The following is a 114,169-nucleotide window of genomic DNA, read 5'->3' on the forward strand; positions in this document are numbered from 1 at the left end:
CGCTGCCGACCCGCGGCGTCCCCGAGCTCGGTCGCGGCCACCGACCGCGCGGACAGGACCCCGAGCGCACCGCGGCGCGCGAGCGGGTCGATCAGCGCGTGCAGCTCGGCGATCCGGCGTACCTCCGCGACCCGGAGGGCGCCGGGCTCCGGCCCTGCGGCCTCCTGCAGCAGGCTGCGGAGCCGCGCGGCGAACTCGGCCAGCGCCTCCGCGGCGGCGCCCACGGTGAGCTCCGGTCGCACGCCCTCCAGGACCGCGGCGCTCACGGCCGCGAGGGGTGAGCGGGCGAGCATCCGGTCCTGCCCGGCCCGCGCGAGGGCGTCACCGAGCCGGTCGACCGCGCCGCGGGCCGAGCGCCAGGCCTCGGGGGCCGGCACGAGCTGCTGCTGGTCGGCCGTCAGGTCCTCGCCCCAGCGCGCGTCGCGGAGCGCCACCAGGCGGTCGAGGTGGTCGATGACGCGGTCACCACGTGGCGCCGGACCGGCCAGCGTGGCGTCGTACCCCTCGACGTCGGAGCGGATCCGGACCAGCTCGGCGATCAGCCGGTCGCGCTCCGCCTCGCGCTCGGCGAGGTCGTCCTCGGCGGCGCTCCACGCCTCGTAGGTGTCGCGCAGGCCGTGCACGAAGGCCTTCTTGTCGGCCTGGCTGTCGTGGACCAGCGTGCAGATCTCGTCGAGCCCGCGCGACCGCAGCCGAGCGTGCACGACGTCGAGGGCCGCCCGCTTCTGGCAGATGAAGAGCACCCGCTTGCCCTGGGCCAGGTAGTCGGCGACGAGGTTGGTGATCGTCTGCGACTTGCCGGTCCCGGGCGGACCCTGGATGACGAAGTTGTCGGCGGCGCGGGCCTGGGCGATGGCGGCGAGCTGGGAGTCGTCCGCCGTCACGACGAGATGGCGGTCGGGCAGCGGCAGCGGCGCCGCGGCGACGGGGGCCTGCCGCGGCTCGGCGGAGAACAGCTCGTCGAAGACCGGCTGCGCCCCGGCCTCCGCGGACAGGAGGGCGTCGTAGTCGCGGACCAGGCTCAGCGTGCGGTAGTTGAAGTTGGCGAGCGTGACCGCGCAGAGGTCGACCTCCCAGCGGTAGGGGTTCGTCTCGCCGTCGGACAGCGTGTAGAGCTCGCGCTCCACCTCGCCGACCGCCCTCGTGCGCGGCGCCGGCTCGTCGCCGAGCTCGACGGCCAGCGGCAGGGGCGAGCGCACCAGGCGGTCCTCGAAGATCTGCACGCCGAGCGGCTGCCACGAGGGCCGGGTGTAGGAGTAGGCGTAGTGGCGCCGGCCGATGCTCGGCCGGCCGCCGCTGCGCCGGCGACGGAAGGCCTGCAGCGCGGTCTGCGCGCGCGAGCGGATCAGCTCGATGCGGGGCTGGTCGACCAGGTCCACGGTGACGCCCTGCTCGGTGGTCCGGGCCTGGCGCTCGATCTCGCGGCGCAGCCCGTCGACGGCGTCCGGGTCGCCGAGATCGACCGTCGCGGGGAGCTCGAACCCGTAGCGGTCGCGCAGCTGGTGGCGCAGGACCGGGTTCACCTCGGCGACCTCGGGATCCACCAGCCGCAGCTTGAACGAGCGACGTACGCCGCGCACCTTCGACAGCTCGGCCGCCGCGAGCACCAGCGGCGACAGGATCGGGGTGTCCGGGTCCTCGTGGACGTCATGCCAGCGCAGGAACGCCACGACCAGGCGCAGCTGGTCCTGGCCGTACTCCGCCCGGTCGCGGCGGGCCTGGGAGACGAGCGCGTCGACGGCCTGCTCGGCGTACGGCGCGTCGTCCCACCGCACCAGCGCACCGAGGTCCACCGCCTTGCCGTCGACCAGCCGCGCGGAGGCGGGACCGCCCCAGGTGAACAGCTGCTCGGCGCGCACCGAGCGGACGTCGAGCACCAGCGGCACCGAGGCCTGGGTGAGGTTGAGCGTGCGCCCGGTGCTGCGGAAGTACAGCAGCGGGTTGCGCCGGCTGAGGTCGAAGAGCCGCTCGCGCAGGTGCTCCAGGACGACGGTACGACGGTCCGCGGACCCCTCGCCGAGCACCCGCTCCAGGTCGAAGTCCTCGGGCTGGTCGCGGTAGGTGCGCAGCCGCTCGGTCACGTCGAGCAGGTCCTGCGCGCGGCGCCGGCGGTCGGGCTCCACCATCGAGGCGACCACGCCGGCCACCACCGGGTCGAGACCGGGCGCCAGGGCGAACAGGTTGCGCCGGTAGCGGTCGAGTCGGTGCAGCGCGTCCTCGTCGGCGAGGTCGAGCCCGCACAGCAGCGCCGCCAGCAGCTCCCCCAGGCTGCCGATGTCGGTGAGCTCGTCGTGGTGCTCGATCTCGTGCTCCCAGCGCTGGAAGCCGGGCACCAGGCGCACCCGCGTGTACGCCGCCTCCGCGGGCTGGGGCGAGGTCGCCCGTACGCCGGTCGCCAGGTCGACCAGCTGGTCCGCGCCGCGTCGTACGTCGAAGGCGCGGGAGGCCAGCTCGCGCTCCACCTGCTCGAGCACCGGCCGGTTGTACTGCGGCGGCAGGGCCGCGCGCTCGTCGAACTCGATGCGGTGCTCGGCGGTCACGGACAGGTCGCCGAGCCCCCGCAGCGGCGCCACCCGGCCGATCTCGTGGGCGCGGGCCACCTGCTCCAGGAGCGGCAGGACCAGGGCCAGCGCGTCGTCCACCGGCAGCCCGCCCAGCTCGACGGCCCGGCGGATCAGCTCGCGCATCAGGCCGCCCCGCCGACCAGGCGCCGGGCATCGGCCACCACGGCCGCACGCTCGCGGTCACCGAGGCCGAGCTCGGCGGTCAGGAACCGCACCAGGTCGGTGTCGAGGCCCTTCACGCTCGCCACCGCGACCGCCCCCGCGAGCGCCGCGCGCGAGGAGTCGGGGTCGCAGGTGGCCAGGTCGGCCAGGACGGCACAGAGGTAGCGGCGGGTGTCCGGGGGCAGGGCGCCGAGGTCGTCCTCGGGCAGCTCGGAGAGCGGCGAGGCGGCGGGCGGCATCGCGGCGCCGTACCGGTCGGCGAGCTCGGCGGCCTCGGGTGAGCGCAGCTCCTCGACGAGGGTCGCCTGCCGCACGAGCTCGCGGGTCAGGTCGCGCAGCGCGTCCTGACCGAGGACGTCCAGGGCGGCGAGGTCGAGCGGCGGGCCGATCGCCGCGGCCACCTGATCCTCCGCGTCGTCGCCCGCGACCTGCCACTCCTGCAGCGCCCATGCGCGCAGCACGTTCTCGGGATGCGTCTGCCCGCCGCTGCCCGAGGTCAGGTCGACCTCCGCGGCCTGGCGCAGGTACGCCGCCGGGTCGACGTGGCGCAGCCCGGTCGCGAGCTTGATCAGGCCGCCGATCGACGGCTCGACCGAGCCGGTGGCGATGAGGGCACCCCGGTCGGCGTACAGCTCGGTGGCCAGGCGGAACCGGCGCGCGGTCTCGAGGTACTCCCCGCTCGTGCGCGCGTCCAGCTCGCCGGCCTCCAGCAGCCGCGCCGCCACCAGGTAGCGCCCGCCGTCCGCGGTCCAGAGCACGTGGTGGGCGAGCTCGTGCCCGAGCACCGCGCACAGCTCGTCCTCGCTGAGGAGCTCCGAGAGGCCGCCGGTGAGCACGACGATCGCCCGGTCGTGGACGTGCACCAGCTCGGCGTTGGGACGCCCGTCGGACTCGCCGGCGTACAGCTCGACAGGCACCTCGATCCCCAGCGCCTGCGCGGCGCGGCCCAGCTGCGCGTGGATCTCCGGGTGGCTGGCGACATCGAGCCGGTACGTCGACCGCAGCAGCGCCTGGTCCAGCTCGGCGCCGCCCGCCGGGGCATCGCCCAGGGCCGCGAACGCCCGCGGCACCTCCCGCTCGAGGATCGACGTCACCGCGACGTGGTACGGCAACGGCCGGAGCGGGTGGGGCACGGCGCTCACCCTAATAGCGGCCCGCCTACGGGACGGGGAGTCCGGCGGGGTGGCGCTCGCTCACCCCGCAAGGCGGCAGCGCAGCTCCCGGCGCAGCAGCTTCCCCGACGGCGCCTTCGGGATCGCCTCGACGAACTCGACCGCCCGGACCCGCTTGTACGGCGCGACGCGGGAGCCCACGTAGGCGATGACGTCGTCCGCGGTCAGGTCCGGCGCGTGCGGTGCGCGGACGACGAACGCCTGCGGGACCTCCTCTCCCCCGACCTGTGCGCCGACCACGGCTGCGTCGTCGATGTCCGGCGAGGTCAGCAGCTCGGCCTCGAGCTCGGCGGGCGCGACCTGGTAGCCGCGGAACTTGATGAGCTCCTTGACCCGGTCGACGATGAACCAGTCGCCGTCGGCGTCCACCGTCGCGATGTCGCCGGTGTGCAGCCAGCCGTCGGCGTCGAGCGTCTCGGCGGTGGCCTCGGGCCGGTCGAGGTAGCCCGCCATCACCTGCGGTCCGCGCAGCCACAGCTCGCCACGGCCGGAGGTGTCGGTGCCGGTGTCCGGGTCCACCAGCCGCGCCTCGGTGCCGGGCACCAGCCGCCCGATCGAGCCGGGCTTGCCGTGCTCGCCGAACGGCACCAGGTGGCTCGCGCCGGACAGCTCGGTCATGCCGCAGCCCTGCGTGACCGGCACCCCCAGCCGGGCGCTCGCCAGCTGCGCGATCGCGCCGTCGAGCGGTGCCGCGGCGCTCAGCACGGCCCGCAGCGCGGAGAGATCGAGGTCATCGACCAGCGGCGACTTGGCCAGCGCGACGACGATCGGCGGGGCGACGTACGCACGCGTGACGCGGTACGACGCCAGCGCCGCCAGGTAGGCGCCCAGCTCGAACCGCGGCATCGTCACCGCGGTGGCGCCGGCGGCGAGGCCGAGGTTCATCAGCACCTGCATGCCGTAGATGTGCGAGAACGGCAGCACGGCGAGGAGCACGTCGTCCGGCGTGTGCGCGAGGTAGGCCTGCATCTGCTCGAGGTTGGCGACCACGCCGCGATGCGTGAGCACCACGCCCTTCGGCGTACCGGTGGTGCCGGAGCTGTAGGGCAGGACGGCCACGTCGGTCGCCGGGTCGAAGGCGATGTCGGGCGGCCGGTGCCCCTCGCCGACGAGCTCCGGGATCGACTCGCAGAGCAGGAGCGCGGCGCCGGTGGCCCCCGCAGCCGGCGCCGCGCGGTCCAGGAACGCCTCGACCGTGATCAGCAGCCGCGCCCCGCTGTCCTGCAGCTGGCGCTCGACGTCGGCCGTCGTCGCGAGCGCGTTGACCGGGGTCACGGTCAGCCCCGCCCGGCAGGCCGCGAGGAACGCGACCGGGAAGGCGGGGCTGTTGGGCGCGAACAGGGCGACCACGTCGCCCTTGACGAGGCCGCGGGCGTGCAGCGCGCCGGCGAGGGCGCGGACCGAGACGCCGAGCTCGGCGTAGGTCGTCTCTGATCCGGTGGCGGCGTCGACCAGCGCCGGGTGGTCGCCGCGGCTCGCGGTCGGGCGGAGGACGTGGTCGTGGAGGGTGGTGGTCATGGTGGTCTCCTGGTGGCTGGCGGGGTCGGCGTCACGCTCGCCCTAAGACGTCCTCGCTCGCATCGGGCGGATTCCCAGTTGTGGCGGCTGAGACCCTCAGCCGGATCTTCGGAGTGCCTCCCCGATGCCGCGGCCGGGGCTCGCGACGCACGCTCGACCCATGACGACCACCGCCACCCCTGAGCTGCTCCAGACCCTGATCCGCAACCGCTGCGTCAACGACGGCACCGGGGCCTCCGCCGGCGAGTCGCGCAACGCCGATGCCCTCGCCGCCCTCCTCGAGGGCCCGGGCGTCGACCTGGAGCGCTACGAGCCGGCGCCCGGCCGGGCGAGCCTGGTGGCCCGGATCGAGGGCACCGACCCGAACGCGCCGTCGCTGCTGCTGATGGGGCACACCGACGTCGTACCGGCGAATGAGCAGGGGTGGCGGCGGGACCCGTTCGGAGGGGAGCTGGTCGACGGCGAGGTGTGGGGCCGTGGCGCCGTCGACATGCTCAACCACACCGCCTCGATGGCGGTGGCCGTGCGCGACCTCGCCGACAGCGGCTTCCGGCCGCGCGGCTCGCTGATCTACCTCGCGGTGGCCGATGAGGAGGGCGGCGGGACGTACGGCGCCGAGTGGCTGCTCGAGCACCAGCGCGAGTCGGTCGCGGCCGACTACGTGATCACCGAGACCGGCGGCATGGCGCTCCCGATGCCCGGCACCGACGAGACCCTGCTGCCGGTGATGGTCGGCGAGAAGGGCTTCGGCTGGATCACCCTGGTCGTCAGCGGTACGCCGGGGCACGGGTCGATGCCGCTGCGCACCGACAACGCCCTGGTCAAGGCCGCCGCGGTGGTCCAGCGCATCGCGGCGGTCGAGCACCGGCCGGCCGTCGCGGGGGCGTGGCGTGCCTTCATCGAGGGGTGCCGGCTGCCCGACCAGGTGCAGCGGATGTTCCTCGACCCGGACGCGCTGGCGGCGTACTGCTCGAGCGCGGAGGCCGACCTCGGCCTCGCGCGGCTGATCCACGCGACCACGAGCACGACCTTCGCGCCGACGATGGTGTCGGGCGGGGTGAAGGCGAACGTGATCGCCGACCGGGTGGAGATCACCGTCGACATCCGGACCCTCCCCGGCGTGGAGGAGCACGACGTCGCCGCGATGCTGGCCGACGCGATCGGGCCCGAGCTGATGGCCTCCGTCGAGCTGCGCACCGACCGCTTCCACGCGGCCTCCGTGTCCCCGACGACGACGCCGCTGTGGGACTCGCTCAACACCGTCACCGGCGCGCTGCTCCCGGACGCCCGTCCGGTGCCGTTCCTGCTCGTCGGCGTCACGGATGCGCGGTTCTTCCGCGACCGCGAGTCGGTCGCCTACGGCTACGGGCTGTTCAGCGACCGCATCTCGTTCCGCGACTTCGCCGCCATGTTCCACGGACACGACGAGCGCATCGACGTGGAGTCGCTGGACCTCTCCACCCGGCTCTGGTCCGGAATCGCCCACGACTTCCTCGGCCGCTGATTAGGCTCCCTCGCGTGGACGGGGCGCTGGAACGGCGGACCGAGCTCGCGGCGGCGCGGGCGGCGTACGACGACGCACGCGGCGGCCTGGGCTCCCTGCTGCTCGTGACCGGGCCGGCCGGCATCGGGAAGTCCACGCTGCTGGAACGATTCGGCGGCGCGGCGACCGGCCTCCGGACGCTGCGGGCGCGGGCGGACGAGCTCGAGACGGACCTGCCGTTCGGGGTGGTGCGCCAGCTCTTCGAGGGCCTGCTCCGGGGCGACCCGGAGCTCGCCGAGCGGATGCTCGTCGACGCCGCGCGCGTGGCGCGGGCGGTGGTCCTGCCGAGCGCCGAGCACGCGCCGGTCTCGCCGCAGGAGGCGGCCTACGCGCTCACCTGGCTGGTCGCGAACCTCGCCGCGGAGCAGCCGCTGCTCCTCCTCGTCGACGACCTCGCCTGGGCCGACGACGCCTCCTCGCGGTGGCTGCGCCACCTCGCCGCACGCCTCGACGAGCTGCCCGTGGTGGTGGCCGCGTCGCTGCGCACGGGCGGCCCGCGTCCGGCGTACGTCGCCGACCTGCTCGATGTCCCGCGGGCCACCGAGCTGCCCCTGGAGGTGCTGTCCGCCGGCGCCGTCGCCGAGCTCGTCCGCGCCGTCCGCGAGGAGCCGGTCGACGACGCCGTCTGCGTCGCCTGCGCCGAGGTCAGCGCGGGCAACCCGTTCCTGGTGCACGAGCTGCTGCGCAGCCTGCGCCACCTCCCCCGGCTCCAGGTCGCCGACGTGACCGGGGCCCGGCCGGATGCGGTCGCCCGCAGCGTCGGGCGCCGCCTGGGAGGCATGTCCGCGACCGCCCAGCGGGTCGCGGAGGTGGTGGCTGTGCTCGGTGAGGGGGCCGAGCTGCGGCACGCCGCCGCGCTGGCCGGGCTCGACGTGACCGAGGCGGCGGCGGGTGCGGACGAGCTCGCCGAGGCGGGCATCCTGGCGCCGACCAGGCCGCTGTCGTTCGTGCACCCGCTGGTGCGGACGGCGACGTACGACCGGCTCGGGGCGCAGGCCCGCGCGCACGCCCACGCCGCCGCCGCCCGGATGCTCGCCGCGGAGGGCGCCGACACCCAGCAGGTCGCCAAGCACCTGCTCCTCGCACCGCCGCTCGCGGACGGCTGGGCGGCCGGACAGCTCTTCGCGGCGGGCGGTGCGGCGCTGATGGGCGGTGCCGCCCGGGAGGCGCACACCCTGCTCGCGCGGGCCCTGCTCGAGCCCCCGCCGGCCGAGCTCCGCGCGTCGACCGAGCTCGCCCTCGCCCAGGCCGAGCTGCGGCTGCTCGACCCGCGTGCCGAGGAGCGGCTCGAGCACGTGCTGGCCAGCGGGGCCGACGTCCGCGTCCGGGCCCAGGCCGCCTCGGCGCTGACCAGCCTGCGCATCCTCCTCGGCCGGCCGCCGGCCCCGCGCTGGATCGCGGACGTCCTCGCGCAGCTGCCACCGGACGAGAGCGAGCTCGCGCTCGACCTGCGGGCCGGCGAGGTGGCCTCCGGCCTGCTCCAGTACGCCGCCATGCCGGATGCCGGGCGGCGCACCGAGGCGCTCGCCACCGGCGTCGCGGGCGCCACCCCGGCCGAGCGCCGCCTCCTCGGGGCGCTCGCCTACCACCTGGTCATCGACGGCCGCACCGCCGGCGACACGTGCGCCGAGCTCGCGGTCCGTGCGCTCGGCGGACTCCGGCTGATCGACGAGTCCGGCGAGACCGCGGCGGCCTGGCTGACCGCGATGGTGCTGCTGATCACCGGCCGGCACCGCGAGGCGGACGACGCCGTCGACGCCGGGCTGCGCCGGGCCGCCGACCTCAGCTCCGAGGCCAGCTTCGCGACCTGGTCGGTCGTCGGGTGCTACGCCGGCTGGCTGGCGGGCCGGCTCGGCGAGGCCGAGGCGCACGGGCAGGGCGCGCGGCGCACGGCCGACCGGTCGGGGCTGTGGCTCCCCCGGGTCGCCGCGGCGGCGTACCTGGGCCGGGTGCTCGTCGACCGCGACGAGCTCGACGCCGCCGACGCGCTCCTCGGCGAGGTCGCCGGCGCCGGGCCGGTCGGCAACACCGCGGCCGACGCGGCGGCGTACACCGAGATGCTGCTGCGGGCCGAGCAGGGACGGTGGACCGAGGTCGTCGCCATCGGCGAGGCCATCGCGAGCCGCGGCGGTGGTGCCACGAACCCGGGCTTCCGGTGGCGTCCGGCCATGGCGGTGGCGCTGGACCGGCTCGGGGACCGGGCCGGTGCGACCGAGCTCCTCGCCGAGCAGCGGGCCGCCGACGAGTGCTGGGGCATCCCGCGCGCGACGGGCCTGACCCTCCTGGCCGAGGGTCTGGTGGAGCAGGGCACGGCTGCGCTCGAGCGGATCGAGCAGGCCGTCGAGGTCCTCGGCCGTGCCGACGCACCGCTGGAGCTGGCCCGCGCGCTGCTCGCACAGGGGCGCGCCCTGCGCCACGACCGGCAGCGGGCCGCCGCCCGGCCGGTGCTGGCCGCGGCGCTCGACCTCGCCGACCGGTGCGGCGCCCTCCGGCTCGCCGGGCAGGCCGAGCAGGAGATCGCCAGCTGCGGCGGGGTCGTACGCCGCCGGCGTACGACGGGACCGGCGGCACTCACGCCCAGCGAGCTGCGGGTCGCGCGGATGGCCGCCGAGGGGCTGACCAACGTCCAGATCGCGCAGGCGCTGTTCGTCACCCGCAAGACCGTGGAGTCCCAGCTGACGGCGGTCTACCGCAAGCTCGGCGTCTCCTCGCGGCAGGCGGTGGGCCCGGCGCTCGAGCCCACCGCCGTCGGCTGAGGGTCAGCGCTCGGCCGGCTCCACGTACACGCTCCGGCCGAGCTCGATGAACTCCGCGGACTTCTCCTTCATCCCGATCGCCGCGTCCTCCGGGGTCATCTCGCCGGAGAACCGCTCCCGGACGTCCTGGCTGATCCGCATCGAGCAGAACTTCGGGCCGCACATCGAGCAGAAGTGCGCGGTCTTGGCGTTCTCCGCCGGCAGCGTCTCGTCGTGGAACGCCTCGGCCGTGTGCGGGTCGAGGGACAGCGCGAACTGGTCGCGCCAGCGGAACTCGAAGCGCGCCTTGGACAGCGCGTCGTCCCAGTCGCGGGCGTGCGGGTGCCCCTTGGCGATGTCGGCGGAGTGGGCGGCCAGCTTGTAGGTGATGACACCGGTCTTGACGTCGTCGCGGTTGGGCAGGCCGAGGTGCTCCTTGGGCGTGACGTAGCAGAGCATCGCCGTGCCGTGCCAGCCGATCGTGGCGGCGCCGATCGCGCTGGTGATGTGGTCGTAGCCGGGCGCGATGTCGGTGGCCAGCGGGCCGAGCGTGTAGAAGGGCGCCTCGTGGCACCAGTCCTGCTGCAGGTCGACGTTCTCCTTGACCAGGTTCAGCGGGACGTGGCCAGGGCCCTCGACCATCACCTGGACGTCGTACTCCCAGGCGCGCTGGGTCAGCTCCCCCAGCGTGCGCAGCTCGCTGAGCTGGGCCTCGTCGTTGGCGTCCGCGGTCGCGCCCGGGCGGAGCCCGTCGCCGAGGGAGAACGCGACGTCGTACCGCTGGAAGATCTCGCAGAGCTCGTCGAAGTGGGTGTAGAGGAAGTTCTCCTCGTGGTGCGCCAGGCACCAGCCGGCCATGATCGAGCCGCCGCGGGACACGATGCCGGTGACGCGGTTCGCGGTGAGCGGCACGTACCGGAGCAGTACGCCGGCGTGGATGGTCATGTAGTCCACGCCCTGCTCGCACTGCTCGATCACGGTGTCGCGGAAGACCTCCCAGGTGAGCTTGTCGGCCTCGCCGTTGACCTTCTCCAGCGCCTGGTAGATCGGGACGGTGCCGATGGGGACCGGGCTGTTGCGGATGATCCACTCGCGGGTGGTGTGGATGTCGTCGCCGGTGCTCAGGTCCATCAGGGTGTCGGTGCCCCACGTGATCGCCCAGGTGAGCTTCTCGACCTCCTCGGCGATGCTGCTGGTGACCGCGGAGTTGCCGATGTTGGCGTTGACCTTCACCAGGAACCGCTTGCCGATGATCATCGGCTCGGACTCGGGGTGGTTGACGTTGTTGGGGATGATCGCGCGACCCGCGGCGACCTCCGCGCGCACCAGCTCCGGAGAGCAGCCCTCGCGGACGGCCACGAACTCCATCTCCTTCGTGATGATGCCCTGGCGGGCGTAGTGCATCTGGCTCACGTTGCGGCCCGGCTTCGCCCGCCGCGGCGTGGAGGCGCGGCCGCGCCACTGGTCGCGGTGCACGCCCGAGCGCAGCGCCGTGCGGCCGTTGTCGAGCAGCTCGACCTCGCGGCCGTCGTACTCCTCGGTGTCGCCGCGCTCCTCGATCCAGCCCTGTCGGAGCAGGGGCAGGCCGACCTCGGGATCCGAGCCCGGCCCCTCGGTCGTGTAGCGGTCGAAGGACTCGCCGTTGGTCAGCTCCACCCGCGTGAACGGGACCCTCAGCTCGCCCTTGAGCACCCGGCGGTGGGCGGCGTGGACGGGCCGGTGGAACGGGCTGGTCTCGGTGGTCTCGACGGTCTCGGTGATCTCGATGGTCATGCGGTCATCTCCTCTGGTGGGGGGTTCGGGACGGTGTGCGCGACCGGGCCGCGTCCGCGGCCCAGGCGCCAGGACCTGCCGGCCAGCAGCTGCCGGGCGACGAAGGCGTCGGCCCGTGCGGCGGCGGTGGCGACGGCGTCGCCGAGGGCGAGGTACGCCGCCAGCGCGCTCGCGTGCGTGCAGCCGGTGCCGTGGTCGTTGGTGGTGTCGACGTCGCCGCCGCGGGTGACGTGGAGGTGGCTGCCCTGGGGCTCGCCGAGGGCCCGCCACTCGTCCTGGTTGGGGGTGGCGACGGTGGCGACCGGGAGCAGGTGGTCGCGGTAGGCGACGACCACCGCGTCGTCGGCGAGCGTGGCGCCGGTGGTCGCCCGGAGCACCGGATCGACGACGATCCTGCGCCCGGCGCACCGCTCGGCGACCAGCCGCACGACGTCGGCGCTGCCGAGCATCCCGGTCTTGACCACGGCCGGGTCGAGGTCGGCGAGGACCGCGTCCAGCTGGGCGGCCACGACCTCCAGCGGGATCCGATGGATCGCGTGGACGGCAACGGTGTCCTGGGCGGTGACGGCGGTGACGACGCAGGTGCCGTGCACGCCCAGGGCCGCGAAGGTCGCCAGGTCGGCGGCCAGGCCGGCGCCGCCGCCCGAGTCGGTGGCCGCGATGCTGAGCACGACCGGCGGCGTCATCGGACCGCCTCCAGCAGCTCGCGGACGACGTCCGCCGGCTCGGCCGCCCGCATCACGGCGCCCATCACGGCCACGCCATGGGCACCGGCATCGATCGCGGCCCGGGCGTTCGTGGGCGCGATGCCGCCGAGCGCGTAGACCGGGATGGCGTGGCCGGCGAAGGCGTCCGGCGCGAGCGGGTCGCGTCCCGGCTTGGAGCCGCCCTCGGCGTACGGGCTGAGGAAGGCGTACACCGCCCCCTCGGCCTCGGCGGCCGCCACCTCGTCGGCGGAGTGGCACGAGCGACCCCATGCCCCTCTGTCTGCTCCGCCAGCCTGCGCGCAGGCAGGCAGGTGGACGGCAGCCGCCCCGTGCAGCGGCGTGCGGGCCGCGATGACGCTCGCTCCCACGTCGACGAGGGCCGCGACGAGGGCAGCACGGGCCGGCTGCGGCTCGTCGAGCTCGCGCACCACGACGTGGGTGAGCCCCGCCTCGACGCACTCGGCGACCGTGCGCACCAGGCCACGGCCGAGCGGCAGCTGGGAGCGGTCGGTGAGCAGCATCAGGCGGACGCCGGTCAGGTCCAGGCTCATCCGATCAGCCCCGCCGTCGGTGACGAGGCCCGGGCCGTGGCGCGGCGCGGGATCCGGCCGGCCCGGCAGGCGTCGTACCCGGCGTCCACGGCCATCCGCATCGCCGACGCCATCCGCACCGGGTCCTCCGCGCGGGTGACCGCCGAGGCAGCCAGCACCGCGTCGCAGCCGAGCTCCATCGCCAGGGCCGCGTCGCTGGCCGTGCCGACCCCGGCGTCGAGGACGACCGGGACGCTGACCGCCGCGCGGACCCCCTCGATCGCGTGCGGGTTGAGGACGCCGAGCCCCGACCCGATCGGCGAACCGAGCGGCATCACCGCGGCACAGCCGGCGTCCTCGAGCCGGCGGGCCAGCACCGGGTCGTCGGTGGTGTACGGCAGCACGGTGAAGCCCTTGCGGACCAGCTGCTCGGCGGCGTCCAGCAGCTCCACCGCGTCGGGCAGCAGCGACACCTCGTCGCCGATCACCTCGAGCTTGATCCAGTCGGTGCCGAGCGCCTCGCGGGCCAGGTCGGCCGTCATGACGGCCTCGCGCGCGGTCCGGCAGCCGGCGGTGTTCGGCAGCAGCCGCACCCCGTGCCGCTGCAGGATGCCGAGCAGTCCCGACTCCGAGCTGCCCGACGCGCGGCGGATCGAGACGGTCACCATGCCCGGGCGGGCGACGTCGAGGATCGGCTCGATCAGCGAGGTGCGCGGCAGCCCGCCGGTGCCGAGGAAGAGCCGGGAGGTCAGGGTCTCCCCCGCGATCACGAGCTCCATCTCAACCTCCCTGCACCGCGGTGACGATCTCCACGACGTCGCCGTCACGCAGGGCGGTGTCGGCGTGCCGGCCGCGCGGGACGACGCTGCCGTTGAGCGCGACGGCGTGCCCGGCGGGATCGGCGAGCAGGTCGGCGACGGTGCTGCCGGGCTCCAGCAGCCTGTCCTCGCCATTGACGATGAGCCTCATGGGGCGGTCCTCTCTCGGGTGAAGCGGCGCGGGTCGACGCCGGGCTCGACGGCGCCGGACTCCAGGTGGTCGGCGACCAGCTGTGCGGTGAGCGGCGCCAGGAGGACGCCGTTGCGGTAGTGGCCCGCCGCGAGCACCACCCCGTCCTCGGCCGGCCCGATCAGCGGCAGGTTGTCCGGCGTCGCGGGCCGGTCCCGCGCGGTCGCCTCGCGGAACTCCGCCCGGTCCAGGCCCGGCAGCAGCCGGCAGGCGGCGTCGAGGAGGCGGCGTACGCCCTCGACGGTGGGGACCGGCTCGGCGTCGTGCTCCTCGCTGGTCGCGCCGACCACGACCTCGCGGTCGGCGGCGCGGGGCACGACGTACACGTGCTCGCCGTGGGCGAGGCCGCGCACGACCTGCGGGGGCGGGTCGTCGCAGCGCAGCCGCAGGATCTCGCCGCGCACACCCCGGACGAGCCCCGTGTACGGCGCCGGCAGGCGGGCGCCCGTCGCCACCACCTCCACGTCGCAGCGGCCGGTGGCCGCCGGCACCACCGGGACCCGGTCCAGGAGCCCCGCCACGATCCTCCGGGGGTCGACGCTGTGGTCGTCGGGCAGCCAGGCCCCGCCCGCGACCGGACCGAGCCGCGGCTCGCGCGAGCGCAGGTCGCGGCTGCCGAGCGGCTCGGCGCGGACGCCCTGCGCGCTCAGCAGCTCCAGCTGGCGATCGACCTCCTGGAGGTCGCCGGCGTCGGCGGCGGCGAGCAGGGTGCCCGTGGCGAGCAGGGGCACGCCCAGCCGGGCCCCGAAGCCCGGCCACAGCGCGAGCGAGCGCAGGCCGAGCGCGAAGAGCGCCTCCTCGCCGTGCCACAGCTCGCCGGAGGGCGAGAGCATCCCGGCGGCGGCGTACGACGCTCCCGTGCCGGGAGCCGGGTCGACGACCTCGACGGTGTGGCCGCGCCGCAGCAGCTCGTCGGCCACGGACAGCCCGATGATGCCGGCCCCGAGGATCCGGACCCGCATCAGCCGACCGCCGCCACGAGCTCCTTCGCAGCGGCCACGGGATCGGGTCTGCTCCAGATCCCTCCGATCACGGCGACCCCGTGGGCGCCGGCGCCGATCACGGCGCCGGCATTGCCGGCGTCGATGCCGGAGATCGCGACGAGCGGCAGGACCCCGGCCGCGCTGCTCACCGCCGAGACGCCCAGCGGCCCGCCGGCGACCTGCTTGGAGCCGCTGGCGAACACCGGCCCGAGGCCGGCGTAGTCGGCGCCCGCGGCCCGTGCCGCCTCCACGTCCGCGCGCGTGCGGCAGGTGGCGCCGATCAGCAGGTCCGGCGCCAGCTCGCGCGCCAGCGCGACCGGCAGGTCCTCGGCGCCGAGGTGGACGCCGTCGGCGCCCGCGGCCAGCGCGATGTCGACGCGGTCGTTGACCACGACGACCGCGCCGAGGCCGGCGACCGCGGCCAGCACGTCCCGGGTGAGGTCGAGCAGCGCGGCCGAGCCGAGCGACTTCGCGCGCACCTGGAAGCCGGTGGCCCCGGCCTCCGCGATCGCGGGCAGCAGGGACAGGTCGTGCTCGTCGGAGACGAGGCAGAAAATACGGGGCAGGCGCCGCATCGGTCACTTCCTTCGCCGGCATGATCCGGAGCAGGTTCGACGGTCGGGGCGGACTCAGCCCCTTCTCAGCCCGCTGCCGCGGGCTCCCGTGTGGATGTGCGGCCAGTATGCAGCACCCTCGCGAATCAAGCCTCGTGGCCCTCCGAGATCGCCATCTCGGAGGGCCACGAGGCTTGATTCGCGGCGGGCAGTGGACCGCCGAGGAATAATGGGTCCGTGTTGTTCCACCGGTACGTCGCCCTCGGAGACTCCCAGACCGAGGGGCTGAACGATCTCGACGCGCACGGGGGCATCCGTGGCTGGGCCGACAGGTTCGCCGTCTACCTGGCCGAGAGCAATCCGGACCTGCTCTACGCGAACCTCGCGATCCGCGGCCGGCGCACCAAGCGGATCCGTGCCGACCAGCTCGAGCCCGCGCTCGCGCTGAACCCCGACCTGGTCAGCGTGATGGCCGGCGCCAACGACGTACTCGGCTCCTTCGACCTCGCCGAGACGATGACCGACCTGGAGGACATGTACGCCGCCCTCCGCGGCATCGGCGCCACCGTCATCGGCTGCACCTTCCCCGACCCGGGGGCGGCCTTCGGCATCGCCCGCCACCTGACGCCCCGGGTGCGGGCCCTCAACGCCGCGATCCGCGACGCGGCCGAGCGCCACGACGTGGTGCTCGTCGACTTCGAGGCCTACCCGGCCGTCAACGACCCGCGCTGGTGGAGCTTCGACAGGCTGCACCTCAACACCGCGGGGCACACCCGGCTCGCGACGGCGTTCGCCGACGTGCTCGGCGTACGGCCGGACGCGTCGTGGCAGGACCCGCTGCCGCCGCTGTCGGCGCGCGCGTGGTGGCGCAGCCGGCTCGAGGACGGCCAGTGGCTCGGGCGCTTCTGGGTGCCGTGGTTCTACCGCCACCTCACCGGCAAGTCGACCGGTGACAACCGGTTGCCCAAGCGGCCGGTGCTCGAGCCGGTCACCCCGATCGTGGAGTGAGTCCCGCCCCGCTCCGCACATGTCGGTTCGGTAAACAATATGAGTCAATCCTCATGTAATATTTGAGCCTTTCCTCATATTTTGCGAGGATGTGTCCGGCAGCCACCACTGGCGGCCGACGCGTCCCTCCCCGGGCGCTCCCCTGACCCCCCGGAGGTACCTGGTGTTCTCGCGAATCGCGATCGTCAACCGGGGCGAGGCAGCGATGCGGCTGATCCACGCCGTCCGCGATCTGTCCGCCGCCGGTCAGGACCTCGCCTCGATCGCCCTCTACACCGACGCCGAGCGCCACGCCACGTTCGTGCGCGAGGCGGACGAGTCGTACGGGATCGGTCCCGCGTCGGCCCGGCCCTACCTCGACCTCGCGGTCCTCGAGCGAGCCCTGGTCGCCACCCGCGCGGACGCGGTCTGGGTCGGCTGGGGATTCGTCGCCGAGGACCCGGCGTTCGTCGACCTGTGCGACCGCCTGGGCGTCACCTTCATCGGCCCCCGGGCCGAGGCGATGCGCCAGCTCGGCGACAAGATCGGCTCCAAGCGGATCGCCGAGCAGGTCGGCGTACCGGTGGCGCCCTGGAGCAACGGCCCGGTCGACACCCTCGAGGAGGCGCTGGAGGCCGCGGAGCGGATCGGCTACCCGATGATGCTCAAGGCCTCCGCCGGCGGCGGCGGGCGCGGCATCCGCAAGGTCACCACGCCCGAGGAGCTCACCGACGCCTACCAGCGCACCCGCGACGAGGCCGAGCGTGCCTTCGGCAGCGGCGTCGTCTTCCTCGAGCGGGTCGTCACCGGTGCCCGCCACGTCGAGGTCCAGCTCATCGCCGACAGCCACGGCACCGCCTGGGCCCTCGGCGTCCGCGACTGCTCGGTGCAGCGCCGCAACCAGAAGGTCATCGAGGAGTCCGCCTCCCCCCTGCTGTCCCCCGACCAGGTCGCGCAGCTCAAGGCGTCGGCCGAGCGGCTCGCCGTCGCCGTCGGCTACACCGGTGCGGGCACCGTGGAGTTCCTCTACCAGCCCGAGGAGCGGTCCTTCGCCTTCCTCGAGGTCAACACCCGGCTGCAGGTCGAGCACCCGATCACCGAGGTGACGACCTCGGTCGACCTCGTCAAGGCCCAGATCCACGTCGCCGCCGGCGGTGCGCTCGAGGGCGAGCGGCCCGTCGAGGCCGGCCACGCGATCGAGGCCCGGCTCAACGCCGAGGACCCCGATCGCGACTTCGCGCCCGCGCCGGGTCGGGTCGCGCTGCTCGAGCTGCCCAGCGGTCCCGGCGTACGCGTCGACACCGGGTTGGGCGAGGGCGACGTCATCCCCGCCGACTTCGACTCGATGATCGCCAAGGTCATCGCCTACGGGCGCGACCGCGACGAGGCGCTGGCCCGCCTGCGCCGGGCGATGGCCGAGACGACCGTGGTCATCGAGGGCGGCACCACCAACAAGGCCTTCATCCTCGACCTGCTGCAGCAGCCCGAGGTCGTGTCGGGCGAGCCGCAGTGGGCGGACACCGCCTGGATCGACCGGGCCCGGGAGGAGGGCCGGCTCGTCTCCGACGCGCACCGCGAGATCGCCCTGCTCACCGCCGCCGTCGTCGCCTACGACGAGAGCCTGGCGGTCGAGCGCACCCGCTTCCTCGAGACCGCCCACGGCGGCCGGCCGCAGGCCCAGCACGAGGTCGGCGAGCCCGTCGAGGTCAAGCTGCGCGGTACGACGTACCGGCTGACCACGCTGCAGCTCTCCCCCGGTCGCTACCGGATCACGGTGGCCGCGGGCGCGAGCTCCGCCACCGCCGACGTCGAGATCGAGTGGCTCGACGAGTTCCACGCCCACCTGGTCGTGGGCGGCCGCAAGCACCGGATCGTCTCGGCCGTGCACGGGACCGTGCACCTGGTCGAGGTGGACGGGGTCGCCCACCGGATCAGCCGCGACGAGGGCGGCGTGGTGCGCTCGCCCGCGCCCGCGCTCGTGGTCGCGACGCCGGCCGCCGTCGGCGACGTCGTCCAGGCCGGCGCCCCGCTGGTGGTGCTCGAGTCGATGAAGATGGAGACCGTCATCCCGGCCCCGGTCACCGCGCGGGTCCGCGACCTGCTGGTGATCACGGGCAGCCAGGTCGAGACCGGCGCACCGCTGCTGCGGATCGAGCCGCTCGTCGACGAGTCCGGCGCCGAGGGCGGGGCCGACGCCGAGTGCGCCGACCTGGTCCTGCCCGTCGACGGCACCGCCGCCTCCCTGCGCGAGCGCGCCGAGCGCGCGCACGCGACCATCGCGGCCCAGCTCCTCGGGTACGACGTGCCGGCCGCGGACCGCCGCGACACGCTCAAGGAGTACCTGACGGCGAGGGACGAGCTGCGGGCCTCCGGCGAGGACCTCATCGCCGACGACGTCGCGCTGGTCACCCTCTTCACCGACATCGCCGACCTGCACCGCGACCGGCCGGCCGACGACGAGCGCCGCAACGAGCTGCGGGTGCACAGCTCGCGCGAGCACTTCCACTCCTACCTGCGCAGCCTCGACGCCGACCGCGGCGGCCTGCCCGACCACTTCCGCGAGCGGCTGTGCCGGGTACTGGCGCACTACGGGGTGACCGGCCTGGACCGCACGCCCGCCCTCGAGGAGGCCGTGTTCCGGATCTTCCTCGCCCAGCAGGGGCCGGCGACCGACGCGGACGTGGTGGTCGCCCTCCTGCAGCGCTGGATCGACGAGCCCACCCCCGCGGGCGCCGACCCCGCCGACGTACGCGCCCAGCTCGAGCGGCTGAAGGGCGCCACCCAGCGTCGCTTCCCCGTGGTCGGCGACCTGGCCCGCAGCATCCGGTTCCGCTGGTTCGACCAGCCGCTGGTCGACGCCGAGCGCGAGGAGGTCGTCGCCGGCGTACGCGACGAGGTCGCCGCGCTCGCCCTCGCCGACGCCCCTGACCGCTCCGCCCGGATCGAGGCCCTGGCCGCGATCCCGGAGAAGATCGTGGCCTTCCTGGGCGAGCGCATCGCCGCGGGCTCCCGCGGCCCCGAGCCGATGCTCGAGGTGATGACCCGGCGCCACTACCGCGAGACCGTCGGCGACGTGAGCGTCTCGGAGCGGGACGGCCGTGCGTTCGTCGGTGCCACCTACGAGATCGACGGCACACCCCGCCACCTGGTCACGACGACCGGGACCTGGGACGAGCTGACCGACCCGGCCTCCGCGCTGGTGCGCGAGCTGACCGCGGCTCTGCGCGAGACCAGCGACCCCACCGATGTCGTCGCCGACCTGTTCCTCTACCGGCCGTCGACGCCGGACTCCGCCGAGGCCGTCACCGCGGCGCTCCGCGACGCGCTGGCCGCATCCGGGCTGCTCGCGGTGTCCCGCCGGGTGACCGTCGCGGTCTGCCCGGCCGACCAGGGCCAAGTCGAGTACTTCACCTTCCGCACCGACGACTCCGGCGAGGTCGTCGAGGACGAGCTCGTCCACGGCGTGCACCCGATGGTGGCCCGCCGCCTGGACCTGTGGCGCCTGCGCGACTTCCACATCACCCGGCTCGACGCGCCCCACGACGTGCTGCTCTACGAGTGCGTGGGCCGCGACAACCCCGAGGACCGCCGCCTGGTCGCCCTCGCGCAGGTGCGGCAGCTGGTCGTCGTCCGCGACGAGGACGGCCAGGTGACCGGCGTACCCCATGCGGAGCGGGCGATCGAGAACTGCCTCGAGGCCGTACGCCGGGCACGCACCTCCCGCGGCGCCGCCGGCGTCAAGCTCGATCTCAACCACGTCTGGGTCCACGTGTGGCCCGTCGTCGACGCGGACCTCGACCAGATCACCGGCCTGCAGCGCAAGATCACCCCGCTGACCGACGCCGCCGGGATCGCGGAGGTCCTGGCGGTCGGCCGTGTCGCCGGTCCCGACGGCGCGCCGGTGCCGATGTCGATCCGCTTCGCAGCCGGCCCGGGTGGCCGGGTGGTCAGCTCGATCGAGGCGCCGCCGACCGAGCCGCTGCGCACCCTCGACACCTACGACAGCCTGGTGCTGCGGGCCCGCCGCCGCGGCCTGGTGTACCCCTACGAGCTCCTCCCGCTGCTGACCGGGCCCCAGGGCACGTTCGTCGAGCACGACCTCGACGAGTCCCACGCCCTGGTCCCCGTCGACCGGCCGCGGGGCCGCAACAAGGCCGGCATCCTCGCCGGCGTGGTCTCGACACCCACCGCCCTGCACCCCGAGGGCGTCACCCGCGTCGTCCTGTGCGGCGACCCGACCAAGGCGCTCGGCGCGGTCGCCGAGGCGGAGTGCCGTCGCGTCATCGCCGCGATCGACCTCGCGGAGGAGATGGGCGTGCCCGTGGAGTGGTACGCCCTCTCCGCCGGAGCCCGCATCTCCATGGACTCCGGCACCGAGAACATGGACTGGGTGGCCGCCGGCCTGCGCCGGATCATCGAGTTCACCCAGGCGGGAGGCGAGATCAACGTCGTCGTGGCCGGCATCAACGTCGGCGCCCAGCCGTACTGGAACGCCGAGGCCACGATGCTGATGCACACGCGCGGCATCCTGGTGATGACGCCCGACAGCGCCATGGTCCTGACCGGCAAGCAGTCGCTGGACTTCTCCGGCGGCGTCTCGGCCGAGGACAACTTCGGCATCGGCGGCTACGACCGGGTCATGGGCGCGAACGGCCAGGCGCAGTACTGGGCCGCCGACCTGCCCGGCGCCTTCGACGTCCTGATGGCGCACTACGAGCACACCTACGTCGTCCCGGGCGAGTCCGGTCCGCGGCGGATGGCGACGACCGACCCGGCCGACCGCGACATCCGCGACTTCCCGCACACCGACCCGTCCAGCGACTTCACCACGGTGGGCCAGATCTTCGATGTGGCGAGCAACCCGGACCGCAAGAAGGCCTTCGACATCCGCACGGTCATGCGGGCGGTCGCCGACCAGGACCACGAGACCCTCGAGCGCTGGGCCGGTATGGCCGACGCCGACACGGCGGTCGTCTTCGATGCCCACCTCGGCGGCCACCCCGTCTGCCTGATCGGCATCGAGTCCAAGCCGGTGCCGCGGCGCGGGTTCCCTCCCACCGACGGCCCGGACACCTACACCGGCGGGACGCTCTTCCCGCGCTCCTCGAAGAAGGCGGCGCGCGCGATCAACGCGGCCAGCGGCAACCGGCCGCTCGTGGTGCTGGCCAACCTGTCCGGCTTCGACGGCTCACCCGACTCGATGCGCAACCTGCAGCTGGAGTACGGCGCCGAGATCGGCCGTGCCATCACGAACTTCGACGGCCCGATCGTCTTCGTCGTGATCTCGCGCTACCACGGTGGCGCGTTCGTGGTGTTCTCCAAGGCGCTCAACCCGCGGATGACGGTGCTGGCTCTCGAGGGCTCCTTCGCATCCGTCATCGGCGGCGCGCCGGCGGCCGCGGTGGTCTTCTCCGCCGAGGTCGACAAGCGCACCGCCGCTGACCCGCACGTCAAGGAGCTCGAGCAGGCGCTCGCCGAGGCCACGGCCGCCGAGCGGGGTCGCCTGGCGATCGAGCTCGGCCGGCTGCGGGCGTCGATCCGCGCGGAGAAGCTGAACGAGGTCGCCGGCGAGTTCGACGGCGTCCACGACATCCACCGGGCCGTGCGCGTGGGCTCGGTCGACGCCGTGATCTCCGCGGAGCGGCTCCGGCCCGAGATCATCGAGGCGATCGAGCGGGGGCTCCCGGACTCCGGCGAGCACGTCTGATCCGACGCGGCGGGCCGGCGCGGTCACCACTACAGTGGCCGCGCCAGCTCCCAGCGCTCGGGCGCGCTGCTTCGAACCGGAGGCCGCACCGTGTCGCACCGTACGTCTGACGACCCGCCCGCCATCGGCGGCTGGCAGCTGCACGAGCAGCTCGGTGCCGGCGGCATGGGCACCGTCTGGCACGGCACCAAGGACGGGCGACACGCCGCGGTCAAGGTCGTGACGGCCGGCTACGCCGCCGATCCGGAGTTCCGCCGGCGCTTCCGCCGCGAGATCGTCATCTCGCAGCTCGCGGAGTCCGACCGGATCGCGAAGGTCCTCGAGTACGACATGGACGGGCCCACGCCCTGGCTCGCCTCGACGCTGCTCGACGGCGAGACCCTCGCCGATCAGGTACGCCGGCGCGGGCCTCTCAGCAGCGAGGCCTGCTCCCGGCTGGCCGCCGAGCTCGCCGAGGCCATCGCAGCGCTGGACGCGGCGGGGATCGTCCACCGCGACATCAAGCCCTCCAACGTGATGATGACGTCGCGGGGCGCCGTGCTCGTCGACCTCGGCATCGCCCAGGCGGCCGACGTCGCATCGCTGACCCAGACCGGTGCCCGGATCGGATCCCCCGGCTGGATGGCACCGGAGCAGGTCGAGGGCCACCGGGCGACGGGCGCGACCGACGTCTTCGCGTGGGGGCTGTGCGTGGCGTTCGCGGCGACGGGCACCCACCCGTTCGGCACCGGCGCGACCGACGCGGTCCTGCTCCGGATCCGCAACGACCCGCCGAGCCTGGACGCGGTCGAACCGAGCTGGCGCCCGATCGTCGGCGCCGCGCTCGGCAAGGACCCGGCCACGCGGCCCCGGCCCGAGCAGCTGGTCCTGCCCGCGCCGAGCACTCGTCCGAGCGCCGCACCACAGCCTGCCGCCCCGACGCTCCTTCCGGGCAGCCACCCCGCGAGCGGCTCGGCTCCCACCGCGGCGGCCACCGTGCCGGCGTACCCCGCGCCGATGTACCCCGTGCCACCGGCGGCGCCGACGCGCCGCGGCCGGGCCCGCGCGGTGCTGGGGGTGGCCGGGGTCGTGGTCCTGCTCGCCATCGCGGGGCTGCTGGCGGTCCTGGTGATCCGGTCGAACGGCTCGCACGCGGTCGCCGCATCCGGGACGACCCCGTCGCCCCACGGCGGGCGGCACTCCTCGGCCGCGTCATCCCCGACCTCGACCTCCACCTCGACATCCGTCTCGGGCGTGGCGAGCACCTGCGTGACGCGCACGCCGTCGACCATCGGGTCGTGGACGCGCTATGCGACCTGCCGCAACCCCGCGGCCGGCTACGCGATCGACGTCCCCACCGCCATGACCGGGGTCGCCGACGCCGACCCGGACGAGCAGCGGTTCGTCGCCGACGACACCCGGATCACGCTGCGGGTCGCCAAGCAGGCGAATCCCGGGGTCACAGCGCTGACGCGGCAGGAGCGCGAGGTCAGGCGGCTGACGGTCGCCACCGGCCGGGCCCCGAGCTACTCCTCCGGGATCACCGACGGCACCAGCTTCGTCGTCACCGGGTACGAAGCCGACGGCTCGATCTACTACGAGCGCGCGGTGGTGCTGTCCCAGGCGGAGTACTGGTACGTGTGGCACTACCCCGCCTCCGCGAAGTCGGCACTCAACGCCGCGCTCCAGCACGAGCTCTCCTCGTTCGTGCCCGGGCCCGACGTACCGGTCTCCTGACCGCGGACGTCCCGCCGCAGGGCCGCGGGTCCCGAGACACGGGACCACCGGCGCCGGGGAGACGGTTCGGTCAGGCCGGTGGGACGGGTCCGCTCGCTGCGGCACGGCGGAGCAGGAGCTCGCGCTCCGCGGGGTTCCGGGTGAGCGCCGCCGCCTCACGGAAGGACGCTGCCGCCTCGTCGTGCCGGCCGGCGCGAGCGAGCAGGTCGCCACGCACGCTCGGCAGCAGGTGGGAACCTGCGAGGGCGCCGGCCGGCAGCGCGTCGAGCACGGCCAGCCCGGCCTCGGGCGAGTGCGCGCGGCCGTGCGCGACGGCCCGGTTGACCTCCACGACCGGGCCGGGCGCGGCCTCGGCGAGGACGTCGTACAGGCCGGCGATCGCGCGCCAGTCGGTGTCCTCCGCCGACCGCGCGCGGGCGTGGCACGAGGCGATCTCGGCCTGCAGGAAGTAGCGGCCGACCGGGCGGCCGGTGGCGGCGAGGCCCTCCGCGCGTCCGAGCGCGTCCAGCCCGCGCTTGATCAGCAGGTCGTCCCAGAGCCGTCGGTCCTGGTCCTCGAGCAGCACCGGCCGGCCGTCCGGATCCACCCGGGCCACGCCGCGCGAGGCCTGCAGCTCCAGCAGAGCCTGCAGGCCGTGGACCTCGGGCTCGTCGGGCACCAGTCCGGCCAGCATCCGCGCAAGCCGGATCGCCTCGCGGGTGAGCTCGGGGCGCATCCAGTCCTCGCCCGCGGTGGCGGCGTACCCCTCGTTGAAGACCAGGTAGATCACCGCCATCACGTCGTCGAGCCGGTCGAGGCGCTCCTGGCCGGCGGGCAGCTCGAGCTGCACCCCGGCCTCGGCCAGCGTCCGCTTCGCGCGCGAGATCCGCTGGCCCATGGTCTTCTCCGGCACCAGGAACCCGCGGGCGATCTCGGCGGTGGTGAGGCCGCCGACCAGGCGCAGGGTCAGCGCCGCCCGCGACTCGGGGGTGAGCGAGGGGTGGCAGGACAGGAAGATCAGCCGGAGGACGTCGTCCTCGATGAAGTCGACCTGATCGCTGAGGTCGGGCATGCCGTCCTCCTCGCTCAGCTCGTGGCCGATCTCGGCCGTCTTGCGGCGCAGCGTGTCGGCGCGCCGGAACGTGTCGATGGCACGCCGCTTCGCGGTGGTCATCAGCCACGCCGCGGGATTGGCGGGTACGCCGTCGGCGGGCCACCGCTCGAGGGCGCTCAGCAGCGCGTCCTGGGCGAGGTCCTCGGCGAGGTCGAGGTCCCGGGTCATCCGGGTCAGGGCGCCGACCAGTCGCGCGGACTCCGCGCGCCAGGTCGCGGTGATCGCCTCAGTCGTGGTCGGTTCCGCGGTGGTCTCGGCCATGCGGCCAGCCTAGGGGCCGGCCGCATGGCCGCGGGTCACTCGGCGGCGGCCTCCGGCGGCGCGTCCGAGATCTGCCGCAGGGTGGCGACCATCTGGCAGTCCGGCCAGTACTTCGCGTGCAGCTCGGCGAACTCGGCCTGGCCGGCGATGGCCTCCTCGAGGGTGTCGTACTGCAGGATCGCCCACCCGCCGACGACCTCCTTGGACTCGGCGTACGGGCCGTCGACCCGCGTGGTCTCGCCCTTGCGGACCACGAAGTTGACCGCGTCCTCGGTGCCGAACAGGCCGCCTCCGTCGAGGAAGTGGCCGAGCTGCGCCTGCTCCCCGATGTAGGTGTCCATCGCGTCGAACAGCGCCTGCGGCGGCATGCCCTGTCCCTCTTCCATCCTGACGAATCCCATGAACCGCGGCATCGCTCGCTCCTTCGTGTCCCTCGTGTGGTGGCCACCGCTGTCTCGGTGCCCTTCTCCCCCGTACGTCGAACGGCATCCTCCCGTTTCGACATCGACTTCGGAAGAAGTTTTGGCGCTAGCGTGCGGACATGACCTTCACCTCGCTCGAGCTGCGCTCCGAGATCACCGCCGACGGGCAGCTGCAGCTGTCCCTGGACGAGCGGGAGGTCGGCGATCCGGGCCCGGACGAGGTGGTCGTCCGGGTCGACGCCGCGCCGATCAACCCCTCCGACCTGGCGCAGCTCCTCGGCCCCGCCGACCTGGCGACCCTCGAGAGCGGCGGTACGCCGGAGCGACCGGTCGCCACCGCCACGGTGCCCCGCCAGGTGCTGCCCGCGGTGGCGGACCGGGTCGGCAGGTCGCTCACCCTCGGCAACGAGGGCGCCGGCGTGGTCGTCGCGGCGGGCGCCAACGCCCAGCACCTGATGGGAAGGCTGGTCAGCGCCTTCGGCGGGATGATGTACACCCAGTACCGCAAGCTCCCGGCCCTGCAGGTGTACCCGTTCCCCGACGGCGTCACGGCCCAGCAGGGCGCGTCGGCCTTCGTGAACCCGATGACCGCCCTCGGCATGGTGTCCACGATGCGCCTGGAGAACCACACGGCGCTCGTGCACACCGCGGCCGCGTCGAACCTCGGCCAGATGCTGCTCCGGCTCTGCCTCGCCGAGGGCATCGGCCTGGTCAACGTGGTGCGCAGCGAGGCGCAGGAGGAGATCCTGCGGTCGATCGGGGCGGCGTACGTCGTCAACTCCGGCGCGGACGACTTCCGCGACCAGCTGCAGGCGGCGATCGGGGAGACCGGCGCCACCCTGGCCTTCGACGCGGTCGGCGGCGGCGCGCTCGGCGGCCAGATCCTGGCCGCGATGGAGGCGGCAGCGCTCGCGAAGGCGCCGGCGACCGGACCGTACGGCTCGGGGACGCGCAAGCAGCTCTACGTCTACGGCCGGCTCGACCGGAGCGCCACGACGATCCCGCCGGCAGTGGGCATGACCTGGGGCGCCGGCGGCTGGCTGCTCGGCGACCACCTGGGCCGGGTCGGCGGCGAGGAGATGATGCGGATGCGCGCCAAGGTCGCCGAGGAGATCACCACCACCTTCGCCAGCCACTACACCGACGAGATCGGCCTCGCCGAGGCCGTCGACCCCGCGATCGTCCGCCGCTACGGGCGGATGGCCACCGGCGAGAAGTTCCTGCTCACGCCGCAGGCCGGCGGTGCGGAGAGCGCCCGATGAGCTACGCCCACCAGACCGCCTGGCGCACCATCCAGGACCTCCTCCCCGCGCCCTACCGGCTGACCCCGGTCACCGAGCCCGCCGAGGAGTGGTGGGAGCACGACGGGCACCGGATCCACCTCGACACCTATCGCGACCCGGCCGCGCCGGTGAAGGTCATCCTGTTCCACGGCGTCGGCACCAACGGCCGGCAGATGACCACCATCCTGGGCCACCCGCTCGCCGAGCGCGGCTTCGAGACGGTGGCGGTGGACATGCCGACGTACGGCGTCACCGAGGTGGCGCCCGGTGCCCTGGTGACCTACGACGACTGGGTGCGGATCGGCTCGGACCTGGTCGAGAAGGAGCGCGACGGCCGGCCGATCGTGCTCTACGGGCTGTCCGCCGGGGGCATGGAGACCTACCACGTGGCGGCGGTCAACGGCGACGTCGCCGGCATCGTCGGCATGACCTTCCTGGACCAGTCCTCCGCGAGGGTACGCCGGGACACGGCGTTCGACCCGGTCACCGGCACGGTCGGGGCGATTCTGATGCGGACGCTCGCCCGCACTCCGCTGCGCCGCCTCCGGGTGCCGATGCGGTGGGTGAGCAATATGCGGGCGCTGGTCAACAGCCGGGAGGCGAAGCGGGCCTGCTACGCCGACCGCACCTCGGCCGGCAACAGCGTGTCGATCGCCTTCCTCGACTCCTACCTCAACTACGCGCACCCGGTGGCGCCCGAGGACTTCGCGGTCTGCCCGGTGCTGCTCACCCAGCCGGCCGCGGACCGGTGGACGCCGCTCGACCTCTCCGAGCCGTTCCTCGACCGGATCACCAAGGTCCCCGTCTCGACGGTGCTGCTGCCCGAGGGCGGCCACTACCCGATCGAGCGAGCGGCCCTCGACCCGATGGTCGACGCGATCGCGGACTTCTGCCGCAGCGTGGCGTGACCGGTGCCGGTCCGCGTCTGATCGGGACCGGCCCGGGTCTGGCGGGTCGCTGATCCGAGGAGTATGCAGGGAGGTACCGGCGGTGCCGGTCGGGCGTCGCCCCAGCTCCTGAAGGGAGAGGGTCGTGTACGCACGCTCCACCACGTTCCACGGCAGGCCCGAGAACATCGACGCGGGCATCAGGATGGTCGAGTCGGAGGTCGATCCGATGCTCTCGCGGACCGCGGGGTGCCTGGGCATGTCGCTGCTCGTCGACCGCGACACCGGCTACTGCATCACCACCAGCTCCTGGGAGAGCGAGGAGATGATGAACGACAGCGACGCGGTGCTGCGCCCGATCCGCGAGCGCGGCCGCGATGTCCTCGGCGCGTCCATGCAGGTCGACTCCTGGGAGATCGTCGCCATGCATCGCACGCACCACGGCGAGTGCTGCCGCGTCAGCTGGATCGAGGGCGACGTCGACACCGTCGCCGAGACCTTCCGGGTGGCGCTGCTCCCCCGGCTGGAGCAGATGGACGGCTTCTGCAGCGCCAGCCTCATGATCGACCGGATGGCCGGCCTGGCCTGCGCGACGACCGCGTGGGAGTCGCGTGCCGCCATGGAGGCGAGCCGCGAGATGGCCGACGAGATGCGCGAGCGGGCCGCGGACGAGGCGTCCGGGATGGTGGTGGAGGTGCACGAGTTCGACCTCGCCTACGCCCACCTGCACGTGCCCGAGATGGCCTGACGCGCCCCTCGGGGTGGGGACCCGGCTCCCCACCCCGGGACCGAGCGGGGGATCAGGCGTCCTCGGCGATCAGCGCGGCACCGAGGCACACCTGCAGCGCCGCCATGATCCCGACGGCGAGCTGCACCTGCTCGGCGATGATCAGGCCGATCATCACCAGCGGCCAGATCCCGTTCACGAGCGGCGCGAACCGCCCGACCCCCTGCCACGCCCCGGCACGCAGCGTCGCCACCCCGGCCGTCGTGAACCCGACGCCGAGCAGCACGGTGGACACGCCGAACACCAGGCCGATCGCTCCTCCGATGCCGTTGTTCTCCATCGCGTCAGCGTTCGCAGCCGACAAGAAGTTGGCCACGACGATGCCGGCCGCGGCGACGACAGCGGTCCACGCCCCGATCCGGCCGGACCGGCTCGCCCCGACCGCCCGGCTCCGGGCGAAGGCCGCGAAGCCGACCATCAGGAACAGCCCGGCGAACGACCACCAGGTCGAGATCTGGCCGGCCAGGCCGCCGTACCAGGGGAAGTTCAGGGTCTTGTCCGACGCCGGGCTGACCGAGCGATAGGCGTTGGTGATGACGGCCGCGTCGATCTGCGAGGCGGCCGCCGCGATGAGAGCCACGGCAGGCAGCAGGACGGCTGCCCGCAGCCGGCGGCGGGTCGTGGTGGGTTGCTGGGTGATGACGGACATGGTGACCTCCTCGGGTCGAGAGTGATGACGCCATCGAACCCGCGGCCCGCCCCTGCGCGCGTCCGGGCGGACGCTGCACCTGCAGCTCCGTGCTGATACTGAATACGCGGACCGGGTCGCTGCGTCAGGATGCGAAGGTGGGAACGCGAGTCCGGCCGGCACACGGGGCAGTGCTGCTCGTCGCCGTCGCCGCGGAGGCCGGTTCCGTCGCCCTCTCCTGGGGCCGGGAGCCGGCATGGGACACGCTCGTGTACGCCGTCTACGCGCTGGCGACGACGGTGGCCGGCGTCCTCATCCTGGCCCGCCACCCGCGCCACCGGATCGGCGTCCTCCTGGTCGTGAACGGCCTCCTGCAGGCCGTCGTCACCGACCTCGCGCAGGACTACGCGCTCACCGGTACGCCGCACCACTGGCCGGGCGCGGCGATCGTCGACCTGATCGCGAGCTGCACGTGGGCCGTCAGCGGAGCGGTCCTGCCGGCGATCCTGGTCCTCTTCCCCGACGGCACGCTGCCGAGCACGGGCCGGCTGTGGCCCTGGGTCCTCCCCCTCGGCTGCCTGGGCTCGGGGCTCACCCTGGCCGGCTGGGCCACGGGCTCCCGGGTCGCCGCGCAGCTGGTCACCGGGACCAACCCCGTGCACGCACCTGCCGTGCCGTCGGACCTGCTGTACTGGCTCGGGTTCCCGGGCCTCACCGGCTCCCTGGCCCTCGGCATCCTGGCCATGGTGCAGCGGATGCGGGCCGCGACCGGGGTCGAGCGCCAGCAGCTGAAGTGGATGGTCTTCGCCGCCGGCGTGATGGTCGCGACCCTGGTCCCGAGCAGCCCGCTGTTCGACAGCTTCGTGGTCGTGCGGATCGCCGACGCGCTCGTCCTCACCGCCCTCCCCCTGGCGGCGCTGGCGGCGATCTGGCGCTACCACCTCTACGACATCGAGCTGATCGTCAGCCGCACGGTCCTCTATGCGATGCTCACCGCCGTCCTCGCCGCCGCCTTCGCGGGGCTCGTCGTGGGCCTGGGCGTCGTGTTCGGCCACGGCTCGCCGGTCGCGACCGCGGGAGCCACCCTCGCCGTCGCGCTCGCCTTCCGGCCGCTGCGCGACCGGCTGCAGAAGCACGTCGACCGGGCCTTCGACCGCGGTCGGTACGACGCCCTCGGGCTGGTGGCCCGGTTCATGGCCGACCTGCGCTCCGGCCGCCGCGAGCCGGAGGAGGTCGAGCAGGTGCTCGCCGAGGCGACGGCACGCCTGGGCTCCGCGGAGAAGCAGGCCGCGGTCCGGCCGGCCCTCGAGCGGGAGGCGTGGCTGGCCCTGGAGATGGTGCAGCTGCGCCAGGAGCTGCGCGAACAGCTGCAGGAGGTCCGGAGGTCGCGACGCAGGATCGTCGAGGCCGCCGAGGCCGAGCGGCATCGCATCGAGCGCGACCTCCACGACGGCGCACAGCAGCGCCTCGTCGCGGTGGGTCTCGCCCTGCGCCACCTCCAGCACCGGCTGGGCGGCGCGGCCACCGAGGTGGGCGCCGAGCTGGACGAGGTCGTCCACGACCTGACCGACACGATCCGCGAGCTGCGCGAGATGGCGCGCGGCATCCGGCCCGGCGTCCTGGACGACGGCCTGGAGTCCGCGCTGCACGAGCTGGTCCAGCGCACGCGGCTGCCCGTGGCCGTCGTCGTACCGCACCGGCGGTTCCCGGCGGCGGTGGAGACGGCGGCGTACTTCATCGCGTGCGAGGGCGTGACGAACGCGGCCAAGCACGGCGGAGCCAGCCACGTGGAGGTGTGCATCGAGGAGGTGACCGGGATGCTCCTGGTCCGGGTGCAGGACGACGGCGTCGGTGGGGCGACGCTCACCCGTGGCGGCGGGCTGGTCGGGGTCAGCGACCGGGTCGCCGCACTCGGCGGCCGGCTGTCGGTCCGGTCCGAGCCCGGTCACGGCACCACGCTGCTCGCGGAGCTGTCGTGCGCGTCGTGATCGCCGAGGACCAGGTCCTCCTGCGCGCCGGCCTGGCGCGGCTGTTCGAGGACGGCGGGCACGAGGTCGTCGGCTCGGTGGGCGATGCGGACGGCCTCGTCGACCTCGTCCGGCAGTGGTCGCCCGACCTGGTCGTCCTCGACGTACGCATGCCGCCCACGCACACCGACGAGGGCATCCGGGCCGCCGCGGACCTCAAGGCGGCGCAGCCCGGCCTCGGCGTGCTCGTGCTGTCCCAGCACGTGGAGACCGTGCACTCGGTCGGGCTGGTCCAGCACCCCGGCTTCGGCTACCTGCTCAAGGACCGGGTGCTCGACGTCGACGACTTCCTCGCCACGGCCGGGAGGGTCGCCGCCGGCGGCTCGGCCCTGGACCCGACGGTGGTCGCCAACCTGGTGGCCGGCCGGCAGCGCTCGGGTCTGGAGTCGCTCAGCGAGCGCGAGCTCGAGGTCCTCGGGCTGATGGCCGAAGGGCTCACCAACACCGGCATCGCGGCGCGGCTCGTGATCAGCGAGCGCACCGTCGAGTCCCACGTACGACGGCTGCTGATGAAGCTCGACATCGCCGAGTCCACCAACGAGCACCGCCGGGTCCTCGCCGTCCTCGCCTACCTCAGGGCGGTCTGACCGGGGTCGTAGCGGCAGCGCGCACCGGTCGTCACGCTGCGCTCGAGGTGCTCGCCGATCGCCGGGGCACGCTCGCCGACCCGGCGGATCGCCGAGCGGATCGCGCGGGTGACGTTGACCCGCGCCCGCTCGGCCTCGTCGGCGAACCGGCGCGGACGGCCGCCGAGCCCGAGGTCGCCACGGAGCTCGGCGACCAGGGCGTCGCGCTCGTCCTCGAGTTGTCCGACACGGCCGTCGTCGTTCCAGCCGCGCGCCTCCTCGAGCTCGGTGTCGATCTCCGCGAGCCGGGTCCGGTACGCCGCGAGCGCGCGCCGGTCGAGCACCTCCTCGGCTCTGCCCGCGCGCGGCACCTCGGCGCCTGCGGGTGCGGCGAGCAGGGTCGCGGCGATGTCGCTGCCAGGGTTCGCCAGGAGCACCGCGAGCTGGGTGAGGCCGAGACTCGTCGGCAGCCGCACCACGTCGGCACCGAGCCGGAGCGTGACGATGCCGTCGGCCGACTCCATGGTGGCTCCGACCACGCCGATCCCGGCCAGCAGACGGAGGTGGTCGGACACGGGGCCGAGGCAGGCGACTCCCCCGGCAGCGACGACGAGGCGACCGGCGTACGGGAGGAGCTCGTCGTGGATGCGCGCCGCCGCCTTCGCGTCGCCGAGCGCCACGGCGTCCTCGGCGAGCAGCGCGAGCGACCAGGTCCGCAGCAGGTCGTGCTCCAGCCCGTCCAGCAGTCCCATCAGGCGCTCGAAGACCTCCCGCGCCTCCGCCTCCCGGCCGTCGCCGAGCAGCACCTGCACCACCGCGCCGTCGTGTGCGATCGGGTACGGCGATGCCACCGCGAGCTCGCGGGCGGTCCGCTCCATCGCACCACGCTCCTCCTCGGTCAGCTCCGCCATCCGCCCGACCGTGAACAGCTGTCCCCAGGCCACCGCCTCACCGTCGGCCAGACCGAACCGCGCCGCAAGGTCCCGCGCCTCGCGCACGGCCGCGAGCGCTCCGGCCGCATCGCCGCGCACCATCGCGATCGTCGCGCGGCGCGAAGCCGCGAGGTGGGCGAGGGCGGGCTGCCGGGAGCGGTCGGCGAGGTGCTGCAGCGCCGTGACCGCGCCGGCGGCCGTGGTCAGGTCGCCCAGCTCGAGCGCGAACACCATCACCCAGGTGGCCGCCCTCGCCGCCAGGGACGGTTCGCAGACCAGGCTCGCCAGCCGCTGCGCCCGCTGCAGCGCGTCGTGCGGGTCGTGCCGACCCCACTCCACCTCGAGCCGCGCGGCGAGAGCGGCCGGCAGGTCCGGGGCCAGCTCGCCGGCACGGACCGCGAGCCGCAGCGCCTCCGCGCGGTCCTCGACGGCGACCAGCTCGGCGAGCCGGGCGACGACCGCCGCGTGCGCGTCGCCCGCCTCGTCGCCGAACCGGCGGTCGGCCTCGCGGAGCAGGTCGATGGCGTCGAGCTGGACGGCGTTGAACGCCAGACCGGTCGCGGCCAGCAGAGCGGCACGGGCGAAGAGCTCCGGGTCGTCGAGGGAGCTCGCGAGCGCGAGCGCCTGCGCCACGACCCGATGCCCCTCGTCGGCCCGGCCCGCCCGGAGCCGGGCGTCGGCCACGGCGAGCAGCAGCTCCGTCCGCGCGGCGGGATCGGGGGACGGCAGCCGGTCGTGCGCCGTCAGCGCGAGCAGGTACGCCGCAGCCGCCTCGCCGTGCGCCGAGGCGCGGCTCGCGTCGTCACCAGCCAGCCGGGCGTAGCGGACCGCCTCGGCGACCCCACCCGCGGGCCAGGCCGCGGCGAAGTGCCACGCGAGCCGCTCCGGGCCTGCGCCAGCGGCGACCAGGGCATGGGCCGCCCGCAGGTGGGTCTCGGCTGCGCGAACGGGCGGCAGCCCGTCGTACACGGCCTCCCGGACGAGGGCGTGCGTGAAGGTGTGCCTGCCCATCGCGTCACGTCGCAGCAGCCGCAGCGCCACGGCGCGGTCGAGCGCCGCCTGGACCTCGGCAGGCTCGCGGCCGGTGGTGGCGGCCAGCGTCGCGGCGGTCAGCTCCTCGCCGAGGACCGCGGCCGCCTCCAGCACGTCCTCGGCGCCCTCCCCGGCGATCGCTGCCTGGCGGCGCAGCGCGTTGCGAAGGCCCAGCGGGAGCCCGGTCTCGGCGGCCGATCCGCCCGCCGCCAGCCCACGCGCGGTGTGCACGACGAAGAGCGGGTTGCCCTGGGTGCGCTCCAGCACGGCATCGACGAGCGGCCGGTCCGGGCGCAGCCCCTGGGCGGCCAGCACGGACCCGACGTCGGCGTCGCCGAGCGGCCGAGGCTCGAGCACCGTCCCAGCGCCCTCGAGGCGCGAGACCACCTCGGCCGTGCCCGGCTCTGCGGCCACCTCGGCCGGGCGGTAGGTCGCGACCAGCACGACCGACGCACCGGCCGTCGCGCGGACCACGTCCTCGAGCAGCTCGGCGGTCGACGGACCGGCCGCGTGCAGGTCCTCCAGCGCGACCACCACCGGCCCCGACCCCGCCAGCGCGAGCACCAGCTCCGCGACCGCGTCGTGCAGGACGAACCGGTCCACCGCGGCCGACGCCCGGGCGGGACCGAGCGGACCCAGCACGGCCGCCCGTCGGCGTACCTCCTCGGGCGCGGAGCGCTCGGCTGCCCGCACCACCTGCATCCAGGGCCAGTACGACGGAGCTCCGTCCTCCCATGCAGCGCCCGACAGCCACGTGGCGCCGGCCCCCACGGCGACCGAGCGGAACGCCTCGACCAGGGATGTCTTGCCGATGCCGGGCTCCCCCGCGATGAGCACCAGCTGCCGCGCCCCGGTGGCCGCCCGTGCGAGAGCGGCGTCGAGCGCGGCGACCTCGCGCGCACGGCCGACCAGGTCCACGCGTGCCTCCTCGGAAGCCGGCCCGAGATCGTTCACGACCAGTGAACACCCGGTGTACGCCAGAGGGGTACCACCCGCTACCGATCGGAGACCCACCATGACCACCCAGCTCGACGCTCCCGCCGACCTCGAGGAGGCCGCCGGCGCGTTCACCGGCCGCGTCCTCGCCGACACGGCCGCGGCCGCCACCGTCGTGATGGCCGCGCTCGGCGACCGCACCGGCCTGTTCCGCTCCCTCGCCGCCGACGGTCCCGCCACCAGCGCCGGCCTCGCCGCCCGGCTCGGCCTCGACGAGCGCTACGTGCGCGAGTGGCTCAACGGCATGCACGCCGCCGGCTATCTCACCTTCGACCCGCTCGCGCAGACCTTCACGCTGCCCGCCGCCCACGTGCCGACCCTCGCGACGGAGGAGGGACCCGGCTTCTTCGGCGGCGTCCACCAGGAGCTGCTCGGCGCGATCCAGCGGTACGACGACGTCGCGGCCTCCTTCCGTGACGGCGGCGGGGTCGCGTTCGAGCACCTCCACCCCGACGTCGCCCTCGGAACCGCCCGCTTCACCGCCGCGTGGCACGAGCACCTCCTGGTGCCGGAGTGGCTGCCGCTGGTGCCCGCCACGCTGGCCCTGCTGGAGCGCGGCTGCGACGCGGCGGACGTGGGCTGCGGCGCCGGCCGCGCGTCGATCACGCTGGCGCGGCGCTTCCCCGCCTCCCGCTTCGTGGGGTATGACGTGTCCCCCGATGCCGTCGCCGCCGCGGGCGCCAACGCCCGGAGCGCCGGGGTCGAGGACCGAGTCCGGTTCGAGGTCCTCGACGCGAGCCAGGGGCTGCCGCAGATGTTCGACGTCGTGACGACCTTCGACGTCGTCCACGACGCCGTCGCTCCTCGCACGCTGCTCCGCGCGATCCGGGAGGGCCTGCGGGAGGGCGGTCGCTTCCTCTGCCTCGACATCAGCTGCTCGGCCGACACCACTGAGAACGTCGGCCCGATCGCGACCCTGCTCTACGGGTTCAGCCTGCTCTACTGCATGACGACCTCGCTCGCCGAGGGCGGCGAGGGACTCGGCACGCTCGGGCTGCCCGAGCCGGTGCTGCGCAACCTCGCGACCGAGGCCGGCTTCGCGTCGGTGCGGCGCGTGGAGATGGACAACCCGTTCAACGCGCTCTACGAGCTCGTGCGATGAGCCGTCAGCTCGAGGACCGGGTCGTCGTGGTCACCGGCGCGTCGGAGGGCCTGGGCGTGCAGATCGCCCGGGCCGCCCGGGCCGCCGGGGCACGGGTGGCGATCGCCGCCCGCCGCGGCGACCGGCTGGCCGCCGTGGCCGAGGAGCTGGGAGATCACGTCCTCGCGGTGTCGTGCGACATCACCGCGGAAGCCGGGTGCCAAACGCTGGTCGCCACCGTCGCCGAGCGGTTCGGCCGCATCGACGCCCTGGTCAACAACGCCGGCATCGCCGCGTCCGGACCAGCCGAGGCCGAGTCGCCCGAGCTCGTCGAGCAGGTGGTGCGGACCAACCTGCTGGCGCCGTACCGGCTCTGCCAGCTGGTCGCGCCGGCCATGCTCGAGCGCGGCGAGGGCGCGATCGTCAACGTGTCGTCGATCGGGTCGCTGGCGAGCTTCGACCGGTTCGGCCTGGCGGCGTACGACGCCAGCAAGGCCGGCCTCAACGGGCTCACCCGTGAGCTCGCGGCCCAGTGGGGCGGGCGCGGGGTGCGGGTGAACGCGGTGGCGCCGGGGTGGTTCCCGGGTGCGACCAACGGCTACCTGGAATCGGACGACCTGCGCTCCTGGGTCTCGGGTCACACGGCGCTCGGCCGGCCGGGGCGTCCGGAGGAGCTCGCCGCTGTCGTGGTCTTCCTGCTGTCGGCGGCGAGCAGCTACGTCACCGGTCAGGTGCTGGCGGTGGACGGAGGCTGGACCGCGTTCTGAGCACGGAGCGCCTCGGCCGCCTCGTCGATGATCGCGCGCATCGCCGACTCCGCGGCGTCCCCGTCCCCGGTGCGTACGGCGAGCGCGACCTGCTCGTGCAGCCGGATCGCGTCCGCGTTCGGGGTCGCGGGCATGAGGTGGTGGTGGGTGCGGCCGGCGAGCAGCTCGGACACCACGTCGCTCATCGCCGCCAGCATCTCGTTGCCGCACGCGTCGAGCAGCGTGCGGTGGAAGTCGGTGTCGGCGACCAGGTAGGCCTCCAGGTCGCCGGACGCGGCGTGCACCACCATGTCGGCGACCGCGCCGGCGAGCCGGCCGTGCTGGGCGGGGGTCGCCCGCTCGGCGGCCAGCCGGGCCGCGATCGGCTCGATGCCGCGGCGTACCTCCGAGAGGGACTGGAGCTGCTCGACCCGGCCGTCACCGTCCAGGCGCCAGCGGATCACCAGCGGGTCGAAGACGTTCCAGGCCGGGCGGGCCAGGACGGTGATGCCGACCCGCCGCCGGGTCGCGACCAGGCCCATCGACTGCAGCACGCGCACCGCCTCGCGCGCGACCGGGCGGGACACGGCGTACTCGCTCTGCACGGCGTCGAGGTTGAGCACGGCCCCGGCGGCGAGCTGGCCGGACACGATGCGGCGCCCCAGCTCGTCGCGCACGCTCTGGTGCAGGCGGAGCGGGTCGGCGGTCATGAGGTGCATCCTCGCAAACCCGGCTCCCGGAAACAATCGGCAACCTTTTTGTGATCCAGGTGTTGCAATCGGATGCCTTTTGAACCATCCTGTGAGCCATGCCACAGCACCCCCTCCCCCCGCTCCTGGTCGTGATGGGCGTCTCGGGCTCGGGCAAGTCGACGGTCGGAGCCGCGATCGCCCAGCGCCTGCGCCTGCCGTTCGGCGACGCCGACGACTTCCACCCGGCCGCGAACATCGCCAAGATGACCGCCGGCCACCCGCTCGACGACCACGACCGCGCCCCCTGGCTGGAGGCGCTCGGGCTCTGGCTCGCCGAGCACGACGCGAACGGCGCGGTGCTGAGCTGCTCGGCGCTCAAGCGGACCTACCGCGACCGGCTGCGCCACCACGCGCCGCGGGTGGAGTTCCTGCACCTGCGCGGTACGCCGGAGGTGATCGCCGCCCGACAGGCGTCGCGCCCCGGGCACTTCATGCCCGCCGCGCTGCTGCACTCCCAGTTCGCGACGCTCGAGGGCCTCGCCCCCGACGAGCGCGGCGTCGCCATCGACGTCGACCAGGACATCGACGCGATCGTCGACCGCTACCTGTCGCTGCACCCCGACCTGCCCACCCCCACCGAGCCCGTCAACGAGGAGAACCGATGAGCCCCCTGACCATCGCCGCCGCGGCGCCGACCCCACCGGTCCCGCCGGTCGCCTCCGGCGGCCTGCTCGTGGCCGCGGCCCTGATCTCGATCGCCGTCATCGTCGGGCTGATCACCCAGCTGAAGCTGCACCCGTTCCTGGCGCTCCTCGTCGGTGGCCTCGCCGTCGGGGTGATCGCCGGGCGCAACGTGAACGACGTGATCACCTCGTTCACGACCGGCTTCGGCTCGACGGCGTCCGGCGTGGGCATCCTGATCGCGCTCGGCGCCATGTTCGCCAAGCTGCTCGCCGACTCCGGCGGCGCCGACCAGATCGTCGACACGATCGTGGGCCGCTCCTCGGTCCGCACGCTGCCCTGGGCGATGGCCGCCGTCGGTGCGCTGATCGGCCTGCCGATGTTCTTCGAGATCGGCCTGGTGCTGCTGATGCCGGTCATCTACCTGGTGGCCCGGCGCGCCCAGGTCTCCCTGATCACCGTCGGCATCCCCGCGTTGGCCGGCCTCTCGGCCATGCACGGCCTGGTCCCGCCGCACCCCGGCCCGCTGGTCGCGATCAGCGCCGTCGGCGCCGACCTCGGCACGACGCTCGCGCTCGGCGTACTCGTCGCCATCCCGACCGTCATCGTCGCCGGCCCGCTGTTCGGGACCTTCGCGGGCAAGTGGGTCCCGGTCCCCGCCCCCGACCTGTACGACGCCACCTCGCCGGCCGCTGAGGCATCGGGGGCCTCCGATCCCGCGGGGCTCGGCAGCACCGGCCGCCGCCCGTCCTTCGCCATCACCCTGGCCACCGTGCTGCTGCCCGTCGTGCTGATGCTCGGCAAGGCGATCGCCGACATCGCCATCGACAACCCCGACAACACCGCCCAGAAGTGGCTCGACATCATCGGCACCCCGCTGATCGCACTGCTCGTCGCCGTCCTGGTGGCCATGGTGACCTTCGGCCGCGGCACCGGCATGAGCCTGCGCACCGTCTCCGAGACGGTCGAGAAGTCGCTGCCCGCCATCGCCGGCATCCTGCTCATCGTCGCCGCCGGCGGCGGGTTCAAGCAGTCGCTGGTCGACACCGGCATCGGCACCCAGCTGGCCCATTGGGCCGAGGGCGCAGGCGTCTCCACGCTGCTGCTGGCCTGGCTGCTCGCGGTCCTGATCCGGCTCGCCACCGGCTCGGCCACGGTCGCGACGATCACCGCCTCGGCGCTGGTCACCGGGCTGCTGCCGGGCATGAGCTCGGTCGAGCTGTCCCTGCTGGTGCTCGCGATCGGCTCCGGCTCGCTGTTCTTCTCCCACGTCAACGACGCCGGCTTCTGGCTGGTCAAGGAGTACTTCCGCCTCGACGTGGTCCAGACCCTGAAGACGTGGTCGCTGATGGAGACGATCCTGTCGGTCACCGGGCTGGTGCTGGTGCTGCTGCTCAACCTGGTGCTGTAACCGGGTCGTCAGGTTGAGCGGGCCACCAAGCGCACCGCTCAACCTGACGACCCGTGCTTCCTCAGCGGAAGGCGGCGATCCCGGTCATCGCCTGTCCGATGACGAGCGTGTGCATCTCGACGGTGCCCTCGTAGGTGAGCACCGACTCCAGGTTGTTGGCGTGCCGGATCACCGGGAACTCCAGCGAGATGCCGTTGGCGCCCAGCACCGTCCGGGCGGTGCGGCAGATCTCCAGCGCGGCGCGGACGTTGTTGAGCTTGCCCACGCTGACCTGCTCCGGACGCAGCGTGCCGGCGTCCTTGCGGCGGCCCAGGTGCAGCGCGAGCAGCAGGCCCTTGGTGTACTCCAGGTTCATCTCGACCAGCTTCTGCTGGGTGAGCTGGTAGGACGCGATCGGCTTGTCGAACTGGGTGCGCTGGCCGGCGTACTCCAGCGCGGTCGCGAGCGCCGATCGGGCCGCGCCCATCGATCCCCAGACGATGCCGAACCGGGCCTCGTTCAGGCAGCTCAGCGGACCCTTGAGGCCGCGGACCTCGGGGAACGCCGCATCGGCCGGAAGCCGTACGCCGTCCAGCACCAGCTCGCTCGTCACCGACGCGCGCAGCGACATCTTGTGCTTGATGGCCGGGGCGGAGAACCCCGGCGTGTCGGTGGGTACGACGAAGCCGCGCACCCCCTCCTCGGTCTGGGCCCAGACCACGGCGACGTCGGCGACCGAGCCGTTCGTGATCCACATCTTGCGGCCCTCGAGGACCCAGTCCCCACCGGGCTCCTGGCGCGCGCGGGTGCGCATGCCGCCCGGGTCGGAGCCGGCGTCGGGCTCGGTGAGGCCGAAGCAGCCGATGGCCTCGCCCGCGGCCATCCGGGGCAGCCAGGTGGTCTTGTGCTCCTCGCTCCCCCACTTCCAGATCGCGTACATCGCGAGCGATCCCTGGACCGAGACCAGCGAGCGGATGCCGGAGTCGCTGGCCTCGAGCTCGAGACAGGCGATGCCGTACTCGGTGGCGCTCATCCCCGCGCAGCCGTAGCCCTCCAGGTGCATGCCGAGCAGGCCGAGGCTGCCGAGCTCCTTGGCCAGGCCGCGGAGGTCGTCGATCTCGCCGCGCTCGAACCAGTCGGCGACGTACGGGTCGACGCGCTCGGCGCAGAGCTGGCGCACCGACGCGCGGACGGCCTTCTCCTCGGCGCTGAGCAGGTCGTCGATGCCGAGCAGGTCGAGGGGGTTCGTGCTCATGGGGTGTCTCCTTGCGCCAGCCAGCGGCGGACGTCGTCGTTGTGCTCGCCGAGCCGCGGGGGTGCGGCGTACCGGCTGATGGGGGTGCGGCTCAGGTGGAGCGGGCTGCGGACCTGCGGTGGCGCCTGGGGGCCGACGTCGACGGTGGGGTCGAGGCCGAGCCGCTCGGCGAGGGCGAAGGCGTCCGCGACGGTGCCGACGGGTCCGGCGGGGACTCCGGCCCGTGCCAGCGTCTCCGCCCATTCCGCGACGTCGGCGGTCGCCAGCCGCTTCTCGAGCTCGGCGACCAGGTCGTCGCGGTGCTCGACCCGGGCGGGGTTGGTGGCGAAGCGCGGGTCGTCGGCGAGCCCGGCCGCGTCGAGCGCGTCGGCGAGGCGCCGGAACTGGCCGTCGTTGCCGCAGCACACGGCGATCAGGCCGTCGGCGGCCGCGAGGGTCTCGTACGGCGCGATCGAGGGATGCCGGTTCCCCATCGCGGTCGGCGCGCGGCCGGTGGCGAGGTAGCCCGAGGCCTGGTTGACCAGCGAGCCGAGGAGGCTGGACAGGAGGTTCACCTCGACGCGTTGCCCGCGGCCGCTCGCCTCGCGCTCGCGGAGGGCGGCCAGGATCGCGATGGTCGCGTCCTTGGCGGTGAGTACGTCGACCAGCGCCACCCCGACCTTCGTCGGCTCGCCGGGCGCGCCGGTGATGCTCATCAGCCCGCCGACGGCCTGGACCAGGAAGTCGTAGCCGGCCAGGTCGGCACCCTTCGTGGTCCCGAAGCCCGAGATGGAGGCGTAGACGACGCCCGGGTTGGTCGCGGCGACCTGCTCGTAGCCCAGGCCGCGGCGGTCGAGCGCGCCGGCGCGGTAGTTCTCGATGACGACGTCGGCGCGGCGGGCCAGCTCGCGGGCCAGGGCGTTGTCGGCCGGGTCGTCCAGGTCGAGCTCGACCGACTGCTTGGACCGGTTGGCGGACTCGAAGTAGGAGCTGGAGTTGTCGGTCCAGGGCGGGCCCCAGTGCCGGGTGTCGTCGCCGCTGCCGGGCCGCTCGACCTTGATCACGGTGGCGCCGAGGTCGGCCAGGGTCGCGGCCGCCAGCGGGCCCGCGAGGACCCGGCTCAGATCCGCGACCAGGACCCCTTCGAGCGGCTGCACGGGCCCAGGCAACCACGGGGCGAGGGCCGGCGGGAAGACGACGGTCGTGCCTGATCGCGGGGTGGCGTCATACGAACGTACGACGGGCGCTGTCACGCGGGCAGGTCGCCGACCTCGACCGCGGCGCGGATCCCCTGCCAGAGCTCGGAGGCGCCGTCGGTGGTGCTCAGGCTGTGCCCGGTGACCTCCTCGATCCGCGCCACCCGCGAGACCAGGGTCTGCCGGTGCACGAAGAGCCGCCGCGACGCCCGCACCCAGCTGCGGTTCTCCTCGAGGAAGACCCGCAGGGTGGTGACGAGATCGGTGCCGCGCGCGGCGTCGTACGCGAACAGGCCGCCGAGGGTGCGGTCGACCGCGTCCCGGAGCCGGACCGGGTCGTCGGGGAGGAAGAGCGTGGTCGGCCGGGAGTCCTCGAACCGCACGGCTCCCTCGTGCGTCGGGGGCGTCCGGCTGAGGACGAGCCGGACCTGGCGGAACGCCTCGGGCACGTCCTCGATCCGCTCGAAGCTGCGGCTGATCGCGATCGGACCGGCTGGGTTGATCGCCGGGTCGATGGTGTCCGTCGCGCCCGCCAGGACCAGCACGAAGCCGTCGGTGGCGGTGAGCAGGTGCGCGACGTCGTCGCGACGCAGGGTCGCGTGCGTGCGGTCGAAGGTCTCCGCCGAGCCGTCCCCGCGCCACCCGGCGAGCAGGTACGGCGCCGCGACCCGGTGGGGTACCAGGAACCGCTCGGCCGACTCCGCGCCGATCGAGGCGTCGAGCAGGTCGCGCAGCAGCAGCGACCCGTGCAGCCGGCGCTCGGCGAGCCGGACCTGGTCGAGGTGCTCGCGGTTGTTGGCCTCGGCGACCGCCTTGGCGACCTTGATGAAGGGCACCGCGTGGGCCGTCTCCAGCACCGGGAGGCCCAGCTCGGTCGCCCGCGCGAGCATCCGGTCCGTCAGCGGCGGTGCCGACAGGTCCGCGCCGATCGAGACCGCGGCGATGCCGGCGGCGTACATGCCCTCGACGTAGGCGCACTGCTCGTCGGCCTCGATGGGCACGCCCAGACCGGTCGTCAGCACCAGGGCGCCCGCGCCGACCCACTGCCACGGCTCCGCCAGCTCGCAGGTGTGCGCCCACTCCACCGGGCGCCGCTCCCCCACGCCCGGCGTCAGCGAGCGGGTGCCGAGGGCATCCGTCGCGAGCAGGTCGCCGACCGTGAACGTCACCAGCGGAGGCTATCGGCGCTCAGTCCGCGAAGGCCCAGCCGTGCTCGGCGAGGGTCGACCGCAGCAGCCGTACGGCGACCGGACCGACCCCGTGCAGCGCCGCCAGGTCCTTCTCGCGCCACTCCCGCACCTGTTCCAACGTCCACACGCCCTGCGCCCGCAGGGCACGCGTCGCCGGGGCGCCGATGCGCGGCAGCGGGATGCCGTCGGGCCGCTCACGGTCGCGGGTCGTGCCGCTCTCCGCGTCGATGACGGCCGCACCGCGGGGCGAGATCCGGTAGCCGATGTCGAGGCTCTCGGTCAGGCCGAGCTCCTTGAGCTTGCGGACGTCGCGCTTGAAGGTCGGGGTGTCGCGGCCGACCTGCGCGGCGAGCTCGGGCGCGCGCACGGTCGGGTTCGCGTCGATCAGCGCGAGCGTCGTGCGGGTCCACGGGCCGATGGCCGAGGCCGCGTCGAGGTGGTCGAGCCGGGTGCGGATGGTGGCGATCTCGGCGGCGTCCGGGACGGCGGTCCGCAGCTCGGTGCGCGGGTCCTCGCCGGCGTACCTCACCCCGACCTGCCAGACGGGCTTGTCCGACTTCATCGCGAGCAGCCGCTTCAGCTCCGGCAGGCTCGAGCCCGCTCTCCTCGCCTGGGCGGCCGTGATCTTCGACGCCGGCACCTGCTCCACGCTGGTCACCTCGACGACGCCGACGCGGGTCCGCAGCATCGTCCCGACCTTGACGCGCGGGCGGTCCCAGCGGCGGAACGCCAGGTCGACCTCGCCGGACTTGATGGCGAGCAGGGTGTCGGGGCGGATCATCACGGTCCGAACCTACCCACCCGGTGTCGTGGGTTGAGCAGCCGCGAGCGGCGTATCGAACGAACCCGTCTCTCTTCGTGGCTGGCCGTGGCGGCCGCCCCCGACCAGCCCCGAATCACCCCACCCCTCACCTCCCCGCCCGCACCTCGATCCCGTCCAGGAACAGATCCAGCGCCGTCTCGAAGGCGGAGCCGGCCATCGTGTGGATGTGGCGGCGGGTCGCGGCGATGTTCGGGTAGTCGGCCTTCGGCAGGGAGGTGTACGCCGAGGTCCACGACTCCCCTCCGTCGTCGGGGTTGACCGCGGCGCCGGCGGCGTCGAGGGCGGCGTAGCCGAGCACCAGGTCCACAAACGCGTGGTAGTAGCGGACCGCGTCACGGGGGCCGAAGCCGGCGCGGCGCAGCAGGCCGATGCCGGTGTCGACGGCGCGGAACTCGTTGCTCCGCAACGAGACCCGGGCCGCGCCGAGCACCACCAGCCTCGGGTGCCGCTGGGCGTAGATGTGGAAGCGCACGCCGAAGTCGCGCAGCGCGACCCGCCAGTCCTCGTCGGGGACGAAGTCGGCGAGCGAGTCGCCGATCAGCCGGTCGGTGATCGCGGCCATCAGGTCGTCGGTGCCGCGGAAGTACCGGTAGATCGCGGTCGGGTCCGCGCCGAGCGCGATGCCGAGGGCCCGCACGCTGAACCCCGCCCCCTCGGGCTGGTCGATCAACCGCATCGCGGTCCGCACGATCAGCTCCTCCGACAGCACCTCGCCGGAGCGGGTGGGGCGACGGCGACGGCGTACCGCCGTGACACGACCAGTGCTGGGCGTCGGGCTCATGGGATCAGTCCACCGTGCTACGACTCTTACGTCAACATGATTGACGCAATCGCCGAGCAGGTCTGGAATCTCCCCATGACCGACACCCCCGCCCCGAGCCTCAAGCGCTCGCTCGGCATCCGCGACGGCATCGCCATCGCCGCGTCCAGCACGGCGGCCACGACCAGCATCGGGATCGGCATGGGCGTGCTGGCGACGTACGCCGGACGGCAGGTGCCGATCGTCCTGATCCTCGCCTTCCTGCCGATCCTGGGCATCGCCGGCGCCTACGCGCGCCTCAACCGCAGCGAGCCCAACTGCGGCAGCGGCTACACCTGGGTCGGCCGCAGCCTGAGCCCCTGGCTGGGCTTCCTCTCCGGTTGGGTGGTGGTGCTCGCGACGATCATCTTCATGGCCTACACCGGCACGATCACCGGCTCGGTCGTGCTGCAGTTCGTCAACCGGCTCGGTCTCCACACGCTCCTCGGGATCACGCTCGACCCGCTCTCCACGGGGGTCAGCACGGTCGTCGGCCTCACCGTCCTGCTCGCCGTGACCATCACCGCGATCACCGGCGTCCGGTCGGCGACCCGGCTCCAGCTGTGGCTGCTGGTCTTCGAGTACGCCGTGCTGGTGGTCTTCTTGACGATGGCGCTTCTGCGCGGCCACCACGGCATCTCGCTGAGCTGGTTCGACCCCTTCGCCATCGCCCCGAAGGACCTGGCCATGTCGCTGGTCCTCGCGGTGTTCATCTACTGGGGCTGGGACGCGGCGTTCTCGGTCAACGAGGAGAGCAAGGACCCCCAGGACGCCGCGCGCGGCGGGATGATCGCGCTGTTCGCGATGCTCGGCCTGTTCGTGTACGCCGCGGTCGCGTTCCAGCGCCTGCTGAGCACCGAGGAGCTCGCGGGGTACGGCGACCAGGGGCTCAGCTACCTCGGCGTACGCCTCGCGGGTGAGCCGTGGGCATCGCTGCCGCTGATGGCGCTGATGTTCTCCGCGGTGGCGTCGCTGCAGTCCTCGGTGATCCCGACCGCCCGCGGCCTGCTCGCGATGGGCCGCGACCGGACCCTGGGCCCGGTCTGGACCCGGATCCACCCGCGGTTCGGCACACCGGCCGTCGGCACCGCCCTGCTGATGACCGCGGCCGCCGCGATCGCGGTCGTCGCCCTCGGCATCCCGCGCATCAACGACCTGATCCTCACCGCGGTCAACTCGGTGGGACTGATCGTCGCCTTCTACTACGGGCTGACCGCGTTCGCATGCGCCGCCCGCTTCCGGCACACGCGCGGCACCGAGCTGGTCCAGGCCGTCGTCGTGCCCGCCGTCAGCGGGGCCGTGCTGTGGGGCCTCGGCGGCTACCTGGGCTACCTCTACGCCACGATGAGCGACCACTTCGCCGCCAGCCCCGACAACGGCTGGTTCATGCTGGCCGTGCCCGGCGCGATCGTCGGCACCGGCCTGCTCGCGGCCGCGTGGGCGCGCTACGGCCGCCGCTCGGCGTACTTCCACCACGGCCGCGGAACCGATGCCGACAGCCTGGTCCTGCCCATGGATCTCGACCCCGTCCCCACCACCCCAGGAGCCTGATCACCATGTACGCCGACCTCGTCCTCACCGGCGGCCCCATCCACCTCGGCACCGCGGCCCGCAGCCGCGCGACCGCTGTCGCCGTCTCCGGCGACCGGATCGTCGCGGTCGGCGGCGACGACGTCCGCGACCTCGTCGGGCCGCGCACCGAGGTCGTCGACCTCGCCGGGCGCCTGCTGATCCCCGGCTTCCAGGACGCCCACGTCCACCCGGTCGGCGGCGGCCTCGAGCTCGGGCAGTGCGACCTGACCGGCCTGGTCGGGATCGACGAGGTCCGCGCCCGGATCAGGCAGTACGCCGACAGCAACCCCGACGCGCCCTGGATCACCGGTGGCGGCTGGTCGATGGAGACCTTCGACGGCTGGCCGGATCGCGCCTTCCTCGACGCCCTGGTCCCCGATCGGCCCGTCTACCTGGTGAACCGCGACCACCACGGCGCGATGGCCAACACCCGCGCGCTGGAGATCGCGGGCGTCGACGCCCGCACGCCGCAGCCCGCCGACGGTCGCTTCGAGGTCGACGCCGACGGAGCGCCGACGGGCATGCTGCAGGAGGGGGCGATGAGCCTGGTGGGCGCCCATGTCCCCCACGTGACCCTGGACGAGCTCGTCGCGGGACTGCTGCGCGCCCAGGACCTGCTGCACTCCCTCGGCATCACCGCCTGGCAGGACGCCCTGGTCGGCGACAACCCGCTGCTCCCGAACGCGGGACCGGCCTACGCCCAGGCCCTCGCCGAGGACCGGCTGACCGCGCGCGTGACTGCCTCGCTGTGGTGGCAGCGCGACCGCGGTGCCGAGCAGATCGAGGACCTGCTGGCCCAGCGCGCCCAGCTCGAGGCGGCCGGCCTGCGGGCCTCGACGGTCAAGATCATGCAGGACGGCGTGGCCGAGAACCACACGGCCGCGATGCTGACGCCGTACCTGCGCGGCTGCGGCTGCCGGGCCGGCGGCGACCACGCCGGCATCTCGTTCGTCGACCCCGGGGCCCTGCGCAAGCACGTCACCGAGCTGGACCGGCTCGGCTTCCAGGTGCACTTCCACGCCCTCGGCGACCGCGCCGTCCGGGAGGCGCTGGACGCCGTCGCGGCGGCCCGCGAGGCCAACGGCTGGAGCGACACCCGCCCGCACCTGGCGCACCTGCAGGTCGTGCACCCCGACGACGTCGGCCGGTTCCGGGCCCTCGGCGCCACCGCGAACCTGCAGCCGCTGTGGGCGGCGCACGAGCCGCAGATGGACGAGCTGACCATCCCGTTCCTCGGGCCGGAGCGGTCGGCGTGGCAGTACCCGTTCGCGAGCCTGCGCGACGCCGGCGCCACCCTGGCGGCCGGGTCGGACTGGCCGGTCAGCAGCCCCGACCCGCTGGCCGGCATCCATGTCGCCGTGAACCGGGTCGAGCCGGGCGAGGACGCCCCGGTCTTCTACGCCGAGGAGCGCATCGACCTGGGCACCGCGCTGGCGGCGTACACCTCCGGGAGCGCCTACGTGAACCACCTCGACGACACCGGCACGATCGCGGTCGGCAACCTCGCCGACCTGGCCGTGCTGGACCGCGACCCCTTCGCGCACCCCGCCGACGAGATCTGCGGGACGAGCGTGGAGCAGACGTTCGTCGGCGGGAGGCGGGTGTACGCCGCCGGCTGAGTCCCCCAGCCTCAGTCGGTCCAGCGCAGGGTGATGGCGACCGAGCTCGGGCTCGTCGCCCTGCCGGCCACCGTGCCGGTCGCGCCGCTGTACGCACCGGAGCCGCCCGTGACGGCGCCACGGACCACGCCGGTCTCGTTGTCGACGGTCACCCGGGTGCGCAGCTGCCCGTCGGCCCGTGCCAGCGTGACCAGGCAGTCCGCGGTCGCGGTCGCGAAGTCGAACGTGCAGGAGTTCGCGGTGTAGCCGATGACGGAGCCGTTCCGGACCGCCTTGTCGGTCTCGATCAGGGCGTTGCTGCCGATCCGGTGGCTGGCGACCGTGCGGCTGACGAAGCTCAGCCGGTGCGAGGTCGAAGTGGTCCGGTCGGTCGCTGCGTGGCTGGTGCCGGTGATCGCCAGACCGCTGAGCGCGAGCGTGGCGACGGCGGTGCCGGCGAGGGTGGTGAGGCGGGTACGGGACATGACGTGACTCCTCCGGAGCTCGGTTGACGGCACCGCTCGGTGCCGGGTCCACGGTGCTGCGACGGGCTTCCCACCGACGAGAGCACGCACCCGGAGAACGACCCGGGAGGATCTCCCGGGTCGGGTGGGAAGCAGCCCCTTGCCGACCGCTCCTCCGCAGCCACACCCTTGTCCCATGCTCTCGACCGCACTGACCGTGGCGCCGGTGGTGGCGTTCGTGGTCGCCGGCGTGGTCGTGGTGGCAGCCCGTCCCCGCCACCTGATCGGCTGGATCCTGCTCACCGGCGGCATCGCCTGGGCGGTGGGCAACGGCGGGATCCGCTGGGCGGAGTACGGCATCGCGCATCCCGGATCCGTGCCTGCCGTCTCCTTCGTCGCTCTGGGCAGCGCGGTGATCCGCGACATCGGCTGGTACGCCGTCGTCCTCGGCCTGCCGATCTTCTTCCCGACCGGGCGGGTCGCCGCACCGCGGTGGCGCTGGCTGGCGCGCGGGCTCGCGGTCGTCGTGGTCGCGTCGATCGTCGACACGCTGGCTGCGCCCGGTGCGAACCTGCGTCTGGCCGGATGGCAGAACCCGCTCGCCCTCCCCGGCGGCTGGCAGGTCATCGACGGGGTGGCCTTCCTGCTCAGCATGCCGCTCGCCGTGGTCGTCGCCGGCGGAGCCGCGCTGCAGCTGCGGGCGCGATGGCGGTCGGGCACGCCGCTGGAGCGACGGCAACTCACCTTCGTCGCGGCGACGGCCGCCCTGCCGGTGTTGGCGGGTCCGTTGTCCTTCGTCCCTGGCGCGCCGGCGTGGCTGTTCTCCGTCGCCGTGCTGCCGTTGCCGATCGGGATCGGATTCGCCGTCCTCGCCCGCGGTCTCTACGACCTGCGCACCGCGGCCAACCGGACACTGGTGTGGCTCGTGCTCTCCGCACTCGTCGCGCTCGTCTACGCCGGGGTCATGGACGCGGTCGGCGGCGCACTGGATGTCGGCACCGTGAGCTGGCTGCCGGCGGTCGCCGTCGGCGTGGTGGCCGTCTCGTTCGCGCCGGTTCGTGACGCGCTCCAGCGCGGGGTCGACCGGTTGCTCTTCGGACGATGGCAGGACCCCTACGAGGTCCTCGCGCGCCTCGGCCAGCGGCTCGAGGCGGCGGCCGGCCCGGACCGGCTGCTCCAGGAGGCCACGGCCGAGCTGGCCGCCCTCGGGCTGCGTGGGGTCCGGATCGAGGACCTCGACGGCCGGGTCCTCGCCGCCTCGGAGGATGCCCCGCCCACCGGTCCCGACGACGAGGTCCCCCTGACGGCGTACGGCGAGTGCCTCGGGGTGCTCCGCTTCGCCGCACCGGCCACACCCCTGCGTCCGAGCGACCGGCGGCTGATCGAGGACCTCGGGGTCCACCTCGGCGGGGTCCTGCGCGACCACCGCCTCACCGCCGATCTGCAGCGGGCGCTGGAGCGCGTGGTCCTCGCGCGCGAGGAGGAGCGCCGCCGGCTCCGCCGCGACCTCCACGACGGCCTGGGTCCGGCGCTCGCCGGCCACCTCCTACGGTTGGACGTGATCGAGCGCGCCGTCGGAGGCGATCGCGACGCCGCGGTGCTCGTGCGCAGCCTCCGCACCGAGCTGCGCGCCACCGTGCTCGACGTACGACGGGTGGTCGAGGGCCTGCGCCCGCCGGCCCTGGACGAGCTGGGCCTCGCCGCCGCGCTGGAGCAGGCCGTGCACCGGCTCACCTCCGGCAGCGGCCTGCAGATCGAGCTCGCCGTGGACCCGCTGCCGCCGCTGTCCGCAGCTGCGGAGGTCGCGGCGTACCGGATCGGCACCGAGGCCGTCACGAACGTCGTACGTCACGCCCGCGCGTCGGGGTGCCGCATCTCGCTGGTCTGCAGCGACGACACCCTCCGCCTCGAGGTCTGCGATGACGGCGTCGGCCTGGACTCCGGCGCATCGGCCGGCAACGGGCTGCACACGATGCGGGAGCGGGCCGAGGAGATGCGCGGCGTCCTGACGGTCACCGGTACGCCGAACGGCACCCGGGTGGTCGCCGAGCTCCCCGTACCGACGGCCGCCACGGCACGGCAGGTCGCGTCGTGAGCGTGCGCGTGCTGGTCGTCGATGACCACCCGCTGTTCCGCGAGGGGCTCGGGGCATCCCTGGCTGCGATGCCCGGCCTCACGGTCATCGGGCTCGCGGCCGATGGTCCTGAAGCCGTGGAGCTGGCGGGCGGCGACGTGGACGTCGTCCTGATGGACCTCAACCTCCCGACGATGTCCGGGGTCGAGGCCACGGCTCGGATCTGTGCGGCCGCGTCCCCGCCGGCCGTGCTGGTGGTGACGATGGTCGACGACGACGACACCGTCCTGGCCGCGATGCGCGCGGGTGCCCGCGGCTACGTGCTGAAGGGGTCGACCGGCGAGGAGATCGCGGCGGCGGTGACCACGGTCGCCTCGGGCGGCGCCGTCTTCGGTCCGGGGATCGCCGCGCGAGTCCTGGCGGCGACGGCCGAGGACGCCCACCCGGCCAGGCCGTCGGCGTACGTCGGCCTCACCGACCGCGAGTCGGACGTCCTCCGGCTGCTCGGCGAGGGGTGCAGCAACCAGCAGATCGCGCGAACGCTGGGGATCAGCGTCAAGACCGTCCAGAACTACGTCTCGCGGATCCTCGACAAGCTCCAGGTGCGTGACCGGACGCAGGCGGCGCTGCGGGTGCGCGACGCCTCACAGCCGCCACTCGACCGGTGAGTCCGGCTGGTAGCAGCAGCGCAGGCCGGTCCGGACGTAGGTCGACAGGTGCCGCGCCACGACCGGGTCCGCGGCGTGGATCGCCTCCAGCGCGGCGGCGATCGCCTTGCGGGCGGTCACCCGCGCCCGCTCGGCGCTGCTGCCGGTGACGCGCGGGCGGCCGCCGATCCCGGTCGCCGCCGAGAGCTCGGCCAGCAGGGCCGCACGCTCCTTCGCCAGCTGCTCGCCCCGCTCCGCGTCGCCGGCGAGGTCGGCGTCGTCGAGCTCGCCGTCGATGTCGCTCAGCCGTCTCCGGTACGCCGCCAGGGCCTCGGCGTCGGCCACCTCCCCGAGCCCCGCCTGCTGCACGGTCTCCGGGCCGCCGACCAGGTCGAGCGCGCTCACCTCCACCCCGGGACGCGCCAGCAGGGCGTGCAGGTGCTCCAGCCCGCGCCGGGCCGGGATCGCGGTCTCGGCCCCGTCGCGGCCCACCAGCCACACGCCGGCGGGCCCGGGGCGCAGCGTCATCGCCGCCGCGGCCGCACGGCTCACCGGGCTCACCGGCGCGACCGCCGTCGATGCCGCCTCGAGCCGCTCGCGCCACCAGGTCGCGCCGATCCGGCGGTACGTCGCGAGCGCCTTCTCCCGCAGCGCGGCCGCTCGCTCGTGGTCGCCGAGCCGCTCGCAGGCGCGGGCCAGCGTGTCGTCGGTGACGCCGTGGAACGCCACGGCGCCGGCGTTGACGACCGCGCGCCCGGCGTACGGCATCAGCAGGGGGGTGACGGCGGCGACGAGCTCGTCCATCCCGGCGCGCAGCGCGACGTCGAGCAGCAGCTGCAGCACGAGGAGGTAGTTGTGGTCGCGCGGCAGCCGTGCGAGGACCCGGTCGTCGAAGCCCGCCACCAGGCGCCGCGCCGCGTCGGGCTCGCCCAGCCCCAGCCGGATCCACGCGATCTCGGCGTAGATCTCGCGGATGCCCTCGCGCTCTGCGATCTCCTCCCCCGCCCGCAGCCGCTCGAGCACCGCCTCGCTCCGGTCGCCCGCCTGGACCGCCGCGTAGCCGATGGCCGCGCTCAGCGCGAACTGCCCGTCGGGCAGCTCGTCGGCGGTCTCGGTGGCCAGGGCCACGAGCGGCTCGATGGTGTCGGTGCGGCCGCGCATCAGGTCGATCATCAGCCGCCGCGTCGCCGCGAAGAACAGGGAGCGCCGCGACTCCTCGCCGAGCCGCTCGAGCGCCCGCATCTGCCGGTTGAGCTCGAGCATGTCGAGGGTCTCGGTCGCGACGGTCAGCAGCCAGAGGTGGGCGACGGTGCGCGCGTCGACATCGCTGAGGTGGGCGGCGACATCGGACAGCTTGCCGGCCAGCTCGATCCTGACCTCGAGCTCGTCCGGACCCCAGTGCGTGGCGAGTGCCGCGTCGAGCGCGTCGGCCAGCAGCACCTGGTCGCCCGTCGCCTCGGCATGCCGGACGGCCGCCACCGCGAACGGGGCGGCCCGGTCGTGCCGGCCGGCGTACGCCCAGCACCGCGCGAGCGCCGCCCCGAGCAGCGCCCGGTCGCGGTCGGGCGGGCCGGCGTCGTACGCCTCGAACAGGACGGCGGGGATCCGCCCCGGCTCGGTGCCGAAGACATAGGTCCCGGCGAGGTCGAGCGCCGCACGGGTGCGTACGTCGACCTCGCCGGTGTCCATGTCTGGCATGGTTCCACTACGGGCGGATCAGGGTGACGGCTTCGGCGTGACTGGCCACCAGGGCCTCGTCCCAGTCCCCCGTGCAGTAGTAGTGGAACTCCGCGATCCGGCCCTGGTCGTCCAGGTCGACGATGGCCGCCTCCCGGCAATACCAGTGCTGGCCGCCGTCCTCCCAGCGCTCCTCGAACTTGATCGCGTAGCCGTCGACCGCCACCAGCACCTTCTCGACCCGGGTGCGGCCGGCGGGCGGGTGCATCTGGTTCTTGGCGCCGATCAGGGTCTCGGCCCCCCGGGTCTGGACGCGCCAGTGCGGGAGGCTGACGTCGGCGAAGACGTCGGGTGCGAAGAGGCCGTCGGTCTCCCCGGTCTCGAGGAACGCGACGAACCGCTCGACGCTCTGCTGCACGACCGCCGGCAGCCCCTCCGGCAGCCCGGTCGTCACGGCGGTCATGACGCGGCCGCCAGGTTCGCCTCGATGGCCGCCATCGTCGCCCCCAGCGCGTCGGTCGGGCTGAACTCGACCACGCTGGTGCCGGCGGCGATGAGCGGCAGGTGGCCGGGCGCGGCGTAGTAGGCGTCGCCGGCGCCGTACGTCTCCTCGTGGTCGGCCCACCGGAAGGTGATCTGGCCGCTCTGCACCACGCCCCAGTGCGGGCACTGGCAGCGGTCGTCGGGCAGGCTGGCGTAGAGCGGGGCGGGGTCGACGTCCTCGGGGAAGGACTCGAACCCGACGGTGTAGCCGTCCAGGTCGGCGTACCGGCCCTGGATGACGGGCAGGTCCACGCTCACCGGCGTGGTCATCTTGTTGGCGCTGGGCATCGCTGCCTCCTCGGTCGGGGGTGTTCTCACCCAGGAGGCGTGACCCGCCGCGTCACATCGTGACGTCAGCCGTGGGGGTCGATCGCGCGCTCCTGCGGCGCGTGGCCCGGGTCGAGGTCGGAGGCGTGGGAGGTCCGGAACGGCTCGAAGTCCCCATCGCCGGCGGCGTACACCACCCGGCCGGTGAGGCAGACGTGGTCGCCGCCGTCGTCGAGCAGCGCGATCCGCTCGAGCACGAACCGCCGCGGCAGCGCCTCGATCAGCGGTACGCCGTGCGGGCCGGTCTCGAAGGGCACGTCGGCGAACTTGTCGACGTCCTCGCCCGAGCGGGTCCCGAAGGCCTTCGCGAGCCCGTGATCGGTGTCGGCCAGGAAGTGCACGGCGTGGTGGCTCGAGCGCAGCGCGACGCGGTAGGTGTGATTGGCCTTGGAGAGCCACACGGCATAGCCCTGCGGGTCCATGCTCGCCTGCCCGTGGAACCCGACCAGGCAGCCCGCCCGCTCACCGTCGGCGGCCGTCGTGACGACGACCATCGCGGGGTCGGCGGCGGCGACCATCGCATCGAAGGCGGCGAAGGAGTCCCGATCCTCACTCATGCCGCCAGCGTACGAGGACCGTCAGAGCCGGCCCACGACCCCGTACATCGTCACCCCGCCGAAGGCCTCCCCCGCGGCGACGGCCGCCGACAGCTCCGCGTGCAGCCGGTCGGCCTCCTCGCGGGTGATGGCACCGGCGGCCACCGCCTGCTCGGCGGACTTCTCCACCAGGACGAGCATCGCCCCACCCGGCATGACGACCGCGGTCGCGGCGACGTCGGGATCGACCTCGAACCCGGTGCGCCTGAGCTGACCCACGAGGCGCCGGCCCGCGAACGGGTTGGGGATCGTCGAATGGCGGTGGTCCCCCATCCGGCGCAGCACGCCCGGGTCGCCGGGATTCATCACCATCGAGCCCCAGTCGCTGTCGACGATCGCGACCCGGCCACCGGGCCGCAGCACGCGGGCGAACTCCCGCACCGCCGCGTCAGGGTCGGGCAGGTGCTGGAAGACCCGTTCGCAGGTGATCACGTCCACCGAGTCGTCCGGGAACGGCAGCGCGGTGGCGTCGCCGTCGACGAACGTCGCGCTCGTGCCCACCGACCGCTCGGTCGCCGTCGCGCGCAGGCCGTCGTGCGGATCGACCCCGATCGCACGCCCGGTCGACCCGACCAGGGCCGCCATCCGGCGTACCTCCGAGCCGGTGCCGCTGCCCACGTCCACGACGGTCTCGCCCGGCTGCGGCGCGAGCATCGACCGTGTCCAGTCACGCATCCGCACGACTCCGGGGACCGCCTCCTGCATGTCGAGGACGAACACCTGGGCGGCCGTGTCGGCGTCCACGTCCTCGTGCTGGCTCCCCTTCACGAAGGAGTCGCCCTGCAATCCCTCCAACGGCTCGAACGTCTCGGTCATGGACCTGAGGCTAGGACCGTCGCCGCGTCGGGAACAGGGTGCTGGCACCCGTGGTTGCAGTCCTTCGTGACTTCCCTCTTCGACCCCGTGACCCTCGGCGCCGTGACCCTGCCCAACCGGATTCTGATGGCGCCGCTGACCCGGATGCGGGCGAGCCAGCCCGGCGACGTGCCGAACGCCCTGATGGCCGACTACTACCGCCAGCGCGCGAGCGCGGGCCTGATCGTGTCCGAGGGCACCCAGATCTCGCCGCAGGGCAAGGGCTACATGGACACCCCGGGCATCCACTCCGCCGAGCAGGTCGCCGGCTGGCGGACCATCACCGACGCCGTGCACGAGGCCGGCGGCCGGATCGCCGCGCAGCTGTGGCACGTCGGCCGCGTGTCGCACGAGTCCTTCCACGACGGCGAGCTGCCGGTGAGCGCCTCGGCGCTCCCCTACCGCAACCGCACCACCGTCCGCGGCGAGGACGGTACGCCGACCCGGGTGAGCTGCCCGACGCCGCGGGCCCTCGAGCTCGACGAGATCGCCGCTGTCGTCGAGGACTACCGCCGGGCCGCACGCAACGCACGCGAGGCGGGCTTCGACCTCGCCGAGATCCACGCGGCGCACGGCTACCTGCTGCACCAGTTCCAGGGCGCCGACAGCAACACCCGCACCGACCAGTACGGCGGATCGCTGGCCAACCGCGCCCGGCTGACCCTCGAGGTGCTGGACGCCGTCATCGAGGCCTGGGACGCCGAGCACGTCGGCATCCGCATCTCCCCGATCGGCTCGTTCAATGGCCTCGAGGACCCCGAGGGCGCCGCGATGGGCCGCTACCTGGCCGCCGAGATCGGCAAGCGCGGCATCGCCTTCCTGCACCTGTCCGAGCCGGACTGGGCCGGCGGCCCCGAGCTGACCGACGACTACCGCAAGGAGCTGCGCGCGGCGCACCCCGGCCCGATCGTGGCCGCGGGCTCCTACACGGTCGACAAGGCCGAGCGACTGCTCGCCGCCGACCTGATCGACGCGGCCGCGTTCGGCCGGCTCTTCATCGCCAACCCGGACCTGCCGCGCCGCCTCGCCGAGGGGCTGCCGCTGAACGAGCCCGTCCTGGCAACCTTCTACGGCGGCGACGAGGCCGGCTACACCGACTACCCCGCCTGGACCGACTGACCCACCGACCGCAGGAAGTCGAGCAGGAGCGCGTTGACGTCGTCGGGGCGCTCCTGCTGCACCCAGTGACCGCAGCCGGGAAGGATCTCGGAGCGGTGCAGCCGGGGCAGCGTCTTGGGGAACCGCTCGATCGCGGGCCGGCCCCACACGGTCGGCCCGTCGAGCTCGCCTCCGACGAACAGCGCCGGTACGTCGATGGGCCGGTGCCGCAGCACGGCGAGGTCCTCCCAGTCGCGGTCGACGTTGCGGTAGCGGTGGAGCGGGCCGGCGAAGCCGTGGTGGGCGAACTCGGCGACGTACACGTCCAGGTCGGCCTCGCTCATCCAGGCCGGCTCCTCGGCCGGCCACACGAACCGGTCCCGCATCAGGCCGCCCGCCGCGACCGTGCCCATCGGCGGACCACCGGACTCGATCGAGGCGCGGACCCCCTCGCCGGAGGCGGAGAAGTACATCCCGCGCAGCCACTCGCGCACGTCGGCCTCGATCTCGGCCTCGGCCCGGCCGGGCTCCTGGAAGTAGGCGATGTAGAACTCGTCGTCGCCGCCCATCGCCGCGAACGCGTCGGTGGGCCGGGTCGGGCCGGACGGCGCGAAGGGCACCGACAGCCCGGCGACGGCGGTGAACACGTCGGGCCGCAGGTGCGCCGACGCCCACGCGATGGGCGCGCCCCAGTCGTGGCCGACGATCACGGCCGTCCGCTCGCCGAGCGCCTCGACCAGGGCGAGGTTGTCGGCGACGTGGCGCAGCATCCGGTAGTCCTCGACGGCCGGCGGGGCCGAAGAGGCGCCGTACCCCCTGACGTCGAGGGCGGCCGCCCGGTAGCCGGCGGCGGCGAGCGCCGGCAGCTGGTAGCGCCAGGAGTACCAGGACTCCGGGAACCCGTGGACGAGCAGGACCAGCGGCCCCTCACCCGCCTCCGCGACGTGCAGGTCGATGCCGTTGACGTGCTCGGTGCGGTGGCGCACCGCGCTCAGATCCGGGGTCACCGGGCCAGTCTGTCAGCGGAAGCGGCGCAGCCGAAGGCTGTTGGCCACCACCGACACCGAGGAGAACGCCATCGCCGCCCCGGCGACCATCGGGTCCAGCAGGCCGAGCGCGGCCAGCGGGATCGCCGCGACGTTGTAGCCGAAGGCCCAGAACAGGTTGGACCGGATCACCGCGAGGGTACGCCGGGAAAGCCGGATCGCGTCCGCGGCGACCCGCAGGTCGCCGCGGACCAGGGTCAGGTCGCCGGCCTCCATCGCGACGTCGGTGCCGGTGCCCATGGCCAGCCCCAGGTCCGCCTGCGCGAGGGCCGCGGCGTCGTTGACGCCGTCGCCGACCATCGCCACGACCCGGCCCTCGGACTGCAGCCGCTTGACGACGGCGACCTTGTCCGCGGGCAGGACCTCGGCATGCACGTCCGGCTCGGCGATCCCCACCTGCGCGGCGACGGTGCGCGCCACACGGGCGTTGTCGCCGGTGAGCAGGATCGGGCGCAGGCCGAGGCCGCGCAGCTGGGCGATCGCCTCGGCCGACCCGTCCTTGACGCTGTCGGCGACGACGAGCACGCCGCGGGCCCGGCCGTCCCAGCCGACGGCCACGGCGGTGAGGCCACGGTCCGCTGCGTCGTCGTACCGCTGCTGGAGGTCGGGGGGCAGGTGCTGGGACCACTCGGCGAGCAGCCGCGGGCGTCCGACCAGCACGGCACGTCCGTCGACGACGCCCTGCACGCCCAGGCCCTCGACGTTGCCGAAGTCCTCGACCGTCCCGAGCGCACCGGCCGCGCGGGCACCGTCGGCGATCGCGCGGGCGATGGGGTGCTCCGAGGCGTCCTCGAGGGCGCCCGCGAGCCGCAGCACCTCGGCCACGTCCTCGCCGTTGGCGACGTGGGTCTCGACCAGGGTCATGGCACCGGTGGTGACCGTGCCGGTCTTGTCCAGCACGACGGTGTCGACCCGGCGGGTCTGCTCGAGGACCTCCGGTCCCTTGATCAGGATGCCGAGCTGGGCGCCGCGGCCGGTGCCGACCATCAGTGCCGTGGGCGTGGCGAGGCCGAGCGCGCACGGGCAGGCCACGATCAGCACGGCCACGGCGGCGGACACCGCCGCGGCGGCGCTGGCGCCGGTCGCCAGCCAGGCGGCGAAGGTCACCGCGGCGATCGCGATGACGAGCGGCACGAAGACCCCGGAGACCCGGTCGGCCAGCCGTTGCACCGCGGCCTTGCCGGTCTGGGCGTCCTCGACCAGCCGCGCGATCTGGGCGAGGCGGGTGTCGGCCCCGACCCTCGTGGCGCGCACGACGATGCGGCCGCCGGCGTTCACGGTCGCGCCGACCACCTCGCTGCCGACCCCGACCTCGACCGGCACCGACTCGCCGGTGAGCAGCGACGCGTCGACCGCCGAGCTGCCCTCCTCGACGACGCCGTCGGTGGCGACCTTCTCCCCCGGGCGAACGACGAAGCGGTCCCCCACGGCCAGGTCCTCGACCGGGATCCGCTGCTCGACACCGTCACGGAGCACGGCGACCTCGCGGGCGCCCAGGTCCAGCAGCGCGCGGAGCGCGGCGCCGGCGCTGCGCCGGGCCCGCTGCTCCAGGTAGCGGCCGAGCAGGATGAAGGCGATGATCCCGGACGCGGCCTCGAGGTAGATGTCCTCGGCCCGTGCGTCCCGGACCAGGGCCGCCACCGACCAGCCGTACGCCGCCCCCGTGCCGAGCGTGACCAGGGTGTCCATGGTCGCGACACCGTGACGGAGGTTGGTCCAGGTCGCCCGGTGGAACGGCCACGCGCCCCACAGCACGACCGGGGTGGCGAGGGCCAGCGAGACCCACTGCCAGCCGGAGAGGTGCAGCGCCGGAACCATCGCGATCAGGACGACCGGCACCGCCAGGGCTGCCGACACGACGAGACGTCGCCGCAGCGCCGCGACCTCCGCGTCGTCGGCGTGCGCCTCGTCGTCGAGCGCGGGCGTGGCGCCGTACCCGGCCGCCTCGACCGCCGCGACCAGGTCGGCGGTCGTGACGTCGCCCGCGACCGAGACGCGGGCCTTCTCGGTCGCGTAGTTGACCGTGGCGCTCACGCCCTCGAGCTTGTTGAGCTTGCGCTCGATCCGGTTGGCGCACGACGCGCAGGTCATGCCCGTCAGGAGCAGCTCGACCTGCCCGGTCCGGCTGGTCGACGTACTGCTCATGCCAGCTGGTAGCCGGCCTCGCGCACGGCCGCCTCGACGGTCTCGCGCGGGACGGGCCGGTCCGCGGCGAACCTGAGCGCGCCGCTGGCCAGGTCGACCTCGACATCGCGGACGCCCTCGATCTCGGCGACCTCCTCGGTCACCGAGGCCACGCAGTGTCCGCAGGTCATGCCCGTCACGGTGTACGACGAGGGGTACGACGCGGTCTCTCCCGAAGTGCTCATGCCTCCACTGTATACCCCCCAGGGGTATTACCGAAGCGCCCTATGCACACCGAGTGGACAGCCGGGTGTGATGTTGACCAAGATCACACAGCAAAAGGGCACCCCCAATGCTTGTGAATGATTTCTCATACGGCATAAAAGGTCAGGTGGAAACCATGACGGCTGTCGCGGCTGAGTCCAGCCCGGACAATGACGGCATTCAGGACGTTCTGCTGATCGGCGGGGGTGTCATGAGCGCGACGCTCGCGACGCTGCTCTCCGAGCTCGAGCCGACGTGGAGCATCCGCCTCCTCGAGCGGCTCGACCGCCCCGCGCGGGAGAGCTCCGGTCCCTGGAACAACGCCGGCACCGGCCACTCCGCGCTGTGCGAGCTGAACTACACGCCGCAGGCGGCCGACGGGTCGGTCGACATCTCCAAGGCGGTCGTGGTCAACGAGCAGTTCCAGATCTCCCGCCAGCTGTGGGCCTTCCTCATCGAGTCCGGCCGGATCCCCCGGCCCGACGCGTTCATCCACCCCACCCCGCACATGAGCTTCGTGTGGGGCGCGGAGAACGTCGAGTACCTCCGCGAGCGGCACCGCCTGCTCTCGGCCCACCCGCTGTTCGCGGGCATGGAGTTCTCCACCGACCGCGCGCAGATCGGCCGTTGGGCGCCGCTGCTGGTCGAGGACCGCGACATCGACGAGCCGATCGCGGCGACGTACTCCACGCTCGGCACCGACGTCGACTTCGGTGCGCTCACCGGCCTGATGATCGACTCGGTCGCGGCCCGTGGCGCGCGGATCGAGTACGGGGCCGACGTCTCGCTGGTCCACCGCACCATGGACGGTGTCTGGCACGTCATGGGCAAGCAGAACGGCAGGAAGTTCCACCACCGCGCCCGCTTCGTGTTCGTCGGCGCCGGTGGCAAGGCGCTCACGCTGCTGCAGAAGTCGCGGATCCCGGAGATCAAGGGCTTCGGCGGCTTCCCGGTCAGCGGCGAGTTCCTGCGCACCGACAAGCCCGAGGTCGTCGCCCGCCACCACGCCAAGGTCTACGGCAAGGCCGCCGTCGGCGCGCCGCCGATGTCGGTGCCGCACCTGGACACCCGGGTCGTCGACGGCAAGGCCAGCCTGATGTTCGGTCCGTACGCCGGCTTCAGCCCGCGCTTCCTCAAGCACGGCTCGCTGCTGGACCTGTTCCGCTCGCTGCGGCTGCACAACCTGCTGCCGATGGTCCGCGCCGGCCTGGCCAACATCCCGCTCACGATCTACCTGATCAGCCAGCTGGTCGCGCGCGCGTCGACGAAGTTCGCGGACCTCACCGACTTCTACGGCAACGCCGACCCGAAGGACTGGGAGAAGATCATCGCCGGCCAGCGGGTGCAGGTCATCCGCCCCGACGGCGTGCTGCAGTTCGGCACCGAGGTGATCACCCACGCCGACGGATCGATCGCGGGCCTGCTCGGCGCCTCCCCCGGCGCCTCGACCGCGGCACCGATCATGCTCGAGCTGATGGAGCGCTGCTTCGCCGACCGCTGGGACGACTGGCAGCCGCGGCTGCGCGAGATCGTGCCGAGCATCGGCACCCGGCTCTCCGACGACCCGGCACTCGCCCAGGAGATCCACGACCGCACCGACAAGCTGCTCGGCCTGCGGGCTCCCCAGCCCGCCTGAGCGACGCACGACACGACGAAGGTCCCCGCCACCGGGCGGGGACCTTCGTCGTTGCTGGGGATCGGCTGGGGATCAGGCGGCCTGCGCGACGCCGCTGGCGTTGACGTGGGCGGCGTGGCGGCCGTGGGCGTGCGCCTCGTGCTGGCGGCGCAGGTGCAGCCGCTGGTGGATGCTCGGCTCGGCGCTCGCTCCGCGGAGGGCGGCGAGCCGGTCCCCGGCCCTGCCGAGGACGGATCCGACGAGCGGGATCCAGACGGGGAGCAGCATGAAGATCCAGATCGGGACGAGCGAGGTGAGCATCAGGACTTTTCCTTGTCTGTCGCGGCGGCGGCGTCGTGGTCGATTCAATGCCGCGCGACCTCCCCGGCGCTTGGATCCGCCGTACAGCGCATCGCGCCGGGTTGTGCCGACGTACAAACGCCCGGGTGCGACCCGCATCTCACGCCGAATCTCCGCGACGCGGCACAAAACTCCGCGAAAGTAGTCATACTGAGGGTGGTTCACGCTCCCGAACCGATTGCACCGCCCGTCCCACGACGGGCATCCTCGGGTCCTGGACCGGGTTGATCGGGCAGCCCAACGATCCCCAGTCCACACCGCGGAGCACGCAAGGTTCGCGCTCCCACCATTCGAAGGTGACTTGTGAAGCGAACGATCCTGACGGCCGCCGCGACGTCCTTGGCCACTGTGGCCGCGGCGATGAGCCTGGCCGCCCCGGCACACGCCGTGGCGCCCATCTACAACTACATGGCCGACGCGGGCGCGACCCAGGTCAACGCCATCGGCGTCACCGTGCAGTCCAACGCCACCGCCGAGTCCCGCATCTCCGGGTTCAACTCGGCCCAGGCCAGCAACACCATCCTCGGCGCCGGCGCCGGCTCCCTGCTGAGCGCGGGCGTCGCATCGACGTCCACGAAGGCGACCGTCGACGCGAACACCGGCGGCGTGACCGTCGTCGCCCACGCCCGCACCGCCAACGTCAGCCTGCTCGGCGGGCTGGTCAAGGCGCAGGCCATCGACACCACCGCGACCACGGTGGCCGACGGCACCCACGCGCCGACCACGTCGATCACGACCAGCCTGGTGGGCCTCTCGATCAACGGCAGCGCCTACCCGACCTCGGTCGCCCCGAACACGGGCATCACGATCCCCGGCGTCCTCAGCATCGCGCTCAACGCGCAGGTGATCGGCACCTCCGGCGACTCGGCCATCGCGTTCGGCGCCGGCCTGCGGGTGACGCTGCTGTCGAGCACCAACGGCGCCTCCGCCGGCGCGGAGATCTCGGTCAACCCGATCGCGGAGATCCTGCAGCCGGGTGGCGGTGAGCTGGGCGGCTACGCGCTCGGCGGCATGGCCTACGGCTCCTACGTGCACGCGAACGTGGGCAGCAGCGTGCAGGTCGTGTCGGACCGCACCGCCGTCGTCGCGATGCCGCTGGCCGGCACCGGTGGCCAGGAGCGCACCAACTCGACCGCGGCGGCCAACCTGTCCGGCGTGCTCAACCTGGGCGCCATCCAGGACAAGCAGACCGGCGTCCGCTCCGACGCGCTGTCCCAGGTCTCCGAGACCGCCAGCGTCGCCAACGTCAACCTGTTCGCCGGCCTGATCACCGCCAAGGCGGTCCAGACCACCTCGATGGCGAGCGTCAGCCCGACGGCCAGCACCCAGTCCGGCAGCATGTCGCTCCTCGGGCTCACCATCGCCGGCCAGGCGATCCCGGTGAACGTCGCGCCGAACACCACGATCCACGTGGCGAACCTGGGCACGGTCACCATCAACGAGCAGCAGTCGACGGCCGTGCCGGGCGTGGCCCACGCCTACCTGACCATCGGTCTGCACGTCGTGCTCGACACCGCGCGGGCCGGTCTGCCGGTCGGTGCCGAGGTCGAGCTGGCCACCAGCCAGGCCATCGTCTGGCAGTGACACCCGGCGCCTGATGCGGCACTGATCCACCACCGCTCGCGCGGGCGGGGCCCCGGCCCCGTCCGCGCGAGCGTTTTTCCACCGGGGGTCGGGTACGGGCCCAGCGTGCTGACCGTCATCCTCGCCCTCGCCGCGAACGCCCTGGTGGCCATCGCCAAGACCGTCGCGGCGGCGATCACCGGCTCGCCGTCGATGGCGGCCGAGGCCGCGCACTCCTGGGCCGACACCGGCAACGAGGTGTTCCTCGTGATCGGCGAGCGGAAGTCGGCGCAGCCGCCCGACGAGAAGCACCCGCTGGGCTACGGCCGCGTCGGCTACGTCTGGTCGATGTTCGCCGCGTTCGGGCTGTTCACGATCGGGGCGGCGGTCTCGATCTGGCACGGCGTCCAGTCGCTGCTCAGGCCCGAGGAGCACACGTCGTACGCCGCGTCGTACGTCGTCCTCGGTGTCTCGGCGGTGCTGGAGGGCGTCTCCTTCCTGCAGGCGCTGCGGCAGACGCGGGCGGGCGCGGGCAGGCGGCGGCTGCACCCGCTGCGCTACGTGCACATGACGTCGAACCCGATGCTGCGCGCGGTGTTCCTCGAGGACCTGTCCGCGCTGATCGGCATCGCCGTCGCGGCCGGCGGCATCGGGCTGCGCCAGCTCACCGGGGACGCCACCTGGGACGCCGTGGGCTCGATCGTCGTCGGGCTGCTGCTGGGCCTGGTCGCGCTGTTCCTGATCGGGCGCAACGTCGACTTCCTCACCGGCGAGACCGCCAGCCCGCTGGCGCGCAACCACGCCCTCGAGGCGCTCCGGGCGCACCCGGACGTCGAGCGGGTCAGCTTCCTGCGGATGGAGTGGCTGGGCGCCGACCGCATCTACCTGGTCGCGGCCGTCGACCTGACCGGCGACGCGCCGGAGTCCGACGTGGCGGCACGCCTCAACGCCGTCGCCGACGAGCTGGAGTCGCGACGCGAGATCGAGCGCGCCGTCCTCACCCTGACCCGGCCGGGCGACGCGACCGATCTGGCACCCCGCGAGCTGCCGGACTGGTACCGCGAGTGACGCGGCCCCACCGGCCCTGCCAGACTCCCAGCAGTCATCCCCCCGATCCGAGGAGCCCCGCATGGACCAGGTCGTACTCATCACCGGCGGCGCACGCGGGGTCGGAGCGGCCGTCGCCGCCGAGCTGGTACGCCGCGGCGCGCGGGTCGTCCTGACCGACCTGGACCGCGCGGCGCTGGACGAGACCGTGGCCGGCCTCGGCGCGGGCAACGCGATCGGGATCGTGGCCGACGTGTGCGACGTGGACGCCATGAAGGCCGCCGTGTCCACCGCCCTGGAGCGCTTCGGGCGGATCGACGCGGTGCTGGCCAACGCCGGCATCGCCAGCTACGGAAGCGTCCTCAACACCGACCCGAAGGCCTTCCAGCGGGTCGTGGACATCAACATCACCGGCGTCTTCAACACCGCCCACGCCTCGCTGCCCGCACTCATCGAGTCGAAGGGCTACTTCCTCGTCGTGTCGTCGCTGGCTGCCTTCGTCGCGGCGCCCGGGCTCTCGGCGTACCACGCGAGCAAGGCGGGGGTGGAGCACTTCGCCAACAGCCTGCGCCTCGAGGTCAAGCACCTCGGCGTCGACGTCGGCTGCGCGCACATGTCCTGGATCGACACCCCGCTCGTGCAGGACGCCAAGTCGGACCTGCCCGCGTTCCAGCAGCTGCTCAAGAAGCTGCCCCCGCCGCTCGGGAAGACCACCGACGTCGAGTCCTGCGTCGCGGCCTTCGTGAAGGGCATCGAGAAGCGCGCCCGCAAGGTCTACTGCCCCGGCTGGGTGCGGGGTCTGGGGATCAACCGGGTCGCCCTCAACTCCGCCGCCGGCAACCTCCCGGTCCTGCGCCTGGTCCCCGAGATCCTGCCCGCCCTCGACGCCGACGTGGCCCGGCTCGGGCGCTTCACGAGCGCCCGGAACGTCGACAACGACGCCGACGAGGCCGCCGTCACGCGTCCCGGATCGGAGTGATCCAGGACTGGTGGGTCGACGGGTTCTTGGTGATCGCCAGCAGCTCGTCCATGTGCGGCTCGAGGCCGGTCACCTTGTCGAGCGGCACGCCGACCACCAGCTGGAAGCCCAGGCCCTTCCATGCCTGAACGGCGCGGCCCGCGAACTCCGCGTCGGCCTTGACGAATCCCTCGTCGAGGAAGACCGGGGCGAACCGCGGACGCGAGCGCATCTCGTCGCCGAGGCGGAAGCGCAGCGCAGAGCCGACGATGAAGGCCACCAGCTCCTGCGACTCCCCGCCGCTCTTCTCCCCCAGCGTCCGGTACGTCGCCCGCAGCTCGCCGGTCAGCGGGTCGTAGCGCTCGGCGCTGATCTCCACGTGTCGGCGTACGTCGAGCAGCCGGTCGCGGTCCGAGGGACCCTCGGCTCCCGGCGCCGTCGGGCGGAGCTGCGCCATGAACCGGCTGAGGTCGGCGAACCGCCTCTCCAGGTCCTCCTCGGCCAGCTTCGTGGTCGATGAGGACGACAGGGCGCGCAGGTCCTTGAGGAAGGTCTGCACGTGCGCGGGGGCCAGGCGACGCAGGCGGATCCGCAGCCGGTCACCGGTGGCACCGAACTCCAGGCGCCGCAGGATGTCGTTGATCGGCCCGAGCCGGTCCTCGATCTCCTCGATCGACTGCGACATCGCCCCGAGCAGCGGGACCAGGTCCTGGCCGCTCCACTCGGTGAGCCGGCGGCGCCACTCGGCCCGCCGGTCGGCCAGGCCCTTGCTCCGGATCTCGTCCAGGATCCGCGCGTAGTCCGGGTAGGAGTCGACGGTCGCGCCGAGGTTCGGGGAGTCCCAGGTGCGCTTGTAGTAGCCGAAGATCCGGACGAGCTCCTCGTCGACCCGGACGATCTCCTGCTCGGAGTCGCCGACCGCGCCCCGCAGCCGCTCCTGCAGCCGCTGGGAGTGCTCGTGGAACCGGTCGAGGTCCTCGGGATCGGCCGGGGCCACCGCGGCGGCGAGCTCGGTCGCCAGCGCCGCGCTCTGCTCCTCGGTCAGCGTGACCCGGCCGGCGTCCTCCATCGCCGCGAGACGGTCGCCGACCGTGTCCTCGGAGTCGACGAGCTCGCCGTGGGCGGCGCCGACCTCGCGCTGGCGGTGCTCGAGGGCGAAGCGCCGCTGGCGCACCGCCTCGAGCTCGGCACCGAGGTCGTCGATCTGCTGCTGGAGCACCTGCAGCTGGTCGTCGGCGGACAGGATGTCGTCGCGCCGCTGCTCCATGTCGGCGATCCGGCGCTCGCTGCCGACCACGTCGACGTCGTCGAAGCGGACCATCGCGATGGCGTCGTACGCCTTGCGCTGCTGCTCCAGGACGCTCGCACGACGGTCCAGCTCGGCCAGGCCGGCGTCGAGACGCTCCAGCTCGGCCTCGATCCGCGCCAGCTGGCCATCGAGCTCGGCGATCGCGTCCTCGTTGGAGAAGCCGATGATGTTGCGCTGGTCGCTGCGCCCGTGCGAGCCGCGGTGCCCGCTGCGGGTCTGACCGGCCAGGGTGACGCGGTAGCCCGGGCCGTCCAGGCCCGCGCTGGTCTCCACGCACAGCGCGTTGCGCGCGGACTCGCTGACGTGCGCCTGCACCCAGCCGGCGAACGGCGAGTCCTTGAACAGCAGTTTGCCGGCGATCCGCTCCGGGTCCTGCGGCCCGGACTCGGGCAGGTCCAGCTCGGCGCCCTGGAAGGTCAGCCGGGATCGCAGCTGCAGCCCGTCGATCGCCGCGGAGAACTCGGCGAGCCGGTGCAGCGGCACCAGCATCAGCCGGGCCGAGCCGCCCAGCACGGTCTCGACGGCCGTGCGCCACCGGGCCTCCTCCGGCGCGACGTCGATCAGCTCGGCGACGAACGGCAGGTCCTCGGGGTCCATCCCGACCGCACGCGCGACGTGGGTGCGCAGCTCGTGCAGCGGGGCGGGCACCCGCCCGGCGCGGCTCTCCAGCGAGGCGCGCTCCCTGCGCAGCTCGGCCTGCTCCGACTTCAGCGGCACCAGGCCGTCGCGCACCTCGTCGCGCCGCGCGCGCAGTTCGGCCTGCTGGGCGGCGAAGCCCTCCAGCCGCTTGCGGGCGTGCTCCTGGAGCTGGGCGAACCCGGCGGCGGTGTCGAGGGCCGTCTCCAGGTCCGGTACGTCGGCATCGGTCAGCCCGACCAGCGGGAAGACGCGCTCCTCGAGCTCGGCCAGCCGCGAGCCCCGCTCCTCGCGGACGATCCGCTCGGACTCGATCTGGGCGGCCAGCGCCTGCAGGTCGCCGCCGCCCGCCGCACGGTGGGCGTCCTTGGCGGCGTCGAGGTCGCCGGCGGTCTGGGACTCGGCGAGCCGGACCGAGCCGAGCTCGTCGACGATGCGGCCGTGCTCGGCGCGGTTCTCGACCACCGCCGTGCGCAGCAGCCGCTGGTGGGTACGCAGCAGCCACAGCTGCAGCGGCGTGTCGCCGGTCAGCGTGACCCCGAAGGCGTCCAGCTCGGCGGCCCGCTTCACGGCGAGCTCCTTGCGGCGCTGCAGGTCGCTGATCGGCTCGAGCACCTCGAGCTTCTGCTGCTCGGTGCGCATCGCGGTGTGCGCCGAGTCGAGGTCGTCGAAGTGCTCGACGGCACGGTCGGCGGCGGCGTACGTCGCCGGGCGCTCCAGCACCATGTCCTTGTAGAGCTCGTCGACGCTGCGCACCTGGTTGCCCGCCTGGATCCGGGCCAGCAGCCGCAGGGCCTTGGCGCCGTCGCCGTTCGCGCCGATGCCGAGCCGGGCGTGCAGGACGGCCGCGAACTCGGCGTACGTGCGGTGCACCCGGATGCCCGGGAACAGCTTCTTGATCGTGGTGGCGTGCAGCCGATCGGGAACGGCCGCCTCGAGCAGCGCCAGGTCGAGTGCGCCGTCGAGGCTGAGCAGCGTCATCGCCACGTCGCTGGACCGCGCCGCACGGCGCGGGACGTAGTAGGTGCGCAGAGCCGTGAACCGGCCGCCGGTGTCGTTGACGAAGGTCATCGCCACCGCGCCCCAGGTGTCACCGCCCTTGCCGCGCAGCAGCTGCTCGACCGGCCGGCCCGTCCGCGGGTCGTCGACGACGTCGACCGCACCGCGCAGGTAGGACAGCAGGTTGCGCTGGCCCGCGCTGCGGGCGCGACCCGCGACGGCGTCGTTGGAGGCACCGTTGAACTTGGTGTCCGAGGGCATCATCAGCGCCGTGTAGGCGTCCAGGATGGTGCTCTTCCCGACGCCGGAGGCGCCCGAGATCATGGTGGTGTCGCCGCCGAGCGGGACGACGGTCACGCCGCCGAAGCCGCCCCAGTTGACCAGCTGCAGGACCGAGGCACGCCACTGCGCCGTGTCGTCGCTCGGCGTGGTGACTGCCTGCTCGTCGAACAGCCCGCCGGCCTCGTCGGTGTCGGGACGGTCGATCGTCACGTCGGTCATCGCTGATCCTCCTCGGCCGGCTCCGGGGCCGGCTCCTCGAACAGGTCCGCGTCCGGCTCGGCCGGCTCGGGACCGTCGGTGGCGTTCGCGGCCTGCAGCGAGGCCAGCAGCTCCTGGAGCAGCTCCAGCGGGATCAGCGGCTCGATGGCCTCGCTGATCTCGTAGCGCTCGTCGGTCGTCGATCCGATCAGCAGGCCGGCCTTGACGATGCTCAGCACCGCGGCCCGCGCCCGCTTCTCGTCGCCGGCCTCGTCGGTCGCGTGCCGCGGACGGAAGGTCTCCACGTGCGCGACGATGTCCTCGCGGTCGATGAACACCCGCGCCTCGCCGGCCGCGAGACCGGCCCGCAGCCGGTCGCGCAGGTGCACCAGGACCAGCGTCTCCTCGCGGGTCCAGCTGGCGTCGTACAGCAACGTCGGGAAGCGGCTCCCCGTCTCGGAGACGGCCTGCCGCTTCCAGGCGACCTCGCGGTGCGGGTCGATCATCAGGTCCAGGAACAGGTCGTTGAGCCGGGAGCGGATCACCCGCTCGTGCTCGACGAGGACCTGCCAGTCGCGCGCGTGGGTACGGCTGCTGATGAAGCGCTGCTTGAGCAGGGTGACCAGCACCTGCCGCTGGGCGAGGTCCAGGCCGCCCTCGTCGCCCTCGAAAAGGGACACGGAGTACTCCTCGACGGGCTCGAGGTCGTCGTACTCCTCGATCCGGTCCATCTCGTCCAGCTCGTCGACGTCAGACATGGTCCCTGCTCTCCTCGGTCGGACCGCTCAGGTCGGGGTCGGGCAGCTCGGTACGCGGGACGGCGAAGGTCCGCAGCGTCCCGTCCGGTCGTACGGCGGGGTACGGCTCGGTCGCCTCCCCCGCGACCCAGTCGCGGGCCGCTGCGAGGTGGAGCAGGCCGAAGATCTCGACCGGCCGCCGCAGCGACGGCTCCAGCTCGCCGAACAGCGCGCCCAGCGACCCCGGCGGCGTCAGCCCCGCGAGCGCCCGGTCGAGCCGGTCGCGCAGGTCGCCCAGCTGCGGGCCGCCGTGCTGCTTGAGCTCGGCCAGCGACAGGGCCGGCGCCTCGTCGGGATCGGGCACGGTGATGCGCTCGGGCGGGATGTCGTCGGCGGGGTCGTAGAAGCGCTCGCGGAGGTGCTCGACACCCGCGCGGGCGGGCAGCAGGGCGACGTCGTGGGTCGCCCGCGGGCCCGTCGCGGCGACCCAGGTCATCAGCTCGGACTCGACCTGGCGCAGGGTCTGCTCCAGCTCGCGGTCGCGGGCGGCGTCGTGGGAGACGATGTACTCCTTGAGCGTCGCGGTGACCCGGGAGCGCTGCGAGAGCACGCGGTCCAGGCCGTCGCGCACCAGCCGCACGGTGCCGCGCAGCTCGGTGCGGTCGGCGTCGCCCAGGATGCGGTCCGACAAAGGGTGCTCGAGCAGCGCGGTGAGGTCCTCGCGCAGCTGGGTGACCAGCGCGTCGTCGCGGAGCAGCGCGAAGGCGCCCTCGAAGGCCCGGCCCTCCTGGGTGGCGGTCATCAGCGCATCGGCACGCGCGAGGTAGTCGTCGATCACCTCACCGGCCGGGCGCTCCTCGGCGCGGAAGGCCGCGAGGATCTCGCCGCGGATCTGGGCGAAGCGCTCCTCGACCCGCGCGAAGTCGCTGGGCAGCGCGGAGATCAGCGAGAGCAGCTCGGTGAACCCCTCGAGCATGTAGTCCTCGGTGGCGCCGACGAGCTCCTCGCCGTCGACCAGCCGGTCACGCTCGAGGGTGAGCCGGGCGATCTCGTCGTTGAGGATCGTGACCCGCGCGGTGCGGTCGGGGTTGGCCTCGGCGTTGAAGCGCCGGACGGTGCTGAGGATGGTGGCGATCCGGTGCTCGCTGAGCGTGGCCCGGTCGCGGGTGAGGTTCTTGACCAGCTCCAGCGCCTGCTGGGCGTGCGAGGTCAGCGAGTAGACCTCGCGGCCGCCCTCGTCGATGGAGCGCACCAGCCACTGCCCGCGCATCCAGCGCTGGCAGATCTCCCGGCCGGTGCCCGACGGGACGTCCTCGCCGGCGAGCCGGATCCCGGCGAGGTGCTCCTCGACCTGGGTGTGCAGCCGGGCCGTCGGGATCGGGCTGTTGCTGCGGCCGAACGCGGCCCGGAAGATCGTGATCACCACGGGCGCCTGGCGCTGGTGCAGCAGCATCAGGGTGGGCTGCGCGAAGGCGCTCCTGACCCGCGCGAGCTCGCCCGCGATCTCGCTCAACTCCGACCTCCCCCGGCCCTGCTGGTACGACGTGAGTGGCCCAGCATCCCAGAGGGGTGCGACTCAATCGGCGAGCGGGTCGGGCATCCCCTCCAGCGCGGCGCCGACCACCGTGACCACGCCGAGGATCTCGGCCGCGGGACCGATCCAGCCGACGCCGCGATCGGTCACCAGGACGGACCGGCCGAAGCGGCGGTCGAACACCCCGACCCGCACCCGCTGCTGCTCGCGCACGGCGATCACGTCGCCGCGGGCCGGCCGCAGCGCCGGGTCGACGAGCACCTCGGTGCCGGCCGGCCAGCCGCGGGTGGCGACCAGCTCCGCACCCAGCCGGTACGACGGCGGCGAGTCCTCATGCTCGGCGCGGCCGGCCGCCCGGCGGCGTACCGGAACGGGTCGGTCGATCGCGGAGCGCTCCGGCGCGGCGAACGGCAGGGGGTCCTGCCCGCCGACCGACACCGAACGCATGTTCGAAGTCTAGGGCACCCGTCAGTCGAACACGTCGGGCTGGGTCGCGACGACCTGCTCCCACAGCGGCCGGAACTGGAACCAGCCCGCGTCGTCGCTGCCGACCTGGTCGCGCGCGACCAGGGCCGCCTCGCGGTCGATCTCGCGCGGGGTGCCGGCCGCCATCGCGAGCAGCTGCGCCTGGCAGGAGCGCTCCATCGTGACGAACCACCAGGCCGCGGCGGACACGGTCGAGCCGACCGTGATGAGGCCGTGGTTCATCAGGATCGCGGCCTTGTGGTCCCCGATGGCGGCGGCGATCTTCTTGCCCTCCTCCTCGGCGTAGACCACACCGGTGTACTCGGTGAAGAGCCCGTGGTCCTCGAAGAACGCGCAGGCGTCCTGGGTCAGCGGCGCCAGCGGGATGCCGAGGGAGGAGAAGGCCTTGCCGTGCAGCGAGTGAGCGTGGGCGGCGGCCACCGCGTCCGGGCGGGCGGCGTGGACCTGGGCGTGGATGACGAACGCGGCCCGGTTGACCGGCTTCGTGCCGTGGGTGACCCGTCCGGTGTGGTCGACGCAGATCAGGTCGCTCACCCGGATCTGGTTGAAGCTCATCCCGAACGGGTTCACCCAGAACAGGTCCGGATCGCCCGGGTCGCGTGCGGTGATGTGCCCGGCCACGCCCTCGGAGAACCCGAGCTTGCCGAAGACCCGGAACGCGACGGCGAGATCGCGCTTGCGCTGCTCGCGCTCGTCGTCGACCGAGAGCCCCATCGGGGGCAGCGGCAGGTCGCACGGGTCGGGGATCGGCCCGACGGCCTGCTCGAGTCGGAACCTCAGCTCAGCGGGAAGGGTGGCGCTCATGGTCCGAGCGTCGCCCTCGCCGGGCGGCCCGTCAATGGGCGGATCGGCCAGGGGCCGATCAGGAGGCCCTCTTGACCGCCCGGACCAGTGCGGCGAGCAGGGCGGAGGCGATGGCCTGGGTGGCGATCCGGTCCAGCGCGGGCAGCTTGCCGTGCGCGGAGACCGAGTAGGAGATCTCGGTGCCGTCGCCGTGCGGAGCCAGCCGCACCTCGCCCGAGTAGTCCTTGAGCGGTACGCCGGCACGGGCCTTGTAGCCGAGCACGCGGTCGGGCTCGAAGGCCGTGATCTCCTCCACGATCGCCGGCATCGGGCCGGGCGCGCTGATCCGGCGTACGGCTCCGACGCCGTTGCGGGTCTCGGCACCCTCCTGCTCCAGCGTGACCCGGATGCCCGGGCCCCACTTCGACATGCCCTCATGGTCGGAGAGGACGGCCCAGACGGCGGCGGGGCTGGCGGAGACGCGCGCGGTTGCGGTGGATTGCACGGCCCGACGGTACATCCCGATGAGTTCATCGAGGGTGCATCCCACGTTGGGCCGCGGCGTGCCGCTCCCGCAGTAGTTTCCGCCCGGCCACCGTGGCCACAGGAAGGACAGCACAGGCCCATGAAACGGATCACCAGGCTCTCAGCGGTCGTCGCCGGCATCACCCTCGCCGGCACCGCCAGCGTCGCGGTCGCGCTCAACCGCCCCCACGACGACAACGACTGGCCCTACGCGCAGCCGCAGGCCAAGACCTACACGATGGCCGTGGTCGGCGACATCGCGTGCGAGCCCGACGACGCGGAGAACGCCACCACCCCGGCCGCCCTCAAGTGCGGCAGCCCGACCCTCGGCGGGCTGAGCGCGGAGTTCGCCACCGCGAAGCAGGCCACCGACATGCACCCGGACGCCGTCGCGCTGCTCGGGGACGAGCAGTACCAGGTCGGCAAGCTCAGCGACTTCGAGCAGTCCTTCGAGCAGGCCTGGGGCGGGCTGAAGATGCTCGAGCGGCCCGCGCCGGGCAACCACGAGTACTACGCCTACACCAAGAAGGGCGACAACGAGGCGGCCCAGAACGGCACCGGCTACTACGGCTACTTCAACGGGCACGACCAGTCCGGCTCGCCGTACCCCCAGGGCCAGGCCGGCGACGACACGGCCGACCGGCAGGGCTGGTACTCCTACGACCTGGGCAACTGGCACGTCATCTCGCTGAACGCCGAGTGCGACTCGGCCGCGTTCCAGCACGACTGCTCGACTACCGACGGCGGCCTCCTCACCCGGGAGACGACGTGGCTCGCGCAGGACCTCGCGGACAACAATCGGCCGTGCACCATCGCCTACTGGCACCAGCCGGCGTTCAGCGCGACGACCGCCGCGACCGCGACCGTCCCCGCCTCGGCGCCCGGCGCCGGCGGCAAGGAGGGCGCCATGACCGACGCCTGGTGGAAGCTGCTCTATGCCAACAACGCCACCCTGGTCCTCAACGGCCACGAGCACGCCTACGCCCGGCTGCAGCCGATGGACCCGGCCGGCAACCCCGACCCGGCCAACGGCATCCCGGAGTTCGTCGTCGGCACCGGAGGTGAGGGCCTGGACTCCCTCGCCGGCACACCGGGCGCCTGGGCCAACCCCAACGTCGTGACGGCGTACGCCGGCGGCTTCGGTGTGATGAAGCTCGAGCTCGGCCCGAGCGGCTACAGCTGGGACTACAAGCCGGCCCTCGCCGGAGCCGGCCAGGACGCCTCCGCGCTGAGCTATGAGGACAGCGGCTCGGGCTCCTGCTGACAGCGCCTCCGACGAGGTCACTCGCCACGGCGGTAGGTTCGCCGTCGTGGCGAGTGACGCGCGCGTGACCACGCACCGCTCCTGGGCCGGGCGCTGGGTCCCCCGGCTCTACCTGGGCGTCGCGGCGCTGCTGATCCCCTGGGACGTCTACCTCGCCTCATCGCTCCCGATGCACTCGGTGGCCTACCACTACCGCGGCGCCTGGGTCGGCTACGACCTGTTCCTCATCCTGGTCCTGGCGCGCACCGGATGGCTCGCCGCGAAGCGGGACCCGCACGTCGTGCTCACCGCCACGGCCTGCGCGACGATGCTCATCGTGGACGCCTGGTTCGACGTCCTCACGTCCCACCCGGGCGGCCAGCGCAGCGCCGCGATCGTGATGGCCCTGGCCCTGGAGCTTCCCGGAGCGGTGCTGTGCGGCCTGCTGGCACGACGCGGCCTCGCGGCGATGGTCGCCCGGATCGTCGTACCGCCCCGGGGCTGAGCGCCACCGACCCTCAGATCCGGGTCGCCGCGTCGTCCCCGGCCGCCCGCTGCGCGATCCACACCGGGATGACCGCCACCACCGTGAGCACCGCGGCGACCACGTTGATGACCGGCGCCTGGTTGGGGCGGAACAGGTTGTCGAAGATCCACAGCGGCAGCGTCTTGGACGAGGCACCGAGGGTGAAGTTGGTGACCACGATCTCGTCGAAGCTGAGCGCGAAGGCGAGCAGGCCGCCGGCCAGCAGCGCACCGCGCAGGCCGGGCAGCGTCACCATGAAGAAGGTGTGCCAGCCGCGGCCGCCGAGGTCCGAGCTCGCCTCCTCCAGCCGGGTCCCCATCCGCCGCAGCCGGGCCTGCACGTTGTTGAAGACCACGACGATGCAGAAGGTGGCGTGCGCGATGATCACCGTCCCGATCGAGAGGGTCCAGCCCAGCACCGAGGTGAACGTGGTGCCCATCGCGATGCCGGTGACGATGCCAGGCAGCGTGATCGGCATGGTGATCAGCAGGCTGATCGGCTGGCGCCCGAAGAACCGGTGCCGCTGCAACGCGAAGGCCGCCAGCGTCCCGAGGACCAGCGCGATCGCCGTCGAGCAGATCCCGACGATCGCCGTCACCCCGAGCGCGTGCCAGGCCCCCGAGCTGTGCGCCGCCTCGTGCCACCAGCTGAGCGTCAGGCCCGTCGGCGGGAAGGCGAAGGTGCGCGAGGTGTTGAAGGAGTTCAGCACCACGAACGCGAGCGGGATGTACAGGAACAGCAGGACCAGCACGGTCCACACGGCGGTGGTCCACCGCATCGCAGCCGACTTCACGACGACTCCCCTTCCAGCTGGCCGGTGAGCCGCAGCGCACCGAGGTAGAGCAGCACGGCGACCAGCGGCACGAAGGCCAGCGCCGCCGCCATCGGCTGATCGTTGGCGGTCACGAGCTGGCCGTAGATGACGTTGCCGAGCAGCTGCGACTTGCCGCCGACGATCTGCACCGCGATGTAGTCGCCCAGCGAGAGCGAGAAGGTGAAGATCGACCCCGCGGCGATGCCGGGGAACACCAGCGGGAGCACCACCCGGCGTACCGTCCCCCAGGCGGTGCCGCCCAGGTCCTGGCTGGCCTCGGACAGCGAGTCGGGGACGCGCTCGAAGGCGGCGTACGCCGGCAGGATCATATAGGGCAGCCACAGGTAGGACAGCGTGATCACCGTGGCGGTCAGGCCGTAGCCGTGGAGCTGGCCGGGCGTCGCCCAGTCCACCGGGCCACCCGGCGCGAGGAGCCCGCGCCAGGCGTAGGCCTTGACCAGGTACGACGCCCACAGCGGCGTCGTGACCGCCACGACCAGCGCGAGGCGCATCCGGCGGGAGGCGAACTTGGCCATGTAGAGCGCCATCGGCACCGCCAGCGCCGCGTCGATCAGGGTCACCAGCAGCGCGACGCCGATCGTGCGCAGCGTGATCGTCCGGTAGAACGGGTCGCTGAACAGGTTGGTGAAGTTCGCCGTCGTGAAGACGTGCTCCACGTGACCGGTGAAGTCGTTCACTCCCCAGAACGAGCTGACCAGGAGCACCGCCATCGAGCCCAGGTAGGCGATCACCAACCAGGCCATCGGCGGGAGCAGGAGCAGCGCGAGCCGCCCCCGCCCCTGCGCGACGTCAGACATCGATCAGCCCTTCATCCGCTGCCAGGCGTTGACCCAGTCGGTGTAGCTCGTGCAGTTGTCGCCCGAGCCGTCCACGCACTGCTTCTGCGGCGTGGTCCAGTAGTGGATGTTGGCGGCGTACGTCGCGTCGGTGGCGTGGTACTGCGCGCAGAACGCCTTGTCCGCCGCGCTCAGCGTGCACGACTTGGCCTGGGCGGGCGCCTCGCCGAAGTACTGCGCGACCTGCGCGTTGACCTCGGGCGAGGTGATCCAGTCCATCCACTCGTACATGCAGTTGGGGTGGGCGGCCTTCGAGGAGATCATCCAGGTGTCCGACCACCCGGTCGCACCCTCGGACGGGATCGTGGTGCCGACCTGGGTCTTGCCACCACCGTCGATGGTGTTCGCGATGACCTGCCAGGAGGTGCCGATGGCGCTCTCACCGGAGTCGAAGGACTGCACCTCCTTGGTGTAGTCCGACCAGTACTCGCCCACGCTGGCGTTCTGCTGCTTGAGCAGATCCACGGCGGCGTTGAGCTGGTCCTGGGTCAGCGAGTAGGGGTCCTTGATGCCGAGCGAGGGGTTCGTCTTCATCAGGTAGAGCGCCGCGTCCGCGATGTAGATCGGGCTGTCGTACGCCGTCACCTTGCCCTTGAGCGAGGCGTCCGGCGCGAACACCGAGGACCACGAGGTCGGGGCCTGCTTGACGACGGCCTTGTTCCACATCAGGACGTTGGCGCCCCAGCCGTGCGGGATGCCGTACATCTGGCCGCCGACCGAGTTCCACGAGCCGTTCTTGAGGAACGGCGAGATCGTCTTGTAGCTCGGCACCAGGTCGGTGTTGACCGGGGCGACGTCGCCGCCGTAGATCAGCCGCAGGGTCGCGTCGCCGGAGGCCGAGACCCCGTCGTACTGACCGGACTGCATGAGCTGGACCATCTCGTCGGAGGTGTTGCCGATCTTGGCGTTCACCTGGCAGCCGGTCTTCTTCTCGAACGGCGTGACCCAGTCGACCTTCGGGTCGTTCGAGCCGTCCTCGGCGTAGCCCGCCCAGACGATGATGTTGAGCTTGCCCTCACCCTGGCCGATCGAGGACTGCATCGCGATCTTCGGCACGCTCAGGCCGCTGGTGCCCGTGGACGAGGATCCCCCGCACGCGCTCATGGTCATGGCGGCGGCACCGAGCACGGCGCACGCCTTCCAACGCAACTTCATGACTTCTCCTCTGGTGGGTGGGGGGTCAGCCGACGAGCTCGTGGAGCGCGTCGTCGTTCCAGGCGACCCGCACGCGGTCGCCGCGCACGAGGGCCGAGGTGGTCGGGTCGGTGTTGAGGCTGGTCACCGTCAGCGTGGTGGCGCCGACGTCGACGAGCAGCCGGCTGATCGCACCGGCGTACACGATCTCGGAGACGGTGCCCTCGTGCGTGCGTCGTACGCCGGCGTCGGCATCGGGCCGGTACAGCGAGATCCGCTCGGGGCGGATCGCGAACGAGCCATCCCGCCCGACCAGGTCGGTCGCGACCCCGTCGGCGAGCACGTTGGAGGTGCCGACGAAGTCGGCGACGAAGCGGTTGACCGGGTTCTCGTAGACCGCCCGGGCGTCGCCGACCTGCTCGACGCGGCCGTCGCTGAAGACGGCGAGCCGGTCGCAGAGCGTCAGCGCCTCCTCCTGGTCGTGGGTGACGAAGACGAAGGTGATGCCGACCTCGCGCTGGATGGCCTTGAGCTCGACCTGCATCTGCTCGCGCAGCTTGAGGTCCAGCGCGCCGAGCGGCTCGTCGAGCAGCAGCACCTGGGGCCGCGACACGAGCGCGCGGGCCAGCGCGATGCGCTGCCGCTGGCCGCCGGAGAGCTGGTGCGGCCTGCGGTTCGCGACGTGGTCGAGGCGGACCAGCTCCAGCGCCTCCATGGCGCGCTTGCGGCGCTCGGCCGAGCCGATCCGGCGTACGCGCAGGCTGTACTCGACGTTCTTGACGATGCTCATGTGCGGGAACAGCGCGTAGTCCTGGAAGACGGTGGTGACGTCGCGCCGGTGCGGCGGGACTCCGGTCACGTCCCGTCCGTTGAGCAGGATCTGGCCGGACGTGGGCTGCTCGAAGCCGGCGATCATCCGCAGCACGGTGGTCTTGCCGGACCCGGACGGGCCGAGCATCGCGAAGAACTCGCCGTCGGCGATCTCCAGGTCGATCTGCTCGACCGCGACCACGTCGCCGAACGCCTTGCGGACCCCGCGGATCGAGATCGCGGGCGGAACCGCTTCGGCGGTCTCGTGCTCGTCCATGTCAGCCTCCTCACAGCAGTTGCTGAGAAAACATATGAAACCAGTTTTCAAAGTGCAAGAGCTGCGGCACACTTTCTTCCGTGCCGATCCCGTTCTACGGCCGCGCCGCCGGTGCGGTCTTCTCACCGCTGGAGTCACAGAGCCGCACCGAGCTCGTGGCCCGGCGGCTGAAGGACGCGATCGCACTCGGCCTGGTGCCCGACGGCGAGCAGCTCCCCGGCGAGATGGAGCTGGCCGGCCTGCTCGGCGTCGCGACCGTGACCATCCGCGAGGCGCTGGCGACGCTGCGGCACGACGGGCTGGTCGTGACCCGCCGCGGTCGCGGCGGCGGCAGCTTCGTGCAGGCGCCGCGCGAGGTCGCGGCCCGGCTCGCCGAGCAGCGCCTCGCCGCCTTCGGGCTGCTGCAGCTGCGCGACCTGGGCGATGTGTACGCCGCCATCTCCGGCGCCTGCGCGGCGCTGGCCGCCCGGCGCGCGAGCACCGAGGACGTCGCCCGGCTGCGACGCGTCGCGACCCAGCTCGCAGAGGCGCCGGACGCCGCGCTGCGCCGGCGCGCGGACGCGCAGTTCAGCATCGAGATGGCCGTCGCCGCCCAGTCGCCCCGGCTCTACCGCGAGGAGATCCAGCTGCAGGCGGAGGTCGGCACCCTGCTGTGGCTGGCGTTCGGCGACGACGACAGCCATGCGGAGACGGTCGAGACGTGCAACGCTCTGGTGTCGGCGGTCTCCGACCGCGACCCCCTGGCGGCCCGCGCGGCCGCCGAGCGGCGGGTCGCCGAGGCGACCGCCCGGCTCATCGACTTCAAGCTCAGCAAGGAGGCCTCGTGACCGAGACGGTGGGCGAGCTCGACGCGGTGCTGGCCAGGCTCGTCGAGCTCACCGGCATCGCCGTCGCCTTCGTCACGGCCGCCGCCCGCAGAGCTCACGCCGCGCTCGCGACCGACGGCCCGCGGCGCAGCGGCGACCTGGCGGTCCTCGACGACTCCCTGCGTGCCGGCCTCGAGCCCGGTGGGCTGGTCCACGGCGGCGGCTTCGTGGCCGCGGTCGGGGCGCTCGACGACGCGCGGTGGTGGCTGGAGTGGTTCGCCCGCGACCCCGACGACCGCCCGCAGCGCCTGGTGGTGCAGACCGACTCGACGGCGATGGGCTTCTACGACTACGAGCACCTCCCCTGGTACACCGTGCCGCGGGAGACCGGCCGCGCCCACATCACCGGCCCGTACGTCGACTACCTGTGCACCGAGGACTACACCCTCACCTTCACCGAGCCGGTGGTCGTCGACGACACGTTCCTGGGGGTCGCCGGCTGCGACGTGAAGGTGCACGTGGCCGAGCGGTTCCTGCTTCCCACACTGCGCGCCTGCTCCGGCCGCGTCGCCATCGTCAACGAGCACGGCCGGATCCTGACCAGCAACACCGGGCGCGCCGTGAGCGGCGACCTGATCGAGCCGCTCGACGTACTGCTGCGGCTGTGGGACGCGGACCCCGTCGACGCTCACGGCGCCGTACGACGCCTCGAGGGCACTCCCCTGGCCGTCGTCTCGCTGGACGGCCTGGACGCCCTCGCCCGGTAGTGTCACGGGCGCCATGTCGTCCTCCCCCCGCCCGCGCCGGCTGCTGCTCGCGGTCGACGCGCCGTCGCTGCTGCACCGCCACCACCACGCCCGCGCCCACACCCGGCTGCGCGACCGTGGCGGGCGGCCCGCCTGGGCGCTGCACGGCATGCTGCGCCAGATCATCGAGGCGATCGACACCTTCGCGCCCGACGCGGTGATCTTCGGGATCGACGACCGGGTCGCGTCGGTACGCCGCGACCGGTACCCGGACTACAAGGCCGGCCGCGCCGAGAAGGACGCCGACCTCGTCGACCAGCTCGACCGCTGCGGGGCGCTGTTGGACGCGCTCGGGCTGGCGACGCTGACTCCCCCGGGCCTCGAGGCCGACGACGTCAACGCCTCGGCCGCCGCGTGGGCGGTCCGCAACGACTGGGACTGCGTGATCATCACCTCGGATCGCGACTCCTTCGCCCACATCAGCGCGCACACCAGCGTGCTGCGGCTGATCGACGGCGGCATCAACGGCTCCCCGCTGCTCACGCCCGCCCGGCTGCGCTTGATGTACGGCGTGCCCGCCGACCGCTACCTGGAGTTCGCGGCCATCCGCGGCGATGCCAGCGACAACCTGCCCGGGATCTCCGGGATCGGCGAGAAGACCGCGGCGGCGCTGCTGTCGGAGGTCGGCCCGATGGCCGACATCTGGGCCGACGTCGAACACAACGACGGTGCGGCCGTCGCCGCCGCCCTCGACGCCTGGGCCGACGAGACCGGCGGGCGGCGGATGGGCGCGACCGTGGTCCGCCGGCTCCGCGCGGACGGTGCGCGGGCGGCGTACGAGTTCAACCTGGAGCTGATGGCCGGGCGCACCGACCTCGACCTGCGGCTCACGCCCGACGTGCCCGGGACGCCGGGGCTGCTGCCGCTGGACATCGCCCGCGTCGAGCGGGTCGTCGGGCACCTCAACACCGACGCCACGACCTCGCTGGCGCTGCGGGTCCTCACCGGGGATCCGGCGTCGGTGCCGCGCGCCTGAGACCCCGCCGGGCCTCCCGGCGTACGTCGTCGGTGAGGGTGGCGAGCGCGTCGGTGCCGAGCCGCCAGCGCTGCCAGTACAGGGGTACGTCGATCGGGCGGCTCCCCGGCAGCCGGGCGACCTCGCCGGCCGCGACGCCCGGGACCAGCTGGCCCTGCGGCAGCATCCCCCAGCCCAGGCCGCAGCGGACCGCCTCGTAGTAGTCGGCCGCGCTCGGGACCCGGTGGACCACCGCGGGCCGTGCCCCGTCGCCCTCCTCCTGGAGGTGGTCCTTCTCGTTGAACACCACGACCGGCAGCGCCGCGCGGTCGACGCCGCGGCCACGGCGGTGGCGCTCGATCAGCGCGGGCGCCGCAGCCGGGGTGTAGCGCAGGGCACCGAGCAGCTCGGCGGTGCACCCCTGCACCGGGTCGGGCTCGGCGGTGACGGCGGCCAGGACCTCACCGCGCTGCAGCAGCTGGTGGGAGTAGGCCTGGTCCTCGACGTGGAGGCGCAGTGCCACACTGCCGCGCTCCGCCACGGCGGCGAGGACCGGGCGGAACCAGGTGGCCAGGGAGTCGGCGTTGACCGCGACGGCGAGCTCGACGACGGCGGCATCACCGAGCGCGGAGACCGCCTCGTCCTCGAGGAGCCGGTGCTGGCGCGCCAGCCTGAGGAGCGGCTCCCCGGAGTCGGTGGGGGTCACCGGCGTCGTACGCCGCAGCAGGACCTGTCCCGCCGCGCCCTCCAGCGCGCGCACGCGCTGGCTGACCGCGCTCGGGGTGAGGTGCAGGCGGCGTGCGGCCGCGTCGAACGTCCCCTCCTCGACGATGGCGAGCAGGGTCTCGAGCTGGGCCGGGTCGAACCGCATTCGCTCACCTTAAGCGTCTCTACAGATACTGCAGGAACCTTCGCTGGCCTTCATCGCATCCCGACCCGAGAATGGCGGGGTGATCACCGTCGCGACCGCCGGCCTGTTGACCGGCCTGTCCCTCATCATCCCGATCGGGGCACAGAACGCGCACGTCCTGCGGCAGGGCGTCCTGCGCACGTACGTCGGACCGGTGGTCACCGTCTGCGCCCTCTCCGACGTGGTGCTCATCGTCGCGGGCGCCGCGGGCGTGGGCGTCGTCGTGCAGGAGCACGCGTGGCTGCTCGAGGCAGCCCGGTGGTTCGGGGTCGCGTTCCTGGTCTGGTACGCCGCCGGCGCGCTCGTCCGGGCCCGCCGGCCGGAGTCGCTGACGGCCGGTCTCGCCGGCTCGGCCGACTCGCGGCGCCGGGTCGTCGGCCGGACGATGGCGCTGACCTGGCTCAACCCGCACGTCTACCTGGACACCGTGCTGCTGCTCGGCACGCTCGCCGCGACGCACGACTCCATCGGAGGCGGGCGGTGGTGGTTCGCCGCGGGCGCCGGGCTCGCCAGCATCGCGTGGTTCACGACGGTCGGGTTCGGTGCGCGGCTGCTCTCGCCGCTGCTGGCCCGGCCCCGGTCATGGCAAGTCCTGGAGCTCCTCGTCGCCGCGACGATGCTGGTCGTCGCCGGCCGGCTGGCGCTCGGCTGAGGCACGCAGCCGGAGCGCGAGCAGCGTCGCGCAGACCGGGGTGATGATCACGTTGGGGATCGCGATCGGCAGCAGCCCCTCGGCGAAGCCGTAGACGACCCAGGCGGTGCCCTGGATCGTCGCGATCGTCCAGGTGGAGAGACTCAGGTCGCGGATGGCGGCGTGGTCGTGACGCAGCCGCAGCGCGCGGCGCAGCTGCGGCAGGAACTGCACCACGTCGAGGATCCCGACCGCCCAGCCGAGCGCCGCCGTCACGACGTACCTCTGCGCGGCAGCGCGATCGCACCGACGATCACGGCCGCGCACACCAGGTTCACGGTGCCGGCCACCACGACCGGCACCGCCCGCTCGGTCAGCCCGTAGCAGGCCAGCAGCACGTTGAACACGATCGCGACGGCGTACGACGCCGGGCTGACGCCCTGCAGCGGCAGTCCCGTCCGCCGGAGCCGGAGGACCCGAACGGCCTGGGGCACCCACATCACCGCCGCGCCGGCGGAGCCCACGAAGCCGATCGCCTCGATCGCTCCCCCGGCTGCCACGGGCGCAACGCTAGCCACCGCGACCAACCGGGCCGGACCTACCCTGGCGCCATGTCGCACCTCCACACCCTCGCGCTGCTGCTCGACCGCAGCGGCGACTGGATGTTGTGGAACACCTTCCTGGCCTGGATCCCCGTCGCGCTCGCCCGATCCCTCCGGAACGCTGCACACCATCGGTCAGGTCCTGGCCTGGGACGCCGCACCCCGGCTGATCCTGCTCCTCTTCGTCATCACCGCCGCCGGGCACGCCATCACCCGCGGCGTGCTGGGGCTGGTCGCTCCGAGAGCCTTCGGGGTGGTGCGGGCTTGAGGGGTGGCGCCGCTGTTGCTTGCTTCGGGGTTGGTCGGGGCGGCCGCACCTTAGCCGCCCGGCACCCCGCGTCAAGGATGCTCGCTTCGCTCGCCCCGCTGCGCGGCGCTTCGCGTCCTTGACCCGGGGTCCCGACCGGGCGGCGAAACGGCGCGGAGTCGGCACGGGCTTCGCCCGCGCCGCCGCTTCGCGGCCGCGAGAGAGGGCGATCTTCTTCGGGGAGTTCTCCCGGCACCTGGTGCCGGGCGGACTCCCGCCTACGTCCGTCGGTGGAACCGGTAGTCGCCGGTAGCGAGCCTGGTCATCGTGTAGCGGGTGTCGTGGGCCCGGTGGTGATGGTGACTGCAGAGCAGGACGCCGTCGGCGAGATCGGTCCTCCCGCCCTCCGACCAAGGCTTCAAATGATGGGCCTCACACCAGGCTGCGGGGATCGAGCAGCTCTCGGCGCGACAGCGCTTGTCGCGTAGGCGCATGGCCTTGCGTTGGGGCGGTTCGTAGAGGCGTCGGGCTCTGCCGAGGTCGAGGGGCTCGGACTTGCCGCCGAGGACGACGGGGATGATCTTCGCAGTGCAGGCGAGCCGCCGTGCCTCGGAGGCGCTGATCGGCATCTCGCCGAGCATCGCGGAGCCCAGCTCCTTGGCCAGGGCGTCGAGCGGGATGGTGACCATGACGGTGGTGGCGTCGCCGCCGTGGTCGGGCAGCCGCTTCGGGTCGAGCAACTCAAGGAGTCGGCAGAACGCCTCGCCTCGGTTCCTGGCGCGGGTCTGGGTGACGCGGGGCGAGTCCTCTGCTTCGACGTAGGTGAGGGCTCGTTCGGAGACCGAGTCGGGGAGGTCGCAGATCCAGCGGGTGATCCCGTTGCCGCGTTTCCGGATCCTGATCGCGACCTCGTCGCGTGCGGCCTGCTCCTCGCGTTCGAGCTGCTTGCCGAGCTCGGCCTCGGCGATCTCGGGTGCGACGACTTCGAGGATCTTGGCGCCGAGCACCTGAAGGTCTTTGGGGTCGTAGATCGCGGCCAGCTCGATGAGGTGCTGCTCGGCCTGGGTCCGGACCGTGTGGTCGACGGCGTCGGAGAGCCTGTCGACCGAGCGGACGATCACCCGGGCCTGAGCCTCGTTCACCCGTCCTTCGCGCATCGCGGCCGCAGTGAGCGGGTGCTGCTCGAGGGACTCGGCCAGCCGGAGCTGGGCTCGGCCGGCGGAGGAGGTGATGCGGGTGGCGTGGGCGAGCCAGCACCCGGCGTCGCGGGACCCGTGCTCCTCGGCAACGTCGGAGGAGGCGGCGAGGACGCGGAGCTTCAGCTCTGCGAGCTGGCTCTCTACTCGCGCGAGGTCCGTGAGGAACTGGGCTTTGTCGCGGGTGCGGAGGTAGTCGGCCGGCATGTCCGCGACGTCAGAGAGCTCCTTCTGCAGCGCTTGGGCGCAGGCAAGGATCGGGTGCCAAGACACCGTTCCTGCGACCATGACATGCTCCCCGAGACGGACTGATCAACTACCTTCCATGATACATCTGTTCGAACATTTCCGGTACCCCGAAATCGAACAAATTCCCAGGTCAGGACGGGTTTTGCGGGCGGCCGCGTAGCGGCGGCGCGGGCGAAGCCCGTGCCGTTGTCGCGCCGTCCAGCCGTGCGCCAGGGCCCCGCAGTCAAGGACGGCCGAAGGCCGCCGCGCAGCGGCGCGAACGAAGTGAGCGTCCTTGACGGCGGGAGGCGCACGGCTAAGGTGCGGCCGCCACGACCAGCCCCGCGAGAGGCTCAGTGCGTGATCCGCGCCTTCACCGCGGAGAACCCGAACCCGAACGAGATCGAGTCCCGCTTCCCGTCGGTCCCCCGGGTCCCGTCGGCCTTGAACAGGTCGACGTCCGGGGCCAGGAGCGCCTTGATGAGGTTGTTCCCGCGCACCTCGTCGGCGGTGATCACGAGATCCTGGTTGGCGTCGAAGATCTGCTCAGCCGTCGAGCCCTCGGACCCGCTCGTGCAGGTACCGGGCGCAGGACCGACACAGTCACGGTCGACCAACGCCTGGAGGAGCGTGGCGAGCTGCGGGTCCAGGACCGAGCTGATCGTGGTCGACCGGAAGGCACCGTTGATCCGGCCACCGAGGCACTTGGCGTAGCAGGTGGCGAAGGCGCGGCCGACCACCATCGGCATCGTGAACGGGCCGCCACCGATATCCATCCGGATCGGGATCGTCGTCGCCGTCGTGGAGAGGTGGTGGTTGACGATCTTCGCGGGGACCCGCGCAGAATGGGTACTTCCGGCGCGGAAGGTGCCGGTCCCGCTGAGGTTCGGGTTCGTGACCGGTACGCCGTACCAGAGCTGCCAGGTCGCCTGCCGGTCCGTCGTCAGCGACCGGGTCCGCAGCGAGTGGAGCATCACGATCCGCCCGTTGCGGACGTCGCTGTTCCAGGTCTGGGTCAGGTCGAGTCCCTGCGCCACCAGCGCGGCGAAGACGTTGGCCAGGGCGTTGTCGGCCTTCCCGTCACCGGTGAGGTCCCGGCCGAGCGCCCGCGCCTGCGTCGCGTCGAACGGCAGGACGATCGCCGAGGTGACGAACCCGTGCTCCGGCGGCAGCGTCGCCTCGGCCGGTGCGACCAGTGATGCGGGCCCGACCAGGGCCAGGGCGAGTGTTCCGACGGCGATCCTGGCGCGCATGACGGCTCCCTCCACAGGTGGAGCGATCCATGCTGCCACCGCTCGCGACGCTACGGAGCCGAAAGCGCCGATCTCCTTCGCGACCGGAGGTGGACGAGGATCACGACGCTGATCAGTGCGGCCCAGAAGCACCACAGCGAGACCGTCCCGTCGCGCGCCGCCCAGACCACCACCGCCACGCCCGCCAGGTTGAGCACGGAGAACAGCCGCAGCCACCGGCTCCGGGCCAGCAGCCCCGGACCGCACGTGGCGACGACGTAGATCACGAACGAGGCGTCGCCGAGGAGCGGTGACACCGTGTAGGCGATGTGGTGGCCGTCGATCCGCAGCGGCACCTCACCGTCACGCAGTCCCCACGCACACGTCGCGGCAGCCACCGCTCCGCACCCGACGAACAGCCACGCGAGCCACGGTGGCCGCACGCTGCCCTCCCGCAGGAGGGCGTACGGCACCGCGATCGGTACGACGAGCAGCGCGATCACCAGGTAGATCCACTCGGCGGTCAGGCCGGCCGCATGGCACACGCGGCCCTGGAGGTCCCACCACACGAAGGTCTCGACGAGCTGGTGCACGCCGAACAGCAGCGGCAGCGACGCCAGCGCCCGGCTGCTCGGCGAGGACCGAGCGGCTCGCAGGGACGCGACGCCGATGCCGGTGACGACCAGGCCGGCGCCGAGATCCATCGGTGCCGCGAAGCACATGCGCTGTCCTCTCGGGGCGTGCCTACCAGGGCGAGGGCTGGTAGTCCTTCACGAAGACCCCGTAGACGTCCTCCCCGGCCTCACCCCGCACGATCGGGTCGTAGACCCGCGCTGCACCGTCCACCAGGTCGAGCGGAGCGTGCCAGCCCTCGGCCGCGATCCGCAGCTTCTCGTAGTGCGGCCGCTCGTCGGTGATCCAGCCGGTGTCGACGGCGGTCATCAGGATGCGATCGGTCTCGAAGTACTCCCCCGCCGAGGTGCGGGTCATCATGTTCAGCGCGGCCTTGGCCATGTTGGTGTGCGGGTGCCCCGGGCCCTTGTAGCGCCGGGAGAACTGGCCCTCCATCGCCGAGACGTTGACGATGTACGCGCGGCGCGCACCGCCGGCGACGGCGGCACGAAGGGCCGGGCGCAGCCGGGAGTTGATGAGGAACGGCGCGATCGAGTTGCAGAACTGCACCTCGAGCAGCTCCAGCGGGTCGACCTCGTCGAGGACCTGGGTCCAGGAGTTGTTGTCCTGGATGTCGGGGATCAGGCCGCCCGCGTCGATCGCGGTGCCGGCGAGGTGCTGCTCCAGCGACGCGCCTCCCGCCTTCAGCGCCAGGGCCGTCATCGAGGCCGCATTGTGGGCCGCGAGCGCGGCCTCAGCGGACTCCCCGTCGTGGTGCGCGACGGCGTGGTCGGCGAGCGCGCCCGCGATGGCGGCCGGGTGTGCCTCCGAGATGTGGTCGAAGGTCACCATCTCGGGCAGCGCGATCCCGGTGGGCAGCGGCGCCAGCTCGCCCTCGGTCAGGTGCGAGTACGCGCCGGGCAAGCGGCGTACGGTCTGGCAGGCGTTGTTGATGATGATGTCCAGCGGCCCGTCGGCGGCGACGTCGTCGGTCAGCGAGATGACCTGCGTGGGATCGCGCAGGTCGATGCCGACGACCTTGAGCCGGTGCAGCCAGTCCGCAGAGTCCTCCATGGCCGCGAAGCGGCGTACGGCGTCCTTCGGGAAGCGCGTGGTGATGGTGGTGTGCGCGCCGTCGCGGAGCAGCCGCAGCGCGATGTACATGCCGATCTTCGCGCGGCCCCCGGTGAGCAGCGCCCGCTTGCCACTCAGGTCGGTGCGCGCGTCGCGCTTGGCGTGCGACATCGCCGCGCACGAGGGGCACAGCCAGTGGTAGAACGCGTCGACGAGGGTGAAGTCCTCCTTGCAGATGTAGCACCCACGGGCGGTGAGCAGCTCCCCCGCGAACGCACCCTGCGCGGTCGACACCAGCGGGATCCCCGCGGTCTCGTCGTCGATCCGCATGGCCGACCCGGTCGCCGTGCGCTCGATGATCTCCTGGTCGTGCCGCTGCTTCTCGGCGCGGATCTCGGCCCGCCGCTGCTTCTTCACCAGCTTGTACATGTACGACGCCGCGCGCTTCATCGTGCGCACGTCCTCGTGCTCGGGGTCGAGCTGCGGGATCTGCTTGAGCACCTTCAGCGCGATCTCGAGGTCGGCGGGGTCGATGCGCTCCAGGGGTACGTCGGGTCCTGCGGTCACCGACGAATCGTAGATCCGCAGCGGCCGAAGACCCGCCTCGGCGACGTCGGGCCGGGGTCAGGTCCGCCGGCGAAGGCGGCGCAGCAGCAGCGGCGGAGCCAGCACCACGCAGAGCAGCACGACAGCGGTGACGAAGCCGGCCGCCCGGCCCTCGCCGGTGCGGGAGCCGACGAGGGCGATCGGCGTCGCGGACGCGCCCACCGCGCCGGTGGCCCCGACCGTGTCGGCCGTCCCGCCGCCGGTCCCGGTCAGCGGGTCGACCGCACCGGGGGTCCCCGCACCCGTCACTCCGGAGCCGACGGTGGTGCCGGTGCCGGTGCTCCCGCCGGCTCCCAACGTACCGGATCCGGTCGAGCCGCCGCCCGTCGTACCGGCGGGACTGCCCTGGCCCGGTGCGCACGTGGCGCCCTGCTTGGAGCACTTGTCCGGCTGCGGCGCCGAGCTCAGGATGTCGAGCGCGGGGTTGTTGCACTGGCTGATCGACGGCGACGCGACCGCGCCGGGGATCCGCTTCACCTGCGCGAAGCCCGCCTCGACCAGGTTCTTCGGAAGCGGCGAGTAGCCCAACCGCTCCGCCTTCTGCTGGCCCTGGCACAGGAAGTAGTTCGCGAACGTCGACAGGGTCTTGCCCTTGTCGGTGTTGAACGGGGCGGCCGTCGTCGTCGGCAGGATCATGTAGCTGTAGCTCGACATCGGGTAGGCCCGCGGGTCGGGGTTGTCGTAGACCGACGCGAGGTTCTGGGTGAGGTCCTTGTTGATCTTCGCCCGGGTCAGCGCGACCGCCACGTTGCCGGCGGTGGGCTGGGCGTAATAGCCGGCCTTGTTCAGCAGGCCCACGACGGGGAAGTCGATGCGCTTGGCATAGGCGTACTCGACGTAGCCGATCGAGCCCTCGCCGTACGACGCCGAGACGTAGTTCGCGACGCCGTTGGACCCCACCTGCGCCTTGCTGTTGCCGAAGGCCGGGTAGAACGAGACGCTCGGGCAGTCGCTGCCGCTGAGGTGCAGCCGGCTGCGGATGAACGGGCAGTACACGCTCGGGGTCTGGTGCTGCATGTAGAGCGTGAACTGCGCCGACGCACCCGCACCGTCGGAGCGGACGACCGGGATGATCGGGATGTCCGGCAGCTTCTTGCCGTAGTCGGCGGTGATGGCCGGGTCGCTCCACGAGGAGATCGCCCCCGTGAAGATCTTGGCGAGCGTCGGGCCGGAGAGCCGCAGGTCACGGACCTGCTGGCCACCGAGGTGGAGGTTGTACATGAACGACGTGCCACCGGCGACGATCGGCATGTAGGCGTAGGGACGGCTCGGCACCTCGGCCTGCTGGCCGGGCTCGGGCGGGTTCTGGAACGGGATCTCGCTGGTCGCGAAGTCCGCGGTGCCCTGGATGAACTGCGAGCGGCCGTCCGTCGAGCCGGTGCCGGCGAAGTTCACGACCACACCCGAGGCGCGTACGTCGGCGCGCCAGGCGTCGATGGCGACCTGGCTCCACGTCGAGCCGGCTCCGGAGACCGGCACGTAGCTCGTCGCGTGGGCTGCCGGGACCGGGGCGCAGGTGAGCCCGACGACGGCGACGGCCAGCCCGATCAGGGCGGCGCGGAGGGGACGGCGGTTCACGAGAGATCTCCTAGACGGGTGTGGAGGCGCCGGGTCTGGCGACGGGTCATCCGCCCGGGCGCCCGGCCGCCGATGATGCGCGCGGCAGCGAAGAAGAGGACGACGAGGAGCAGGAGCACGATGCCGGCGCCGAAGGCGCGGGTGATGGCGACGTCGATGGGTGAGCGCAGTCCGTTGAAGACGAACAGCGGCAGTGACAGCTGGGGGCCGCTGCGCGGGTCGTAGTTGAGCTCGTTGGTCGAGCCCGCCACGAGCAGGACCGGCGAGGTCTCGCCGATGATCCTCGCGACGCCGAGCAGGACGGCCGTGACCAGGCCCGGCCGGGCGGTCGGCAGGACCACCCGCCAGACCGTCTGCCAGCGCGAGGTGCCGAGCGCGAGCGAGGCCTCGCGCAGCCCGTTGGGCACCAGGCGCAGCACCACCTCGGCGGTCGTGATCACGACGGGCACCATGCTCACCGACAGCGCGAGCGCAGCGGCGAGCCCGCTGCGGTCGTGCCCGAGCTGCAGGATGATCAGCGAGTAGATGAACAGGCCGGCCACGATGGTGGGCACCGCGGTCATCGCCTGCACGACCACGCGGACGGTCCGGGCCAGGCGCCCGCGCACCTCGCTGAGGTAGACCGCGGTGGCGATCCCCAGGGGCACGCTGACGGCCACCGAGATCGCCACCTGCTCGAAGGTGCCGACCATCGCGGCGTAGATGCCGCCCTGGTTGAGCGGGGCGTCCGGACCCGAGTAGGCCATGGTGTCGTGGAAGAAGTTCCAGTGCCCGAGTGCCGCCTTCCCGTGCCAGAACGTGAACAGCACGATGCCCGTCAGCGCGGAGATCATCACCAGCCCGGCCGTCGCCACCAGCGCGCCGACGATCCGGTCGGCCACTCCCCTCGGGTCGAGCGTGGTGGTGCTGACCACGGCGAGGAACAGCAGGAACAGCAGGTAGGCCATGATCCAGAAGCCGATCGTGCCCGAGGCCGGGAGGAGGCGCTCGTAGAGCAGCCAGGCCGTGGAGAGCGCGCCGGCTCCGGCCGAGGTCAGGTGCAGGACCAGCTCCGGCGAGACCCCGCCGAGCTTCACCCGGGCAGGAGGGAGGGGCGCTGTCGTCGTACTCATCTCAGATCTCCGTCGCTGCGCCGGACCGCGAGCGGCTGACCACGATGCCGGCGAGGGTGTTGATGACGAGGGTGAAGGCGAACAGCACCAGGCCCGCGGCAAGCAGCCCGGCGAAGGCGTTGCCGCTGGACTCGGAGTAGCGCGAGGCGATGTGGGCGGCGATGGTGTTCGTGCCCGTCTGCAGCGGGTGGGTGGTGAAGTCGAAGATCGGCGAGATGAGCGCGTAGACGACGATCGTCTCGCCGAGCGCCCGGCCCAGCCCGAGCATGATGCCGCCGATGATCCCCGCGCGACCGAACGGCAGCACGACCGTGCGGATCATGCCCCATCTCGTCGCGCCCAGCGCGATCGCTCCCTCACGCTCACCGACCGGCGCCTGCGCGAAGACCTCGCGCATGATCGAGGTGATGGTCGGCATGATCACGAAGCCGACCGCCACCCCGGCGATGAAGGCCGAGGACGTGTACGACGACGGCGAGCCGGGCGTCTTCACGCTCATGAACGGGAGGAACGAGCCGAGGTGGGCCGAGAGCCACTGGGCCACCGACAGCAGCTGGGCCTGCAGGAACACCACCGCCCAGATCGCGTAGATGACCGCGGGCACGGCCGCCATCAGGTCGACCAGCGTCACCAGCGCCCGGCGGAGCCGCACCGGGGCGTACTCGCTGATGAACAGCGCGGCGCCGAACGAGACCGGCACCGCCACGACGAGGGCGAAGAGGCCGACCAGGACGGTGCCCTCGAGCAGGCCCGCGATGCCGTACTGCCCGGTCTCCGGGAGCCACTGCTTCTCGGTGAAGAAGTGCCAGCCGCGCTGCTGCAGCGCCGGCCACGCGCCGACGGCCAGGAAGTAGCCGATCAGCCCCATGATGAGCAGGGTCGCGATCGCGGCGACCCGTGTGGTGGTGACGAAGGCACCGTCCGCTCCCGTCGGGCGGGCGACGAGCGTGCGCGGCAGGGGGAGGACCGGCAGCTCGAGCTCCTCGGTCGCCGGCTCGAGTGTCGTGCTCATCCGAACCTGCCGTTGACGTAGTCGCTCGTCCGCTGGTCGCTGGGCCGCTCGAAGATGTCGTCGGTCAGCCCCTGCTCGACGATGTGGCCGGGCTGCCCCTCGGACGCAAGGAAGAACGCACAGCGGTCGGAGACCCGGTGGGCCTGCTGCATGTTGTGGGTGACGATGACGACGGTGACCTCGCCGGCGATCTGGCGGATCGTCTCCTCCACCCGTCGCGTCGAGGTCGGGTCCAGGGCAGAGCACGGCTCGTCCATGAGGAGTACGTCGGGCCGCACCGCGAGCGAGCGCGCGATGCAGAGCCGCTGCTGCTGACCGCCGGAGAGCGAGCCGCCGGGGGTGCCGAGCCGCGTCTTGACCTCGTCCCAGAGGCCGGCGCTGCGCAGGCTGTGCTCGACGAGCGCGTCCGCGGCCGAGTCCCTCCCGCGCGTCCGCACCTTCTGGCCCGTCAGGCGCAGGCCCGCCAGCACGTTGTCGTAGATGGACATGGTGGGAAACGGGTTGGCCTTCTGGAAGACCATGCCGATGCGCCGCCGGCTGTCGATGGGCCGCAGCGCCGGGTCGTAGATGTCGGTGCCGTCGAGCAGCACCTGGCCCGCGAGGGCGGCGGACGGCACCAGCTCGTGCATCCGGTTGAGGATGCGCAGGAAGGTCGACTTGCCGCACCCGGACGGACCGATCAGCGCCGTGACCTCGCCGGCCCGCATCGTGAGGTTCACGTCGGACAGCACGAGGTGGTCGCCGAACCAGGCGTGGAGGTTCTCGGCGACGAGGGTGCCGGGCGTGGCCGGACCGGCGGGGACGGCGGGCAGGACGGTGGTGTCGTCAGCGGTGAGCGTCATCGGGTGTTCTCTCTGCTCGGGTTCACAGCGTGTTGGGGAGACGGAGGGTGATCTGCTCGAAGACGTTCCAGAGCACCACGAGGAGCACGGGTACGGCGCCGAGCCAGACCGCGCGCCTCGGGAACCGGTGCGCGGCCCAGGTGGCCGCGACCGCGAGGACGAGCAGGGCCTGCGACCAGAGCAGGAGCGACAGCAGGTGGTCGTGCTGGCCCTGGTCCGGCTGGTCGGCGGGATCGGCTCCGACACCGGCCGCCGCACCCGTCGAGGCCGGCAGTGCCGTGCCCTTCAGCACCGCGGAGACCTGCAGGGTGCGCGTGTCGAGCACGGGCGGGTCGCTGGTCACGAGCGTGAGCCGCGCCGGGACCTCGCGGATGGACGTTCCGCCGGCGTCGCTGGTCCGGACGACGTCGACGACGTAGGTCCACCTGCCCTGGCCGGTGGTCACCTCGATCGTGTCCCCCGGCCGGAGCCGGCCCAGGTGCAGGAACGGCGCTCCGCCGCCGATCCGGCGCCCCACGAGCACCGACACACCCGCCTGGCCGGGCAGGACCGTGTCGCTGCGCAGACCGGGTCCGTCGAGCGTCTGCTCGCTGCTGCTGCCCATCTCGAAGACCTGGTCCACCTGCAGGGCGGGGATGCTCACCACCCCGAGCGGCGTGCCCCGGGCGATGACACCGCTGACCGGCACCTGCGCGAGGGCGAGGTCCTTCTTCAGCTGGGCGTAGTGCAGGTCCTGGGCCCGGTGCTGGGCGAGGGTCGAGCCGGCGAACACATAGAGGCCGAACAGCAGCAGTACGCCGGAGAGCAGCGACACCGTGAGCGCGATGACCGACGCGACGTCCATCGCCTCGCCACGAGTCGCCTCGCCACGAATCGTCTCGGCGTGCCGGCCCTCTGTCGGCGCCGTCACCGTCGCAGCCATCGTGGCCCCCGCCCGGTCCGGCCCATCCAGAGCACCAGCGGTCCGGAGAGCATGCCGAGCAGCATCAGCAACGCCAGGCCCGGCAGCAGCAGGTGGCGCGCACCGGCGGCGATCGCGGCCACGTCGACGAACTGCGGGGACACGGTCGGCTTGCTCGCGGCCGTGGGGGCGGTGTCGGCCGTGGGGGCGGCGGATGCCGCGGGAGCGCTGGTCGGACCGCTCGCCGCGGTCGTACCCGAACCCGTGCCCGAGCCCGACCCGGTGGAGCCGGTGCCGGTCGGGCTGCTCGTCGGCTCGGCGGCCGGCGCCCCGGCCAGCACGGCGGTCCGGGCCTTGGCCAGCTCGCCGCGCAGGTCGCCGGGCAGCGGGGCGTAGCCGGCGGGCAGCTGCCCGGCGCTGTCGCCGGGGACCTGGCCGGCAGCACCGGCGTACGCGAGGAAGTCGGCCATCTGCTGCCGGGTCGCCTTGTCGGCGTCGGTCCGCAGAGCCGCCGTGACCTGGAGCGCCAGCGGGTAGCCGGCCGGGTCCTCGGCGGAGTGGTCGACGCTGCGCGTGACGCCGTCGGCCGCGACCTTCGCGTGCTCGATCGCGTCGGTCATGCTGGCGTTCGTCGGAGCGACGTACCTGCCCGAGGAGTTCTCCAGGGACGCGGTCGCGAGCCTGAACCGCTGCGCGGAGGCGGCGTCGATGATGCCGATGACCTCACGGCTGCCGGGGTTCTGCCGGGGCTGCTTGACGGTGACGTTGACGCCGCCGACCTGCTCGACCATGCCGCCGGGGAACTGGGCGATCGAGAGCTGCCGCGAGAGCGCGTCGAGCTCCTGCACCGGCGCGAAGCTGTTGGACAGGTCGGGGTCGAGCAGCGGGAAGCTGGTGATCGGCAGCGCGAGCTTGGCGTAGTTGCTGTTCACCGTCATCCCCCACGGATCCGGATGGCCCGCGAGGAAGTCCCGTGCGTCCTTGTCGGACGCGATCCACCGGGTGAGGGCGGAGGTGGTGTCCGAGATGTCACCGAGCAGCAGCACGTGGTTGCCCGGGGCGCCGCCCGGCCAGTCCACGCCCGGGTTCAGCGCCTTGAACTCCGGGTCGGAGAACAGGTTGTAGGGACGGTTGTGGATCACCGCCGGGTCCGCTCCGGAGCGGTACGACGCCGTGATCAGCTTCGCGACCAGCCGCGGGTCGAGCTTCATGTGGGTGACCGGCTTGCCGTTGGCGTCGTCGACCTGGAAGGCGATGACCAGACCGGTGACGGCCACCGGCGCGTACACGACGTGCTCGGCCTTCGCCTTGTCGAGCGGATCGATCGTGAGCCCGGCGTCGATGCTGGAGCTCGCCACGTCGGAGCGCGTCTGCGGCTCGCCGATCGCGGTGTAGTCGAGGCTCACCTTGCCCGAGGAGAGCGTGCACGTGCGTGCTCGCCAGCTCGCCAGGGCCTGCGCGGCCATCGGGCTGCCCTCCACCGGCAGCGAGCTCCCGCTCAGCGGGCAGGTGTCGTTGACCGGCTGGAAGCTGAGCGGTACGACGACGCGGCGCGCCCACGCCCAGGGCGCGTCCATCAGGTCCTCGGTGTCACCGATCGACCGGTCCCCCCGCCCGTAGTTGGGCACGACGACGATCGAGCACGGCGCCGCGGGCGAGCACCCGAGACCGGCGGACTCGTTCTTGGTGAACACCTGGATCGAGGCCTCGCCGGTGCCGTCCGGGCTGGTCACGACGTCCTGCCAGTTGGCCGGGCCGTCCGGAGTCGCCGCGAACGGGTCGGTCTGCCCGGCGTAGGTGAACGCCGGGACCGCGGGGATGGCCTCGGTGGTGTCGCTGGCCGGCACCCCCCGGAACCCGGGCGATCCGTAGCAGTCGCTGGAGCTGGCCGGGTCCGCCCCACGGCACTCGTAGACACGCACCGGGTTCTCGGTGTTGGTGTCGAGGGAGTCGCCGGCGTTCTGCAGGCGGGTGGCCGAGCTCGGCCGGAAGCCCTTCCACGAGACCGCGACGGTCTGGTTGACCAGCCCCGTCGTCCGGCTCACCGTCACCGTCGCGTCCGTGCCGGCGCCGGGCGCCGGCACGGTCACGCCACCGGTGCCCGCGGCGCGGTGCGGTGCCGGAGAGGCGGTCGCCCCGGTCGGCAGCACGGCGAGCGGTGCGAGGCCGGCCAGGCCGGAGAGGCCGAGAGCCAGGGCGATGCGGATCCGCATGGAAGGGACTCCTTGGAGCGATCGGGCGGTGACAGAGGGCGTGGCGGCTAGGAGGTCTGGCCGCAGTAGCGGGCCTGCGAGCTGTCGTTGCCCAGCGGGGTGTTGCCGAACGGGATGAGCAGAGCGTCCTGGTTCTGGCACAGGTAGCCGCCGGCCTTGAACACGTTCGTCAGCTCGGCGCTCGCGTCGCTGCGCACGACGTTGTAGAACAGCCGGCCGAAGGCCGCGCTCGCGCCGGTCGCGAAGTCCGGGTTGAGCACCTGGTAGCTGGTCCCACCGAGGGTCGCGGTGGTCGTGGGCGACGTGGTGGCGTTGACCAGGCCGACCCGCGCGCCGCCGCGGTTGTCCTCGATGCCGGGCGCCTGGTTGGCCTGCGCGGCCCACTTCGTGACGGCGTACGGCGCGATGCCCTCGGGGTCGCCGTTCAGCGTGCGCCCGTCGTTCTGCTGGCTGCTGAACACCGTCGGCAGGCCGTTGCAGCCGGCGTTGACGTTGTTGAGGGTGGTGCCGATCGCCTGCAGGAAGAACGTGAGCGTCGCCGACGTCGACGGCGGCAGGTAGACGTGGATCGGACCGGCCTGGCCGCCGACCTCGCTCCAGTCCTGGATGGTGCACTCGAAGATGCCCTTGAGCTGGGTGGTCGTCAGCGGCGTGGTCGGCGCGTAGGCGTTGCCGATCGTCGCGTAGCTGACGGCGTCGCGGCTCTGCGCGTAGAACGTCAGGCTCTGCTCGGCCGCGGCGCTGCCCTTCGCCCGGCTCGACCGCACCCAGTCGATGCAGTACGGCTTGGTGGGGTCGTTGTCGACGTGCAGGTTCGACGTCAGCGCCGTGATGCCGCCGTTGGCACCGTTGGGCCGCACGATCGAGCAGCCGGGCTTGGTCGTGATGTTCTCCCCCGCCACGCCCGTCACCGGGTTGACCGCGTCGTACGACGCCAGCGTGTGGGTCGGTGCCTGCGCGTTGTACTGGACGGTGAGGTTGTTGGTCAGCTCGGCGAACGCGTCGGCGCCCACGGCTGCGTAGATCTGGTCGGCGGTGAGACCGGCCGGCGGGGTGCCGGGCACGGTCGGGTTCGGGTCGGCGTGGGCCGCCGACGTACCGGGGCCCAGCGCCAGCACGGCGCCTGCGGCCGCCGCGATCAGGGAGATTCGCTTCATGGTGTTGTCCTGTTCGGGAGGAGGGCTCAGGAGACCGTGTAGACGGCGACCGGCACGTTGACGCCGTGGCTCGCGGCACGCTTGGTGCCGGTCACGGTGACGACCACGGTGTGCGTCTTGAGGGCCCCGGTGAAGGAGAAGGTCTTGACCAGCGTCTTCGCCGACGCGGCGTACAGGTCGACGGTGGTGGCCCTGCCGTCGACGGTGATGGTGACCTTGCCGGCCTTGGGCCCGGCGAGGAACGAGATCGCGACCTTCGAGCCCCAGACGTAGGCGGTGAGCTTCGAGCCCATGGTCGCCGAGGTCAGGCCCTTCCTGGTCGGCGAGAGGCCGGTGGCGATCGCGGCCCAGGTCCCGCTGCGCTTGATCCTGCTCTCGGCGGGCGCGTGCTTGCCGGCGGCGATGTCCGCGGCCGGGACACCGCTGAGCGTCACCGGACGGGTCCGATCGGTGGTGCCGGTGCTGTCGGTGGCGTGCACCGTGAGGGTCGCGGCGCCCGTGGCGAGGGCCGTGGTCGGGACCTTCGCGGTCCAGAGGTTGCCGGTGCCCCTGGTCGCGTTGGCGGTGACCGAGCCGATGCTGACCGTGACCGCGGAGACGGCGCTTCCGGTGACGTAGGCGGTCACCGGGACCGTCGTACCGCTGATGCTGACGGTCGCGCCCCGGGTCGGCGTACGCACGAAGACCGAGGGGCCGGCGGCGGCGGCGGTGGGAGCGAGCGCGACCCCGCGGAACTCGGTGCCGGTGGGCGCCGTGGCCAGGATCTGGGGGTCCGCCGGGACCGACGAGACGGACGCACCGGTCGGGTCGTCGAGGGCGATCAGCTGGGTCGGGGTCGTGACGGCAAGGCTGACCGCACCGGACTGGACGTCGGCGACCAGGCCGGTCGCACCGGGCACGTCCACCGAGCCGGCGGACGTCCAGGACGTGCCGTCGAAGTGGTACTTGTCCACGGTGCCGGCACGCTCCGACGCGTTCGCCAGGTAGATGGTGTCGGCGGTCGTGCCGTGCCAGCCGAGGGTCGGGTCCAGGTCCAGCACCGCGTAGCCGTAGGTGAGCAGGTTGCTCGGCAGGCCGGGTACGTCGGTCAGGGTGCCGCCGCTGGAGAGGCTGAGCCGGTCGGCGAGGATCCCGCTGACGAAGGTGGCACCCGCCTGCTGGGAGAGCTCGTTCAGGTTGCTGTCGGCGGCTCCCGCAGTGACCGTGGTCGACGCGCCGCCGAGGGTCGCCTTGAGGATCCCGCCGTTGCCGCCCGTGGCCAGGACGTCGTCGCCGTTGGTCGTGAGCGCCGAGCGGACGATCGACGGGGCCGACGAGCCCGACAGCGCGGTGCTGGTGTCGACGCCGCCGTGGCCGTCGAGCAGCCCGACCACGCGCGGCGTCGTCGCGGGCGAGGTGGCGGTCAGCGAGGCGCCGGCGTCGCCGGTGGTGCCCGGTGCGGCGGCGTACCCGGTGAACGCGACGTAGCGGCCGTCGGCCGAGCGGGACAGCAGGCCCTCCGAGCGGGACTGGCCCGCTGCGGTCAGCGGACGGTTGCCGTCCGCAGCCACGGTCGGGACCGCGATCGAGCCGAGCGCCGTCCCGGTCGGGCCGTACTCGTCGAGGAAGACCGGCGCGGCCGCATTCGTCAGGGTGCCGCCGGGAGCGCCCACGCGGTAGACGACGAGGTTGCCGCCGGTGAACCCGGTGGCGTGGGCGGCCGGGCCGGAGAGCAACGGGATCGCCACAGCGGTCACGACGGCAGCCGCCGCGAACCCGGTGATGCGCGGAGATGGGCGCACGGGGACCTCACTTCAGATCGTCGGCACGACAGGCGTCGTGCAGTGGTCAGTCCCGAGAACTACCCATTGTCGAGTAACTTGGTGATGTTTAGTCGAAAACATCTGTTCTGTGCAAGTCACGGCGGTGCGACACGCCGCGAGCAGGCCCTGGGGCGTCGCTCACATCGCCCGGAAAAATGCCGAGGGCGCGCACGGCGGTGAGCCGTGCGCGCCCTCGCTGGGGCCGCGGAGGGATCAGCCGACGCCGCTCCCTGCCGGGGTACGGGTCTCCCGCGAGGCGCCCGAGGCCTCGCCCCGCCCGGCGTTGACGTAGCACCAGCCGTAGAGGGCGAGCAGGACCACCCAGGCACCCAGGACGGTGCCGTACATGACGCCCCACAACCAGCCGGGTACGCCGTCGCGGCGCTCGCGCTGCAGCAGCGACGGCTCGTAGATGAACGGCGCGCTGGTGCCGTCGGCGACCTGGACCAGCCCGGCCCGCACCGACTTGATCGACGGGTCGGCGGGGAAGTGCAGCGGCAGCGCGACCATGGCGCTCGGGGCCCGGTGCAGCCGCACCATCGTCTTCCAGTTGCCGTAGAGCGGGACCGGGTCGGCCGTCTCGTAGACGCCCTCCCCCTGCGACACCATCCGGGTCGCGAGCACGCCGCTGCCGGGGACCCGGCTGTCGTGGTCGCGCTCGCCCTGCCAGGCCAGCGCGTCGAACCACAGGGCGTTGTCGGCGGCGTCGGCCGGCGTGACCTCGATCTGCACCTTCGACAGGCAGCGGTCCTGGCCGACGCAGTTGTCGAGGTAGTGCACGGTCGCGACGATCGTGTCGCTGCCCACCGGCGCGAAGGTGGTGACGCAGCCGCCGTCGCCGCACTGCTCGCTCACCGTCGTCTGCCCGATCGCCCGCGGCACCGCGAAGATGCCCATCAGCACCAGGAAGGTGAGGACACCTCCGGTGCCGATCCAGCGCGGGATCGTGGTGGCCCGCCCGGGGGCGTCCGCGACCGTCCCGTCCGGGGCCGCCGTGCGCAGCAGCAGCGTCGCCCACGCGAGGCCGAGCAGGCCGGCGCCGAGGCCGGACACCGCGGCGGCGGCGAGCAGGAACGGCAGGTGGTCGGCCGGCGGCGGCAGCGGGATCGGCATGAAGACCTTCATCCAGACCTGCTCGGTCAGCATCCCGATCGCGCCGGCGAGCGCGCCGGCGGTCGCGGCGAAGGCCGCGCCGTGCTTCTTGAAGCCCATCGCGACCAGCTCGATGACGATCGCCGCGCCCAGGTAGAGAAGGAAGCGGGCGTGGTGGATGTGCGGCAGCGGGGCGGTCATGGCGAGGATGGCGAGCCGGATGACGACGTACACGCTCCAGCCGAAGAGCGCTCCCCCGCGACCCAGCACGATGCGGGTGCCGACGAAGATCCAGCCGGTGAGCAGGGCGCTGATGATGTAGAGCGTCACCTCGGGGAACTGCGGGATGCCGAGGTCGAACTCCATCAGGAACGCGGTCGGGATGATGCACGAGCCCATCGCGAAGGCCAGCGACAGCCGCGGGTAGCGGCCGCCGAGGAACGGCCTGCCGGCCTGCGCGCTCTCGGCCAGGAACAGCGGCAGCGAGAGGAAGGAGGTGACCGCGCCGCCGATCATCATGGTGTGCGTCGGGCCCCACTCGGTCACGTCCTGGCCGAAGAGGCGGTGCCAGACGTCGTCGAGGGGGAAGCCGAGCGCCGCGATCAGGCCGGCGGCGGTGAGGACGACGGGCGCCATCGGCACCCGCCAGGTGGAGGTGATCTTGAGGGTACGACGCGGCAGGTCCTGCCGCGCGAGCGTGGCCGCCATGACGCCGGCCATCAGGAACAGCAGGATGCCGAGCAGGATCGGGTAGTGCGACGGGTTCGCCAGCGGACCGGGGTCCCGCCCCTTCTGCATGTGCGTCGGGACGTCCCAGTACACCCCGAACCCGCACGACAGCAGGCTCACGTAGGTCAGCGCGAACGGCAGCGCCGCCCACCGCGCCAGGCCGCTCTTGTCCGCACACCAGTCGGCGACCCGGCCGATCACCGTCGGGTGCCCGCCGGACTCCCGCCAGACGAACCACGCCAGCGGCAGGTACAGCACCGCACACATCGCGAACGCGATCAGGATCTGGTCCGTGGGCGCGCCACCGGCGGGCGGGGACACCGTTGTCTCCAAGGTGATCATGACCCGATGGTAGGACCGCGGACGCCCGGAGGGGAACATGTTCTGCGACACGCTGTAGCACTAACTTCCGCAAGCGGTCGGAGAAGGTACGAAAGCCGTGCGCCAGACCGACGCAACCACCGACCCGCGGGGTCAGCGAAGGTACGAAGGTCTTGCCGCCAGATCGACGCAACCACCTCAGGAAGCCAACCGCGAAAGGGCCGCAGGGCCGGCAGCGTGGCGCCGCCGGCGCCGGTTGCCGAGCGTGACTCGGCCGGGAGCGAAGGGAGCGCCAGCGACCGGAGCGAGCGGCCGAGTCACGCGAGGCAAGGCGCCGAAAGCGGCGACACGCTCGGCCCGCAGGCCCCAGAAAAAGTACGTCGGGCCGCGACCTCTGGGGGGGTCGGTCGCGGCCCGACGGATCAACTATGTCACACCAGCCCCACGGTGCAAACACCCGTCACGGATCAGTCCCAAAAAACTCTGTCGACCACCGAACGCGCACGTCGTGTCGCACGTAAGTAGTCGTTGACGACCTCGTCGGTGTGGTCCAGGGGGTAGCCGAGGATGAGCGCGACGGCTCGACGTTCGAGCGGCGCGCGGGGGAACTGGTCCCCCGGCTTGCCCCGCGCGAGGACCAGCGCGTTGCGGACCCGGCTGGCCATCCGCCATGCGTTGCCGAGGGTCTCGGCGTCGTCGGGGTCGAGCAGCCCGGTCCCCGCGGCGACGGCGAGTGCGGCGAGGGTCTGGGTGGTGCGCAGGCCGGGGACCTCCGCGCCGTGGCGCAGCTGGAGCAGCTGGACGGTCCACTCGATGTCGGCGAGGGCGCCGCGCCCCAGCTTGAGGTGCAGCGCGGGGTCGGCGCCGCGGGGCAGCCGCTCGTCGTCGACCCGGGCCTTGATCCGGCGGATCTCGCGGATGTCGGCGTCGCTCAGTCCCGCCGCCGGGTAGCGCAGCGGGTCGATGAGGGCGGTGAACCGGGCCCGCAGGTCCTCGTCGCCGACGATCGCGTCGGCGCGCAGCAGTGCCTGCGCCTCCCACACGGCCGACCACTTGGCGTAGTAGGCGGCGTAGGCGTCGAGGGAGCGGACGAGCGCGCCCTGCCTGCCCTCGGGACGCAGGTCGGCATCGACCACGAGCGCGGGGTCGGGGCCCGCGACGCCGAGGGTGCGGCGTACCTCCTCGGCGACGGCCTTGGCGAAGCCGGACGCGACGTGCGCGTCGGCGCCCTCGACGGCGTCGTGCACGAACATCACGTCCGCGTCGGAGCCGTAGGAGAGCTCGAAGCCGCCGTAGCGGCCCATCGCGACGATCGCCATCGCGGTCGGCGGCGCGTCGAGGCCGCGCGCGCGGGTGACCGAGGCGAGGGCGGCGTCGAGCGTCGCGGCGAGGGTGGCGTCGGTGAGCCGGGTGAGTCCGTAGCCGACGTCGGTGACGTCGATCAGCCCGAGTACGTCGCCGGCGGCGATCCGCAGCAGCTCCCGGCGGCGTACGGCGCGGATGGCGCGGGTCGCCTTGTCCAGGTCCTCCTGCCGACCGGCGGTCGCGAGCATCTCCTCGCGCATCTGCGCGGCGGCGAGCGGACGCAGGTCCCCGCCGAGCAGGCGTACGCCGGCGGGCTCCCGCTCGAGCAGGCCGGTGCAGTAGCGGGAGGTCGACAGGACGTGCGCCAGGCGCTCGGCCACCTCGCCCTCGTCGCGCAGCGTGCTGAGGTACCACGGCGTGCTGCCCAGGGCCTCGCTGAGCCGGCGGAAGCCGAACAGGCCGCCGTCGGGGTCGGCGCCGTCGGCGAACCACTGCAGCATCGCGGGCAGCAGGGCCCGTTGGATCTGGGCGGTCCGGGTCACGCCGACGGTGAGGAACTCCAGGTGGCGCAGCGCGGCCTGCGGGTCGGCGTACCCCAGTGCGGCGAGGCGCTCGACCGCCGCCTCGGGCGAGAGCCGCGCCTCGTCGGTGGCGATCCGGGCGACGGCGGTGAGGAGCGGCCGGTAGAACAGCTTCTGGTGCAGCCGGGTCACCTCGCGCCGCTGCGCGAGCCACTCCTGCTCCAGCCGTTCGGCCGAGTCGCGGAACAGCCGCAGGCTGCGCCCGAGCCGGCGCAGCGACTCCTCGTCGGAGGGCAGCAGGTGGGTGCGCTGCAGCCGGGAGAGCTGGATGCGGTGCTCGAGCTGGCGCAGGAACGCGTAGGCGCGGTGCAGCGCGTCGCCGTCCTCGCGCCCGACGTACCCGCGGCGGGTGAGCGCCGCCAGGGCCGACAGCGTGGTGCCCGAGCGGATCTCGTCGTCGGTGCGTCCGTGCACCAGCTGCAGCAGCTGCACCGCGAACTCGACGTCGCGCAGGCCGCCGACACCGAGCTTGAGCTCGCGGTCGGCGTCCTTGGCGGGGATGTGGTCGACGACCCGGCGGCGCATGGCGCGCGCCGCGTCCACGAAGCCGTCGCGGTCGGCGGCGGCCCACACCATCGGCTGGGTCATCGCCACGAATTCCCGGCCGAGCTCGAGGTCGCCCGCCACCGCGCGGGCCTTGAGCAGCGCCTGGAACTCCCAGGTCTCCGCCCACCGCTCGTAGTAGCCCTGATGGCTGGCCAGGGTCCGGCTGAGCGGACCGGCCTTGCCCTCGGGCCGCAGGTTCGCGTCGACCGGCCAGATCGTGCCCTCGGCGGTGTGGTCCGAGCACACCCGCATCAGCTGGGACGCGAGTCGCGAGGCGACCTGCGCGTCGCCCTCGTGCACGAAGATCACGTCCACGTCGGAGACGTAGTTGAGCTCGTGACCGCCGCACTTGCCCATGGCCACGATCGCCAGGCGCGTCCCGTCGGCCGCCGGCCCCACCCGCTTGCGGGCCACCGCGAGGGCGGCGTCGAGGGTGCCCGCGGCGAGATCGGCGAGCTCGGCCGCCGCGTCGTCGACGGCCAGGTCGTGGGTGAGGTCGCGGGCCGCGATCCGCAGCAGGTGCCGGCGGTACTCCACCCGCAGGGCGTCGCACGCCTCCGCGTCGGGGCGCCCCTCGACGGCGGCGAGCAGCCTCGCGCGCAGGTGGTACGCCGGCGGGCGGGTCGAGCCCATGGTCGGGTCGGCCAGCTCCCGCCACTGCTCGGGGTGGCCCACCAGGTGGTCGGCCAGCGCGCTGCTCGCGCCGAGCACGCACAGCAGCCGCATCGCCGTACCCTCGTCGGCGGCGATACCAGCGACCATCGCCGGGCCGTCGTCGCCGAGCGCCGCTGCGAGCCGGCCCAGGGCCGCGAGGGCGGCGTCCGGGTCGGCCGTGCGGCCGAGGTAGGCCAGCAGGGCGTCGCCGTCGCGGCCGAGCTCGTCGAGCCCGGCCCGCGCCCGGTCGATGTCGGCGAACCCGGCCCGGATCAGGGCGAGCCGGGACGCGGAGCGCGCCATGTCCTTACAGGACCGGCAGCATCCGGTCGCGCTCGAACGCCGACACCTGACCGCGGTACTCGTCCCACTCGGCGCGCTTGTTGCGCAGGAAGAAGTCGAAGACCTGCTCCCCCAGCGTGTCGGCGAGCAGCTCGGAGTTCTCGGCCACGTGGATGGCGTCGATCAGGTTCTTCGGCAGCGGGTCGATCCCCAGCGCGCGGCGCTCACGGTCCGACAGCGCCCAGACGTTGTCCTCGGCCTCGGGTGGCAGCTCGTAGCCCTGCTCGATGCCCTTGAGCCCGGCGGCCAGGATCGCGGCGTAGGCGAGGTAGGGGTTGCAGGCACTGTCGATGGTGCGCAGCTCGATGCGCGCCGACTGGCCCTTGTTGGGCTTGTACATCGGCACCCGCACCATGGCCGAGCGGTTGTTGTGCCCCCAGCAGACGTACGACGGGGCCTCGCCGCCGGTCATCATCCGCTTGTAGGAGTTGACCCACTGGTTGGTGACCACGCTGATCTCGCCGGCGTGGTGCAGGATCCCCGCGATGAACATCCGCGCGGTCTTGGACAGCTGGTACTCCGCGCCCGCCTCGTAGAAGGCGTTCTGGTCGCCCTCGAACAGGCTGACGTGGGTGTGCATGCCGGAGCCCGGGTGCTCGGTGAAGGGCTTGGGCATGAAGGTCGCCCAGCAGCCCTGGCTGAGCGCGACCTCCCGGATGACCGTGCGGAAGGTCATGATGTTGTCGGCGGTGGTCAGCGCGTCGGCGTACCGCAGGTCGATCTCCTGCTGTCCCGGGCCGCCCTCGTGGTGGCTGAACTCCACCGAGATGCCCATCGCCTCGAGCATGGTGATCGCCTCGCGGCGGAAGTCCGAGCCGTGCGAGTGGACGGTGTGGTCGAAGTAGCCGCTGCGGTCCAGCGGGACCGGCTTCTTGCCCTTCTGCGGCTCGTCCTTGAACAGGTAGAACTCGACCTCGGGGTGGGTGTAGAAGGTGAAGCCCTGCTCGGCCGCCTTCGACAGGGTCCGCTTGAGGACGTTGCGCGGATCGGCGTACGACGTGGAGCCGTCGGGCATCACGATGTCGCAGAACATCCGCGCCGTCGCGGGACCCTCCATGCTGCGCCACGGCAGGATCTGGAAGGTGCTCGGATCCGGCAGCGCGAGCATGTCGGCCTCGTAGACCCGCGCGAAGCCCTCGATCGCCGAGCCGTCGAACCCGATGCCCTCGCTGAAGGCGCCCTCGAGCTCCGCCGGCGCCACCGCGACGGACTTCAGGAACCCGAGCACGTCGGTGAACCACAGCCGCACGAACCGGACGTCACGCTCTTCGAGTGCGCGGAGTACGAAGTCCTCTTGCTTGCCCATGGCCGCAGCCTAGTGCCGCGGCGGTGACCTCTTGTTGCGCGGGCGTGACGGATCTACCGTCGTTGGAGACGCCCCCTATTGGAGAGGACACCGAGTCGAGGAGGCCACCATGGCCACCACCCACCCGTGGGACCACATGGTCCACGACATGCGCGAGGAGATGCACGACCTCGCCAACCTGCCCGACATGACCGCCGACCGCCAGGCCTTCCTGGCGATGTGGGCGACCTTCGTGGCGCTGCCGCTGATCTTCGGGATCGACAAGCTCAGCCACTTCATGACCAACACCTGGGACGGGTACGTCGCCGTGTGGGCGAACAACTTCCTGCCCGGGACCGCCCACCAGGCCGTGATCGGCGTCGGCATCGTCGAGATCGTGCTCGCCGTGGTCGTGCTGCTCGCCCCGCACGCCGGCGGCGACCTGCTCGGCCTGCTCTACGTGCTGCTGGCGATCAACCTGTTCGGCGTCAGCGACATGCACCACCTCGCGATCGGGATGCTGGCCCTGGCCTTCTGCTCCTTCGCGATGGGGCGGATGGCGCGCGGCGACCACCGACGAGAGGCCTAGCGCCACGCCGCGTAGTTGTGAGAGTGACCCAGAGGTCACTCTCACAACTACGCGCGCATCAGAACGTGTGGTCGATGCCCGGGAAGGTGCCGGCCTTCACCTCGGCCGCGTAGGCCTGCGCGCCCGTCAGCAGCTGCGTGCGTACGTCGGCGAAGGTCTTCACGAACCGGGGCAGCCGGCCGTCGGCCGGGCCGCGGATGCCCATCGCGTCGGTCCAGACCAGCACCTGGCCGTCGCACCCCGCGCCGGCACCGATGCCGATCGTCACGATCGGGAGCTCCTTGCTGATCTGCTCGGCGATGTCCCCGGGCACCATCTCCATGACGACGCCGAAGGCGCCCGCCTCGGCCACGGCCCGCGCGTCGGCGATCACCTTGTCGGCCGCGGCGCCGCGGCCCTGCACCCGGTAGCCGCCCAAGGCGTGCTCGGACTGCGGGGTGAAGCCGATGTGCGCGAAGACGGGGATGCCCCCGGCGACGAGCTTGGCGATGGTCGGCGCCATCTCGGCACCGCCCTCCAGCTTCACGGCGTGGGCCAGACCCTCCTTCATGAAGCGCGTCGCGGTCGCGTAGGCCTGCTCGGGCGAGCCCTGGTAGGAGCCGAAGGGCAGGTCGCCGAGGACCATCGCCCGCCTGGTGGACCGGGCCACGGCCCGCGTGAGCGGGATCAGCTCGTCGACCGTGACCGGCAGCGAGGTCTCGTAGCCGTAGACGTTGTTCGCGGCGCTGTCCCCCACGAGCAGGATGTCGATCCCTGCCTCGTCGAAGATGCGGGCGGTGTACATGTCGTACGAGGTCAGCATCGTGACCTTCTCGCCGCGGGCCTTCATCTCGGCCAGGTGGTGTGTCCGGACCTTCTTCACCGGCGCTGCGCTCGCCGCGCTCGATGCGCCGGTGCCGTAGGGCGCCGTCTCCTCAGCGGAGTTGCTCATGGGTCTGCTCCTTGAATCTCGCGGCCCGCACGCGCGGGTCCACGGACCGATGTGAACGACTCAAACGCTAGTGCCCGCCCGGCGACCCGGCGAGGTGTCGCTGGTCACCCCGACGGGCCCCGATCGGGGTCAGGCCAGCGGGGCGATCGTGACGGCCGTGCCGTAGGCGCAGACCTCGATGCCGGTGCCGGCGAACTCGGTGGTCTCGAAGCGGAAGGCCACGACGGCGTTGGCGCCGCGGGCCTCCGCCTCCTGGGCGAGTCGGGCCAGCGCCTCCTGGCGGCAGTCGTGCAGCAGCGTGGTGATGCCCTTGAGCTCGCCGCCGGCGAGGGCCTTGAAGCTGGCTCCGAGGTTCGATCCGACGTTGCGGGACCGGACGGTGAGGCCGAAGGTCTCGCCGAAGGTGTGGGTGATGCGGGCGCCGGGGACGTCGTTGGTCGACACGATGATCATGAGCGTGAGGCTAGCCCTGTCTAGGCTGGGGACGTGGACTTCTACTCGGCGTACGCACAGGGATTCGCACGCGTGGCTGCGGTGACCCTCCCCGTCGCCGTCGCCGACCCGGCGACCAACGCCGCCCGCACCCTGGAGCAGGCGCGCCTGCTGCACGACGAGGGCGTGGCCGTGGCGGTGTTCCCGGAGCTCGGGCTGACCGGGTACGCCGTCGACGACCTGTTCCTCCAGGACACCCTGCTGGACGCCGTCGAGGAGGCCCTCGTCGAGCTGACCGTCGCCTCGGCCGAGCTGCGGCCGGTGCTGGTGATCGGGGCTCCGCTGCGCAGCGGCAACCGCGTCTACAACTGTGGCGTCGTGATCCACCGCGGCGAGGTCCTCGGTGTCGCGCCGAAGTCGTACCTGCCGACGTACCGCGAGTTCTACGAGGCCCGCTGGTTCGCCTCCGGGGCGCCGATCTGCGGCCAGGACTCGGTGATCGACCTGAACGGCGCCGAGGTGCCCTTCGGCAACGACCTGATCTTCACCGCGACCGACGTGCCCGGCCTCCGCCTCCACGTCGAGGTGTGCGAGGACATGTGGGTGCCGATCCCGCCGAGCGCGAGCGCGGCGCTCGCCGGCGCCACGGTGCTGGCCAACCTGTCCGGCAGCCCGATCACGATCGCCCGCGCGGCCGACCGGCACCTGCTCGCCAAGAGCGCGAGCATGCGCTGCGACGCGGCGTACGTCTACGCGGCGGCCGGCCAGGGCGAGTCGACCACGGACCTGTCGTGGGACGGCCAGACGATGATCTACGAGATGGGCGACCTCCTGGCCGAGGGCGACCGCTTCCCCGGCGAGGCGCGCCGCACCATCGCCGACATCGACCTGGACCGGATCCGGCAGGAGCGGATGCGCCAGGGCACCTTCGACGACAACCGCCACGGCGAAGGCGTGCAGATGTCGCACTACCCCTCGATCGAGTTCACCCTCGAGCCCCCCGCCGGCGACATCGGCCTGCGTCGCAAGGTCGCGGGCTTCCCCTTCGTCCCCGACGACCCGGCCCGGCTGGCCCAGGACTGCTACGAGGCCTACAACATCCAGGTCTCGGGCCTGGAGCAGCGCCTCGCCGCGATCGGCCAGCCGAAGGTCGTCATCGGCGTCAGCGGCGGCCTGGACTCCACGCACGCGCTGATCGTGGCCGCCAAGGCCATGGACCGCCTCGGCCGCCCGCGCAGCGACATCCACGCCATCACCATGCCGGGCTTCGCCACCGGGGAGACGACGAAGTCCTACGCGACGACGCTCGCCACGAAGCTGGGCTGCACCTTCGCCGAGCTCGACATCCGGCCCGCCGCGGAGCAGATGCTCAAGGACCTCGGCCACGCCTACCCCGGCGGCGACGCCGAGGTCGACCCGTCGGTCTACGACATCACCTTCGAGAACGTGCAGGCCGGGCTGCGCACCGACTACCTGTTCCGGCTCGCCAACCACCGCGGCGGCATCGTGCTCGGCACCGGCGACCTCTCCGAGCTGGCCCTGGGCTGGTGCACGTACGGCGTCGGCGACCAGATGTCGCACTACAACGTCAACGCGGGCGTGCCGAAGACGCTGATCCAGCACCTCATCCGCTGGGTGATCAGCACCAACCAGCTCGACGACGTCGACGAGGTGCTCCAGGCGATCCTCGAGCAGGAGATCACCCCCGAGCTGATCCCCGGCAGCGAGCAGAGGACCGAGGACAGCGTCGGGCCGTACGCGCTGCAGGACTTCAACCTCTACTACACGCTGCGGCGCGGCTACCGGCCCAGCAAGATCGCCTTCCTCGCCCACCACGCCTGGGGTGGGACCTACGACCTCGCCACCGTGCGGAAGTGGCTCGAGGTCTTCGTGCGGAGGTTCTTCAGCAGCCAGTTCAAGCGGTCGGCGCTCCCGAACGGGCCGAAGGTGAGCCCCGGCGGCACCATGTCGCCGCGTGGCGACTGGCGGATGCCGTCGGACGCCTCCCCCGCCGCCTGGCTGGCGGAGCTGGAGAACATCCCCCGCTGAGCCGGCGGCTCAGTGGTAGAAGTACGGGTCGAGGACCGACACCTCGGTGATCGAGTCGACCGGGAGGCCGGTGGTCTCCGCCGCCGCGCGGATGGCGTCCGGGCTGGGACCGTCGTAGATGCAGAACGTCGTGGTCTTGTCGGTGCTGACGTAGGAGTGCACCCAGGTCACGTCGTGACCGAGGTTGCCCTGCACGACGTTGCTGCACGCGGCGGCGCCGTCGGCATTGGTGGGGATGGCGAGGCCGTCGGCGAACGTGCGCTGGACCATGTAGCGAGGCATCGGGTGCTCCTTCTTCGGGATGGATTTTCAGGCTAGGCCCGTCCCACCCCTCCGGCATCGGGTGAATGCCGGATGTCTAGCCCAGTGGTCCGGTCAGGCCAGCCCGCGCCGCTCCAGCAGCGGCTCCAGCGGAGCCGGCCGCCCGCGCCACTCGCGGTACGACGCCAGCGGGTCGCGGGTGCCGCCGATGCCGATCACGTGGCGACGGAAGAGGTCGCCGTTGGCACGCGTCGGGCCGCCGTTGTCGGTGAACCACGCCGCCGTGTCCGCGTCCAGCACCTCGCTCCAGATGTAGCCGTAGTAGGCCGCGTCGTAGGAGAACTGGAAGGCGTGCGCGAAGTACGCCGTGGAGTAGCGCGGCGGCACCGCCGGGTCGTCCAGACCGACCGCCGCCAGGGCCGCCGCCTCGAAGCCGGCGACGTCCTCGACACTCGCCGGGACGTCCTCGGGAGCGAGCGAGTGCCAGGCGAGGTCGAGCAGCGCGGCCGCGAGGTACTCCCCCGTCGCGTAGCCCTGGTTGAACGTCTCGGCCGCCCGGATCCGATCGACCACGCCGTCGGGCAGCGGCTCGCCGGTGGCGTGGTGGACGGCGTACCGCTGCAGGACCGAGGGCCACAGCATCCACATCTCGTTCACCTGCGAGGGGAACTCCACGAAGTCCCGGAACACCGCGGTGCCCGCGAACTTGGGGTACGTCGCGTGCGCCAGCAGCCCGTGCAGCGCGTGCCCGAACTCGTGGAACAGGGTGCTCGTCTCGTCGAAGGTGAGCAGGGTCGGCTCGCCGGCCGCGGGCTTGGGCACGTTGAGGTTGTTGAACACGACGGCGGTGTCCGAGCCGCCCAGGCTGGAGCGGCGCACGAAGCTGCTCATCCAGGCGCCGCCGCGCTTGGAGTCGCGGGTGTAGAGGTCGAGCAGGAAGAGGCCGACGGGCGTCCCGTCCTGCTCGAAGACCTCGAAGACCCGGACGTCGGGGTGGTAGCCGGGCAGGTCGGGGCGCTCGGTGAAGGTGATCCCGAACAGCTCGGTGGCGGCCCGGAAGACGCCGTCGACGAGCACCCGCTCGGCCTCGAACCAGGGCCGCAGCGCGGCGAGGTCGACGTCGTGCTGCTCGGCACGGACCCGCTCGGCGTGAAAGGGCCAGTCCCACGCCTCGATCGGGAAGCCCGCCGACGCGGACAGCGCCTCGTGCTCGGCCCGGATGTTGCGGGCGACCGCCGGCGCGAGCCGGTCCAGCATCGCGCGCACCGCGGCCGGGGTCCCGGCGGTGTTGTCCGCGGTCACCGACGAGGCGTGGTCGGCGAAGCCCAGCAGCCGCGCCCGCTCCGCTCGGAGTCGTACGACGTCCAGCACGATCTGCCGGGTGTCGTGCTCGCCGCCGCGGCTGCCGCGCGCACGCTGGGCGCCCAGCAGCCGGCGGCGTACGTCCCGGTCGGTCAGGGAGGCCAGGTGCGGGTGGGCCGTCGGCAGGACCAGGGTGATCAGGTAGCCGTCGAGCCCGCGCGCGACCGCGGCCTCGCGGGCGGCCGAGATCTCGCTCGGGGTCAGCCCGTCCAGCTCCTCCTCGCTCTCGACGTGCACCGCGAGGTCGTTGGCCTCGGCCTGCAGCGCGATGCCGAAGCGGGTGGACAGGGTCGAGAGCTGCTCGTTGATCTCCTTGAGCCGGGCCTTGTCGGACTCGTCCAGACCGGCGCCGGCCACGGTCATCTCGGTGACGTAGCGCTGGACCAGGTAGGCCTGCTCGTCGGTCAGCCCCGCCTCTCCGGCGACCGCGGAGATCCGCGCGAACAGGTCGGAGTCGAGGGTGATCGCGTCCGCGTGCGCGGCCAGCTGCGGGGAGAGCTCCGCCTGCAGGGCGTCGATGACGTCGTTGGTGTCGGCGCTGGACCGGTTGAAGAACACCGACAGCACCCGCTCCAACGGGAGACCGCTCAGCTCGAGCGGCTCCAGGGTGTTCGCGAACGTCGGCGGCGCCGGGTCGGCGACGATCGCCGCCACGGCGGCGCGCTGCCCTGCCATCGCCTCGGCGATGGCAGGGCCGAACGCGTCGTCGGTGAACGCCTCGAACCGGGGCAGCTGGTAGGGCAGGTCGCTCGGCTCGAGGAGGGCGTTCACCATGCGCCGATGCTAGGACCTCACTGGTTGTAGGTCTCGGTGATGTTCGCGCCCTGCGACTTGGCGAGCGAGGTCATCGCGGTCACCGAGGAGGCGATGGTACCGAGGGAGTTGAGGTCGCCGTGCTTGAGCTTGGACCCCAGGTTGCTCACCAGGTCGCTGAGCTCGGCCATCTGCTTGCCGATCGCGTTGCACAGCGTCGGATCGGCCTTGACGTTGTCGGCGGCGTTGCTGATGTAGTGCGCCGCCACGCCGCCCGCGATCGCGGCCTTGCCGAGCGCGAGGAGCCGGTGGTGAGCGCCCTTCTGGAAGCTTCCGGCCTTGTAGGGCTTCCAGATCCAGTGGTGGAAGCTGCCGAACGCGATGCCCAGGTCGGCGGCGAGGCGGACCTTCGGGAAGGCCTTGGTGTTGTCGGTGGGGCAGGAGAAACCGGCCGCCGTGTTGCTCGGCGCCGCCTCCTTGCCGCAGGCCGAGACGGTGAAGGCCAGCATGAGTGCGGCCAGGACGAGTGCGATACGACGCATGGTTCCCCCTTGGTGATGCGCCTGCCCCGAGTCGGGCGGCTCAGGGGACGCTACCGCAGGTCAGGAGGTGGGGTCGGTCGCCGCCGGGTCGGTCGCCGCCGGGTCGGTGGCCGGGTCGGTGGCCGGGGCCACGTCGCTGGCCGCCGTCGGGTCGCCGGCCGGGGTCGGGTCGCTCGCCGGCGTCGGGTCCGGCGTGGGCGTCGGGTCCGGGGTCGGCGTCGGGTCCGGCGTCGGAGTCGGGTCCGGGGCCGGCGTCGGAGTCGGGTCCGGCGTCGGGTCCGGCGTCGGAGTCGGGTCCGCCGGCGGCGTCGGGTCCGTCGTACCGCCGGAGCTCGGGGCCACGCCCGCCGCTGTGCCGTGGACCGAGGCGCCGCCCTGGACATCGCTCTCGTGAACCGCGTGCTGCAGCGTCGTCGTGTGCGGGCGGACGGTCGTGCCCGCATGCTCGTCGCACCCGCAGACCTGCGGCATCTGCAGCGGGATCACCACGCCGCCCTCGGGCAGCACCGACGGCATCGTCGCGGCCTGGTGCGCGTAGCGCTTCGCCAGGATCCGCACCGTCCGGGCGAACCCGCGGGCGTCCTCGTACTTCCTCAGCTCGGTGCGGAGGACGGTCGCCTTGCGCAGGTCGTCTCCGTCCGCGCACAGGACGATGGCCGCCCCCAGAGCGGCATCGTCGAGGTCCTGGGGGTTGCGTCGGCCGTCGGCGTCGGCGTCGACAGCAACCTGGGTCCAGGTCTGCGGGAGCAGGGCCATCGGGCCGACGGGGGCGTCGTACCGCTGGTTGTGGTCGAGGCGTCCGGCGTCGGTGTCGTCGACCGCGCCCCGTCCCTGCTTGCCGTTCTCGGGGGTGCCGACGATGCCCGGCCGCACGAGGCCCTTCGCGGTCACCCGGTGGGCGCGGCCGGCAGCGTCGACCGTGCCGTGGTCGGACTCGACGCGCCCGATGGCGGCGAGGACGGTCCAGTCCAGGTGACAGGTGGCGGCGGCGTCGATGATGGTCGCGGCGCGCTGGTACGCCGCCAATGCGGGCTCGGCGACCTCGGTCACCGGGCCCGGGAAGTCGGCAGGACGCCCGACGGCGTCGCGGCGGGCGCTGGGCCGCGGCTGGCGGTGCGCGCGGACGGCCGCGCGGCGTACCGACACGGCGGGGACGGGGATCTCGGGCGCAGCGACGGTCATCGGCCGGTCGACCGGTCCGCGCGTCGAGGAGGCGAGCGGGGTGATCGAGGAGGGCCCGTAGGCGCCGGTGGCGACGACGGCCCCGGCAACGCCGAGCACGCTCAATCGCTGCACCCACCGGTACTTCGGCTGGTCGTTCCTGCTCATCCCACATTCCCCTTGCTCGGTCCCCCCACAGGACCACAGGAGACAGTGAACGCCCGCCGACCCCGGCTTCGCAGAAGAACGCGGAAGAAGGCCCGTCCCTCGGCGTACCGGAGCGGGATTCTTTACCGAAGGGGCCTCTGAGAGGATGCCGCGGTGGCGGAGTTGAGGTTCTTCACGGGATCGATGGATTCGGGCAAGTCGACGCTGGCGCTGCAGACGAACCACAACCATGCGGCACGCGGCCGCAGCGGCCGGATCTTCACCACCCACGACCGCGCGGGCCAGGCGCGGGTGTCGTCGCGGCTGGGCCTGACCCACAGCGCAGTCGAGGTCGACCCCGACTTCGACTTCTGGAGGTACGTCGTCGACGCGCTCACCGGCGGCGCGCGGATCGACTACCTGATCTGCGACGAGGCGCAGTTCTATACCGCGGCCCAGGTCGACGCGCTGGCCAAGATCGTCGACGAGCTGCAGATCGACGTGTTCTGCTTCGGCATCCTCACCGACTTCCGGACCCGGCTCTTCGAGGGCTCGGCGCGGCTGGTCGAGCTCGCCGACTCG

The 114,169-nt window shown here is 72.9% G+C and carries 96 protein-coding genes and 1 riboswitch (1 of these 97 cut by a window edge); of the genes, 32 read left to right on the top strand and 64 right to left on the bottom strand.

What is annotated here, in order from left to right:
- The 3 genes from ACYU8V_RS08665 to ACYU8V_RS08675 all read right to left on the bottom strand — a co-directional run.
- Positions 1–2,687: DUF4011 domain-containing protein (locus ACYU8V_RS08665; RefSeq protein ID WP_460846676.1), on the bottom strand; the 2,687-nt coding region annotated here is incomplete at its 3' end.
- The gene (locus ACYU8V_RS08670) at positions 2,687–3,859 is read right to left on the bottom strand and encodes a M48 family metalloprotease (protein WP_460846678.1); all 1,173 of its coding nucleotides are present in this window, start codon (positions 3,857–3,859) and stop codon (positions 2,687–2,689) included. The genes ACYU8V_RS08670 and ACYU8V_RS08665, both read right to left, overlap by 1 nt.
- A gap of 60 nt (positions 3,860–3,919) precedes the next feature.
- Positions 3,920–5,416: an AMP-binding protein gene (locus ACYU8V_RS08675; protein WP_460846679.1), complete on the bottom strand. Its 1,497-nt coding sequence runs from the start codon at positions 5,414–5,416 to the stop codon at positions 3,920–3,922.
- Between the two features lie 160 nt (positions 5,417–5,576).
- Here ACYU8V_RS08675 and ACYU8V_RS08680 point away from each other — a divergent pair, with 160 nt between their 5' ends.
- Together ACYU8V_RS08680 and ACYU8V_RS08685 are read left to right on the top strand one after the other, a co-directional pair.
- The gene (locus tag ACYU8V_RS08680) at positions 5,577–6,920 is read left to right on the top strand and encodes a M20/M25/M40 family metallo-hydrolase (protein ID WP_460846680.1); all 1,344 of its coding nucleotides are present in this window, start codon (positions 5,577–5,579) and stop codon (positions 6,918–6,920) included.
- 14 nt (positions 6,921–6,934) lie between these two features.
- Positions 6,935–9,715, top strand: coding sequence for a helix-turn-helix transcriptional regulator (locus ACYU8V_RS08685; protein WP_460846682.1), 2,781 nt, complete (start codon positions 6,935–6,937; stop codon positions 9,713–9,715).
- A 3-nt stretch (positions 9,716–9,718) separates the two neighbouring features.
- On the opposite strand, the gene thiC is transcribed toward ACYU8V_RS08685, so the two are convergent.
- From thiC to ACYU8V_RS08720, 7 genes are all read right to left on the bottom strand, one after another.
- Entirely contained in the window at positions 9,719–11,467 is a 1,749-nt protein-coding gene (gene thiC, locus ACYU8V_RS08690; RefSeq protein ID WP_460846685.1) for a phosphomethylpyrimidine synthase ThiC, read from the bottom strand.
- A complete protein-coding gene (locus ACYU8V_RS08695) occupies positions 11,464–12,153 on the bottom strand; it encodes a bifunctional hydroxymethylpyrimidine kinase/phosphomethylpyrimidine kinase (RefSeq protein ID WP_460846686.1) in 690 nt (229 codons plus the stop codon). Before ACYU8V_RS08695 ends, thiC begins: the two co-directional genes overlap by 4 nt.
- Positions 12,150–12,725: a thiamine phosphate synthase gene (locus ACYU8V_RS08700; protein WP_460846687.1), complete on the bottom strand. Its 576-nt coding sequence runs from the start codon at positions 12,723–12,725 to the stop codon at positions 12,150–12,152. The genes ACYU8V_RS08695 and ACYU8V_RS08700 overlap by 4 nt, the downstream gene beginning before the upstream one ends.
- Entirely contained in the window at positions 12,722–13,483 is a 762-nt protein-coding gene (locus ACYU8V_RS08705; protein ID WP_460846688.1) for a thiazole synthase, read from the bottom strand. Before ACYU8V_RS08705 ends, ACYU8V_RS08700 begins: the two co-directional genes overlap by 4 nt.
- A 1-nt stretch (position 13,484) precedes the next feature.
- Positions 13,485–13,673, bottom strand: coding sequence for a sulfur carrier protein ThiS (gene thiS, locus ACYU8V_RS08710; protein WP_460846689.1), 189 nt, complete (start codon positions 13,671–13,673; stop codon positions 13,485–13,487).
- Positions 13,670–14,674, bottom strand: a complete 1,005-nt coding sequence (locus tag ACYU8V_RS08715; protein ID WP_460846690.1) for an FAD-dependent oxidoreductase — start codon at positions 14,672–14,674, stop codon at positions 13,670–13,672. Before ACYU8V_RS08715 ends, thiS begins: the two co-directional genes overlap by 4 nt.
- Positions 14,674–15,270: a thiamine phosphate synthase gene (locus ACYU8V_RS08720; protein ID WP_460846691.1), complete on the bottom strand. Its 597-nt coding sequence runs from the start codon at positions 15,268–15,270 to the stop codon at positions 14,674–14,676. Before ACYU8V_RS08720 ends, ACYU8V_RS08715 begins: the two co-directional genes overlap by 1 nt.
- Positions 15,261–15,370: riboswitch (TPP riboswitch) on the bottom strand. Its footprint overlaps the gene before it by 10 nt.
- 116 nt (positions 15,371–15,486) lie before the next feature.
- Between ACYU8V_RS08720 and ACYU8V_RS08725 the strand changes: the two genes are divergently transcribed.
- The 3 genes from ACYU8V_RS08725 (at position 15,487) to ACYU8V_RS08735 (ending at position 23,659) form a co-directional block, all read left to right on the top strand.
- The gene (locus tag ACYU8V_RS08725) at positions 15,487–16,257 is read left to right on the top strand and encodes an SGNH/GDSL hydrolase family protein (RefSeq protein ID WP_460846693.1); all 771 of its coding nucleotides are present in this window, start codon (positions 15,487–15,489) and stop codon (positions 16,255–16,257) included.
- 163 nt (positions 16,258–16,420) lie between these two features.
- On the top strand, positions 16,421–21,943 hold the full coding sequence (locus ACYU8V_RS08730; protein WP_460846695.1) for an ATP-binding protein: 5,523 nt from the start codon (positions 16,421–16,423) through the stop codon (positions 21,941–21,943).
- 90 nt (positions 21,944–22,033) lie between these two features.
- Positions 22,034–23,659 (top strand): serine/threonine-protein kinase, encoded by a 1,626-nt coding sequence (locus ACYU8V_RS08735; protein WP_460846696.1) that lies wholly within the window; start codon positions 22,034–22,036, stop codon positions 23,657–23,659.
- A 70-nt stretch (positions 23,660–23,729) separates the two neighbouring features.
- Here ACYU8V_RS08735 and ACYU8V_RS08740 read toward each other — a convergent pair whose 3' ends face one another.
- Both ACYU8V_RS08740 and ACYU8V_RS08745 read right to left on the bottom strand, forming a co-directional pair.
- Entirely contained in the window at positions 23,730–25,013 is a 1,284-nt protein-coding gene (locus ACYU8V_RS08740) for an RNA polymerase sigma factor (RefSeq protein WP_460846698.1), read from the bottom strand.
- 35 nt (positions 25,014–25,048) lie between these two features.
- Positions 25,049–25,399: a YciI family protein gene (locus ACYU8V_RS08745; RefSeq protein WP_460846700.1), complete on the bottom strand. Its 351-nt coding sequence runs from the start codon at positions 25,397–25,399 to the stop codon at positions 25,049–25,051.
- Between the two features lie 155 nt (positions 25,400–25,554).
- Between ACYU8V_RS08745 and ACYU8V_RS08750 the strand changes: the two genes are divergently transcribed.
- From ACYU8V_RS08750 to ACYU8V_RS08760, 3 genes are all read left to right on the top strand, one after another.
- Entirely contained in the window at positions 25,555–26,697 is a 1,143-nt protein-coding gene (locus tag ACYU8V_RS08750) for a zinc-binding dehydrogenase (protein WP_460846701.1), read from the top strand.
- Positions 26,694–27,626, top strand: coding sequence for an alpha/beta hydrolase (locus ACYU8V_RS08755; protein ID WP_460846703.1), 933 nt, complete (start codon positions 26,694–26,696; stop codon positions 27,624–27,626). Before ACYU8V_RS08750 ends, ACYU8V_RS08755 begins: the two co-directional genes overlap by 4 nt.
- Positions 27,627–27,750: 124 nt before the next feature.
- Positions 27,751–28,353, top strand: a complete 603-nt coding sequence (locus ACYU8V_RS08760) for a hypothetical protein (protein ID WP_460846704.1) — start codon at positions 27,751–27,753, stop codon at positions 28,351–28,353.
- 52 nt (positions 28,354–28,405) lie between these two features.
- Here the strand turns inward: ACYU8V_RS08760 and ACYU8V_RS08765 are convergent, their stop codons facing one another.
- On the bottom strand, positions 28,406–29,041 hold the full coding sequence (locus tag ACYU8V_RS08765) for a hypothetical protein (RefSeq protein ID WP_460846706.1): 636 nt from the start codon (positions 29,039–29,041) through the stop codon (positions 28,406–28,408).
- 137 nt (positions 29,042–29,178) lie between these two features.
- Between ACYU8V_RS08765 and ACYU8V_RS08770 the strand changes: the two genes are divergently transcribed.
- Both ACYU8V_RS08770 and ACYU8V_RS08775 read left to right on the top strand, forming a co-directional pair.
- Positions 29,179–31,008 carry a sensor histidine kinase gene (locus tag ACYU8V_RS08770; RefSeq protein ID WP_460846707.1) on the top strand — a complete coding sequence of 610 codons (1,830 nt, stop codon included), beginning with the start codon at positions 29,179–29,181 and terminating at the stop codon, positions 31,006–31,008.
- Entirely contained in the window at positions 30,996–31,634 is a 639-nt protein-coding gene (locus ACYU8V_RS08775) for a response regulator transcription factor (protein ID WP_460846708.1), read from the top strand. Before ACYU8V_RS08770 ends, ACYU8V_RS08775 begins: the two co-directional genes overlap by 13 nt.
- Here the strand turns inward: ACYU8V_RS08775 and ACYU8V_RS08780 are convergent.
- Positions 31,616–34,495 carry an ATP-binding protein gene (locus ACYU8V_RS08780; protein ID WP_460846711.1) on the bottom strand — a complete coding sequence of 960 codons (2,880 nt, stop codon included), beginning with the start codon at positions 34,493–34,495 and terminating at the stop codon, positions 31,616–31,618. The two genes, ACYU8V_RS08775 and ACYU8V_RS08780, sit on opposite strands and share 19 nt — an antisense overlap.
- Before the next feature lie 97 nt (positions 34,496–34,592).
- On the opposite strand from ACYU8V_RS08780, the gene ACYU8V_RS08785 reads away from it, so the two are divergent.
- Together ACYU8V_RS08785 and ACYU8V_RS08790 are read left to right on the top strand one after the other, a co-directional pair.
- The gene (locus tag ACYU8V_RS08785; protein WP_460846712.1) at positions 34,593–35,675 is read left to right on the top strand and encodes a class I SAM-dependent methyltransferase; all 1,083 of its coding nucleotides are present in this window, start codon (positions 34,593–34,595) and stop codon (positions 35,673–35,675) included.
- On the top strand, positions 35,672–36,421 hold the full coding sequence (locus ACYU8V_RS08790; protein WP_460846713.1) for an SDR family NAD(P)-dependent oxidoreductase: 750 nt from the start codon (positions 35,672–35,674) through the stop codon (positions 36,419–36,421). The genes ACYU8V_RS08785 and ACYU8V_RS08790 overlap by 4 nt, the downstream gene beginning before the upstream one ends.
- Here ACYU8V_RS08790 and ACYU8V_RS08795 read toward each other — a convergent pair.
- Entirely contained in the window at positions 36,382–37,110 is a 729-nt protein-coding gene (locus ACYU8V_RS08795; protein WP_460846714.1) for a FadR/GntR family transcriptional regulator, read from the bottom strand. The two genes, ACYU8V_RS08790 and ACYU8V_RS08795, sit on opposite strands and share 40 nt — an antisense overlap.
- 98 nt (positions 37,111–37,208) lie before the next feature.
- Between ACYU8V_RS08795 and ACYU8V_RS08800 the strand changes: the two genes are divergently transcribed.
- Together ACYU8V_RS08800 and ACYU8V_RS08805 are read left to right on the top strand one after the other, a co-directional pair.
- Positions 37,209–37,757, top strand: coding sequence for a gluconokinase (locus ACYU8V_RS08800; RefSeq protein WP_460846715.1), 549 nt, complete (start codon positions 37,209–37,211; stop codon positions 37,755–37,757).
- A complete protein-coding gene (locus ACYU8V_RS08805; RefSeq protein ID WP_460846717.1) occupies positions 37,754–39,184 on the top strand; it encodes a GntP family permease in 1,431 nt (476 codons plus the stop codon). The genes ACYU8V_RS08800 and ACYU8V_RS08805 overlap by 4 nt, the downstream gene beginning before the upstream one ends.
- Before the next feature lie 61 nt (positions 39,185–39,245).
- Here the strand turns inward: ACYU8V_RS08805 and ACYU8V_RS08810 are convergent, their stop codons facing one another.
- From ACYU8V_RS08810 to ACYU8V_RS08830, 5 genes are all read right to left on the bottom strand, one after another.
- Positions 39,246–40,418: an acyl-CoA dehydrogenase family protein gene (locus tag ACYU8V_RS08810; protein ID WP_460846718.1), complete on the bottom strand. Its 1,173-nt coding sequence runs from the start codon at positions 40,416–40,418 to the stop codon at positions 39,246–39,248.
- Positions 40,415–41,554, bottom strand: coding sequence for a CaiB/BaiF CoA transferase family protein (locus tag ACYU8V_RS08815; protein WP_460846719.1), 1,140 nt, complete (start codon positions 41,552–41,554; stop codon positions 40,415–40,417). Before ACYU8V_RS08815 ends, ACYU8V_RS08810 begins: the two co-directional genes overlap by 4 nt.
- 92 nt (positions 41,555–41,646) lie before the next feature.
- The gene (locus tag ACYU8V_RS08820) at positions 41,647–42,762 is read right to left on the bottom strand and encodes a PucR family transcriptional regulator (protein ID WP_460846721.1); all 1,116 of its coding nucleotides are present in this window, start codon (positions 42,760–42,762) and stop codon (positions 41,647–41,649) included.
- Positions 42,763–42,781: 19 nt separating this feature from the next.
- Positions 42,782–43,567, bottom strand: coding sequence for a hypothetical protein (locus ACYU8V_RS08825; RefSeq protein WP_460846723.1), 786 nt, complete (start codon positions 43,565–43,567; stop codon positions 42,782–42,784).
- A 124-nt stretch (positions 43,568–43,691) separates the two neighbouring features.
- Positions 43,692–44,387, bottom strand: coding sequence for a TetR/AcrR family transcriptional regulator (locus ACYU8V_RS08830; protein ID WP_460846724.1), 696 nt, complete (start codon positions 44,385–44,387; stop codon positions 43,692–43,694).
- Between the two features lie 75 nt (positions 44,388–44,462).
- Between ACYU8V_RS08830 and ACYU8V_RS08835 the strand changes: the two genes are divergently transcribed.
- Together ACYU8V_RS08835 and ACYU8V_RS08840 are read left to right on the top strand one after the other, a co-directional pair.
- Positions 44,463–45,956, top strand: a complete 1,494-nt coding sequence (locus tag ACYU8V_RS08835) for an APC family permease (RefSeq protein ID WP_460846725.1) — start codon at positions 44,463–44,465, stop codon at positions 45,954–45,956.
- Positions 45,957–45,961: 5 nt separating this feature from the next.
- Positions 45,962–47,596, top strand: coding sequence for an amidohydrolase (locus ACYU8V_RS08840; RefSeq protein WP_460846726.1), 1,635 nt, complete (start codon positions 45,962–45,964; stop codon positions 47,594–47,596).
- Positions 47,597–47,607: 11 nt separating this feature from the next.
- Here the strand turns inward: ACYU8V_RS08840 and ACYU8V_RS08845 are convergent, their stop codons facing one another.
- The gene (locus tag ACYU8V_RS08845; RefSeq protein ID WP_460846728.1) at positions 47,608–48,060 is read right to left on the bottom strand and encodes a hypothetical protein; all 453 of its coding nucleotides are present in this window, start codon (positions 48,058–48,060) and stop codon (positions 47,608–47,610) included.
- 175 nt (positions 48,061–48,235) lie between these two features.
- Between ACYU8V_RS08845 and ACYU8V_RS08850 the strand changes: the two genes are divergently transcribed.
- Both ACYU8V_RS08850 and ACYU8V_RS08855 read left to right on the top strand, forming a co-directional pair.
- The gene (locus ACYU8V_RS08850) at positions 48,236–50,134 is read left to right on the top strand and encodes a sensor histidine kinase (RefSeq protein ID WP_460846729.1); all 1,899 of its coding nucleotides are present in this window, start codon (positions 48,236–48,238) and stop codon (positions 50,132–50,134) included.
- Positions 50,131–50,781 (top strand): response regulator, encoded by a 651-nt coding sequence (locus ACYU8V_RS08855; protein WP_460846731.1) that lies wholly within the window; start codon positions 50,131–50,133, stop codon positions 50,779–50,781. Before ACYU8V_RS08850 ends, ACYU8V_RS08855 begins: the two co-directional genes overlap by 4 nt.
- On the opposite strand, the gene ACYU8V_RS08860 is transcribed toward ACYU8V_RS08855, so the two are convergent.
- The 5 genes from ACYU8V_RS08860 to ACYU8V_RS08880 form a co-directional block, all read right to left on the bottom strand.
- Positions 50,758–52,449: a hypothetical protein gene (locus tag ACYU8V_RS08860; RefSeq protein ID WP_460846732.1), complete on the bottom strand. Its 1,692-nt coding sequence runs from the start codon at positions 52,447–52,449 to the stop codon at positions 50,758–50,760. The genes ACYU8V_RS08855 and ACYU8V_RS08860 overlap by 24 nt on opposite strands.
- A gap of 16 nt (positions 52,450–52,465) precedes the next feature.
- On the bottom strand, positions 52,466–52,900 hold the full coding sequence (locus tag ACYU8V_RS08865) for a hypothetical protein (RefSeq protein WP_460846733.1): 435 nt from the start codon (positions 52,898–52,900) through the stop codon (positions 52,466–52,468).
- Complete coding sequence (locus ACYU8V_RS08870; RefSeq protein WP_460846735.1) at positions 52,897–53,268, bottom strand: cupin domain-containing protein; 372 nt, start codon at positions 53,266–53,268, stop codon at positions 52,897–52,899. Before ACYU8V_RS08870 ends, ACYU8V_RS08865 begins: the two co-directional genes overlap by 4 nt.
- 65 nt (positions 53,269–53,333) lie before the next feature.
- A complete protein-coding gene (locus ACYU8V_RS08875; protein WP_460846737.1) occupies positions 53,334–53,864 on the bottom strand; it encodes a flavin reductase family protein in 531 nt (176 codons plus the stop codon).
- A 21-nt stretch (positions 53,865–53,885) separates the two neighbouring features.
- A complete protein-coding gene (locus ACYU8V_RS08880) occupies positions 53,886–54,719 on the bottom strand; it encodes a methyltransferase domain-containing protein (protein ID WP_460846738.1) in 834 nt (277 codons plus the stop codon).
- A gap of 66 nt (positions 54,720–54,785) precedes the next feature.
- On the opposite strand from ACYU8V_RS08880, the gene nemA reads away from it, so the two are divergent.
- Positions 54,786–55,877, top strand: coding sequence for an N-ethylmaleimide reductase (nemA, locus tag ACYU8V_RS08885; protein ID WP_460846740.1), 1,092 nt, complete (start codon positions 54,786–54,788; stop codon positions 55,875–55,877).
- On the opposite strand, the gene ACYU8V_RS08890 is transcribed toward nemA, so the two are convergent.
- The 3 genes from ACYU8V_RS08890 to ACYU8V_RS08900 are packed head-to-tail and all read right to left on the bottom strand — an operon-like array spanning position 55,856 to position 59,271.
- On the bottom strand, positions 55,856–56,863 hold the full coding sequence (locus ACYU8V_RS08890) for an alpha/beta fold hydrolase (protein ID WP_460846741.1): 1,008 nt from the start codon (positions 56,861–56,863) through the stop codon (positions 55,856–55,858). The genes nemA and ACYU8V_RS08890 overlap by 22 nt on opposite strands.
- Before the next feature lie 12 nt (positions 56,864–56,875).
- Positions 56,876–59,047 carry a heavy metal translocating P-type ATPase gene (locus tag ACYU8V_RS08895; RefSeq protein ID WP_460846743.1) on the bottom strand — a complete coding sequence of 724 codons (2,172 nt, stop codon included), beginning with the start codon at positions 59,045–59,047 and terminating at the stop codon, positions 56,876–56,878.
- Positions 59,044–59,271, bottom strand: coding sequence for a heavy-metal-associated domain-containing protein (locus ACYU8V_RS08900; RefSeq protein WP_460846744.1), 228 nt, complete (start codon positions 59,269–59,271; stop codon positions 59,044–59,046). The genes ACYU8V_RS08895 and ACYU8V_RS08900 overlap by 4 nt, the downstream gene beginning before the upstream one ends.
- A gap of 155 nt (positions 59,272–59,426) precedes the next feature.
- Between ACYU8V_RS08900 and mqo the strand changes: the two genes are divergently transcribed.
- The gene (gene mqo / locus ACYU8V_RS08905) at positions 59,427–60,926 is read left to right on the top strand and encodes a malate dehydrogenase (quinone) (RefSeq protein WP_460846746.1); all 1,500 of its coding nucleotides are present in this window, start codon (positions 59,427–59,429) and stop codon (positions 60,924–60,926) included.
- A gap of 72 nt (positions 60,927–60,998) precedes the next feature.
- Here the strand turns inward: mqo and ACYU8V_RS08910 are convergent, their stop codons facing one another.
- Complete coding sequence (locus ACYU8V_RS08910) at positions 60,999–61,226, bottom strand: hypothetical protein (RefSeq protein ID WP_460846748.1); 228 nt, start codon at positions 61,224–61,226, stop codon at positions 60,999–61,001.
- A 342-nt stretch (positions 61,227–61,568) separates the two neighbouring features.
- Here ACYU8V_RS08910 and ACYU8V_RS08915 point away from each other — a divergent pair, with 342 nt between their 5' ends.
- The 3 genes from ACYU8V_RS08915 to ACYU8V_RS08925 all read left to right on the top strand — a co-directional run bounded on the left by ACYU8V_RS08915 (position 61,569) and on the right by ACYU8V_RS08925 (position 64,854).
- Positions 61,569–62,849, top strand: coding sequence for a choice-of-anchor P family protein (locus tag ACYU8V_RS08915; RefSeq protein ID WP_460846750.1), 1,281 nt, complete (start codon positions 61,569–61,571; stop codon positions 62,847–62,849).
- A gap of 105 nt (positions 62,850–62,954) precedes the next feature.
- Positions 62,955–63,896 carry a cation diffusion facilitator family transporter gene (locus tag ACYU8V_RS08920; protein ID WP_460846751.1) on the top strand — a complete coding sequence of 314 codons (942 nt, stop codon included), beginning with the start codon at positions 62,955–62,957 and terminating at the stop codon, positions 63,894–63,896.
- 61 nt (positions 63,897–63,957) lie between these two features.
- Positions 63,958–64,854, top strand: a complete 897-nt coding sequence (locus ACYU8V_RS08925; RefSeq protein ID WP_460846753.1) for an SDR family oxidoreductase — start codon at positions 63,958–63,960, stop codon at positions 64,852–64,854.
- On the opposite strand, the gene ACYU8V_RS08930 is transcribed toward ACYU8V_RS08925, so the two are convergent.
- From ACYU8V_RS08930 to ACYU8V_RS08955, 6 genes are all read right to left on the bottom strand, one after another.
- On the bottom strand, positions 64,832–68,278 hold the full coding sequence (locus ACYU8V_RS08930; RefSeq protein WP_460846755.1) for an ATP-binding protein: 3,447 nt from the start codon (positions 68,276–68,278) through the stop codon (positions 64,832–64,834). The genes ACYU8V_RS08925 and ACYU8V_RS08930 overlap by 23 nt on opposite strands.
- Positions 68,275–69,015: a DUF4194 domain-containing protein gene (locus ACYU8V_RS08935; protein ID WP_460846757.1), complete on the bottom strand. Its 741-nt coding sequence runs from the start codon at positions 69,013–69,015 to the stop codon at positions 68,275–68,277. The genes ACYU8V_RS08930 and ACYU8V_RS08935 overlap by 4 nt, the downstream gene beginning before the upstream one ends.
- A complete protein-coding gene (locus ACYU8V_RS08940; protein ID WP_460846758.1) occupies positions 69,008–70,507 on the bottom strand; it encodes a DUF3375 domain-containing protein in 1,500 nt (499 codons plus the stop codon). Before ACYU8V_RS08940 ends, ACYU8V_RS08935 begins: the two co-directional genes overlap by 8 nt.
- A 63-nt stretch (positions 70,508–70,570) precedes the next feature.
- The gene (locus tag ACYU8V_RS08945; protein WP_460846759.1) at positions 70,571–70,975 is read right to left on the bottom strand and encodes a hypothetical protein; all 405 of its coding nucleotides are present in this window, start codon (positions 70,973–70,975) and stop codon (positions 70,571–70,573) included.
- Positions 70,976–70,996: 21 nt separating this feature from the next.
- Positions 70,997–71,818, bottom strand: coding sequence for a class II aldolase/adducin family protein (locus tag ACYU8V_RS08950; protein WP_460846760.1), 822 nt, complete (start codon positions 71,816–71,818; stop codon positions 70,997–70,999).
- Positions 71,819–71,876: 58 nt separating this feature from the next.
- Positions 71,877–72,302 (bottom strand): SRPBCC family protein, encoded by a 426-nt coding sequence (locus ACYU8V_RS08955; RefSeq protein ID WP_460846762.1) that lies wholly within the window; start codon positions 72,300–72,302, stop codon positions 71,877–71,879.
- A 120-nt stretch (positions 72,303–72,422) separates the two neighbouring features.
- On the opposite strand from ACYU8V_RS08955, the gene ACYU8V_RS08960 reads away from it, so the two are divergent.
- Entirely contained in the window at positions 72,423–73,586 is a 1,164-nt protein-coding gene (locus ACYU8V_RS08960) for a metallophosphoesterase family protein (RefSeq protein WP_460846763.1), read from the top strand.
- Positions 73,587–73,632: 46 nt separating this feature from the next.
- A complete protein-coding gene (locus ACYU8V_RS08965) occupies positions 73,633–74,070 on the top strand; it encodes a hypothetical protein (protein ID WP_460846764.1) in 438 nt (145 codons plus the stop codon).
- Between the two features lie 13 nt (positions 74,071–74,083).
- Here the strand turns inward: ACYU8V_RS08965 and ACYU8V_RS08970 are convergent, their stop codons facing one another.
- From ACYU8V_RS08970 to ACYU8V_RS08985, 4 genes are read right to left on the bottom strand one after another with little or no spacing between them, the layout of a single operon-like run.
- A complete protein-coding gene (locus ACYU8V_RS08970) occupies positions 74,084–74,884 on the bottom strand; it encodes an ABC transporter permease (RefSeq protein WP_460846766.1) in 801 nt (266 codons plus the stop codon).
- The gene (locus tag ACYU8V_RS08975; RefSeq protein WP_460846767.1) at positions 74,881–75,723 is read right to left on the bottom strand and encodes an ABC transporter permease; all 843 of its coding nucleotides are present in this window, start codon (positions 75,721–75,723) and stop codon (positions 74,881–74,883) included. The genes ACYU8V_RS08970 and ACYU8V_RS08975 overlap by 4 nt, the downstream gene beginning before the upstream one ends.
- A 3-nt stretch (positions 75,724–75,726) precedes the next feature.
- Positions 75,727–76,917, bottom strand: coding sequence for an ABC transporter substrate-binding protein (locus ACYU8V_RS08980; protein ID WP_460846769.1), 1,191 nt, complete (start codon positions 76,915–76,917; stop codon positions 75,727–75,729).
- A gap of 25 nt (positions 76,918–76,942) precedes the next feature.
- Positions 76,943–77,983, bottom strand: coding sequence for an ABC transporter ATP-binding protein (locus ACYU8V_RS08985; protein WP_460846771.1), 1,041 nt, complete (start codon positions 77,981–77,983; stop codon positions 76,943–76,945).
- A gap of 80 nt (positions 77,984–78,063) precedes the next feature.
- Between ACYU8V_RS08985 and ACYU8V_RS08990 the strand changes: the two genes are divergently transcribed.
- From ACYU8V_RS08990 to ACYU8V_RS09000, 3 genes are read left to right on the top strand one after another with little or no spacing between them, the layout of a single operon-like run.
- Positions 78,064–78,810, top strand: a complete 747-nt coding sequence (locus tag ACYU8V_RS08990) for a FadR/GntR family transcriptional regulator (protein ID WP_460846773.1) — start codon at positions 78,064–78,066, stop codon at positions 78,808–78,810.
- Positions 78,807–79,556: a PDC sensor domain-containing protein gene (locus ACYU8V_RS08995; protein ID WP_460846775.1), complete on the top strand. Its 750-nt coding sequence runs from the start codon at positions 78,807–78,809 to the stop codon at positions 79,554–79,556. The genes ACYU8V_RS08990 and ACYU8V_RS08995 overlap by 4 nt, the downstream gene beginning before the upstream one ends.
- A gap of 13 nt (positions 79,557–79,569) precedes the next feature.
- On the top strand, positions 79,570–80,571 hold the full coding sequence (locus tag ACYU8V_RS09000) for a 5'-3' exonuclease (protein WP_460846776.1): 1,002 nt from the start codon (positions 79,570–79,572) through the stop codon (positions 80,569–80,571).
- On the opposite strand, the gene ACYU8V_RS09005 is transcribed toward ACYU8V_RS09000, so the two are convergent.
- Positions 80,537–81,421: an ArgP/LysG family DNA-binding transcriptional regulator gene (locus ACYU8V_RS09005; RefSeq protein WP_460846778.1), complete on the bottom strand. Its 885-nt coding sequence runs from the start codon at positions 81,419–81,421 to the stop codon at positions 80,537–80,539. The two genes, ACYU8V_RS09000 and ACYU8V_RS09005, sit on opposite strands and share 35 nt — an antisense overlap.
- A gap of 79 nt (positions 81,422–81,500) precedes the next feature.
- Between ACYU8V_RS09005 and ACYU8V_RS09010 the strand changes: the two genes are divergently transcribed.
- Positions 81,501–82,112, top strand: a complete 612-nt coding sequence (locus ACYU8V_RS09010; protein ID WP_460846779.1) for a LysE/ArgO family amino acid transporter — start codon at positions 81,501–81,503, stop codon at positions 82,110–82,112.
- Here the strand turns inward: ACYU8V_RS09010 and ACYU8V_RS09015 are convergent.
- The 17 genes from ACYU8V_RS09015 to ACYU8V_RS09095 all read right to left on the bottom strand — a co-directional run bounded on the left by ACYU8V_RS09015 (position 82,041) and on the right by ACYU8V_RS09095 (position 105,381).
- Entirely contained in the window at positions 82,041–82,367 is a 327-nt protein-coding gene (locus ACYU8V_RS09015; protein WP_460846780.1) for a SemiSWEET family sugar transporter, read from the bottom strand. The genes ACYU8V_RS09010 and ACYU8V_RS09015 overlap by 72 nt on opposite strands.
- Positions 82,364–82,651: a hypothetical protein gene (locus ACYU8V_RS09020; RefSeq protein WP_460846781.1), complete on the bottom strand. Its 288-nt coding sequence runs from the start codon at positions 82,649–82,651 to the stop codon at positions 82,364–82,366. The genes ACYU8V_RS09015 and ACYU8V_RS09020 overlap by 4 nt, the downstream gene beginning before the upstream one ends.
- Before the next feature lie 567 nt (positions 82,652–83,218).
- Positions 83,219–84,424, bottom strand: a complete 1,206-nt coding sequence (locus ACYU8V_RS09025) for an HNH endonuclease signature motif containing protein (protein WP_460846784.1) — start codon at positions 84,422–84,424, stop codon at positions 83,219–83,221.
- Positions 84,425–84,717: 293 nt separating this feature from the next.
- A complete protein-coding gene (locus tag ACYU8V_RS09030) occupies positions 84,718–85,617 on the bottom strand; it encodes a hypothetical protein (protein WP_460846785.1) in 900 nt (299 codons plus the stop codon).
- A gap of 50 nt (positions 85,618–85,667) precedes the next feature.
- The gene (locus tag ACYU8V_RS09035; protein ID WP_460846787.1) at positions 85,668–86,318 is read right to left on the bottom strand and encodes a DUF6629 family protein; all 651 of its coding nucleotides are present in this window, start codon (positions 86,316–86,318) and stop codon (positions 85,668–85,670) included.
- A 22-nt stretch (positions 86,319–86,340) separates the two neighbouring features.
- Positions 86,341–87,849 (bottom strand): SDR family NAD(P)-dependent oxidoreductase, encoded by a 1,509-nt coding sequence (locus ACYU8V_RS09040; protein WP_460846789.1) that lies wholly within the window; start codon positions 87,847–87,849, stop codon positions 86,341–86,343.
- A gap of 57 nt (positions 87,850–87,906) precedes the next feature.
- Positions 87,907–89,466, bottom strand: a complete 1,560-nt coding sequence (locus ACYU8V_RS09045; RefSeq protein ID WP_460846790.1) for a phosphate ABC transporter substrate-binding protein PstS — start codon at positions 89,464–89,466, stop codon at positions 87,907–87,909.
- Complete coding sequence (pstA, locus tag ACYU8V_RS09050; RefSeq protein ID WP_460846791.1) at positions 89,463–90,578, bottom strand: phosphate ABC transporter permease PstA; 1,116 nt, start codon at positions 90,576–90,578, stop codon at positions 89,463–89,465. Before pstA ends, ACYU8V_RS09045 begins: the two co-directional genes overlap by 4 nt.
- Position 90,579: 1 nt before the next feature.
- Positions 90,580–91,590, bottom strand: a complete 1,011-nt coding sequence (pstC, locus tag ACYU8V_RS09055; protein ID WP_460846792.1) for a phosphate ABC transporter permease subunit PstC — start codon at positions 91,588–91,590, stop codon at positions 90,580–90,582.
- Positions 91,587–92,432: a phosphate ABC transporter ATP-binding protein gene (locus ACYU8V_RS09060; RefSeq protein ID WP_460846794.1), complete on the bottom strand. Its 846-nt coding sequence runs from the start codon at positions 92,430–92,432 to the stop codon at positions 91,587–91,589. Before ACYU8V_RS09060 ends, pstC begins: the two co-directional genes overlap by 4 nt.
- Before the next feature lie 22 nt (positions 92,433–92,454).
- Positions 92,455–93,342, bottom strand: coding sequence for a sortase (locus ACYU8V_RS09065; RefSeq protein WP_460846795.1), 888 nt, complete (start codon positions 93,340–93,342; stop codon positions 92,455–92,457).
- Positions 93,339–95,546, bottom strand: coding sequence for a type 2 periplasmic-binding domain-containing protein (locus ACYU8V_RS09070; protein ID WP_460846796.1), 2,208 nt, complete (start codon positions 95,544–95,546; stop codon positions 93,339–93,341). The genes ACYU8V_RS09065 and ACYU8V_RS09070 overlap by 4 nt, the downstream gene beginning before the upstream one ends.
- 47 nt (positions 95,547–95,593) lie before the next feature.
- The gene (locus ACYU8V_RS09075) at positions 95,594–96,703 is read right to left on the bottom strand and encodes a substrate-binding domain-containing protein (RefSeq protein WP_460846797.1); all 1,110 of its coding nucleotides are present in this window, start codon (positions 96,701–96,703) and stop codon (positions 95,594–95,596) included.
- 26 nt (positions 96,704–96,729) lie between these two features.
- Entirely contained in the window at positions 96,730–98,484 is a 1,755-nt protein-coding gene (locus tag ACYU8V_RS09080) for a hypothetical protein (RefSeq protein ID WP_460846798.1), read from the bottom strand.
- Between the two features lie 234 nt (positions 98,485–98,718).
- Positions 98,719–100,668: a hypothetical protein gene (locus tag ACYU8V_RS09085; protein ID WP_460846799.1), complete on the bottom strand. Its 1,950-nt coding sequence runs from the start codon at positions 100,666–100,668 to the stop codon at positions 98,719–98,721.
- 446 nt (positions 100,669–101,114) lie between these two features.
- Positions 101,115–104,036: a bifunctional [glutamine synthetase] adenylyltransferase/[glutamine synthetase]-adenylyl-L-tyrosine phosphorylase gene (locus ACYU8V_RS09090; RefSeq protein ID WP_460846800.1), complete on the bottom strand. Its 2,922-nt coding sequence runs from the start codon at positions 104,034–104,036 to the stop codon at positions 101,115–101,117.
- A 4-nt stretch (positions 104,037–104,040) separates the two neighbouring features.
- Positions 104,041–105,381 (bottom strand): glutamine synthetase family protein, encoded by a 1,341-nt coding sequence (locus ACYU8V_RS09095; RefSeq protein ID WP_460846801.1) that lies wholly within the window; start codon positions 105,379–105,381, stop codon positions 104,041–104,043.
- A 109-nt stretch (positions 105,382–105,490) separates the two neighbouring features.
- Between ACYU8V_RS09095 and ACYU8V_RS09100 the strand changes: the two genes are divergently transcribed.
- The gene (locus ACYU8V_RS09100; RefSeq protein ID WP_460846802.1) at positions 105,491–105,949 is read left to right on the top strand and encodes a hypothetical protein; all 459 of its coding nucleotides are present in this window, start codon (positions 105,491–105,493) and stop codon (positions 105,947–105,949) included.
- Positions 105,950–106,007: 58 nt separating this feature from the next.
- On the opposite strand, the gene panB is transcribed toward ACYU8V_RS09100, so the two are convergent.
- Together panB and ACYU8V_RS09110 are read right to left on the bottom strand one after the other, a co-directional pair.
- Complete coding sequence (gene panB / locus ACYU8V_RS09105) at positions 106,008–106,880, bottom strand: 3-methyl-2-oxobutanoate hydroxymethyltransferase (RefSeq protein WP_460846804.1); 873 nt, start codon at positions 106,878–106,880, stop codon at positions 106,008–106,010.
- 129 nt (positions 106,881–107,009) lie between these two features.
- Positions 107,010–107,333 (bottom strand): YbjQ family protein, encoded by a 324-nt coding sequence (locus tag ACYU8V_RS09110; protein ID WP_460846805.1) that lies wholly within the window; start codon positions 107,331–107,333, stop codon positions 107,010–107,012.
- Positions 107,334–107,366: 33 nt separating this feature from the next.
- Here ACYU8V_RS09110 and ACYU8V_RS09115 point away from each other — a divergent pair, with 33 nt between their 5' ends.
- Positions 107,367–109,361, top strand: coding sequence for an NAD(+) synthase (locus ACYU8V_RS09115; protein WP_460846807.1), 1,995 nt, complete (start codon positions 107,367–107,369; stop codon positions 109,359–109,361).
- 9 nt (positions 109,362–109,370) lie between these two features.
- Here ACYU8V_RS09115 and ACYU8V_RS09120 read toward each other — a convergent pair whose 3' ends face one another.
- The 4 genes from ACYU8V_RS09120 to ACYU8V_RS09135 all read right to left on the bottom strand — a co-directional run bounded on the left by ACYU8V_RS09120 (position 109,371) and on the right by ACYU8V_RS09135 (position 113,608).
- The gene (locus ACYU8V_RS09120; protein ID WP_460846808.1) at positions 109,371–109,643 is read right to left on the bottom strand and encodes a DUF4242 domain-containing protein; all 273 of its coding nucleotides are present in this window, start codon (positions 109,641–109,643) and stop codon (positions 109,371–109,373) included.
- Between the two features lie 93 nt (positions 109,644–109,736).
- Positions 109,737–111,758: a M3 family metallopeptidase gene (locus tag ACYU8V_RS09125; RefSeq protein ID WP_460846810.1), complete on the bottom strand. Its 2,022-nt coding sequence runs from the start codon at positions 111,756–111,758 to the stop codon at positions 109,737–109,739.
- A 17-nt stretch (positions 111,759–111,775) separates the two neighbouring features.
- On the bottom strand, positions 111,776–112,279 hold the full coding sequence (locus tag ACYU8V_RS09130; RefSeq protein WP_460846812.1) for a hypothetical protein: 504 nt from the start codon (positions 112,277–112,279) through the stop codon (positions 111,776–111,778).
- A 60-nt stretch (positions 112,280–112,339) separates the two neighbouring features.
- Positions 112,340–113,608, bottom strand: coding sequence for a lysozyme family protein (locus ACYU8V_RS09135; protein ID WP_460846813.1), 1,269 nt, complete (start codon positions 113,606–113,608; stop codon positions 112,340–112,342).
- Between the two features lie 153 nt (positions 113,609–113,761).
- Between ACYU8V_RS09135 and ACYU8V_RS09140 the strand changes: the two genes are divergently transcribed.
- Positions 113,762–114,169, top strand: partial view of a thymidine kinase gene (locus ACYU8V_RS09140; protein ID WP_460846815.1) — the 5' portion only. Its footprint extends 243 nt past the window's final position; the window shows 408 of its 651 coding nt (coding positions 1–408); the start codon lies at positions 113,762–113,764; the stop codon falls past the right edge of the window.

The organism is Nocardioides ultimimeridianus, from assembly GCF_054777895.1.

Coding starts and splice junctions, on each gene's coding strand:
- ACYU8V_RS08675 (WP_460846679.1), bottom strand. CDS start 5,416: ATGACCACCACCCTCCACGACCACGTCCTCCGCCCGACCGCGAGCCGC.
- ACYU8V_RS08680 (WP_460846680.1), top strand. CDS start 5,577: ATGACGACCACCGCCACCCCTGAGCTGCTCCAGACCCTGATCCGCAAC.
- thiC (WP_460846685.1), bottom strand. CDS start 11,467: ATGACCATCGAGATCACCGAGACCGTCGAGACCACCGAGACCAGCCCG.
- ACYU8V_RS08695 (WP_460846686.1), bottom strand. CDS start 12,153: ATGACGCCGCCGGTCGTGCTCAGCATCGCGGCCACCGACTCGGGCGGC.
- ACYU8V_RS08700 (WP_460846687.1), bottom strand. CDS start 12,725: ATGAGCCTGGACCTGACCGGCGTCCGCCTGATGCTGCTCACCGACCGC.
- ACYU8V_RS08705 (WP_460846688.1), bottom strand. CDS start 13,483: ATGGAGCTCGTGATCGCGGGGGAGACCCTGACCTCCCGGCTCTTCCTC.
- thiS (WP_460846689.1), bottom strand. CDS start 13,673: ATGAGGCTCATCGTCAATGGCGAGGACAGGCTGCTGGAGCCCGGCAGC.
- ACYU8V_RS08715 (WP_460846690.1), bottom strand. CDS start 14,674: ATGCGGGTCCGGATCCTCGGGGCCGGCATCATCGGGCTGTCCGTGGCC.
- ACYU8V_RS08720 (WP_460846691.1), bottom strand. CDS start 15,270: ATGCGGCGCCTGCCCCGTATTTTCTGCCTCGTCTCCGACGAGCACGAC.
- ACYU8V_RS08740 (WP_460846698.1), bottom strand. CDS start 25,013: ATGGCCGAGACCACCGCGGAACCGACCACGACTGAGGCGATCACCGCG.
- ACYU8V_RS08745 (WP_460846700.1), bottom strand. CDS start 25,399: ATGGAAGAGGGACAGGGCATGCCGCCGCAGGCGCTGTTCGACGCGATG.
- ACYU8V_RS08750 (WP_460846701.1), top strand. CDS start 25,555: ATGACCTTCACCTCGCTCGAGCTGCGCTCCGAGATCACCGCCGACGGG.
- ACYU8V_RS08755 (WP_460846703.1), top strand. CDS start 26,694: ATGAGCTACGCCCACCAGACCGCCTGGCGCACCATCCAGGACCTCCTC.
- ACYU8V_RS08765 (WP_460846706.1), bottom strand. CDS start 29,041: ATGTCCGTCATCACCCAGCAACCCACCACGACCCGCCGCCGGCTGCGG.
- ACYU8V_RS08785 (WP_460846712.1), top strand. CDS start 34,593: ATGACCACCCAGCTCGACGCTCCCGCCGACCTCGAGGAGGCCGCCGGC.
- ACYU8V_RS08790 (WP_460846713.1), top strand. CDS start 35,672: ATGAGCCGTCAGCTCGAGGACCGGGTCGTCGTGGTCACCGGCGCGTCG.
- ACYU8V_RS08795 (WP_460846714.1), bottom strand. CDS start 37,110: ATGACCGCCGACCCGCTCCGCCTGCACCAGAGCGTGCGCGACGAGCTG.
- ACYU8V_RS08800 (WP_460846715.1), top strand. CDS start 37,209: ATGCCACAGCACCCCCTCCCCCCGCTCCTGGTCGTGATGGGCGTCTCG.
- ACYU8V_RS08805 (WP_460846717.1), top strand. CDS start 37,754: ATGAGCCCCCTGACCATCGCCGCCGCGGCGCCGACCCCACCGGTCCCG.
- ACYU8V_RS08810 (WP_460846718.1), bottom strand. CDS start 40,418: ATGAGCACGAACCCCCTCGACCTGCTCGGCATCGACGACCTGCTCAGC.
- ACYU8V_RS08830 (WP_460846724.1), bottom strand. CDS start 44,387: ATGAGCCCGACGCCCAGCACTGGTCGTGTCACGGCGGTACGCCGTCGC.
- ACYU8V_RS08835 (WP_460846725.1), top strand. CDS start 44,463: ATGACCGACACCCCCGCCCCGAGCCTCAAGCGCTCGCTCGGCATCCGC.
- ACYU8V_RS08840 (WP_460846726.1), top strand. CDS start 45,962: ATGTACGCCGACCTCGTCCTCACCGGCGGCCCCATCCACCTCGGCACC.
- ACYU8V_RS08845 (WP_460846728.1), bottom strand. CDS start 48,060: ATGTCCCGTACCCGCCTCACCACCCTCGCCGGCACCGCCGTCGCCACG.
- ACYU8V_RS08850 (WP_460846729.1), top strand. CDS start 48,236: ATGCTCTCGACCGCACTGACCGTGGCGCCGGTGGTGGCGTTCGTGGTC.
- ACYU8V_RS08860 (WP_460846732.1), bottom strand. CDS start 52,449: ATGGACACCGGCGAGGTCGACGTACGCACCCGTGCGGCGCTCGACCTC.
- ACYU8V_RS08865 (WP_460846733.1), bottom strand. CDS start 52,900: ATGACCGCCGTGACGACCGGGCTGCCGGAGGGGCTGCCGGCGGTCGTG.
- ACYU8V_RS08870 (WP_460846735.1), bottom strand. CDS start 53,268: ATGCCCAGCGCCAACAAGATGACCACGCCGGTGAGCGTGGACCTGCCC.
- ACYU8V_RS08875 (WP_460846737.1), bottom strand. CDS start 53,864: ATGAGTGAGGATCGGGACTCCTTCGCCGCCTTCGATGCGATGGTCGCC.
- ACYU8V_RS08880 (WP_460846738.1), bottom strand. CDS start 54,719: ATGACCGAGACGTTCGAGCCGTTGGAGGGATTGCAGGGCGACTCCTTC.
- ACYU8V_RS08895 (WP_460846743.1), bottom strand. CDS start 59,047: ATGAGCAGTACGTCGACCAGCCGGACCGGGCAGGTCGAGCTGCTCCTG.
- ACYU8V_RS08900 (WP_460846744.1), bottom strand. CDS start 59,271: ATGAGCACTTCGGGAGAGACCGCGTCGTACCCCTCGTCGTACACCGTG.
- mqo (WP_460846746.1), top strand. CDS start 59,427: ATGACGGCTGTCGCGGCTGAGTCCAGCCCGGACAATGACGGCATTCAG.
- ACYU8V_RS08910 (WP_460846748.1), bottom strand. CDS start 61,226: ATGCTCACCTCGCTCGTCCCGATCTGGATCTTCATGCTGCTCCCCGTC.
- ACYU8V_RS08925 (WP_460846753.1), top strand. CDS start 63,958: ATGGACCAGGTCGTACTCATCACCGGCGGCGCACGCGGGGTCGGAGCG.
- ACYU8V_RS08930 (WP_460846755.1), bottom strand. CDS start 68,278: ATGACCGACGTGACGATCGACCGTCCCGACACCGACGAGGCCGGCGGG.
- ACYU8V_RS08935 (WP_460846757.1), bottom strand. CDS start 69,015: ATGTCTGACGTCGACGAGCTGGACGAGATGGACCGGATCGAGGAGTAC.
- ACYU8V_RS08945 (WP_460846759.1), bottom strand. CDS start 70,975: ATGCGTTCGGTGTCGGTCGGCGGGCAGGACCCCCTGCCGTTCGCCGCG.
- ACYU8V_RS08950 (WP_460846760.1), bottom strand. CDS start 71,818: ATGAGCGCCACCCTTCCCGCTGAGCTGAGGTTCCGACTCGAGCAGGCC.
- ACYU8V_RS08960 (WP_460846763.1), top strand. CDS start 72,423: ATGAAACGGATCACCAGGCTCTCAGCGGTCGTCGCCGGCATCACCCTC.
- ACYU8V_RS08975 (WP_460846767.1), bottom strand. CDS start 75,723: ATGTCTGACGTCGCGCAGGGGCGGGGGCGGCTCGCGCTGCTCCTGCTC.
- ACYU8V_RS08980 (WP_460846769.1), bottom strand. CDS start 76,917: ATGAAGTTGCGTTGGAAGGCGTGCGCCGTGCTCGGTGCCGCCGCCATG.
- ACYU8V_RS08985 (WP_460846771.1), bottom strand. CDS start 77,983: ATGGACGAGCACGAGACCGCCGAAGCGGTTCCGCCCGCGATCTCGATC.
- ACYU8V_RS09000 (WP_460846776.1), top strand. CDS start 79,570: ATGTCGTCCTCCCCCCGCCCGCGCCGGCTGCTGCTCGCGGTCGACGCG.
- ACYU8V_RS09005 (WP_460846778.1), bottom strand. CDS start 81,421: ATGCGGTTCGACCCGGCCCAGCTCGAGACCCTGCTCGCCATCGTCGAG.
- ACYU8V_RS09025 (WP_460846784.1), bottom strand. CDS start 84,424: ATGGTCGCAGGAACGGTGTCTTGGCACCCGATCCTTGCCTGCGCCCAA.
- ACYU8V_RS09030 (WP_460846785.1), bottom strand. CDS start 85,617: ATGCGCGCCAGGATCGCCGTCGGAACACTCGCCCTGGCCCTGGTCGGG.
- ACYU8V_RS09035 (WP_460846787.1), bottom strand. CDS start 86,318: ATGTGCTTCGCGGCACCGATGGATCTCGGCGCCGGCCTGGTCGTCACC.
- pstA (WP_460846791.1), bottom strand. CDS start 90,578: ATGAGTACGACGACAGCGCCCCTCCCTCCTGCCCGGGTGAAGCTCGGC.
- pstC (WP_460846792.1), bottom strand. CDS start 91,590: ATGAGCACGACACTCGAGCCGGCGACCGAGGAGCTCGAGCTGCCGGTC.
- ACYU8V_RS09060 (WP_460846794.1), bottom strand. CDS start 92,432: ATGACGCTCACCGCTGACGACACCACCGTCCTGCCCGCCGTCCCCGCC.
- ACYU8V_RS09070 (WP_460846796.1), bottom strand. CDS start 95,546: ATGCGGATCCGCATCGCCCTGGCTCTCGGCCTCTCCGGCCTGGCCGGC.
- ACYU8V_RS09075 (WP_460846797.1), bottom strand. CDS start 96,703: ATGAAGCGAATCTCCCTGATCGCGGCGGCCGCAGGCGCCGTGCTGGCG.
- ACYU8V_RS09085 (WP_460846799.1), bottom strand. CDS start 100,668: ATGATCACCTTGGAGACAACGGTGTCCCCGCCCGCCGGTGGCGCGCCC.
- ACYU8V_RS09090 (WP_460846800.1), bottom strand. CDS start 104,036: ATGGCGCGCTCCGCGTCCCGGCTCGCCCTGATCCGGGCCGGGTTCGCC.
- ACYU8V_RS09095 (WP_460846801.1), bottom strand. CDS start 105,381: ATGGGCAAGCAAGAGGACTTCGTACTCCGCGCACTCGAAGAGCGTGAC.
- ACYU8V_RS09100 (WP_460846802.1), top strand. CDS start 105,491: ATGGCCACCACCCACCCGTGGGACCACATGGTCCACGACATGCGCGAG.
- panB (WP_460846804.1), bottom strand. CDS start 106,880: ATGAGCAACTCCGCTGAGGAGACGGCGCCCTACGGCACCGGCGCATCG.
- ACYU8V_RS09110 (WP_460846805.1), bottom strand. CDS start 107,333: ATGATCATCGTGTCGACCAACGACGTCCCCGGCGCCCGCATCACCCAC.
- ACYU8V_RS09120 (WP_460846808.1), bottom strand. CDS start 109,643: ATGCCTCGCTACATGGTCCAGCGCACGTTCGCCGACGGCCTCGCCATC.
- ACYU8V_RS09125 (WP_460846810.1), bottom strand. CDS start 111,758: ATGGTGAACGCCCTCCTCGAGCCGAGCGACCTGCCCTACCAGCTGCCC.
- ACYU8V_RS09130 (WP_460846812.1), bottom strand. CDS start 112,279: ATGCGTCGTATCGCACTCGTCCTGGCCGCACTCATGCTGGCCTTCACC.
- ACYU8V_RS09135 (WP_460846813.1), bottom strand. CDS start 113,608: ATGAGCAGGAACGACCAGCCGAAGTACCGGTGGGTGCAGCGATTGAGC.